Annotated in this window: 105 protein-coding genes, 1 tRNA gene, 1 pseudogene and 2 riboswitches (2 of these 109 cut by a window edge); of the genes and pseudogenes, 53 read left to right on the top strand and 54 right to left on the bottom strand. The window is 65.0% G+C overall.

Annotation, left to right across the window (positions count from 1 at the left end; translation table 11 throughout):
- On the top strand, nt 1-5808 hold the 3' portion of the coding sequence (locus ACSQ23_RS04765) for a hypothetical protein (protein ID WP_436089908.1). The gene continues 2346 nt to the left of window position 1, outside the view; the window shows 5808 of its 8154 coding nt (coding positions 2347-8154); its start codon lies beyond the left edge, outside the window; its stop codon occupies nt 5806-5808.
- Nucleotides 5809-5906: 98 nt separating this feature from the next.
- Here ACSQ23_RS04765 and ACSQ23_RS04770 read toward each other — a convergent pair whose 3' ends face one another.
- Nucleotides 5907-6791, bottom strand: a complete 885-nt coding sequence (locus ACSQ23_RS04770) for a hypothetical protein (protein ID WP_436089909.1) — start codon at nt 6789-6791, stop codon at nt 5907-5909.
- A gap of 280 nt (nt 6792-7071) precedes the next feature.
- On the opposite strand from ACSQ23_RS04770, the gene ACSQ23_RS04775 reads away from it, so the two are divergent.
- Nucleotides 7072-7326 carry a hypothetical protein gene (locus ACSQ23_RS04775; RefSeq protein WP_436089910.1) on the top strand — a complete coding sequence of 85 codons (255 nt, stop codon included), beginning with the start codon at nt 7072-7074 and terminating at the stop codon, nt 7324-7326.
- Between the two features lie 598 nt (nt 7327-7924).
- On the opposite strand, the gene ACSQ23_RS04780 is transcribed toward ACSQ23_RS04775, so the two are convergent.
- The 4 genes from ACSQ23_RS04780 to ACSQ23_RS04795 all read right to left on the bottom strand — a co-directional run bounded on the left by ACSQ23_RS04780 (nt 7925) and on the right by ACSQ23_RS04795 (nt 10641).
- Nucleotides 7925-8158: a hypothetical protein gene (locus ACSQ23_RS04780; RefSeq protein WP_436089911.1), complete on the bottom strand. Its 234-nt coding sequence runs from the start codon at nt 8156-8158 to the stop codon at nt 7925-7927.
- 602 nt (nt 8159-8760) lie between these two features.
- Nucleotides 8761-9021, bottom strand: coding sequence for a GlsB/YeaQ/YmgE family stress response membrane protein (locus tag ACSQ23_RS04785; protein WP_436089912.1), 261 nt, complete (start codon nt 9019-9021; stop codon nt 8761-8763).
- Nucleotides 9022-9187: 166 nt separating this feature from the next.
- The gene (locus ACSQ23_RS04790) at nt 9188-9766 is read right to left on the bottom strand and encodes an alpha-ketoglutarate-dependent dioxygenase AlkB (RefSeq protein ID WP_436089913.1); all 579 of its coding nucleotides are present in this window, start codon (nt 9764-9766) and stop codon (nt 9188-9190) included.
- 50 nt (nt 9767-9816) lie between these two features.
- On the bottom strand, nt 9817-10641 hold the full coding sequence (locus ACSQ23_RS04795) for a transglutaminase-like domain-containing protein (RefSeq protein ID WP_436089914.1): 825 nt from the start codon (nt 10639-10641) through the stop codon (nt 9817-9819).
- A 595-nt stretch (nt 10642-11236) separates the two neighbouring features.
- Between ACSQ23_RS04795 and ACSQ23_RS04800 the strand changes: the two genes are divergently transcribed.
- The gene (locus ACSQ23_RS04800) at nt 11237-11668 is read left to right on the top strand and encodes a hypothetical protein (RefSeq protein ID WP_436089915.1); all 432 of its coding nucleotides are present in this window, start codon (nt 11237-11239) and stop codon (nt 11666-11668) included.
- A gap of 84 nt (nt 11669-11752) precedes the next feature.
- Here ACSQ23_RS04800 and ACSQ23_RS04805 read toward each other — a convergent pair whose 3' ends face one another.
- Nucleotides 11753-12073: an I78 family peptidase inhibitor gene (locus tag ACSQ23_RS04805; protein ID WP_436089916.1), complete on the bottom strand. Its 321-nt coding sequence runs from the start codon at nt 12071-12073 to the stop codon at nt 11753-11755.
- A gap of 593 nt (nt 12074-12666) precedes the next feature.
- Between ACSQ23_RS04805 and ACSQ23_RS04810 the strand changes: the two genes are divergently transcribed.
- The 4 genes and pseudogenes from ACSQ23_RS04810 to ACSQ23_RS04825 all read left to right on the top strand — a co-directional run bounded on the left by ACSQ23_RS04810 (nt 12667) and on the right by ACSQ23_RS04825 (nt 16069).
- Nucleotides 12667-14613, top strand: coding sequence for an ice-binding family protein (locus tag ACSQ23_RS04810; protein WP_436089917.1), 1947 nt, complete (start codon nt 12667-12669; stop codon nt 14611-14613).
- Nucleotides 14614-14729: 116 nt separating this feature from the next.
- A complete protein-coding gene (locus ACSQ23_RS04815; RefSeq protein WP_436090565.1) occupies nt 14730-15194 on the top strand; it encodes a L,D-transpeptidase in 465 nt (154 codons plus the stop codon).
- A 139-nt stretch (nt 15195-15333) separates the two neighbouring features.
- A pseudogene (locus tag ACSQ23_RS04820) lies at nt 15334-15513 on the top strand (helix-turn-helix domain-containing protein); the annotation flags it as partial.
- Nucleotides 15514-15586: 73 nt separating this feature from the next.
- Nucleotides 15587-16069 (top strand): VOC family protein, encoded by a 483-nt coding sequence (locus ACSQ23_RS04825; protein WP_436089918.1) that lies wholly within the window; start codon nt 15587-15589, stop codon nt 16067-16069.
- 74 nt (nt 16070-16143) lie between these two features.
- Here ACSQ23_RS04825 and ACSQ23_RS04830 read toward each other — a convergent pair whose 3' ends face one another.
- Nucleotides 16144-16332 (bottom strand): hypothetical protein, encoded by a 189-nt coding sequence (locus ACSQ23_RS04830; RefSeq protein WP_436089919.1) that lies wholly within the window; start codon nt 16330-16332, stop codon nt 16144-16146.
- Between the two features lie 1605 nt (nt 16333-17937).
- Here ACSQ23_RS04830 and ACSQ23_RS04835 point away from each other — a divergent pair.
- Complete coding sequence (locus tag ACSQ23_RS04835; RefSeq protein ID WP_436090566.1) at nt 17938-18987, top strand: flavodoxin family protein; 1050 nt, start codon at nt 17938-17940, stop codon at nt 18985-18987.
- A gap of 85 nt (nt 18988-19072) precedes the next feature.
- Here the strand turns inward: ACSQ23_RS04835 and ACSQ23_RS04840 are convergent, their stop codons facing one another.
- Both ACSQ23_RS04840 and ACSQ23_RS04845 read right to left on the bottom strand, forming a co-directional pair.
- Nucleotides 19073-19369, bottom strand: coding sequence for a hypothetical protein (locus ACSQ23_RS04840; RefSeq protein ID WP_436089920.1), 297 nt, complete (start codon nt 19367-19369; stop codon nt 19073-19075).
- Nucleotides 19370-19393: 24 nt separating this feature from the next.
- A complete protein-coding gene (locus ACSQ23_RS04845; RefSeq protein ID WP_436089921.1) occupies nt 19394-20191 on the bottom strand; it encodes an SOS response-associated peptidase family protein in 798 nt (265 codons plus the stop codon).
- A gap of 108 nt (nt 20192-20299) precedes the next feature.
- On the opposite strand from ACSQ23_RS04845, the gene ACSQ23_RS04850 reads away from it, so the two are divergent.
- Nucleotides 20300-20896: a sensor histidine kinase gene (locus ACSQ23_RS04850; protein WP_436089922.1), complete on the top strand. Its 597-nt coding sequence runs from the start codon at nt 20300-20302 to the stop codon at nt 20894-20896.
- A gap of 193 nt (nt 20897-21089) precedes the next feature.
- On the top strand, nt 21090-21539 hold the full coding sequence (locus ACSQ23_RS04855; protein ID WP_436089923.1) for a cupin domain-containing protein: 450 nt from the start codon (nt 21090-21092) through the stop codon (nt 21537-21539).
- A 432-nt stretch (nt 21540-21971) separates the two neighbouring features.
- Here ACSQ23_RS04855 and ACSQ23_RS04860 read toward each other — a convergent pair.
- Nucleotides 21972-22061, bottom strand: a tRNA-Ser gene (locus ACSQ23_RS04860).
- Between the two features lie 240 nt (nt 22062-22301).
- Here ACSQ23_RS04860 and ACSQ23_RS04865 point away from each other — a divergent pair.
- From ACSQ23_RS04865 to ACSQ23_RS04875, 3 genes are all read left to right on the top strand, one after another.
- The gene (locus tag ACSQ23_RS04865; protein ID WP_156384598.1) at nt 22302-22625 is read left to right on the top strand and encodes a hypothetical protein; all 324 of its coding nucleotides are present in this window, start codon (nt 22302-22304) and stop codon (nt 22623-22625) included.
- Nucleotides 22626-22637: 12 nt separating this feature from the next.
- Nucleotides 22638-22982: an MmcQ/YjbR family DNA-binding protein gene (locus ACSQ23_RS04870; RefSeq protein ID WP_436089924.1), complete on the top strand. Its 345-nt coding sequence runs from the start codon at nt 22638-22640 to the stop codon at nt 22980-22982.
- 65 nt (nt 22983-23047) lie between these two features.
- The gene (locus tag ACSQ23_RS04875; RefSeq protein WP_436089925.1) at nt 23048-23314 is read left to right on the top strand and encodes a hypothetical protein; all 267 of its coding nucleotides are present in this window, start codon (nt 23048-23050) and stop codon (nt 23312-23314) included.
- A gap of 234 nt (nt 23315-23548) precedes the next feature.
- On the opposite strand, the gene ACSQ23_RS04880 is transcribed toward ACSQ23_RS04875, so the two are convergent.
- From ACSQ23_RS04880 to ACSQ23_RS04905, 6 genes are all read right to left on the bottom strand, one after another.
- Nucleotides 23549-24184 (bottom strand): peroxiredoxin, encoded by a 636-nt coding sequence (locus ACSQ23_RS04880; protein WP_055875875.1) that lies wholly within the window; start codon nt 24182-24184, stop codon nt 23549-23551.
- A 307-nt stretch (nt 24185-24491) separates the two neighbouring features.
- On the bottom strand, nt 24492-24674 hold the full coding sequence (locus ACSQ23_RS04885) for a hypothetical protein (RefSeq protein ID WP_055873375.1): 183 nt from the start codon (nt 24672-24674) through the stop codon (nt 24492-24494).
- 357 nt (nt 24675-25031) lie between these two features.
- Entirely contained in the window at nt 25032-25598 is a 567-nt protein-coding gene (locus ACSQ23_RS04890) for a CreA family protein (protein ID WP_436089926.1), read from the bottom strand.
- A 214-nt stretch (nt 25599-25812) separates the two neighbouring features.
- The gene (locus ACSQ23_RS04895) at nt 25813-26124 is read right to left on the bottom strand and encodes a SelT/SelW/SelH family protein (protein WP_436089927.1); all 312 of its coding nucleotides are present in this window, start codon (nt 26122-26124) and stop codon (nt 25813-25815) included.
- Nucleotides 26121-26561, bottom strand: a complete 441-nt coding sequence (locus tag ACSQ23_RS04900; protein ID WP_055994830.1) for a Crp/Fnr family transcriptional regulator — start codon at nt 26559-26561, stop codon at nt 26121-26123. The genes ACSQ23_RS04895 and ACSQ23_RS04900 overlap by 4 nt, the downstream gene beginning before the upstream one ends.
- A gap of 14 nt (nt 26562-26575) precedes the next feature.
- Entirely contained in the window at nt 26576-27001 is a 426-nt protein-coding gene (locus tag ACSQ23_RS04905; protein ID WP_055873390.1) for a cyclic nucleotide-binding domain-containing protein, read from the bottom strand.
- A 210-nt stretch (nt 27002-27211) separates the two neighbouring features.
- On the opposite strand from ACSQ23_RS04905, the gene queF reads away from it, so the two are divergent.
- Nucleotides 27212-27658 (top strand): preQ(1) synthase, encoded by a 447-nt coding sequence (gene queF, locus ACSQ23_RS04910; protein ID WP_436089928.1) that lies wholly within the window; start codon nt 27212-27214, stop codon nt 27656-27658.
- A gap of 95 nt (nt 27659-27753) precedes the next feature.
- Nucleotides 27754-28773, top strand: coding sequence for a heparan-alpha-glucosaminide N-acetyltransferase (locus ACSQ23_RS04915; RefSeq protein ID WP_436089929.1), 1020 nt, complete (start codon nt 27754-27756; stop codon nt 28771-28773).
- A gap of 202 nt (nt 28774-28975) precedes the next feature.
- Here the strand turns inward: ACSQ23_RS04915 and gnd are convergent, their stop codons facing one another.
- Entirely contained in the window at nt 28976-29953 is a 978-nt protein-coding gene (gene gnd, locus ACSQ23_RS04920) for a phosphogluconate dehydrogenase (NAD(+)-dependent, decarboxylating) (protein ID WP_436089930.1), read from the bottom strand.
- An 89-nt stretch (nt 29954-30042) separates the two neighbouring features.
- On the opposite strand from gnd, the gene ACSQ23_RS04925 reads away from it, so the two are divergent.
- From ACSQ23_RS04925 to ACSQ23_RS04935, 3 genes are all read left to right on the top strand, one after another.
- Nucleotides 30043-30912, top strand: coding sequence for an NAD-dependent epimerase/dehydratase family protein (locus ACSQ23_RS04925; RefSeq protein WP_436089931.1), 870 nt, complete (start codon nt 30043-30045; stop codon nt 30910-30912).
- A gap of 150 nt (nt 30913-31062) precedes the next feature.
- A complete protein-coding gene (locus tag ACSQ23_RS04930; protein ID WP_436089932.1) occupies nt 31063-32364 on the top strand; it encodes a PQQ-dependent sugar dehydrogenase in 1302 nt (433 codons plus the stop codon).
- Nucleotides 32365-32666: 302 nt separating this feature from the next.
- Nucleotides 32667-33359: an outer membrane protein gene (locus tag ACSQ23_RS04935; protein WP_436089933.1), complete on the top strand. Its 693-nt coding sequence runs from the start codon at nt 32667-32669 to the stop codon at nt 33357-33359.
- Here ACSQ23_RS04935 and ACSQ23_RS04940 read toward each other — a convergent pair.
- Nucleotides 33347-33835 (bottom strand): winged helix-turn-helix transcriptional regulator, encoded by a 489-nt coding sequence (locus tag ACSQ23_RS04940; RefSeq protein WP_436089934.1) that lies wholly within the window; start codon nt 33833-33835, stop codon nt 33347-33349. The two genes, ACSQ23_RS04935 and ACSQ23_RS04940, sit on opposite strands and share 13 nt — an antisense overlap.
- Nucleotides 33836-34021: 186 nt before the next feature.
- Here ACSQ23_RS04940 and ACSQ23_RS04945 point away from each other — a divergent pair, with 186 nt between their 5' ends.
- Nucleotides 34022-35251 carry an MFS transporter gene (locus ACSQ23_RS04945; RefSeq protein ID WP_436089935.1) on the top strand — a complete coding sequence of 410 codons (1230 nt, stop codon included), beginning with the start codon at nt 34022-34024 and terminating at the stop codon, nt 35249-35251.
- Between the two features lie 359 nt (nt 35252-35610).
- Here ACSQ23_RS04945 and ACSQ23_RS04950 read toward each other — a convergent pair whose 3' ends face one another.
- Both ACSQ23_RS04950 and ACSQ23_RS04955 read right to left on the bottom strand, forming a co-directional pair.
- Complete coding sequence (locus ACSQ23_RS04950; protein ID WP_436089936.1) at nt 35611-38157, bottom strand: ABC transporter permease; 2547 nt, start codon at nt 38155-38157, stop codon at nt 35611-35613.
- A complete protein-coding gene (locus ACSQ23_RS04955; RefSeq protein ID WP_436089937.1) occupies nt 38157-38828 on the bottom strand; it encodes an ABC transporter ATP-binding protein in 672 nt (223 codons plus the stop codon). The genes ACSQ23_RS04950 and ACSQ23_RS04955 overlap by 1 nt, the downstream gene beginning before the upstream one ends.
- A 256-nt stretch (nt 38829-39084) precedes the next feature.
- Between ACSQ23_RS04955 and ACSQ23_RS04960 the strand changes: the two genes are divergently transcribed.
- The 3 genes from ACSQ23_RS04960 to ACSQ23_RS04970 all read left to right on the top strand — a co-directional run bounded on the left by ACSQ23_RS04960 (nt 39085) and on the right by ACSQ23_RS04970 (nt 40620).
- Nucleotides 39085-39597 carry a heme-binding beta-barrel domain-containing protein gene (locus ACSQ23_RS04960; RefSeq protein ID WP_156384488.1) on the top strand — a complete coding sequence of 171 codons (513 nt, stop codon included), beginning with the start codon at nt 39085-39087 and terminating at the stop codon, nt 39595-39597.
- A 115-nt stretch (nt 39598-39712) separates the two neighbouring features.
- Nucleotides 39713-39835: a hypothetical protein gene (locus ACSQ23_RS04965; RefSeq protein ID WP_282569852.1), complete on the top strand. Its 123-nt coding sequence runs from the start codon at nt 39713-39715 to the stop codon at nt 39833-39835.
- A 62-nt stretch (nt 39836-39897) separates the two neighbouring features.
- Entirely contained in the window at nt 39898-40620 is a 723-nt protein-coding gene (locus ACSQ23_RS04970) for a Crp/Fnr family transcriptional regulator (protein WP_436089938.1), read from the top strand.
- Between the two features lie 267 nt (nt 40621-40887).
- Here ACSQ23_RS04970 and cydC read toward each other — a convergent pair whose 3' ends face one another.
- Nucleotides 40888-42549: a thiol reductant ABC exporter subunit CydC gene (cydC, locus tag ACSQ23_RS04975; RefSeq protein ID WP_436089939.1), complete on the bottom strand. Its 1662-nt coding sequence runs from the start codon at nt 42547-42549 to the stop codon at nt 40888-40890.
- Complete coding sequence (cydD, locus tag ACSQ23_RS04980; RefSeq protein WP_436089940.1) at nt 42546-44279, bottom strand: thiol reductant ABC exporter subunit CydD; 1734 nt, start codon at nt 44277-44279, stop codon at nt 42546-42548. The genes cydC and cydD overlap by 4 nt, the downstream gene beginning before the upstream one ends.
- A 167-nt stretch (nt 44280-44446) precedes the next feature.
- Between cydD and ACSQ23_RS04985 the strand changes: the two genes are divergently transcribed.
- The 4 genes from ACSQ23_RS04985 to ACSQ23_RS05000 are packed head-to-tail and all read left to right on the top strand — an operon-like array spanning nt 44447 to nt 48277.
- On the top strand, nt 44447-46021 hold the full coding sequence (locus ACSQ23_RS04985; RefSeq protein WP_436089941.1) for a cytochrome ubiquinol oxidase subunit I: 1575 nt from the start codon (nt 44447-44449) through the stop codon (nt 46019-46021).
- Nucleotides 46022-46032: 11 nt separating this feature from the next.
- Complete coding sequence (cydB, locus tag ACSQ23_RS04990; protein ID WP_436089942.1) at nt 46033-47181, top strand: cytochrome d ubiquinol oxidase subunit II; 1149 nt, start codon at nt 46033-46035, stop codon at nt 47179-47181.
- Between the two features lie 12 nt (nt 47182-47193).
- Nucleotides 47194-47328 carry a cytochrome bd-I oxidase subunit CydX gene (cydX, locus tag ACSQ23_RS04995; RefSeq protein WP_082527805.1) on the top strand — a complete coding sequence of 45 codons (135 nt, stop codon included), beginning with the start codon at nt 47194-47196 and terminating at the stop codon, nt 47326-47328.
- A gap of 52 nt (nt 47329-47380) precedes the next feature.
- On the top strand, nt 47381-48277 hold the full coding sequence (locus tag ACSQ23_RS05000) for a lipase family protein (protein WP_436089943.1): 897 nt from the start codon (nt 47381-47383) through the stop codon (nt 48275-48277).
- A 207-nt stretch (nt 48278-48484) separates the two neighbouring features.
- Here the strand turns inward: ACSQ23_RS05000 and ACSQ23_RS05005 are convergent, their stop codons facing one another.
- The 9 genes from ACSQ23_RS05005 to ACSQ23_RS05045 form a co-directional block, all read right to left on the bottom strand.
- Entirely contained in the window at nt 48485-49522 is a 1038-nt protein-coding gene (locus tag ACSQ23_RS05005; protein ID WP_436089944.1) for an aldo/keto reductase, read from the bottom strand.
- A gap of 1 nt (nt 49523) precedes the next feature.
- Entirely contained in the window at nt 49524-50432 is a 909-nt protein-coding gene (locus ACSQ23_RS05010; RefSeq protein ID WP_436089945.1) for a dihydrodipicolinate synthase family protein, read from the bottom strand.
- 14 nt (nt 50433-50446) lie between these two features.
- Nucleotides 50447-50758 carry an L-rhamnose mutarotase gene (locus ACSQ23_RS05015; protein ID WP_055873450.1) on the bottom strand — a complete coding sequence of 104 codons (312 nt, stop codon included), beginning with the start codon at nt 50756-50758 and terminating at the stop codon, nt 50447-50449.
- Nucleotides 50759-50768: 10 nt separating this feature from the next.
- Nucleotides 50769-51557, bottom strand: coding sequence for an IclR family transcriptional regulator (locus tag ACSQ23_RS05020; RefSeq protein WP_436089946.1), 789 nt, complete (start codon nt 51555-51557; stop codon nt 50769-50771).
- 179 nt (nt 51558-51736) lie between these two features.
- Nucleotides 51737-52930, bottom strand: a complete 1194-nt coding sequence (locus ACSQ23_RS05025; RefSeq protein WP_055873456.1) for an enolase C-terminal domain-like protein — start codon at nt 52928-52930, stop codon at nt 51737-51739.
- Between the two features lie 35 nt (nt 52931-52965).
- Nucleotides 52966-53961: an ABC transporter permease gene (locus tag ACSQ23_RS05030; protein WP_436089947.1), complete on the bottom strand. Its 996-nt coding sequence runs from the start codon at nt 53959-53961 to the stop codon at nt 52966-52968.
- The gene (locus ACSQ23_RS05035; protein ID WP_436089948.1) at nt 53958-54947 is read right to left on the bottom strand and encodes an ABC transporter permease; all 990 of its coding nucleotides are present in this window, start codon (nt 54945-54947) and stop codon (nt 53958-53960) included. Before ACSQ23_RS05035 ends, ACSQ23_RS05030 begins: the two co-directional genes overlap by 4 nt.
- A gap of 233 nt (nt 54948-55180) precedes the next feature.
- Entirely contained in the window at nt 55181-56230 is a 1050-nt protein-coding gene (locus ACSQ23_RS05040; RefSeq protein WP_436089949.1) for a sugar ABC transporter substrate-binding protein, read from the bottom strand.
- A gap of 53 nt (nt 56231-56283) precedes the next feature.
- Nucleotides 56284-57087, bottom strand: a complete 804-nt coding sequence (locus ACSQ23_RS05045) for an ATP-binding cassette domain-containing protein (protein WP_436089950.1) — start codon at nt 57085-57087, stop codon at nt 56284-56286.
- 201 nt (nt 57088-57288) lie between these two features.
- Between ACSQ23_RS05045 and ACSQ23_RS05050 the strand changes: the two genes are divergently transcribed.
- The gene (locus ACSQ23_RS05050) at nt 57289-57735 is read left to right on the top strand and encodes a hypothetical protein (RefSeq protein WP_055873470.1); all 447 of its coding nucleotides are present in this window, start codon (nt 57289-57291) and stop codon (nt 57733-57735) included.
- Nucleotides 57736-57865: 130 nt separating this feature from the next.
- Here ACSQ23_RS05050 and ACSQ23_RS05055 read toward each other — a convergent pair whose 3' ends face one another.
- The gene (locus tag ACSQ23_RS05055; protein WP_055873473.1) at nt 57866-58516 is read right to left on the bottom strand and encodes a GntR family transcriptional regulator; all 651 of its coding nucleotides are present in this window, start codon (nt 58514-58516) and stop codon (nt 57866-57868) included.
- A gap of 260 nt (nt 58517-58776) precedes the next feature.
- Here ACSQ23_RS05055 and ACSQ23_RS05060 point away from each other — a divergent pair, with 260 nt between their 5' ends.
- From ACSQ23_RS05060 to ACSQ23_RS05075, 4 genes are all read left to right on the top strand, one after another.
- Nucleotides 58777-60105 carry an ABC transporter substrate-binding protein gene (locus ACSQ23_RS05060; protein WP_055873476.1) on the top strand — a complete coding sequence of 443 codons (1329 nt, stop codon included), beginning with the start codon at nt 58777-58779 and terminating at the stop codon, nt 60103-60105.
- A gap of 214 nt (nt 60106-60319) precedes the next feature.
- On the top strand, nt 60320-61234 hold the full coding sequence (locus ACSQ23_RS05065; RefSeq protein ID WP_436089951.1) for a carbohydrate ABC transporter permease: 915 nt from the start codon (nt 60320-60322) through the stop codon (nt 61232-61234).
- A complete protein-coding gene (locus tag ACSQ23_RS05070; protein ID WP_436089952.1) occupies nt 61234-62118 on the top strand; it encodes a carbohydrate ABC transporter permease in 885 nt (294 codons plus the stop codon). Before ACSQ23_RS05065 ends, ACSQ23_RS05070 begins: the two co-directional genes overlap by 1 nt.
- 69 nt (nt 62119-62187) lie before the next feature.
- Nucleotides 62188-63237 (top strand): mannonate dehydratase, encoded by a 1050-nt coding sequence (locus ACSQ23_RS05075; protein WP_055994750.1) that lies wholly within the window; start codon nt 62188-62190, stop codon nt 63235-63237.
- 87 nt (nt 63238-63324) lie between these two features.
- On the opposite strand, the gene ACSQ23_RS05080 is transcribed toward ACSQ23_RS05075, so the two are convergent.
- From ACSQ23_RS05080 to ACSQ23_RS05120, 9 genes are all read right to left on the bottom strand, one after another.
- Entirely contained in the window at nt 63325-63858 is a 534-nt protein-coding gene (locus ACSQ23_RS05080) for a hypothetical protein (protein WP_436089953.1), read from the bottom strand.
- A gap of 353 nt (nt 63859-64211) precedes the next feature.
- Nucleotides 64212-64982: a ribonuclease activity regulator RraA gene (locus ACSQ23_RS05085; RefSeq protein WP_244488391.1), complete on the bottom strand. Its 771-nt coding sequence runs from the start codon at nt 64980-64982 to the stop codon at nt 64212-64214.
- Nucleotides 64983-65010: 28 nt separating this feature from the next.
- Complete coding sequence (locus ACSQ23_RS05090) at nt 65011-66168, bottom strand: mandelate racemase/muconate lactonizing enzyme family protein (protein ID WP_436089954.1); 1158 nt, start codon at nt 66166-66168, stop codon at nt 65011-65013.
- A gap of 10 nt (nt 66169-66178) precedes the next feature.
- Nucleotides 66179-67393, bottom strand: coding sequence for a D-mannonate dehydratase ManD (gene manD, locus ACSQ23_RS05095; RefSeq protein WP_055994744.1), 1215 nt, complete (start codon nt 67391-67393; stop codon nt 66179-66181).
- Between the two features lie 40 nt (nt 67394-67433).
- Nucleotides 67434-68789, bottom strand: a complete 1356-nt coding sequence (locus ACSQ23_RS05100; protein WP_055994740.1) for a mandelate racemase/muconate lactonizing enzyme family protein — start codon at nt 68787-68789, stop codon at nt 67434-67436.
- Between the two features lie 71 nt (nt 68790-68860).
- A complete protein-coding gene (locus tag ACSQ23_RS05105) occupies nt 68861-69958 on the bottom strand; it encodes an ABC transporter ATP-binding protein (RefSeq protein WP_055994737.1) in 1098 nt (365 codons plus the stop codon).
- Nucleotides 69959-69980: 22 nt separating this feature from the next.
- Nucleotides 69981-70859: a carbohydrate ABC transporter permease gene (locus ACSQ23_RS05110; RefSeq protein WP_436089955.1), complete on the bottom strand. Its 879-nt coding sequence runs from the start codon at nt 70857-70859 to the stop codon at nt 69981-69983.
- On the bottom strand, nt 70856-71815 hold the full coding sequence (locus ACSQ23_RS05115; protein ID WP_436089956.1) for a carbohydrate ABC transporter permease: 960 nt from the start codon (nt 71813-71815) through the stop codon (nt 70856-70858). Before ACSQ23_RS05115 ends, ACSQ23_RS05110 begins: the two co-directional genes overlap by 4 nt.
- A gap of 74 nt (nt 71816-71889) precedes the next feature.
- A complete protein-coding gene (locus tag ACSQ23_RS05120) occupies nt 71890-73374 on the bottom strand; it encodes an extracellular solute-binding protein (RefSeq protein WP_082527910.1) in 1485 nt (494 codons plus the stop codon).
- 244 nt (nt 73375-73618) lie between these two features.
- Here ACSQ23_RS05120 and ACSQ23_RS05125 point away from each other — a divergent pair, with 244 nt between their 5' ends.
- Both ACSQ23_RS05125 and ACSQ23_RS05130 read left to right on the top strand, forming a co-directional pair.
- Entirely contained in the window at nt 73619-74311 is a 693-nt protein-coding gene (locus ACSQ23_RS05125) for a GntR family transcriptional regulator (RefSeq protein ID WP_055873509.1), read from the top strand.
- A 175-nt stretch (nt 74312-74486) separates the two neighbouring features.
- Nucleotides 74487-75689, top strand: coding sequence for a mandelate racemase/muconate lactonizing enzyme family protein (locus ACSQ23_RS05130; protein ID WP_436089957.1), 1203 nt, complete (start codon nt 74487-74489; stop codon nt 75687-75689).
- 128 nt (nt 75690-75817) lie between these two features.
- Here ACSQ23_RS05130 and ACSQ23_RS05135 read toward each other — a convergent pair whose 3' ends face one another.
- The 8 genes from ACSQ23_RS05135 to ACSQ23_RS05170 all read right to left on the bottom strand — a co-directional run bounded on the left by ACSQ23_RS05135 (nt 75818) and on the right by ACSQ23_RS05170 (nt 86295).
- A complete protein-coding gene (locus tag ACSQ23_RS05135; RefSeq protein ID WP_436089958.1) occupies nt 75818-76600 on the bottom strand; it encodes a hypothetical protein in 783 nt (260 codons plus the stop codon).
- Nucleotides 76601-76637: 37 nt separating this feature from the next.
- Nucleotides 76638-77900 (bottom strand): DUF763 domain-containing protein, encoded by a 1263-nt coding sequence (locus ACSQ23_RS05140; RefSeq protein WP_436089959.1) that lies wholly within the window; start codon nt 77898-77900, stop codon nt 76638-76640.
- Between the two features lie 232 nt (nt 77901-78132).
- Nucleotides 78133-80796 (bottom strand): autotransporter outer membrane beta-barrel domain-containing protein, encoded by a 2664-nt coding sequence (locus ACSQ23_RS05145; protein WP_436089960.1) that lies wholly within the window; start codon nt 80794-80796, stop codon nt 78133-78135.
- A 503-nt stretch (nt 80797-81299) separates the two neighbouring features.
- Complete coding sequence (arfA, locus tag ACSQ23_RS05150) at nt 81300-82856, bottom strand: arabinosylfuranosidase ArfA (protein WP_055873521.1); 1557 nt, start codon at nt 82854-82856, stop codon at nt 81300-81302.
- A gap of 165 nt (nt 82857-83021) precedes the next feature.
- Nucleotides 83022-83948: an ArsR/SmtB family transcription factor gene (locus ACSQ23_RS05155; protein WP_055873525.1), complete on the bottom strand. Its 927-nt coding sequence runs from the start codon at nt 83946-83948 to the stop codon at nt 83022-83024.
- Nucleotides 83949-84014: 66 nt separating this feature from the next.
- Nucleotides 84015-85019 carry a hydroxyacid dehydrogenase gene (locus ACSQ23_RS05160; RefSeq protein WP_436089961.1) on the bottom strand — a complete coding sequence of 335 codons (1005 nt, stop codon included), beginning with the start codon at nt 85017-85019 and terminating at the stop codon, nt 84015-84017.
- 8 nt (nt 85020-85027) lie between these two features.
- On the bottom strand, nt 85028-85357 hold the full coding sequence (locus ACSQ23_RS05165; RefSeq protein WP_436089962.1) for an L-rhamnose mutarotase: 330 nt from the start codon (nt 85355-85357) through the stop codon (nt 85028-85030).
- Between the two features lie 179 nt (nt 85358-85536).
- The gene (locus tag ACSQ23_RS05170; protein ID WP_055873534.1) at nt 85537-86295 is read right to left on the bottom strand and encodes an IclR family transcriptional regulator; all 759 of its coding nucleotides are present in this window, start codon (nt 86293-86295) and stop codon (nt 85537-85539) included.
- 124 nt (nt 86296-86419) lie between these two features.
- On the opposite strand from ACSQ23_RS05170, the gene ACSQ23_RS05175 reads away from it, so the two are divergent.
- From ACSQ23_RS05175 to ACSQ23_RS05185, 3 genes are read left to right on the top strand one after another with little or no spacing between them, the layout of a single operon-like run.
- Complete coding sequence (locus tag ACSQ23_RS05175; protein WP_436089963.1) at nt 86420-87526, top strand: mandelate racemase/muconate lactonizing enzyme family protein; 1107 nt, start codon at nt 86420-86422, stop codon at nt 87524-87526.
- A 16-nt stretch (nt 87527-87542) separates the two neighbouring features.
- Nucleotides 87543-88376 (top strand): class I SAM-dependent methyltransferase, encoded by an 834-nt coding sequence (locus ACSQ23_RS05180; RefSeq protein WP_436090567.1) that lies wholly within the window; start codon nt 87543-87545, stop codon nt 88374-88376.
- A 28-nt stretch (nt 88377-88404) separates the two neighbouring features.
- The gene (locus tag ACSQ23_RS05185; protein WP_436089964.1) at nt 88405-89136 is read left to right on the top strand and encodes an SDR family oxidoreductase; all 732 of its coding nucleotides are present in this window, start codon (nt 88405-88407) and stop codon (nt 89134-89136) included.
- 183 nt (nt 89137-89319) lie between these two features.
- Here the strand turns inward: ACSQ23_RS05185 and ACSQ23_RS05190 are convergent, their stop codons facing one another.
- A complete protein-coding gene (locus ACSQ23_RS05190) occupies nt 89320-90714 on the bottom strand; it encodes an AtzE family amidohydrolase (RefSeq protein WP_436089965.1) in 1395 nt (464 codons plus the stop codon).
- Nucleotides 90711-90899, bottom strand: a complete 189-nt coding sequence (locus tag ACSQ23_RS05195; RefSeq protein ID WP_436089966.1) for a DUF4089 domain-containing protein — start codon at nt 90897-90899, stop codon at nt 90711-90713. Before ACSQ23_RS05195 ends, ACSQ23_RS05190 begins: the two co-directional genes overlap by 4 nt.
- 210 nt (nt 90900-91109) lie before the next feature.
- Here ACSQ23_RS05195 and ACSQ23_RS05200 point away from each other — a divergent pair, with 210 nt between their 5' ends.
- Nucleotides 91110-91856 carry an SDR family NAD(P)-dependent oxidoreductase gene (locus ACSQ23_RS05200; protein ID WP_436089967.1) on the top strand — a complete coding sequence of 249 codons (747 nt, stop codon included), beginning with the start codon at nt 91110-91112 and terminating at the stop codon, nt 91854-91856.
- The gene (locus tag ACSQ23_RS05205) at nt 91856-92164 is read left to right on the top strand and encodes a Dabb family protein (protein ID WP_055873554.1); all 309 of its coding nucleotides are present in this window, start codon (nt 91856-91858) and stop codon (nt 92162-92164) included. The genes ACSQ23_RS05200 and ACSQ23_RS05205 overlap by 1 nt, the downstream gene beginning before the upstream one ends.
- A 207-nt stretch (nt 92165-92371) precedes the next feature.
- Here the strand turns inward: ACSQ23_RS05205 and ACSQ23_RS05210 are convergent, their stop codons facing one another.
- Entirely contained in the window at nt 92372-93214 is an 843-nt protein-coding gene (locus tag ACSQ23_RS05210; RefSeq protein WP_055873557.1) for an alpha/beta hydrolase, read from the bottom strand.
- Nucleotides 93215-93382: 168 nt separating this feature from the next.
- Here ACSQ23_RS05210 and ACSQ23_RS05215 point away from each other — a divergent pair, with 168 nt between their 5' ends.
- The 13 genes from ACSQ23_RS05215 to ACSQ23_RS05275 all read left to right on the top strand — a co-directional run bounded on the left by ACSQ23_RS05215 (nt 93383) and on the right by ACSQ23_RS05275 (nt 108759).
- Nucleotides 93383-94069, top strand: a complete 687-nt coding sequence (locus ACSQ23_RS05215) for a fumarylacetoacetate hydrolase family protein (RefSeq protein WP_436089968.1) — start codon at nt 93383-93385, stop codon at nt 94067-94069.
- On the top strand, nt 94069-95166 hold the full coding sequence (locus ACSQ23_RS05220; RefSeq protein WP_055873563.1) for an ATP-dependent DNA helicase: 1098 nt from the start codon (nt 94069-94071) through the stop codon (nt 95164-95166). Before ACSQ23_RS05215 ends, ACSQ23_RS05220 begins: the two co-directional genes overlap by 1 nt.
- Nucleotides 95167-95248: 82 nt before the next feature.
- Nucleotides 95249-95446, top strand: coding sequence for a DUF2188 domain-containing protein (locus ACSQ23_RS05225; RefSeq protein WP_436090568.1), 198 nt, complete (start codon nt 95249-95251; stop codon nt 95444-95446).
- A gap of 453 nt (nt 95447-95899) precedes the next feature.
- The gene (locus tag ACSQ23_RS05230; protein ID WP_436089969.1) at nt 95900-96946 is read left to right on the top strand and encodes an aldo/keto reductase; all 1047 of its coding nucleotides are present in this window, start codon (nt 95900-95902) and stop codon (nt 96944-96946) included.
- Nucleotides 96947-97143: 197 nt separating this feature from the next.
- The gene (gene rirA / locus ACSQ23_RS05235; protein WP_055873572.1) at nt 97144-97620 is read left to right on the top strand and encodes an iron-responsive transcriptional regulator RirA; all 477 of its coding nucleotides are present in this window, start codon (nt 97144-97146) and stop codon (nt 97618-97620) included.
- Between the two features lie 468 nt (nt 97621-98088).
- Nucleotides 98089-99903 carry an ABC-F family ATP-binding cassette domain-containing protein gene (locus tag ACSQ23_RS05240; RefSeq protein WP_436089970.1) on the top strand — a complete coding sequence of 605 codons (1815 nt, stop codon included), beginning with the start codon at nt 98089-98091 and terminating at the stop codon, nt 99901-99903.
- A 9-nt stretch (nt 99904-99912) separates the two neighbouring features.
- Nucleotides 99913-100413 (top strand): hypothetical protein, encoded by a 501-nt coding sequence (locus ACSQ23_RS05245; RefSeq protein ID WP_436089971.1) that lies wholly within the window; start codon nt 99913-99915, stop codon nt 100411-100413.
- Between the two features lie 264 nt (nt 100414-100677).
- Nucleotides 100678-100785, top strand: a riboswitch (guanidine-I (ykkC/yxkD leader).
- 59 nt (nt 100786-100844) lie between these two features.
- Complete coding sequence (locus tag ACSQ23_RS05250; protein WP_436089972.1) at nt 100845-102677, top strand: oligopeptide/dipeptide ABC transporter ATP-binding protein; 1833 nt, start codon at nt 100845-100847, stop codon at nt 102675-102677.
- Between the two features lie 12 nt (nt 102678-102689).
- Nucleotides 102690-103544 (top strand): ABC transporter permease, encoded by an 855-nt coding sequence (locus ACSQ23_RS05255; RefSeq protein WP_436089973.1) that lies wholly within the window; start codon nt 102690-102692, stop codon nt 103542-103544.
- Between the two features lies 1 nt (nt 103545).
- Complete coding sequence (locus tag ACSQ23_RS05260; protein WP_055873581.1) at nt 103546-104535, top strand: ABC transporter permease; 990 nt, start codon at nt 103546-103548, stop codon at nt 104533-104535.
- Nucleotides 104536-104762: 227 nt separating this feature from the next.
- Nucleotides 104763-104870, top strand: a riboswitch (guanidine-I (ykkC/yxkD leader).
- Between the two features lie 59 nt (nt 104871-104929).
- Nucleotides 104930-106477: an ABC transporter substrate-binding protein gene (locus tag ACSQ23_RS05265; RefSeq protein WP_436089974.1), complete on the top strand. Its 1548-nt coding sequence runs from the start codon at nt 104930-104932 to the stop codon at nt 106475-106477.
- Nucleotides 106478-106589: 112 nt separating this feature from the next.
- Complete coding sequence (locus tag ACSQ23_RS05270; RefSeq protein ID WP_436089975.1) at nt 106590-107546, top strand: MBL fold metallo-hydrolase; 957 nt, start codon at nt 106590-106592, stop codon at nt 107544-107546.
- 181 nt (nt 107547-107727) lie between these two features.
- A complete protein-coding gene (locus ACSQ23_RS05275) occupies nt 107728-108759 on the top strand; it encodes an aldo/keto reductase (protein WP_055873590.1) in 1032 nt (343 codons plus the stop codon).
- A 212-nt stretch (nt 108760-108971) separates the two neighbouring features.
- On the opposite strand, the gene ACSQ23_RS05280 is transcribed toward ACSQ23_RS05275, so the two are convergent.
- Entirely contained in the window at nt 108972-109946 is a 975-nt protein-coding gene (locus tag ACSQ23_RS05280; protein WP_407065054.1) for a LacI family DNA-binding transcriptional regulator, read from the bottom strand.
- 285 nt (nt 109947-110231) lie between these two features.
- Here ACSQ23_RS05280 and ACSQ23_RS05285 point away from each other — a divergent pair, with 285 nt between their 5' ends.
- Nucleotides 110232-110798, top strand: coding sequence for a hypothetical protein (locus ACSQ23_RS05285; protein ID WP_436089976.1), 567 nt, complete (start codon nt 110232-110234; stop codon nt 110796-110798).
- Nucleotides 110799-111226: 428 nt separating this feature from the next.
- Nucleotides 111227-111436: a hypothetical protein gene (locus ACSQ23_RS05290; RefSeq protein WP_055873599.1), complete on the top strand. Its 210-nt coding sequence runs from the start codon at nt 111227-111229 to the stop codon at nt 111434-111436.
- Between the two features lie 189 nt (nt 111437-111625).
- Here ACSQ23_RS05290 and ACSQ23_RS05295 read toward each other — a convergent pair whose 3' ends face one another.
- Nucleotides 111626-112070: the 3' end of an FGGY-family carbohydrate kinase gene (locus ACSQ23_RS05295; protein ID WP_436089977.1), read on the bottom strand. The gene runs 920 nt beyond the window's last position; 445 of the gene's 1365 nt are visible here — the last part of the coding sequence; the start codon falls outside the window, past its right edge; the stop codon is at nt 111626-111628.

The following is a 112070-nucleotide window of genomic DNA, read 5'->3' on the forward strand; positions in this document are numbered from 1 at the left end:
GTGAATAACGCGGCGCGCATCAGCACCGGTTGCGACGCCTGCACCCAATCCAACGGTATCTTCGCCAGCTCGATCGGCGGCGGTGGCGGCACCGGCGGTTTCTCGATTGCGGCGGCCGGCGGCCTCAGTGGCGGCATTGGCCTCAGCTTCGGCGGCGATGGCGGCACCGGCAACTTCGCCCAGGGCGTCAAGGTGACCAGCAACGTCGCCGATCCGCTCGGCATCCAGACGCGCGGCAGTTTCTCCAGCGGTATCGTCGCCCAATCGGTCGGTGGTGGCGGCGGCAATGCCAGCTTTGCCGCCAGCGCCACGTTCTCGATACAAGGCGCCAACGCCAATATGAGCTTCGGTGGCGATGGCGGCGACGGTTCGCGCGGCGGCGTGGTCGATGTCGGCAACACCGGCAACATCACCACCGGCGGCGCCTTCTCGCATGGCATCTTCGCGCAGAGCGTCGGCGGCGGCGGCGGCACAGGTGGCTTTGCCGGCGCGCTGGCCTTCTCGCTCAACGGCGCCGCCGCGGCGGCCGCCTTCGGTGGCGATGGTGGGACGGGCAGCGACGGCGCCGACGTTACGGTTCGCCACAGCGGCAACATCCTCACCACCGGCAACCAATCCAACGGTATCCTCGCCCAGTCGATCGGCGGCGGCGGCGGCACAGGCGGCTTTTCGATCAGCGCCGCGGGCTCGATCAAGACCGTCGCAGCCGCATCGTCGATGGGCGGCGATGGCGGTAATGGCGGGATCAGCGGCAAGGTCAGCGTCATCGACGTGTTCGGCAGCATCACCACCCGGGGCGAGCAGTCGCACGGCATCCTGGCGCAGAGCGTCGCCGGCGGCGGCGGCACCGGCGGCTTCTCGATCGCTGCGGCCTTCTCGCTTGAAAGCGATGCCTATGGCAATTCGGTGGGCGGCACCGGCGGCACGGCCAAGAATGCCGGCGAAGTGGTGGTGGTCAGCAACGCCGTGATCGATACCGGCGGCACCGACGGCAAGGGATTCAACTCGCACGGCATTTTGGCCCAGTCGATCGGCGGCGGTGGCGGCACGGCAGGCTTTTCCGGCACCGCGGTGTTCTCGCTGAAGGGCGACGCCGCGGCCAACTCGACCGGCGGCGACGGGAGCCTCGGTGGCACCGGCGCCAACGTCACGGTCACCTCGAATGGCGCCATCACCACACGGGCCGACAAATCGATCGGCATTTTTGCCCAGTCGGTGGGCGGTGGCGGTGGCGCCGGCGGCTTCTCGGTCGGGGCGGGCGTCTCGGTCGAGGGCGATGGCTCGGCGGACAGCACCGGCGGCAAGGGCGGCGCAGCTGGCGGGGCCGGTGAGGTTCGCGTGGCGGTCAACGCCGATATCGATACCCACGGCGCGCTCTCGCATGGCGTCCTGGCGCAGTCGGTCGGCGGTGGCGGCGGTTTTGGCGGCTTCTCGATCGGCGCCGGCTTCTCGATGAAAGCCGACAGCAAGGTCGACAGCGTCGGTGGCGATGGCAGTGGCGGCGGCGCCGGCAACTATGTCGAGGTGATCGTCGGCAATGCCAATGCGCTGGGCGTGCCGCATATCCATACGCGCGGCGAAGGCTCGATCGGCGTGCTGGCGCAATCGATCGGTGGCGGCGGCGGTGCCGGCGGCTTTGCCGGAGGCTTAAGCCTTGCGATCGATGGTTCCGCCGAAAATGACGTCGGCGGTGGCGGCGGCGGCGTGGCTTCGATAGGCGGCCAGGTCAAGGTGAACAATTTCGGCACCATCACCACCGAGGGCAACAATGCCGCCGGCATCATGGCGCAGAGCGTTGGTGGCGGTGGCGGCGTCGGCGGCTTCTCGATCGCGGCGACCTTTGAAGCCGAGGGTGACGGGGCCAAGAACTCGGTCGGCGGCGACGCCGCGGGCGGTGGCGCGGGCGGCCAGGTCGACGTGCTCCACGCCGGCGTCATCGAAACCAGCGGCGACTTTTCGCACGGCATCATTGCGCAGTCGATCGGCGGCGGCGGTGGCAGCGGCGGGTTCTCGATCGCCGGCACGCTCAGCGACGGCGGCAGTGGTGCAACCGGCAGCGTCGGCGGCACCGGTGGCGAGGGCGGCGCCGGTGGCAAAGTGACGGTCAACAATACCGGCTCGATCAACGTCACCGGACAGAACTCGGTCGGCATTTTCGCGCAATCGGTTGGCGGTGGTGGCGGCTCGGGCGGCTTTGCGGGCGCCATCGCGCTGGGTGGCGGCGGCGTCGACAACGTCGTCGGCGGCTCCGGCAGCAAGGGCGGCAATGGCGGCGACGTCACGGTGATCAGCACCGGCTCGATCCATACGGCGCTGGCCAACTCCTCCGGCGTTGTCGCGCAGTCGATCGGCGGCGGCGGCGGCTGGGGCGGCTTCTCGCTCGGCATCGGCGATGGCGGCGGCGGCTCCAGCGGCATCAAGGTCGGCCTCGGCGCCGGCTGCCCCGAGCCGCCGGATACCTGCGACCTGGTTTCGCTGATCCCGATCGATGGCAGCAAGGGCAAGGTCACCGTGACGATCAACGGCGAGACCAACATCACCGAGGGCGAACTCTCCTTCGGCATGGTCGCCCAGTCGATCGCCGGCGGCGGCGGCATTGCGGCGACGGTGATCCTCGACGAGCTGCTGTTCTCCGGTAGTGACGTGGAGATCATCGTTGGCGGCAACGGCTCGCTCAACGGCAACGGCCTGTTCCAGCCGACCAACTACAATACGCTCGCCACCACCATGACCGGCCTCGGCTCGATCGGCCTCATCTCGCAGTCGATCGGCGGTGGCGGCGGCGTCAATGCCTTCGCGGCCAACGCGCTCGTCCTCAATCCGGCGCTGCCGCCAGAGGATAGCTTCCTCATCCGGGTCGGCGGCTACTCGGCCGGCCTTGGCTTTGATCGCACCGGCAGCGGTGGCGGCTTCCAGATGACGGCCGAGGGCACCGTGACCACCACCAACCACAACGCCATCGGCATCGTCGCCCAGACCATTGGCGGCGGTGGCGGCGTGGGCAATATCTCGGTGGAAACCATCACCAATCCGGGTGAAGCGCTCGACATCGTGCTCGGTGGCAGCCAGCTCACCAATTTCGACGCCATCAACAACCTCACCTTCGTCGGCGACGCAGGCGCGGCTTCGACGGTGACGGCCGAAGCGCAGATCACCACTGGCGGCGCACTGAGCCATGGGCTTGTGGCGCAGTCGATCGGCGGCGGCGGCGGCATCGCCAACGTGGTGTTCGTCGACGGCGTGACCCTCACCGAGGGAACGACGATCCACATTGGCAGCGGTGCCGGCGGATCGGGTGGCCTCGGTGGCGCAGTGACCGCCAACGCCACCGGCATCACCACCACCGGCGCCGGCGCCTTCGGTATCGTGGCGCAATCGATCGGCGGCGGCGGCGGCCTGACCGGCGTCTATAGCGGCGGTACGCTCCTGGGCCAGGACGGCTTCTCGCTGGCCCCGATCACCATCGCAGCGGGCGGCGGCGCCGGCGGCAATGGCGGCGCGGCCACCGTCAACAGCACTGGCGACGTCCACACCACCGGGTTCGGCGCGCACGGCATCGTGGCGCAATCGATCGGTGGCGGCGGCGGCATTGTCGGCAATGGCATGTTCGCCACGACGCTTGGTGCGGCAGGCGACGGGCCGTTCGCCGGCAGCGTCGGCGGACTCGGCAACGCAGCCGCAGTGGGCGTCACCCAGACCCGCAACGTCGTGGTGATGGGGCAAAGCAGCGTCGGCATTTTCGGCCAGAGCGCCGGCGGCACCGGCGGCCTCGACGGCAACGTCGCCCTTAACATCAATCACGCCGGCACCAACGGCAACGGCGTCGGCCTCGTCTGGGCGGCGCATGGGTCGGGGGCGGCGGTGCAGATTGCCGACGGCCTCAACAACACGCTGACCAGCAATGGCACGCTCTATGGCCAGGCGAGTCTGCTCGGCGGCGGCCTGCCGCTGCTCAACGGCATGGCGATCCTCGGCGGTGACGGCAATGACGTGGTCACCAACCTCGCCCGCACGCCGGCCGGGGCCAATGACAACCAGCTGGTCGGCGGCACGCGCACCAGCAACATCATCGGCAATGTCGATCTCGGCGGCGGCGCCAACGGCCTCGTCAACCAGAGCGGCGCGCTGTTCATCACCGACGCCAGCATTATCCTCGGCGCCGGGAACCTGTTCGGCAACGAGGGCCTGCTCTCCCCCGGCGACCGCGCCCGCGTCAAGGAGACCGACGTCACCGGCAATTTCGACCAGGCCGACAGCGGCGCCTACTATATCGATATCGACCTCAATGCCCAGAATACCCCGGCGCTGGTCACCGACCTGATGGATATGACCGGTAGCGCCGCCTTCGACGGCGAGGGCCCGCTGCTGCTCTTGTCGATCAACAAGGCCTTCTCCAATGCCGGCTATGTCATCGCCCATGCCGATGGCGGCATGACCGATAATGGCTTCACGCCGACGCTGACACCGGCGGCCGTCGGTTTCATCTTCAGCGCCGAAGTGCAGGGCGCCGACCTGGTGCTGCTCGCCGAAAAACCGCCTATTCTCGACCTGCTGCAGGATCCCGCATCGGGTACCACCGACCCTAACGTGTGGAGCATGGGCGAGGGCCTCGACAATATCGAACAGGCGATCGGCATCGATGATCCGTTCAACTACCTGATCAACCTGCTGCGCCTGCAGCCCGATGCCGAGGCGCTCGGCGACGCGGTGACCACCCTGACGCCGCACCAGGCCCCGCATATCTTCGAGCTGGCCGACCGGCGGGCGACGGAATTCCTCGACCGCACCATCTCCGGTTGCGAGGACAGCTTCGCGGCCCGCGACATCGACGATCTGGTCTGCCTGTGGGGCAGCCTGTCGGGCGGCCAGTACAACCGCGGCATCGTCAACGACAGCCCCACGGCCGAGGACAAGTGGACCTCGCTGGCCTTCGGCGGCGACGTTCCGGTGAACGACAATCTCAATGTCGGGTTCGGTGTCGGCCTCGACCAGGTCGCCTCGACGCATGATCGGGACGGCATGGAGCTGTCGAGCATGAATGGCCAGCTCTATCAGGCCAGTGCTTCGGCCGAATACCATAGCGGCGGGTTCGGTGTCGGCTTCGTCGCCGCCGGCTCGTTCGGCGACATGGAGACGGCGCGCCGCGTCCAGGTCGATGGCTTCGAGCAGGGCTATTCGAGCTTTGACGGCATCGCCACCGGCGTTGCCGAGGTCGGCGAGTTGCCGGCCTTCTCCGACAAGATCATCGAGTTCGAAGGCATCGACGGCTATGCCCGGTCCGACGCCCAGATCTACGGCTTCTACCCGCGCCTGCGCCTCAGCTACGCCTCACCCGAGACCGACAACGGCGCCCAGGCGATCGGCATGCTGGATATCGACGGCCACCTGCTGCACACGCCGGAGCGCACCGAGACCGGGGTCGGCCTCGCCAATCTCACCTATCCCGAAATGACCCACGCCTTCGTCACCCTTACCCCCGGCCTCGAGCTTCGGCTCTCGAGCCAGATGGATAACGGCTTCGTGGTGAGCGGCTTCGTGCGGGGCGGCGTGCAATGGTCGCCGATGCAGAACCAGTGGGTCGCCGAGACGCAGTTCGAAGCCGCCCCCGAAGGGCTGCCGCCGATCGAGATCATCGAGCCCTTCGATGACCTCCGGGCCAAGCTCGATGTCGGCCTGGTGATGACCTGCCCCACCTCCGGCATGCGGCTCAGCGCCAACTATGCCGGCGTCTACGGGGCGACGACCACGTCGCACGAGTTCAAGGGGAGTTTGTCGTTCCCGATCGGCGGGCCGGCGGGAGGGTGCTAGCAGCGTCCCATTGCCCGGCCGGCTGGTCGGAGACGTAGCCGCAAAAGTCAAAGGCCGGCGCCAGGCGCCGGCCTTTTCAGGTCGTCGGTCGGATGCGGTTACAGGACGTCGGCCGAGACCGAAGCGCGGAACGGCGCGGTCGGGCTCGCCAGCGGACGCAGCGCATCGATCGCGGTGCCCTCGTCGCCGAACGGGATCGAGACCCCGAGCTTCACGGTATGGGTGGTGTTCGACTCGTCGTCCTGGTCGAAGGCGTGCATGCCCTCATAGGAGGCGACGAGGTTGAGGTTGAGATCGCCCGGCAGCCGGTAAGCCGCCTTGACGCCCCAGTTCACATATTCGCCCGGATCGTTGGACACATCGAAGTTGGCGCTGAAGCCATAGCCGACATTGGCCATCACGGCGAAATCGCTCGACAGGGCATAGGCCGCGCCGATCTCGGCGAACGGCCCGACAAAACCTTCGTCGTCATTGTCGAAATCGTCGTTGGGCGCGAAGGCGTAGCCGAGCCGGCCGACCAGCCTGGCGTAATCGATATCCACTGCCGCCTGGACGCCCGCGGCATAGCCGACGAACTGATCCACGGTCTCGGCATCGGGATAGGTGGCAAGGGTGCCGAAGCCGCCAAGATACCAGTTGTCCATCCGCATGCCGACCTGCGCGCCGAGCACGCCGAGATTGCCGTTGGTGACGTTCGGATCGCTGTCCTCGATCGCGAGCCACTCGCCATAGCCATCGAGCCCGAGCACCAGCGCATCGTACTGGCCTTCGATGGCGAAGGCGCCATAGACCCCACCAAAACTGCTGAAATCGCCGCCATCCTCCTGCGCCATGCGACCGAGCCCACCAAGCTCAACCACACCGCGCAGCCCATAGGACCCAGCAACGGGCGCCTCATCGACAGTGTCGATAAACAGATCAGCAGCCTCAGCCCCCGAGGCCAGCGCCAGGGCGCTAACGCCCAACATGAATGAACGGAACACGAATCGACCTCCAAGGTTTATTACTCGGGTGTATCAAGTCATATGATGACTTAATAGGTGGAGGGTTGCGGTTGTGGGGATGTTGTTGCGGGTGGGTCACAGATGGATTGCCAACGGCGGTCCTCTCACCTCGGGACAGCTTCGCCCCTCTGGCCGCAGTTCGCTCGGACAGCAGACGCCGTTTGCCAATCCCTTGACGCAGTACCTTGCAGCAAGCCCGACGAGGCAGCCCCGAGTGAAGCCGCCGAGGCCGACCAGGCGATCGGCCAGCTGGATATCGATGGCCACCTTGCTGCACACGCCGGAGCGCACCGAGACCGGGGCTGGCCTCGCTAATCTCACCCACCCCGAGATCACCCAGGCTTTCGTCACCCTTGCCGCCGAGCTTCGGCTCTGTACCCAGATGGACAACGGGTTCTTGGTGAGCGGCTTCGTGCGGGGCGGCGTGCAATGGTGGCCGATGCAGAACCAGTGGGTCGCCGACACCGCCCCCGAAGGGTTGCCGCCGAATCGAGATCATCGAGCCGTTCGATGACCTCCGCGCCAAGCTCGATGTCGGCCTGATGATAACCTGCCCAACCCTCGGCATGCGGCTGAGCGCCGACGATGCCGGCGTCTACGGCGCGACGACCACGGCGCACGAGCTCAAGCTTGTTGTTCCCGATCGGCGGGCCGGCGGTGGGGTACTAGGGGCGGGTGTCGCGGGTGTTAGTACGAACTTAGGCGTCAGAGCGGCAGGAGTTTCTCTGGCTCAGATGCGATTTCATCAAGCGCCTTGTCCAAACCCAAGGCATTCCGACGAGCGGCCATGTACAACTCCTGAGACGTGGTGTGGCGCGATGAGTATTGGTCAACGATCAGGTGATCTATCTGATCTCCGGAGGAGTCGATAGTTCGTCGACTGTCACCGACAGGGCGTGCCAACTAGAGGGGCGCGTTCCCGTTGAAGTAACTGACCATCCAAGGCCGCAAAAAGTCAGAAACCGCCACACCGTCACAGATCCTCCAGCGCGCGGTCTCGCCGTTGATGTGATGATCCGACGGAGCTCTGACCCTAGCCTACCGGCAGGCCATCTTATGGAGATCAGCTTCACGGTGACGGATGGCTTCATCGGAGCGGCTAGCCGTCCCGTTCACTTGTCCTGCGGCTCGCCGTGCTTCCACTCGCTTACGATTTCAGCGCCGATCTCTCGCAATTCCTCCCGGCCTTCCGCCGAAAGGTCCTCGACCGCATAAAAGGTCACAGCACCGTCTGCGCTCTCGGACTGATGGTGCACAGGAAAGCCATGGCGAAGCAGCCACGCCTCCAAAGAGGCAGCGTGGGGGGTGGCGATAGAAACAATCGCATCTTTGATGCGATCAGGCATCGGGGACTTTGGAAGCTGCAGAAACAGGGAGAATACTCTCACCGTCTGGTAAGGCGACGTACCCCTGACCTTGCAACCAATCCCGGACGATCATTTGAAGAGCCTCTTCTCGACTAAGCCTCGGGGTGGGAGGAATATTCCGATCAGCGATTAACCTGTCGATGCCAGAGAGCAGCTCGGAGGTAAGCCAACTGGTGGTCATTGATCGCACCTCTTCAGACGAATTCCGCGGTGCGACATCTAGTAACGATCAACTAGTTCCCGACCGAGGCCAGTAAGCCTTGGCTCGCCCGTCTTGGTGATCCGGACCCACCCCTTCGCCTGGAGTTCCTCACGCAGATGAGGCGGCGGGCATAGATCTGAACTTATTGCAAGGCGGGCCAAGGCGACCTTTTCGACGGGGCTGGGCTGGGTGCGTGAGGGAATGTGCAGCATTTTTGGCTCCGATTTCGACGACTAGAATGCCGACCTTTGAACTCGGTTCCCTCGCGTAGAAAGACCGCGCTCCGAGGGTTCAAAGCGCGGCCCTAGCTAATGCCACACGGGGGCGAACCTACGTGGCACAATACGTTAACCTACGAAGAAGCGGTTTGTTCCTGGCCTCACACTCGGCGAGAACTAAACGCACGCCCAATCGCGATAAGAATACACGCGCCGATAAACCCCGCTATAAGGTACCCAAGCCACCCGCCGAAACCGATGCCGAGCAGACCAAGCAGAAGGCTTGCCACTATGGCGCCCACCACGCCCAGGATGATGTTCATCAAAATCCCGGTATTCGACTTCATCATGATCGCGGCAAGCCACCCTGCCAATCCACCGATAATGACCGCTGCTAGCCAGCCAACTCCATCGAAAGCCATGTCGTCCTCGTTCTGCCGGAGCCAAGGGCGCGCCGACTGTCGGCACGCAATGCCCTGACGAAGCCATAACCCGTCCTAGTGAAGTTCGTTCCGTTGCCGCGTGGCTCCCTCGTAGTCAGCGACGCTTCACCCCCGCTGCCCCTCAGGAGCGTCGAGCCAAAAGCCCTCAAGCTGCCGGACCGGTGTAGGACGCAAGCGTTCGAAACGTTAAGGAGAACCTGGGTTCTTGCACCGGTGGTATGCTGTGCTCCCAGTCAGTGCGCACTTCCCCGCTCAGCAGGTAAGCCGATCGAGGATCGAGGCCAATATTATGCCGAAGCCAGGTGGTTCCCCGCTTCTTCCGCAGCCGCATAATGCAAGCTGCGCCCAGCGATACCCCGACGACCTTCCCAAAGGCGGCCTTATCCCGGTGCCAACCGATGGCGGCGCCCTGGCCGTATTCGGTTACCAAGAGCTGCTGCAGTGCGCCCTCCTCGATGCCAAATAAGCCGCTGACCCGCTGTAGCACCGGGGCGAACTCGACGGGTAACGGGTCAACGGCGATTAGCCGCTGCGCACTGAAGTCATACTTCCACCCGAACGAGACGACGCGGCGCTTGCCTTCGAAGCCGTGGAACTCGAATGCGCGAAACGGCAGGTTCGGTAACCAACCGAGCATCTCGTCTTCCTCTTTGGGAGAAAGGACATCAGCGCGATATTGAAACCCGGCGATTAAGTCGGGCGTACCGAACAAGTCAGCGGTCATCCGTGGCTCTCCTTCGCATCCAATGCGAAATCAATGTGGCGTTCTCTCTGTCACACTTCGTAATCCGACGATTGAATCTCCTCGGTCAGTACTTCGAATTGAGTCAGTAGCGCCGGACCAAATTGCGTGGAAAGCGCGACGTCGGTCGCGTCGCGTCCCGTCGCCATCAGAATGCGCCCTATCCGCGGGGTATTGTGCCGCGCGTCGGCCGTATACCAGTGCCCCCCGAGGTACACCTCAAACCAGGCGGAAAAATCCATCGGCGCGTCCGACGGGGGCACCCCGATGTCCCCGAGGTAGCCGGTACAGTATCGGGCAGGGATGTTCATGCACCGACATAACGCTATTGCGAGATGGGTGAAGTCGCGGCAGACCCCTACGTTCTGCAGATAAGCTCCGTAGGCAGAGCGGGTCTTGTCCGCCTTCTGATAGTCGAAGCGAATGTGATTATGCACGAAATCCAGGATCGCTTGCACTCGTGGCCACCCTGGCTGGGTCTTATCAAACAGTTGCCAGGCGATGTCCGAAAGAAGGTCCGTCTCGCAGTAGCGGGATCCCAGAACGTACACCAAGGTGTCATCGGGCAAATCGCGGATGTTGTGCTGCGCCGCATCGTGAGGAACAAAGTCGGGTAATCCGCCGTCGTAGATCTCAAACGCGGTCGAGATGGTAAGCCGGCCAGCGGGTGCGGTCAGTCTAGTGCAGACGTTGCCGAAGCCATCAAGGTAGTCCCATGTCTCGACAGGTGGCGAAAATGTCAGTGACTCCGGCGTCAGTAAGTCAGCGCGCCGCGTCGGGTGCACCTTGAGCGTCAAGAGCATCGGCGTGGGTCTTGGACATTCGTACGCGATAGTGAACCCAGCCTTGATCTGCATCATCGTTTCCCAGTGTCGACGGATAACGAGAAGCAGACCCCGGGGTTCAGGGTGATCTGATGAAGTTTCATAGCGGGAGAAACTTGACCGCTTTTCCTAGAGCCGGAAACGGTGCCAAGGGCCGGTCAAGAACTTGCGCTAACGCATTCGCTCATTGGCACCTGTAGGACCCTAGAAGTTCGGCAGCGATGCAGCTGGGTGCTTGAGCGGGCAGTGAGACGGGCCTGGCTAAGGGTAGTCCAGCAACGATGCTCTACGGTCCGCAGTGAGATGGTCAACTAGCCCGCCCTCAGTGCCCTCAACGCCGACCGTTAGCGACATGGGGAGGCAGAACGCAAATAGCACAGCGGCGATGTCGCCCCGATATGCCTTGCATGGTGTCGAGATAGACCGACGGCCGCGGACGCACAACACGCCCTGTCGCCCGCATAAAACACAAGTTCAACTACTTACACCGGAACAGCCCATTCATTGGGCTGCAGGGCGCCTCAATGAGAAGCACAGGCCGAACCACTTGGACGGCCGCGTTAAGTTCGGAACCGGACGTTGCTACGCAAGTTGTCTGCGCCGAGGGCAAGAAAAGGAGAAGAACACGATGAAAATCATTGCCACTCTTATGATCGCGGCAGCCTTGGTGAGCGCCCCGTTTGTCGCAGTGGCTCAGGATGCCAGCACAGCGACCACGGCGGCTACCGAGGCGGGCGTTTCGGCGAAGACCAACTATGGGTCGCTCATTTCCAGCCTCAACTCTGGCAAGATGGCGGACGTCAAGACGTTCACTTCCGCCTCAACGGTGAAGTGCGTGAACGTCTCGACGCTCAAGGGTGACGCTGCAGGTGATGCTGCGGCCCTGGACAATGCGCTGACCAAGAGCGCCACGCTGGTGATCGAACTCAAGACTGCGATCAATGCCAACGCCGACCTTAAGGCCAAGCTCGACACGGCAACCTGTCCGATCGAGAAGATCGTCGCAGTGACGACGGAGGCCGATGGGTCCTATACGGTGTACGTAGACGACCGAACCTGATCGCAGGTTACCGCTCCGGCCTCCTTTGCGGGAGGTCGGGGCTTTTAGTGTTTCGGGTGCTGCTGCCAGGCAGCGGCCTTTAGATCAACCGCAAGTTGCTCGCAGTAGCCTGCCCGACGTGTCGGTTTCCAAGTTTAACCGACCTTCACTGTAGTTCTGTATGACGGCTTGCCCGGGCGCAATTACGCGAACGTCCCCCTTGGACCGCACGGGATTGTTGCCGATCCTAACATCGGAGGCTGACTTGCCGGTGACCGGCTGGCCGATAAGCGTCTTCACCTCGGAGGCGCCGCAGTCAGCTACCGGTAGCGAGTGAACGGGTGGGCGACTGGTGCTCGCGCAACCACTCAGAACGAGGATAGCGACTAGACCGACGGAAGGAACAAGGCGGGGCGACACAGCCACTCTCGGGTTGGAAAACGGTCGCCGATCCCACGCATTGCAATCCGCCGGAATTAAGCCGGCCGAGTCCCTGTGGCGCGACGAACTCAGACGGACAGGTCATCGAGAATTAGGCGGGAGGTGGCGCCTCACGAGCGGGACAGGCAGCGAAACCCCACTGCACCGCGAACCGCTAAATTGTTGGTGCAGCAATGATAGCGCGGCTACTCGATACATCCGCCGCTCTCCGACACTGCGCCGAGATTGTTACCGGCGCGTTAGTGCCCGTGGCAGTGATCACGCTAGTTCGTGAGGTGGCAGGGGTCATCTTTTGAGCTTTTGCAGCAACACTCTCTTCCTACAAATCAATTTTGGGCGCGTTCATTTGGTTGGTGGACACAGGAATATTTACAACTCTCAGCCAATCGCAACGTCTCTTTCTTCCACAATATCAACGGCATAAATTATTCCTGAGTGATAATGCGCGCACTCGGAGAACTTTTTCATATCATAAGTTAATAAGAACCCATCTTCCTAAGAATAGACGCATACAGTAGTGCTTGTGGAGGCCATTAGCGGCAGCGTTGACACGTTAATCATCCATGCGGAGATGTACGATGACTCGCGGTAAAGAACCTACGCAAAAGTACGCTATATCAGCCGCGGCTCTTATCGCTGTGGCAACAGTGTCTTTACTAGCAGGCGCCACGGCAGCCGACGGGCAAAGCCTCGATACATTTGCAATTTTGGGCGGCTCAACCATAACCAACACTGGCACGAGCGTCATTGTCGGCAACATAGGTGTAAGCCCTGGATCTGCGATAACGGGCAAGGGGCCGGGCGCGGATCAGATCGTCCTGACAGGCGCTTACTTCCAGGCCGACAGCGTGGCGGTTCAAGCCAAGAGCGATCTGGCCACCACCTACAACGTCTTGATGAACCGTCCTGTCACCGAGGCCTTGGTCGGCAACGAACTTGGAGGACGGACCCTCACTGCAGGTGTTTATTCCTTTGAAAGCGAGGCCAATTTGAATGGCACGCTGACTTTGCAAGGTGATGCCGACGACGTCTTCATCATTCAAGTACCCGCAGGGCTAACAACGGCTAGCAACTCGTCGGTAGTCATTGCCCCCGGCAGTACGGTCAATCCCGCCAACGTGTTCTTTGTCGTGGGAAGCTCGGCGACGCTAGGCACGAATACCGACTTCATGGGACAGATCGTTGCACTGACCAGCATTTCCCTTTTGACCGGTACCACGATCGATTGCGGCGCTGCCTGGGCGCGCAATGGAGCGGTCACGCTGGATACCAACGAGATCAACGTCTGCGTCTTTGACGTCAGTGACGGCGAAATTGGTGAGGATCTGGATGACGGGGACACCACTGATAACGAGCAAGCCGTTATCGACGCGATCAATGACTATCTGGAGAACGGCGGCACGCTGCCGCTGGGGTTCCTTATACTCGATCTCCTGACACCTGAAGAGTTGGCGGATCTGTTGGAACAAATCGCTGGTGAAACGGGGACGGGAGTGGCGCCCTCAATTCATCAGTCCATGAACTCCTTTCTGGATCTCGTTACGGGTCCGCATGGCGGGATGGCCATGGCTCCCTTGCCTGGCGAAACAATGGGCCGCGGCACTGTGAGCGTCATGGGGTACGCGCCGTCCCCCGCGCCTGCCGGGCAGGGTGCATTTGAAGGTTTCGACCAAGGGCCGGCATACCCGGATGTAGCCGATTGGACTATCTGGGCCGCCGGCTTCGGCGGAACCAGCCTGACCGAAGGCAGCGCATCGATCGGCAGCCGTGATCGCACGGTCCGCGATATGGGCGTTGCTGTGGGCGTCGACTATCACCTCTCCGAGGGAACCCTCGTGGGAGTCGCGGCCTCAGCGGGCGTCACCGATTTCGCGCTTGCCGATGAGATGGGGTCGGGCAACAGTCAGATGTTTCAGGCTGCCATTTATGGGCGGGCCGATGGCGAAATGGGGTATGTCGCCGGTGCCTTGGCTTACGCCTATCACAGCGTCGAGACAGAAAGGCGCCTTGCCGTCGCAGGGGAAGACGTCTTCAACGCCAACTTCGGGGCCCACAATATCGCTGGGGAGATCGAAGTCGGTTACCATGTAGGTTGGTTTACGCCCTATGCCGCCGTGCGCGGTCAGACGGTGTTCGAGCCCGCCTACGCCGAGACGACCACCTCGGGGGCCTCCACCTTCGCGCTGGGCTACGGCGAGAACGAGGCACTATCGGCGCGCGTTGAGCTCGGCGCGCTGGCGGATTGGGAGACGACGGTAGAAGGCGGAAACATCGGGTTACATGTAGGTGCCGCCTGGGGCCATTACCTATACGCGGACAACGACGTGAACGCAGAGTTCCTGGCGCTGCCCGGGTCCAGCTTCGTTATCGAGGGCGCTCAGCAGGCGACGGATGCCGTGCTGATCACCGCCGGCGCCGAAATTACCTTCGACAGCGGCTTGGCCTTCGCAGGCAGCGTGAACGGCGAGTTCGCTGAGAACTTCCAGTCCTACGGTGGCTCGTTTCGCCTAAGTCAAAGTTGGTAGCCTCGAGGTTCCATCGGGGACCGAGCTCTAAGACCGGAGCCGCAAGGGTGACGTTGCGATATTCGGGGCGTTGGCGTTGCGGCCTCCAGATATTGGTGCTGAGTGCGGGCCTTGCGCTGCAGCTTGGCTCTACCGATGCCTGGGCTGCTGACCTGATTGCCTTTCGCGAGGCCTTTTCACCGGGCACCATCGTGGTCCGGACAAGTGAGCGCCGCCTGTACCTTGTTCTGCGCAACGGCCGGGCACTACGCTACATCGTTGGCGTGGGGAGAGTGGGCCGGCAGTGGGTTGGCAAGTCTCACATTGAAGCCAAATTCATCGGGCCGAACTGGGCGCCACCGGATGCTATCCGTCGCGATAAACCTCAGCTACCTGCGCTAATTCCTGGAGGCTCTCCGTCAAATCCCATGGGGGCAGCCGCACTTACGTTAGCGGGTGGCACCTACGCGATCCACGGCACCAACGCTCCCGAAACGATAGGGGGATTCGTGTCGTACGGATGCATAAGGATGCTGAACGGAGACATCCTCGATTTATATGCCCGGGTCGACGTTGGAAGCAGAGTTATAGTGACTCAGTGAGGTTGGGTCGCCTGTCTAGCGGACTAAGTCGTTAACCTGTCCTTAACCAACCGCTACCAAGCTCGCGCAAGACTTTCTCGGGTCAATTGGGGGCTCAGAAAGGAACTTGATGATAGACGCTGATCTGAGTGCGGCCGAATCTCTGGTTGGAATGTCTGTTGCAGACGTCGAACAGGCGCTAATCCTAGCGACTCTGCGCCAGACAAACGGCAATCGCACGCATGCCGCCAATATGCTTGGCATTTCTATCCGAACTATTCGAAACAAGCTCAGCGCCTATGCCCAGGCGGGAATGTTTATTGACGGGAGGGCGCCATAGCTACGTTTCCTAGTGACAGGTGACTGGGCGTCTGTTGAGAGGTAGAACTCGGGTAACTACTGGGGAGATAAACGTGTCCAGCATCGCGCCACCGGAAACTCGCGTGGGCCATATCCACCTTAAAGTCGCCGACCTAGAACGCTCCATTGCGTTTTACTCGGAGATATTGGGCTTTGCGTTGACCGCGCGGCTCGGCTCCGGCGCAGCGTTTCTGGCGGCAGGCAGCTATCATCATCACATCGGCCTCAATACTTGGGAAAGTGCCGGTGGGACGCCACCTCCGGCGGGACATACGGGGCTCTATCACACTGCGTTTCTTTACCCCGACAGAAGGTCGCTAGCCCAAGCCGTGAAGCGAGCAATCGCCAGGGGCATCGAGATAACTGGCAAAGCGGACCACGGAGCCAACGAAGCGGTATATTTCCGCGATCCTGACGGCAACGGCGTCGAAATCTATCGAGACAGGCCCGAGGCTGAGTGGCCACGCAACTCGGATGGCTCACTTAAGCCGCTTAACGAGCCTCTCGATCTGGAAGCACTTTTGGCCGAGGCCTGAGGCTGAGTGACTGCGTACATCCGAAGATGAGCCGGAGACCCCGCTGTCCTCCCTGCCGGGTCCGGCTCATTTCTCTACCGCTGCCGCCTGACCAGCCAAACCCGCGTCTCGATCGAGTGCGGCTCATCTGCTTCCTTAAAACCGAACCAGCCGCGCCAATAATTGAACTGAACGCGCTGTTGCGCCGGATTGTCGGTGTGGAAGATCCATCGCGCGAAGTCGGGCTCCAGGAACTCGACGGTGGGAATAGCGGGCTCAGGCATGCCGGGCCCCGGGATCTTAACGGTCATCATTGCAGAGCCTTGAGATTACTTCACTCACCCGGACTGCCGGGAAGGGGTTCGTATAGGAAACAGCGGGCACCCCCGTGGTAGGCCGCAGTGAGCACCCGCCGTTTGATGCCCAAGGGGCGAAGATGACGAGGGGCATCAACGATCCGACCCATTGGAGGGCCGGTTACCGAAGCTGCGCTATGCAGCTTTGTTGACACCCGATTTACCCCCTAACGCTGTTACGGTACTGAGGCGAAACTGCAGGATCGGAGGAACCCCCACCAGGCCACGTTGTCGCTACCAGCGGGTGGAGGGGCTGATGCTTTCTGGAGTCCCTGCCTATCAGTTAGGCGCGCACGTCGCCTTGGGCGCCATCCTTTTCCTTACGGGAATTTACACTCCGCTCCTGCTGAAACGATCACCGCCAACTTGGGCGCTGGTGGGCGCCGCCGTCATGGCCGCAATACTTATGGGAGCAGCGGTATTCGCCATGTTCGCCGGGCACTGGCCTTTTGGCGGAGGGTTACAGCGGGCGGAACTGTAGGCCGCCTTGGGATCCAACGGCTGGCACGAGATTTAGAACTCAACCGCACGCCTCTTGTTCGGCGTCGCCTCACTCGCGGCGACAGCACCGCGCCGGTGCCGTCTTCCAGCGCGGCGCTTTGGACCATCGTGGCCATTTCCTTCTCACCGACGAGCGCCCACTTACTTGATGCCTGAGGGCGGGTAAGTTGCCGCGAAATCCGGGTGGGATGTCATAGTTAAATGCAGATCTCTCGGATGCGCTTCAGTGTGCAACTTGAAGGCAGAATGGGCGCAACCTAAATTCGCGTCGCGTTCAACCTGCGGCCAAGGGAGGTACCGATGTCGCACTATATTGATTGGGTGGATGGTTGGGAGATCCACAGCCGTCCGGATGGCGGGTACGGTGTATATGACGCTCATGGGCTGGTAGCCGGCCCGTATGGCACCAAAGACGCTGCTCTTAAGGCTGCACTGCAGTTACCGAAGCCTAGGCAGGCAGGCACCCGGCACATCGCGGAAGCAGGCGACCGTCATTAGCGAGATTCGCCGTGCTTGCGGACGTGTTGATGAGGTCGTTGTTCTGGGTCTTGGCGCTGACCGCGCTCGCCACGCCATTCGCCTGGGCTTGGGACTGCTCTGAGATATGATCAGGTAGCGGTCGATCTGCTGGGTAGGATGGGCGTTCTCTGGGAGGAGAGCAGCGGGCAGTAGCCGTGCATGGCGCGCCCGTTGACTACCCAATGACGGCTAGCCGCAACGGGGCCGCCCGGCTTCTTCAACATACCAACTGGATAGGCGAGCGCAGCGGGGTCCGAAGCGTTCGCGCTGCAGTGCCTTGCTTCGCCCCCGCGTGAGTGATGACGACGCGCGAGCGCGGCGAGAGTTCGTGATGCTTGGTGCGGCTCCCTTTTTTGGCGCCGCAAGCTCACGGAAGGCCGAAGAGGTTCCCGCATAGAACCGTGCAGGTACGACAAAGGGGAGTTCTAGGGAACCTGCCGTCTCCTCAATGCTTGTGGATTCGAGAAGAGGACCGCCCAGATGCCCCAACCGTTCCCTATCCCCCGCAAGGAAATGCCATCCGTGGAACTCGGCGAGGAAGAGTTCCGAGAACGCTACCTTCAACAGTTTGCCGATCCGAAGTTCGCCGATCTGAAGGAGGAGCTCGACCGCATCGCAGCCGTCGCCTGGGACGGCTACAGCAATAGTCGGAAGGCGCCAGTGACTGCAAAGGCCGGACCGGGATACGCCGATCCTGACTATGACCTGTCGGTGGATTGGATTGCGGCCAAAGCGGCGGTCGACGCGGCGCAGCGGGAGTACGACAGCGCGGATCGCCCGCCGCGGCTGCTCTTCGTCAATGCCTCCTCGCGTAGCGAGCACACGTGCCCTGGCGAAAGTTCGAAGAGTTGGCGGATGGTGAAGATGGCAGCCGATCTCGCCAAGGCGGACGCGGCCGAAGTGACAATCCTCGATCTGTCACGGCTCGCCTCCGAGTATGGGCGCAACATTTACCCATGCAAGGCATGCTTTTCGACCGCGGCGCCGCTCTGCCACTGGCCGTGCTCATGCTATCCGAACCACTCGCTGGGCCAGGTGCAGGACTGGATGAACGACATCTACCCGATGTGGGTAAAGGCAGATGGCATCTTCATCGTCTCGCCGGTGAACTGGTACCAGGTGAGCTCGCCGCTGAAGCTGATGATGGACCGACTGGTTTGTGCCGATGGCGGCAACCCCGACCCAACGCTCACCCATGGCAAAGATGCCGAGACGGCAAAGGCGATCGAACTCGACCACTGGAACTACCCGCGGCACCTGGCGGGGCGGCTTTATGCTGTGGTGTCGCATGGGGACGTCGAGGGGGCGGAGAATGTGCGGCGGTCGATCTCGGACTGGCTGCGCTTCATGAAGCTGGAACCGGCGGGGCCGAAGGCCGAAGTCGATCGTTATGTCGGCTACTGGAAGCCCTACGCGATCAGCCACGACGAGCTGGATGGCGATCTAGGCATGCAGGGTGAAGTGCGCAACGCCGCAGCGACGCTGCTCGAGGCGGTGAAGCTTAAGCGAGCCGGCAAGTGGGTCGCGGCCGGCGCGTCGCTCCACGAGCCGAGGCAGAAGTAGCCCCGAATAATGGCGGCAAGCTTGGCCGGTCCTCTCTTCGCTCTGCATCTCACGGGGCGAGAAGGCGGGGCGCAGTTAGCGTTCCTCATCGCGCACGAACGCCATAGCGACAATCAGCTGGGTTGGCTTCCTCGGCCAATACGCGGAGCCGTGGATCGTTGTTCACTGTCGGCAATGCGGCCGCCGCGGCGAGTATCGACGCGAGACGCTCCTGCAGCAATTTGGCCCTGATATCCGGATGACCCTCCTTCACCCCAGGATTGCCGCTTGGCGCGGCTGTGCGTTGGCTCAGCGCGGTCTCGATAAGCCCGATCTGACGGTCGCGTTCCCCTGCAAGATTGCCTACGACATCGAAACGCCTGTGCAGGATGCTCGTCCGCAACGGCGTTCATTCGGATAGCCTCTCTCAGAACAGAGAAGGCTCAGGCTCGTCCGGCTCGAAGGGTGGCGGATCCTCCTTCGGGCCAACCGAGACGACCTGCAGCACTCCGTCGGGCAATGGCCGCTGAAGTTTCTGCGCCTCTTCCCATGGGGCCGTCATCCATATCTCGATTTCCTCAGGCGTCCTGAGGATCACTGGCATGGCGTCTGGGTTGGCGACGGCGACGATGTTGTTCGGATCGGTGGTGAGGAACGCGAAAAGGTCGGTGGTGACCATGCCCTCCGAGGTCTTGCGCACGCTGGTCCACTGCGGCGCGAAGATGCCGGCGAAGAATGCTAGAGGCCGGCTGTCGTCGAAGGCGAACCAGGTATTGCCGAGCTTCTTGCCGTCGGGACCGATCTCGCTGCTCACCTCGGCGAAGCTCGTGAACGGCACGATGCACCGGAACTCCGGCGCCAGCCACCGTTTCCAGTGCTGGCTTTTGGTGTTCCGCACGTTGTGGGTGCCGCGGTCGGGCTCCATCCGCACCAGCTCGGCAAACTCCTCGGGGCTGAGGTCGCGGCCCTGCTTCTTCGCAATCTTGTCCGCTCGCGCCTGGGCCGCCTGGTAGAGGGCCTGCGACGAGGTCGGCATGCCCCAGCGGACCTTGATCAGCTCACGGAATCCGGGCTGGTTCCGGATGATTGGCGCCAGCATGTCAGGATACACACCGGCCAGCGGCGCCAGGTTGCCAACGTTTGCCCCGACCTCGAGCCGGAATATCGTCTGCACCATCTGGCGGATGGCTTCGACGTTCGTAGTGATCGAGTAGGCGTGGCACATGGCCGGGACGCTACCCGGCCCGGCGGCGTGGTGGCAAGCTAGTGCCGATCCTCCAACGCCGGCACTGGCTGCAGATATCCATGGCCTACGAGCCAAGTCGCGAAGGACATGCGCTGGCTGCGCCGCGACCCGCCCAACCTCAAGGAGGTCGAGACGGCGATGGGCCGGGTGATCTCGGAAGGCGGGCGCGCCAGCGATATCGTCAAGCGCATCCGCGCCTTCCTGAGCAAGGCGCCGGGTCAACCGGCTGAACTGAGCATCCTCTCGCTTATCGAGGAGGCTTCGGCATTGGTCGAGCGCGAGCTGGCCCGGGCCGGCGTGCACCTGAGCGTCAAGGCGCCGGATGGCTTGCCCACGGTGCTCGGCGACCGCGTGCAGTTGCAGCAGGTGCTGGTGAACCTGATGGTCAACGCCAGCCAGGCCATGGCGGAGCATCCCGGCAACCGCCGGTTGGCCGTCAAGGCATGGGCAGACGGCGGCAAGATCGAGATCATGATGTCCGACACCGGCCCGGGCATTGCGCCCGAGAACCTGCAACGCCTGTTCGATCCGTTCTTCACCACCAAAGCGGATGGCATGGGCATGGGGCTCGCGATTTGCCGGACCACCGTCGAGGCGCATGTTGGCACCCTCACCGTCGAAAGCACGCCGCCCCATGGCGCGACCTTTCGGCTGTCGCTGCCGGCAAAGGAGGCCAGCACATGATCCGGCAGTCATCCGGGACGGCGCGTCAGCGGCCTGACCACTCCGGTGAGAGCCCCCCGGCGTCCAAAGCCACCAATACGATGGTCTTGGCGACACGATCGTCTGGCTGTCCACGCCTCACCATTATGGGGTTGCATGGAGCGCAGAGGTCCCTGATCGCCTGAAGGGACGCGGAACGCACTCGAGGTCAGCCATGACGACAGGTCCACTATCTCGCCACAGCCTTTCGCCGACCGAGGTTGGATCGGTCCATCCCGAAGACATCCGCTTCGAGCCGTTCGCCGCATTCCCCGCCGGGGCGGTGCTCGCGATAGTCGTCGGCGATCCAGGCAAGCCCGGCCCGTATGTCGTGCGCGTGAAGGTGCCCGGCGGCACGAGGTTGATGCCGCATACCCACCCGGAAGATCGTATCTACACGGTCATATCGGGCGTGTTCTACATCGGCTTCGGCGCGACATTCGACCCCGAGACGCTCCATGCCTACGGCGCGGGAAGCGTCGTTGTCCTGCCGCGAGACACGCAGCACTTCCATTGGGCAAAATCCGGTGAGTATGTCACGCAAGTGACCGGCGCCGGCCCCTTGGGCATCGCCTACATCGATCAGCAGGATGATCCGCGCAACGCCGCCGGCCAAACTTTGTAGTTGGACTAGCGCCGGAAACGCGACCTGCGCCGATGGGATCTGTCACCCACTGACTTAATCGAATGATCGTGGCTCGGAAGGTCGCGACGTTCGCTGCAGTGATTTGGAAGCGGAGGAACCCATTTAGCACTGGAGCCGCCCGGCCTTTGTGACTCGGAATCCGCAACGGTCCATTAGCGGTCCTCCAGACAGCTGAGACTGCACAGCGGGCGATTTGTCTAGACTGTCAAAAATCTTGGCGACTGACCGCTTGGTCGGGCATCCGGATAGGCTATCACCCAAACACGTTAGTGTTACCCCGGGGGGTGCTTCTGCTGGCCCGCGGAAGGCTTACCGTTCAGGGAGGGGGCAGCAATCACGAAAATTACTAGGTGCCTCGCAAGGTGCCCCGGACCAGATTCCGCCAAAAACTTCAATAATATCAAAGGTGGATGGCGGAGAGAAAGGGATTCGAACCCTTGAGACGGTTCCCCGCCTACACACTTTCCAGGCGTGCGCCTTCGACCACTCGGCCATCTCTCCGCATGCAGCGGGCCGGGCGGGCCCGGGTCTGCGTGTCCGGGGGCTGAGCCTGCCGGAGCGGGCGCAATATACTCATCGACGTCGTGACCGCAAGGCACATAGCGCGCCGATGACGGGGATTGCGGTCAAGGCCTGGCAAAGTTGTCTTGTCCCGCGCGCAGACCGCGTGGCAAAAGGGTTGCCAGCAGCCGGTGGAGCATTGGGACCCCGCACGGCGCATCCCGGACGCGACGGACCTCGATGCGGCTTTTTATCAGGCTTTTGGGCACCTGGCTCCTTGGTGTGGCGCTGATCCTGTTGATCATCGACGGCACGCGCTCGCTCGGCGCCAACCAGCTGATCTTCACCTCACTTGCCGAGAACTGGACCTGGCTCAATGCCGAGAGCCTCGCCACGGTGCGCGAGTTCCTCGCCGGCCGGTTCTTCGGCATGGTGCTCGAGCCGGTCTCGGAGGCGATCTTCGCCATGCCGGGCTGGGCGGTGCTTGCCGTGCCCGGCGCCCTGCTGGCCTGGGCCGGGCGCTCGCGCAAGACCCGGCTGTTCGTCCGGCACGACCAGATCTGACAGGAACGGCCCTTGACCCTCCATGACCGCGACGGCTTCACCGCGTTTGTCACCACGCTCCCCGGGGTGACGCTGCACGAGCAATGGGAGGCACTGGTCGCCAAGGTCGGCGGCAAGGCGTTTTGCCTGCTCGGCGACGCCTCGGGCGATATCGTCTTCAAGGTCGGCGAGATCGCCTTCGATGGGCTGACCGAACTCGAGGGGATCGAGCAGGCGGCCTATTTCGCCAAGCGCCAATGGGTGCGGGTTTCGCCCGGCGCGCTCGAGAACGAGCTCGCCGAGGGCTATGTCCGCCAATCGCATCGGCTGATCGCCGACAAGCTGACGCGCAAGCTCAAGGCCGAGCTCGGAATCTGAGCAGCACGTTGACGAAGTCGTTCAGGCCTTCTTAACTACCCGGCATAAGCCATGAGGGGGCGAAGATGGTTGCGGGATTGCTTTATGTCATTGGGCTGATTGCGGTGCTGGCGACGATCGTCGTTGCCGGGTACGGGGCGCCCGGCCTGATCCAGTTGGTCAACACGACGCTCGATACGCCGGGCGCGGACCTCGTTGCCACGCTCATCGACGTGGCGCGGCTGCTGCAGTGGGCCGTGCTGCCGTTCGTCGGCGGGCTGGCGCTGATGGGGCTGGGGCGCATCGTCATGCTGCTCGGCGCCATCAACCGGGCGCTGCGCGGCAACGCATAGAGCGGACCAAGCGCTCACAGGATCGGAGTGTGACGGGCTCTATCACAGGTGTCCCCTCACCCACGGTTTGGGGCGCAGTTTGGTGGCAAGCGAGCTGATTGCCTGCGACGGCAATGGCCCACGATCTGACCTCCCCACCGGATGACACCGAGTGGGTGGGGCCTCTTCGGCAGGGCCTGAAACAGAAACGGGCGGCCTGCGGGCCGCCCGTGATTTCGTGAGACTAAGCCCTGATCAGGCGCGCGGCTGCGGCACGATGCGGAGGTAGGGCTTCAGCGTCTTCCAGCCTTCCGGGTACTTTTCGCGGGCTGCTTCGTCGGAGACGGCGGGGACGATGATGACGTCTTCGCCCGATTTCCAGTTCACCGGCGTCGCCACCTGGTGCTTGGCGGTGAGCTGCAGGCTGTCGATGACGCGGATGATCTCGTCGAAGTTGCGGCCGGTCGAGGCCGGATACTCGATCTTGAGCTTCACCTTCTTGTCCGGCCCGATGACGAACAGCGAACGCACGGTGAGGCTGTCATTGGCGTTGGGGTGGATCATGTCGAACTTGGTGGCGATCTCACGATCGACGTCGGAAATCAGCGGGAAGTTGAGCGTGGCGCCCTGCGTCTCGGCGATATCGGCAGCCCAGCCGGCATGGTTCTCGAGCTTATCGACCGACAGGCCCAGCACCTTGACGCCGCGCTTGTCGAACTCGGGCTTCAGCTTGGCGGTGTAGCCGAGCTCGGTGGTGCAGACCGGGGTGAAATTCTTCGGGTGCGAGAACAGCACGGCCCAGCTGCCGTCGATGTAATCGTGGAAGCGGATGCGACCTTCGGTGGTCTCCGCCTCGAAATCGGGGGCGGTATCGCCGATGAGAATTGCCATGATGAACTCCTTGATGCGGGTCGTTGCCACTACTGGCACTGGAGCAGGATTGCGATCGTTCGATCGCCCTCCAGCTCCACGTCCTTGTTTTGTCGCGAGATCGAACCGGAAAAGTCTCACAACTTTTCCTGATCTCGCTCTAGCGCGCGCCACTATCGAACGCGGCCCAGTCGAATGCGACTGCGCCGCATGAAATCTTTTTGTGTTTTGCCGTCAAGCGGCAACAACCGCTTCCCCGGGGGTGCGGTCAGCAGCAAAATCAGCGTGCTAGGTCGGTTTCGGCAGCGTGCTACGAGGTCGAGAGGGGTTAGATGAGGCCGCTGGCGAAGGCATATTGCAGGGCGGCCACGATCGCCAGGGGCGGCGCCAGAGCCAAAGCCAAAGCGCGCGGCTGGCTGAGCCTCGCCACCCGGGCGATGAGGAACACCACGACGATGAAAAGCAGCGAGGCGACGATGGACGCCGAACCCTGCGACAGCCAGCTGAACATGATCACGCCTCCCGAAGCCCGCGGGCGGGCATCGCGGTGAGCCTGCGCGCCCACAGCTTGCCTGGGGCTTGCCCGGTTCGGTCGCGGTTGAATCGAGTTTGAACGATGTGGGGGGGTGTTTGTAGCTGGCCCGCAACTTGGCACTGCGGGTGGTCTCGCGTCCCCTCGCCCCCTTGGGGAGAGGGCGGCGGATGAGGCCGAAGGCCTCACTGCGGGGTGAGGGGCGCCAAGCACACAAGATGAGCAGACGTCGCTGCAAGGCCGGCCCAGCGCTCGATGCCGGTGCGCTTGGCGCCCCTCACCCCCGCCCTCTCCCCAAAGGGGCGAGGGGGCGTTGTGGCGCGGCCGGCTGAAAGCCTAGATACCGCCAGCTGCCGCGCCGGCCGGGGCGGGTGCTGCTGCGGCTGCCGCAGGCGAGCCCTTGGGGGCGCCGTTGGTCCAGGTGACGTCGAGGCCGGTGAGCGGCACCACCGACAGCGACATCTTGCCCGAGCCCTGCTGCAGCTCGCGCGAGTGGGCGAGGTAGACCAGCGAATTGTTCTCGGCGTCGTAGATGCGCGAGACACGCAGGCTCTTCCAGATCAGCGAGCGCGACTGCTGGAAGATCTCTTCGCCACCCTTGTTGGTGTTGATGTTGCCGATGGTAACCGGGCCGGCGGCGGCGCAATCCACCGCCGAATAGGACGGATCCTCGAACCAGTTGCCCTGCTGCAGCCGATCGATCAGCGAGCGGTTGAAATAGGCGACATGGCAGACGACGCCCTTGATCTCCGGATCGGCGACCGCTTCGACATTGATGTCGTTGCCGGTCCAATCGACCCCGACGCGGCCCACATCGGTGCCGTTATTGTTGCCGCAGGCGGCGAGCGCGCCAGTGAGAACGAGGGCGAGACCGAGGGAGGCGAAGCGCTTGAGCATGCTCATGAGGTCCAGGGGTTCGGGGTTGCGGTGTGGCCTGATGTGGGAACCTTGCCGGGTTCACGCAACGGCTAGGGGCCGCAATAGTTGCGGGCTCGGTCGCAAGGACGCTCTAGTACTGGAGCTGGTGCGGGCTGCCCCCCACCCCTGTCCCCTCCCCGCAAGGGGACGCGGTAGCGCCCTGGGGGGAGGGAGACGCTCACACTGACATTGAGACCGCTCAGGAGTGGCCGTGCTTCGCGGCTGGACCGTGCGGATGGTCGATATGGCCGAGGTCGCGGCCGGGATCGATGCGGTCGCGCACCAGTTGCTTGATCTGCTTGGCATCAGGGAAGCCGCCGTCGCGCTTGCGCTCCCAGATCAGCACGCCATCGAGATGGATCTCGAAAATGCCGCCGGTGCCGGGAACAAGGCTGACCTCGCCCATTTCGAGGCCGAAGGTCGAGAGCACCTCCTGCCCCATCCAGGCGGCGCGCAGCAGCCAGTTGCACTGCGTGCAGTAGGTGATGGCAAGCTTGGGTTTGTCGGTCATATCTGCGGATCCGCCCAGGAGGAGAAGACGTTGGTCGGCAGCACCAGGACGTCGTCCTCCTCGGCCTCCCGGCTCTTCAGCGCCACCAGCTGCGCCGTGGTGGTGTTGACGCGCTGCGCCAGGAGCCGGGCGATCTGCAGCAGCCAGGACGGGTGCGCCTCGAGCACGGCGAGTGCGTCGTTGATGACGTAGAGCTGGACATCGGTCACGGCGCGCACCGTCGCCGAATGCGGGCGCTCCAGCAGCACGCTCATTTCGCCGAAGATGGCGCCGGGCTGCTTGATGGTCGAGACGAACTTGCCATCGCGCAGCACTTCGACCTCGCCCTCCTTCAGCACCATGAAGCTGCCGCCGGCCTGCCGGCCCTGCACGATCAGCTCCGTGCCAGCGGGGAAGAAATCGAACTTCAGCCAGCTTTCCGTCTCTTTGTCCGCCACCGGAGCAACTCCCGCTATTCGAGCAGTGCGAAAATCTTGTCGAACATCACCTGGTCCTCACGGACCTTGGCCTGCCGCCGCATATCGACCAGCAGCGCCGTGGTCTTGTGCAACCGCGCCGCGAGGAGTTTTGCGATATGCCGGGCCGCGGCCGGGTGCGCGTCGAGGAACGCATCGGCGTCGTCGGCCACATGCACTTCGGCGCCGTTGCGCGTCCTGACCGTCGCCGAATGCGGCAGGTCGAGCAGCGCCGACATGTCGCCGATCACCGAACCCGGGTCACCGATCGCCGCCACCGTGCTGCCGTCGCGCACCACTTCGAGATCGCCGGATTTGAGGATGTAGAGCTTGCCGGTGCGCGCGCCCTCATTCACCAGTACCGCCCGCGGCCCCAATACGCTCACCGGCAGCGTCGCCGCCGCCACGAGGATCTGCTCCATCAACCCGCCTTCAAACCCAACCCACCCGAATACTTGGCGCGATGGTAGCCGAGCTTTGCCGGGATGCGAAGCCATTCGGCGACGCCCCGGGCGATTGTGCTGGATGCGCCGACGGTCGCGGCGTATGGAGCGCGAGCGCCGGCCATTGCCGGTGGCAGAACGCAACTCCCGTCCCCGGTCATCCGCCGGGCCCGACCTCAGGAGACACCTATGGATACGTCCGTCCTCGGCCGCCCGGCCGAGATGCCGCTCGACCCGGGCAGCGCCGTGCTCGACCGGGTGCCCAACCCCCATCCCGATATCGACTACCTGATCCGCTTCACCGTGCCGGAATTCACCGCGCTCTGCCCGATCACCGGGCAGCCGGATTTCGCCCATCTGGTCATCGACTATGTCGCCGACCAGTGGATGATCGAGTCGAAATCGCTGAAGCTGTTCATGTTCTCCTACCGCAACCACGGCGCCTTCCACGAGGCGACGACGGTGGAGATAGCGAAGCGCCTGGTCGAGGCGCTGGCGCCACGCTGGCTCCGCATCGGCGGCTACTGGTACCCGCGTGGCGGCATCCCGATCGATGTGTTCTGGCAGACCGGCGCGGCGCCGGCCAACCTCTGGCTGCCCGAACAGGGCGTGCCGGGCTATCGCGGCCGCGGTTAGCACGCTGGCTTTGTGGCTCCCCTCAAGGGGGAGGGGAGCGACGACTGAACCATGCGGTGCCCTTGTAGCCTTGAGCGCGCGGTGAGCGTTCCACTATGGTCGCCGCAGACGAGCGGGAGTTGCAGCAGGTGAGTCGTGACGTGAGCAGCGGGCAGCGGCCCCGCTACCAGCTGCTCGATCTGCTGCGCGGCGTGGCGATCATCGCCATGGTCATCTTCCACATCGCCTGGGACCTCTATTATTTCGGCTACTCGAACGTCGACGTCACCACGGTGTTCGGCTGGGTGCTGTTCCAGAAGACGATCCTCTCGAGCTTCCTGCTGCTGGTCGGCGCCGGGCTGGTGCTGGCGCACGGCAAAGCCATCCGCTGGAACAAGTTCTGGCGCCGCTTCGGTATTGTCGTCGGCTGCGCGCTGCTGGTGACGGCGGGGACCTACTGGATGTTCCCCGATTTCTTCGTGTTCTTCGGCGTGCTGCATGCCATTGCGCTGTTCTCGCTGATGGGCCTCGCCTTCCTCAGGCTGCCGCCGCGGCTGGTGGCGGCCATCGGCATCGCGATTATCGTGGCCAACCTCGTCTACAACGATCCGATGTTCTCGAGCCGCGAACTCGGCTGGATCGGCTTCTGGCCGACTTCACCGCCGACCAGTGACGTGGTGCCGATCTTCCCGTGGTTCGGCGTGGTGCTGCTCGGCATCGCGGCGATGCGGGACATCCTCGCGTCGCCGCTCGGCGAGGATCTGGGGCACTTCCACAGCAATGAGCCGCTGGCGCGTGGCCTGGCATGGATGGGCCGCTGGAGCCTGCCCATCTATGTCGTGCACCAGCCGCTGATCATCGGCGTGCTCTTCGGGCTGGCGCAGCTGCAGGCGCCGGTGCTGGCGCCGCCGGTGCTGAGCCTCGGCCAGGATTTCGTCAAAAGCTGCAACGCCGCCTGCCTCGGCACCGGCTCCGACCTCGCCCGCTGCGAGCGCTATTGCGGCTGCGCCGTCGAGCAGGTGGAAACCGGCAACCTCTGGGAAGCGGTCGCGGCGACGAACCCGACGCCGGAGCAGAGCACGCAGCTCAGGGCCGTTGCGCAGCTTTGTACGGCGATGGCGGATAAGACGCCTTAGGGCATGCTTTCAGCGGTTGCGCTGAGGCTCGCAGGTAGAGCATGTCGTAGACGGTCTGCGCTCTCGCCTCCCCACCGGCTGTCATCCCAGCGAAAGCTGGGACCCATCCATCAGCAGGCACGGGCTGCGAGTTGGATCCCAGCTTTCGCTGGGATGACACCGAGTGGGTGGAGAAAACTGTGCGCTTTCCCGGCAGAGTCCCCTAGCTCTGTTCCTTATGCCCCCCGAACCCGAGCCGCATGGCCGACAGCATCTTTTCGGCGAAGTTGTGCTCCTGCCGGGAGCGGAAGCGGGTGAACAGGGCGGCGGTCAGCACCTCGGCCGGTACGGCTTCTTCGATCGCGGCTTCCACCGTCCAGCGGCCTTCGCCGGAATCGGCGACGTGGCCGGAGAAGGCTTCGAGCTTGGGGTCCTTGGCCAGCGCGATGGCCGAGAGGTCGAGCAGCCAGGAGGTGACCACCGAGCCGCGGCGCCAGACTTCTGCGATATCGGCGACGTTGAGCTCGAAGCGTTCGCCCGGCGGCAGCACTTCGGCGTTCTTGCTTTCGAGGATGTTAAAACCCTCGGCATAGGCCTGCATCATGCCGTATTCGATGCCGTTATGGACCATCTTGACGAAGTGCCCGGCGCCGGCCGGCCCGGCGTGGATGTAACCCTGTTCGGCGCGCGGATCGAGGCTGCCGCGGCCGGGCGTTTCCTCGATCTCGCCCTTGCCGGGGGCGAGCGCCGCAAAGATCGGGTCGAGATGGTCGACCGCGGCCTTTTCGCCACCGATCATCAGGCAATAGCCGCGATCGAGACCCCAGACACCGCCGGAGGTGCCGACATCGACATAGCGGATGCCGGTCTTCTGCAACTCGGCGGCGCGGCGGATATCGTCCTTGTAGTAGGAATTGCCGCCGTCGATCAGGATATCGCCGGGCGCGAGGCAGGAGGCGAGATGGGCGATGGTGCCCTCGGTGATCTTGCCGGCCGGCAGCATCACCCAGATGGCGCGCGGGGCCTCGGTCAGCGAGGCGACCAGCGCCTCGAGCGTCTCGGCCGGCCGGGCGCCGTCATTGCCGAGCGTGGCGCGGGCATTGGCGTCGATATCGTAGACGGCGACATCGTGCCCGGCGCGCATCAGCCGTTTGGCGATATTGCCCCCCATGCGGCCTAACCCGACAATACCGATCTGCATGATGCACACTCCACTGTAGCGACTGACGCGGGGGGTGTTATACGCGACATCGAGATTACGGGGGCAGCCCCGTCTGAGGAGGAACGACTATGCGGGTAGTGATTACCGGGGGCGCCGGAAACCTGGGCAGCAAGCTCCGGGAGCACCTGGAAACGGCCGACTGGGTGGAGGAGATCGTCGCCATCGACGTCGCCCCGTTCACGGCGGGCAAGAAGACCCGGGTGGTGGTTGCCGACCTCGCCGACCCCTATGACGAGCGCTGGCGCAGGGAGGCGCAGGCCGCCGACGGCATCGTCCATTATGCCTCGGCCAACCCGGCGCCCAACTCGAGCTGGGCCGAATCGGCCGCCTCGTTCGACATGACGGCGAACCTGCTCGAGCAGGCAGGCGGCGGCAGCAAGCCCTGCCGCTTCATCTTCGCTTCGTCCAACCACGCCATGGGCGGCTACAAGGATGCGCCGCTGCCGGCCGACGGCAAGCTCCGGATGTCGACGCCGCAGATCAGCGGCACGCGCTATTATGACGACGGCTACAAGTGGGGCTCGGCCTATGGCGCCACCAAGGCGCTGGGCGAGCGCGTCTGCGCCGCCCGGGCTGCTGCCACCAATGGCCGGATCACCGCCGTCTCGACCCGCATCGGCTGGTGCCAGCGCGGCGAGAACCTCGCCACCACCATTGCCGGCAGCGGCGGTGGCGACCGCGGCGAAACCGACCAGGCGGTGATCAAGCGCAATGGGCTGTGGTACCGCAACATGTGGCTGTCGAATGGCGACCACAACCGGCTGATGGTGGCGGCGCTGCGCGCCGACGCCAGCAAGTGGCCGGCCCCGGCGATCGTCGTTTCCGGCATGTCGAACAATACCGGCATGGCCTGGGATCTCGAAGAGGCGCGGGAGTGGATCGGCTACGTGCCCGAGGATAATCTGTGGGCCGACCTCAAGGCCGCCGGGATCGACTAAGGCAAGATTGCCTTCCATGCCGGAGGCAAGTATGCGGCTGGTATGGTGCGCGCCTGAGGTGCGCACCCACGAAATAGGGTCTTTGATTTGTCGCGCTTTCGAACCGGAAAAGTCTCACAACTTTTCCTGAAAACGCTCTAGAGGGACAGCATGAGCTTTGCCGATATCTATGCCCGCGTGGTTGCCTGGGTTGGCGCCGGGGCGATCCTGGCGCGCAGCTTCAACGAACCGAAGCGCAGCCCACTCTACGGCAGCACGCCCGATATCCCCGCGGCGCGCCCGCAGGCGATCCCGACGCTTAAGATGCCGACGGCACGCGGCTGGTCGGGCGACCACAAGCCGACCGCTGCCGCCGGCCTCAAGGTCAACGCCTTCGCCCGTGGCTTGAAGCACCCGCGCTGGATGCATGTGCTGCCCAATGGCGACGTGCTGGTGGCCGAGGCGCTGAGCACCCCGGGCGGCGCCATCAAGACGCCGTTCGACTACGCCATTTTCACCACCATGCGGCGCGCTGCCGCCGTCGGGCAGAGCCCCAACCGCATTACGCTGTTGCGTGATGCCGATGGCGATGGCGTCGCCGAACAGCAGCACACGCTGCTCGAAGGCCTGAACCAGCCGTTCGGCATGCAGCTGATCGGCGAGACGCTCTATGTCGGCAATACCGATGGCGTCTACGCCTACCCGTTCACGGTCGGCGACACCAAGATCACCGCAAGCGGCAAGAAGCTGATGGCGACCAAGCCGGGCGGCCACTGGACGCGGAGCCTCCTCGCCAGCAAGGACCAGACCAAGCTCTATGTCGGCGTCGGTTCGCAATCCAATATCGGCGACAGCGGCATGGCGGTCGAAGAAGGCCGCGCCTGTATCTTCGAGCTCGACCTCACGACCGGCCGAAGCCGCCTCTTCGCCGGGGGCCTCCGCAACCCGGTGGGCCTGGCGTTCGAGCCGACGACGGGTGAGCTCTTCACCGTGGTCAACGAGCGCGACGGCATCGGCGACGAGACGCCGCCCGATTACCTGACCTCGGTCAAGGACGGCGGCTTTTACGGCTGGCCGTATTCATACTGGGGCAAGATCGTCGACGATCGCGTGCCGCAGGATCCGGCGAAGGTGGCGACCGCCATCGCGCCCGACTTCGCGCTGGGTGGCCACACCGCCTCGCTCGGCCTCTGCTGGCTGCCCGAGGGCACGCTCCCCGGCTTTGGCGACGGCATGGCGATCGGCCAGCACGGCTCGTGGAACCGCTCGACGCTCTCGGGCTATAAGCTCGCCTTCGTGTCGTTCGCCAACGGCAAGCCCACGGGCACGCCGCGCGACATCCTCACCGGCTTCCTGTCGCCCGACGAAAAGGACTCCTATGGCCGCCCGGTCGGCGTGGTGATCGCCAAGGATGGCGCCGTGCTGATGGCCGACGACGTCGGCGACGTAATCTGGCGCGTTACTGGGGCTTGAGATTTCGGCCCTCGAGCGCACGGCCTGCGGCCCCACCCCCTCCTAGCTTCGCTAAGTCGCTGAAGCGACAAGCTTCGCTTGCCTCCCCCATCAAGGGGGAGGTGGGGCTGGTGGATTGGGCTGCCTCGTGCCCCACGCACAGTACGGCACCTCCCCCCTTGTGGGGGAGGTTGGGAAGGGGGTGAGCCACGAGCACAAACCTCAAGACTGCCTCCAGCAACTCCCCACTCCCCAACACATGACGCCCACATCACGCAGTTACCCGTAGGTTCGCTTGGCGCGAACTGATGGGGGGCCACACCATGCGAATTTCTGCGCTCATGCTGCTTGCCGTTTTCGGGATGGCGGGCGGAACGGCTGCGGCAGCCGATCTGATCGTCGATGATCCCGAAGCGATCGCCGCGGCGGCGGATTACGATTGGTCCGGCGCCTATGCCGGCCTGTTCGGCGGCGCCGGCAGTAGCGACGTCACGCTGGATGAACCGGGCGGTCTCGCCGACCCGCTCGACCTCGCGGCCGGCGGCTGGCTCGCCGGCGTGCGGGCCGGCTTCAACGCCGAGGCGGGGGTGCTGGTATTCGGCGCCGAGGCGGACCTGGCGAAGAGCTGGATCGGCGGCGACGGCTCGACCACCGTCGGCGCCAACAGCCTCGATTACAGCTACGATATCGACTGGCTCGGTACCGTCACCGGTCGCGTTGGCTACGCCGCCGATACGCTGCTGCTCTATGCCAAGGGCGGGCTCGCCGCCGGTGGGGTGCGCTCGACGCTCACTCCCACTGCGCCGCTGCCGGCGCCGCCGCCGGAGTCCGCTGACGCGGTCGCGACCGGCTGGACCGTCGGGCTCGGCACCGAGTTCGCCTTCAGCGAAAACGCCACGGCCGGCATCGAGTATGATTTCGTGGCGCTCGGCGCCGAGCTCAACTATGCCGGCGGCAGCCTCGATGCGCAGCAGGACCTGCACATCGTCAAGCTCGGGGTGAATTACGGCTTCTGAGCCGCAGCCTGATAGGCGGCTTCGAGCTCCGCCAGCACCGAGCGCCCCGGTTTGGGGGCGCCCAGGTGCAGGTGGCGGAGTTCGGCCATGAAGTCGTCCGCCATCTGCGGCCCGCCCTGAGCCAGCGCGATGGCGCGGGCTGAAAGCTGCGGGCTCGCCGGCAGGAACTGCGCCCCCCAGGCGCCCAGCTGCACCATCACCGGCACCAGCGCGATGGCCATTTCGGTCAGGTTGTAGATGGTGCGCTGCTTGTGATTGGGGTCGGCAGCGGCGGTCACCAGCCCCTCCTCCATCAACCGCTTCAGCCGGCTGGCGAGGATGTTGGTGGCGATGCCCTCGAGCGAGTTGCCATGCAGCTCGCCATAGGTGCGGAAGTTGCCGAACATGATGTCGCGCAGCACCACCAGGCTCCAACGATCGCCCAGCACTTCGACGGAGAGGTTAATGGGGCATCCGGATCGGCGATCCACAGGCACGGCTCCTGACCATAGACGTCTTCGGCATTCCACTTGCAGTTTACAAGCAGTTTGTAGCTGGGTATACAACTTGCAATATGCAAGCGGTTGTGGCGATGATGTCGCGGCAGATATTTTGCGTCGCACTGTCGAATGGCGCCGCCGCCGCTCGTCTAGATGGCAGGATATATCCTGAGGGACGGAACAATGAGCAAGCATTATGGCTGGGTCGTCGTCGCGGCAGGCGCGCTGATCACCTGTGTGGCAATGGGGGCGATGTTCGCCCTGCCCGTCTACCTGCAACCGATGGCTGAGGATACCGGCTGGAGCCGCGCCGGCATTTCGGCGGCGATGACCGTCGGCTTCATCGTCATGGGCGTTTCCGGCTTTGGCTGGGGAACGCTGAGCGATCGCATCGGGGCGCGGCCGGTGGTGCTGATGGCGACCGTGCTGCTCGGGGCCGGACTGCTGCTCGGCAGCCAGGCCAGCGACCTCCTGGTGTTCCAGTTCGCCTATGGCGGGCTGGTCGGCGCGGCAGGCGGCGCCTATTTCGCGCCGATCATCTCGACGACGCTGGGCTGGTTCGACAAGAACCGCAGCCTGGCGGTGTCGCTGGTATCGATCGGCGGCGGCATTGCGCCGATGGTGATCACCCCGTTCGCCAGCTACCTGATCGAGGCCACTGGCTGGCGCAGCGCCATGCTATCCATCGCCATCGGCGCGCTGATCGTCATCGTGCCGGCGGCGCTGCTGATCCGCCGCGCTCCAACGTTGACCGAACCCGCGCCGACCCCGAGCGCCGCGGCGCAACCCAAGCAAGCCTCGACCGGCTGGTCGGCGTTGCGCACGCCGCAGTTCGTCGTCCTCGCTTCGGTGTTCTTCCTCTGCTGCGCGGCGCATTCCGGCCCAATCTTCCACACCGTCAGCTACGCCATGATCTGCGGCGCCTCGGCGCTGGCGGCAGCCAGCATCTACAGCGTCGAAGGCCTTGCCGGGCTGTTCGGCCGGCTGATCTTCGGCGTCCTCGCCGACCGGCTCGGCGTGCGCAAGGTGATCGTCGGCGGCCTCGTGCTGCAGGCCGTCGGCATCTACACCTACATCTATGTCAGTGAGCTGCCCCAGTTCTACGCGCTGGCGGCGGTGCTCGGGCTCGCCTATGGCGGGGTGATGCCGCTCTACTCGGTGCTGGCGCGCGATTATTTCAGCCCGCGGGTGATGGGCACGGTGCTGGGCGGCATGGTGATGACCTCGAGCATCGGCATGGCCTTCGGCCCGGTGGGTGGCGGCTGGCTCTACGATACCTTCGGCACCTACCACTGGCTCTACATCGCCTCGGCCGCCATCGGCATCGCCGCCGCCGCCCTGGCGCTGGCCTTCCCGGCGAAGAAAAAGGACGTGGACCAGGACCAGGTCCCCGGGCAGCCGGTCGCGGCTTGAGGCTTGGCGGTGAGTTGAACCCTCAGGCGGAGGTGGGGTCGGCGAAATGACCCACCGCTTAACCTCCCCCCACCGGATGTCATCCCAGCGAAAGCTGGGCCCCATCCTCACCGCCCGCGCCAGCTGATGGTTGGGTCCCAGCTTTCGCTGGGATGACATCGAGTTGGTGGAACCGCCCGGTGGTCACTTGCACCGGACCCTCTGCTCCCCTCCCCCTTGAGGGGAGGGGTTGGGGGTGGGGGTCCATCGGTGATCACCGCACCACCCCCTCCCTCAATCCCTCCCCTCCTAGCGGACGCGGCAGCGCCGCGGGGGGAGGGAGGCGACCACATCGAGCATCGCGGTCGATCAGCTACCCGTCACGGCTCGCGCAAAAAGCCGGCTGAGCGCCGCTGCAGCACGCCGACAATGGTGGTGGCGCCGAGGAAGCCGGTGATGACGATGGCGCCGAGATCGACTGCGGCAAGCGTCGTCGCATCGAGGGCGAACTCCACCTCGAGCAGCACCAGGGTGAGGATCCAGGCGAGCCCGATGCCGAGCGGCGTCGCCAGCACCGCGGCGAAAGCCGCCAGCAGCACATAGTGCAGCACCGAAACCGACAGCACGTCGAAGCGCTTGGCGCCGAGCACTTTTGAGATCACCGCATCGGCCTGCCGCTGCCGGCGTCCGGTGGCGAGGCTGCCGATCAGCACCAGCAACCCATTGCCCACCGCCAGCCCGCCGACCAGGGAAGCGGCAAGTGACAGCTGGCTCAGGGCCCGGGTGATCTGCTCGAGCGTCGCGCCGATGGCGATGAAGCGGACATCGGGCAGCAAGCTGGCGAGTTCCCGCTCCACTGCCTCTTCGCGTCCCGCCGCAGCGGTCACCGAACCCAGCAGCGTCGATGGGTACTCGTCCAGCACCCCCGGCGAGAAGGTGGCGAGGAAGTCGATGCCGCCCTGCCAGGAGTAATCGCGGAAATTGGCGACCTCGGCGGTGATGGTGTCGCCGAAGATGGCGAAGGACAGCTTGTCGCCGAGCTTGATGCCGAGGCCGGCGCGAAGGCTCTGGTGCAGCGACACCAGCGGCGCCCCCTGGTAGTCGACCGGCCACCAGTCCCCTGCCACCAGCTTCGAGGTCGCCGGCAGCACCTGCCGAAAGGTCAGCGGGATCTCACCCGAGAGCAGGAACGATGCCTCGGGTCCCCGCGGCTGCAGTTGCTCCACCGGGGTGTCGTTGATGGCGCTGAGCGCGCCGCGCAGCATCGGGGTTGCGGCAAAGGCGGTGATATCGCCGCCTTCGTCCTTCAGCTTCTGCAGCGTATCGACCTCGTCGGAGAAGAGATCGGAGGCGACCAGGGTCGGCGCGTCGAACACCGAGGCGCCCAGATACTCGTTCCTGAGGTTCACCTGCAGCACCAGCACCACCACCAGCATGGCGAGCGCCAGGCCGACCGAGATCACCACCGAGGAGGCGTTGGAGCCGGGGCTCGAGATATTGCGCAGCGCGTAGCGCAGCACGCGGTTGGACGGCTCAGGCGACTTCCGCAGCGCCTGCCGCGCGAGGAAAATGCCAAACTGGAACAGCACCACCGACAGCACGCTGACAATGGCGAAGGCCGCGACCAGCATCGAATCGTTGGTCATGATGACGGCGAGCCACAGGAACAGGGCGGCGGCCAGCACCAGGGGCACGATGCGCGCCGAAAAGATCAGCCCGGCCCAGTCGATCGGCGGCGCGGCGAGCCCCTTGGAGCGGAACAGCGTCACCGGGCTAATGGTCTGGGCCTGCTGCAGCGGCAGGTAGGAGAAAGCGAAAGCGATGAGGAAGCCGACGCCGGCGGCCACCAGCAGCGGCTGGACATGCAGGGTCGGCGCCAGTTCGACACCGACGGCGGCGCCGATGGCCGGCAGCGCCACCAGCGCGGTGCCGGCGCCGACGACGAGGCCGATGCCGACGCCAACGCCTGCGAGCGCCGCGATCTGCGAGAAGAAATGCACGAAGATGCGGGCCCGTCCGGCGCCCATGCTGCGCAGCACGGCAATGACATTGGCGCGCTCGGCGACATAGGCCGAAATGCTGGTCCAGACGCTGACCCCGCCGATGAGCAGCGAGGCGAGACCGACGATCACCAGGAAGCGCATGAACAGGTCGTAGTAGCGCACCATGGGGCCGAGGCCCTCGCGAGCCGAGCGGATGGTCCAGCTGGGGTCGGCGAGGGCGGTTTCCAGCGCCGCCTTGCCGCTATCGGCGTCGCCCTCGGTCAGCACCAGCTTGTAGCGAAAGAAGGTGCCAAGCCCCGGGAGCGGCGAGGTGCGGTCGGAGAGCACCGCCAGCGCCTCGGTGGTGATGACGGCGGGGAGGCCCAGCCGGAAGCCGCGTACGGCGGCATCGGGCAGGCCGCCCAGCGCGCCGCGCGCGACGAACTCGGTGCCGGCGATCTCGAGCGTGTCGCCGACCTTGATGCCGAGCTGGTCGAGCATCAGCGGACTGACCAGCGCGCCGAACTTGCCGTCGCGGAAGGAGAGGAAGGCAAACGGCGTCTCGCCCGAAGGCAGTTGCGGGCTGTCGACCGCGCCGAGCAGCGGATAGGTATCGCCCACCGAGATCAGGTCGACAAAGGCGCTCTGATTGCCGACTTCGGCGCGCACATTGGTGTCGACGACATAGGACACCCGCCCGAAGCGCGAGATCAGCGCCAGCTCGTCGGCGGTAGCCTGCCGGTCGGCGCGCGACAGCTCGACATCGCCGCCCATCAGCACGGCGGCGTTTTCTTCCACCGCCTGCCGGATGCTGGCGCCGACCGAACTGACGCCTGATATCAGCGCCGTGCCGACGGCGAGGCAGATGATCAGGAGGCCGAAGCGCCGCAGGTCACCGCGCATATCCAGCAGGCCGATGCGGATGGCCGCGAGGACAGCACGCATCAGGCTTGGACCGAACGGGTTTCGACCAGCTCGCCCGATGTCATGGTGAACACCCGGTCGGCGCGCGCCGCCAGCGACGGATCATGGGTGATCAGCACCACCGCGGTGCCCTGCTGGCGGGCCAACTCGAACATCAGCTCGACCACCACCGCGCCGGTCTCCTGGTCGAGGTTGCCGGTCGGCTCGTCGGCCAGGAGCAGCCGCGGCTTGGCGATCATGGCGCGCGCCAGCCCGACGCGCTGCTGTTCGCCGCCCGACAAGGCCGCCGGCCGATGCTGCAGCCGGCCGCCGAGCCCGACCGCCTCGAGCGCCGCCGCGGCGGCCTCGCGGGTCTGCGCCAGCGACAGGTCGGGCGAGGCGATCTCGAGCGCCAGCCCGACATTGTCGAGCGCGGTCAGCGAGGGGATGAGGTGAAAACTCTGGAACACGATGCCGAGCGTATGGCGGCGGAACACCGCCAGATCGTCTTCGCTCAGCCCCGACAAATCCTGCCCGGCGACCACCACCTTACCGGACGTGGCGCGCTCCAGTCCGGCCAGCAACATCAGCAGCGAGGTCTTGCCGCTGCCTGAGGGCCCGACGATGGCCGCGACTTCCGAAGCTTCGACCCGGAGCGAGACGTTCCTCAGAATGTGAAGCGGCTGTGAAGCGACCTCCAGAGTGTAATTCACCCCGGACGCATCAACGATCGGCTGCGCCGCCGGGACACGCGGACTGGAGCTGTGGTCTTGACTTAGGGCCATTTGGGACTTGCGGTAGGGGACAAACCAAAAGAATGTGCAGGCCGCTCTTGCTTCTTACTGCCCGCCGCATGATCTCTGGCATCGTCGGGCGGGCAAGTCAAAATGGAAGCGGACCGAATACCCGGCCGCTTACAGATTTCAGCGTTACTAAACGCTAGAACGCCGTTGGAGGGCGTGGGACGAGATGAGACAGCACCTGCATGCCGCTATGGCCGTCACCGCCATGACGCTGGCGGGAATGGCGACGCCGGCGATTTCCGGGCCAGTGGAAGTCCTGGAGTCATACGTGGGCGACTGGAAGGGAGCGGGTGCACTGGTCGGAGGCCAGAACCCCGAACCGTTCAAATGTCGCCTCGGCATTTCCAAGGGCAATTTGAACAAGATCAACTATGCCGGCCGGTGCAGCCTGATCGACATGAACCTGTCGGTCAGCGGCACCATCGCCTTCGACGACAAGGCGCAGCGCTACCAGGCGGTGATGAGCTCGAATGCCGGCTTCACCGGCGTCGCGGTCGGCCAGATTAAAGGCGACACGATCAATTTCGACCTGCGCGAGAAGCAGCAGGATCGCGGCGGCAATGATGTGCGCATCGGCTCGCGGATTCTGCTCGAGGGCAACGCCATCACCGTCGATTTCGAGGTCGAGTTCAACAATTCCGGCCAGGTGCTGACGGCTTCGGTACCGTTCTCGCGCTGAGGCGCTAACCCGGCAGTTCTGTCCAAGCCACGGAAATCGCGACGCTTTTGATCTGGATCAAGGCGTCGCGTACCGTTGCGTGGTGATCTCTCTGCATCAAGCAGAGAGCATAGATATGCCGCCCGAAGCCGCCATCGTCGTTACCGCCGTCCTCGCCGCCTTCAGCCTGCTGATGGGCACGCTCGGCTGGGTGATGTGGTACACGCGAAATACGCCGCGGCCCGCCCCCCGAGACTGAATGCCGCGTGCGACAAACCTCACCATCCGCCACGCCGCAGGACGGTGTAAGGCTCACCCGCGATGGGCGAGCGTCTGGACATCCACAATTCCGAGACCCCCGTGCTGTGCCGCAGCTGCGAAGCGCGTCACCGAGGCATGTGCGGTGCGCTGAAGCCGGATGAGCTGATCGAATTCGCCCGCCACACCCGCAAGGAACGGCACGAGCATGGCGACGAGCTGATCGGCGACAGCATGGCGATCCACGCCTACGCCAATGTGATGCGCGGGGTGATCAAGCTCAGCAAGGTGCTGGAAGATGGCCGCCAGCAATTGGTCGGCCTGCAGTTCGCGCCGGATTTCCTCGGCCGGCTGTTCGGGCGGGAGAGCGTCGTCACCGCCGAGGCGGCTTCGACGGTCGACCTCTGCGTCATCCCGCGGCCGGCGCTCGAACAGATGATCGCCAGCACCCCGGCGCTCGAGCACCGGCTGATGCAGCAAACGCTGCGCGAGCTCGACGAAGCGCGCGACTGGATGGTGACGCTGGGCCGCAAGACCGCGCAGGAAAAGGTCGCAAGCTTCCTCTATCTGATCGCCATGCATGCCGACCCCGCGGCGGAGGCGAGCGACGGCATCAGCTTCGAGCTGCCGCTCAGCCGCTCGGATATCGCCGATTTCCTCGGCCTCACCATCGAGACGGTGTCGCGCCAGCTGACCAAGCTACGGCAGGCGGGGGTGGTCATGATTACCAATAACCGGACGGTCGAGGTGCCGGACCTCGAGGCGTTGCAGGGGCTTTGCGGGTAGGTGAAGGGCTGGTGGCGAGGTCGCCGCGTGCATCGTGGCCAAGTCACACCCCCTCCGAGCTGCGCTAGATCGCTACGCTCCCAAGCTTCGCTTGCCTCCCCCGTCAAGGGGGAGGTGAGCATCGAGTTTGTGGCTGGATACCGACACAAGCACCAGCCGGCACCCTCCCCTTGACGGGGAGGGATGGGGTGGGGTGGGCAACGCGCGCGATGTTCGCGGGAGGCACGCCATTCCCGACCTGATTTTTCTCAAGCGGAGCTGGGCCTTTCAGTGGTGGCGAACCTCCGCTAACCGCCCTGCCCGCAATTCCAGCACCCGGTCAAACGCGTCCGGTACCACCGCGTGAGTAATGACAATGGCCGTGCGGCCGCGGGTCAGCTCCGGCAACTCGGCGAGAAACGCTGCCTCGGTCTCGGCATCGAGCCCGCTGGTCGGTTCGTCGAAGACGATGACGTCGGCGCGCGACAGGAGGGTGCGCGCCAGGCAGATGCGGCGGGCCTGCCCGGCCGAGAGGGTTCGGCCTGCCTCTCCGACCACGGCGTCGAGCTGCCCGGGCAAGCCGCGAACGAGCTCCGCCAGATGCACCACCTCGAGCACGCGCCACAGCGCGGCATCATCGGCATCGTCGCGCCCGATGCGAAGGTTGGCGCGGATGGTGTCGAGAAACACCGGCGCATCCTGGGTCATCAGCGCGACCCGCTGGCGAAGCTCGGGGCCGGCCACCTCGCGGAGATCGCTGCCGTTGAGGCGCACAGTGCCGGCGTCAGGGTCGACCAGCCGCAGCAGCAGTTGCGCGATGGTCGACTTGCCGGCGCCGCTCGGTCCTGTGATGGCGACGCATTCACCGCTCCGGACCGCAAAGCTCAGCCCGTCGAGCACCGGGTGCTGCGGGTCGTAGCCGAAGCGCACCGCTTCGAAGCGCATATCGCCGCCGGCCGGAATCGGCAGCGGAGCGGCCGGTTCGGCGACGGCGGGCGCGCTGCTGGCGATGGCCTGCAGCCGGTCGGCAGCGGCGGCGGCTCCGGCGAGCCGCGTGGCGCTGCGCACCAGCATGGCGGAGGCTTCGAAGCTGGCGAGCACCGCCAGCAACAGGCCGGCGAGCAGCGGCCCGTCGATCGTACCGGCCTCGAGCGCCGCGAAACCGGCCACCAGGGTGCCGAGCAGGGCACCGCCGGCCAGCAGTTGCACCAGCGCCGAAGCCAGCGCGGCGCGCAGGCCAAGCCGTCGGCGGGCCTGTGCCAGCCGCGCCGATGCGGTTGCAGCGCTCGCCGCAGCCTCGCCTGTAGCGCCGAACAGCACCAGGTCCTGGTGCCCGTCGACGCCATCGAGCACGGCCTGGCGCAGCGCCGCGCCAGCCGCGACGACCTCGCTGCCGACAGCGCGCGAGGCCAGCACCAGCCCCACCGGCACCAGCAGCACCGCGGCAAAGAACAGCAGCGCATAGACCAGGGCCGCGCCGGGCAAGGCAAGCGCCAGCGCCACGGTCATCGCGGCGCCGGCCAGTACCGCGGTGCTGATCGGCCCAAGCGCCACGAGGAACACCGTATCCAGCGCCTCGACATCGGCGAGCAGCCGGCTGACCAGGTCGCCTCGGCCGAAGCGCCGCGCCAGCGGGACCAGCGGAAACAGCCGTGCAAACAGCCAGGCCCTGAGGTCGGACAGCAGCCGCAGCGTCATGTCGTGACCGCTGAGCTTTTCGCCGTAGCGCGCGAGGATACGGATGAACGACAGGCCGCGGACGCCTGCCGAAGGCGCAAAGATGTTGAAGGCCGAGCCGAGCGTGCTCAGCGCCGCCGCGGTGAGGAACCAGCCGGAAAGCCCGAGCAGACCGATGCCGGCGAGCAGCGTCAGCAGCGACAGCAGCACGGTGAGCACAATCGGGCCCTTCAACCGCCCCAGCAGTGGCGCAAAGGCGAAGATGGCTCTCATGCCGCCCCCACGTTGCGATCGGTGATGACCGGCTTCGGCGCCGGCAGCAGCTTGCCGCCGGCGATGCGGAACACTTTGTCCATGCGCGCCGCGACAGCCCGCGCGTGGGTGGCGACGATGAGCGTGCGCCCACCGGCGAATTCGGCGAGGCCATCGAGCACCAGCGCCTCGGTCGCGGCATCGAGATGCGCCGTCGGCTCGTCGAGCAGGATCAGCCCGGGATCGCGCAGGTAGATGCGGGCCAGCGCAATGCGCTGGACCTCGCCGCCGGAAAGGCCCAGCCCGTCCTCGCCGAGGTGCGTCGCCAACCCCTCGGGCAAGACGTCGGCGAAGTCGGTGACCCGCGCCAGCTGCGCCGCCTGCCGCGCCGCCGCATGATCGGCGTCACGCCGCCCCAGCCGGATATTGTCGGCAATGCTGCCGGCGAACAGCCGTGGCCGCTGCCCCAGCATGGCGACGCGCTGCCGCAGCTCCGGTTCAGCGATTTCGGCAAGCGCCCGCCCGTCGATGCGGATCTCGCCGCTGAAGGTCCGCAACCCGGCAATGGCCTCGAGCAGGGTCGACTTGCCGATGCCACTGGCGCCGAGGATAGCGATCCGGGCGCCGGGCTCGAGGGTGAGGTCGGCGGCGGCGAGCACCGGCCGCCCGGTCGGGTCGTCCAGCGCAACGGCACGCAGCTCGAGCGTCGCAGCGCCCGTCGCGACGGCAGCCGCGGTGACGGCGACCAAAGGCGTCGCTTCCCCCGGCAGCGCATCGAGTTCGCGCTCGATCTCGGCCACGGCGGCCCTGGCCGAGGCGCGGTCGTGGTAATGCGCCGCCAGCAGGCGCAGCGGCTGGTACACTTCGGGCGCCATCAGCAGCAGGAACATTCCGGCGGCGAGCGTCAGCTCGGTGCTGTGGACGTTGACGAGGTCGAGGAAAGTCAGCCCGACATAGAGCGCCACGCCGGCGACGCCCAGCGCGGCGAAGAATTCCAGCACCGCCGAGCTGAGGAAGGCGATGCGCATCACCCGCATGGTGCGCACCCGCAATTCTTCGGAGGCGAGCCGCACCCGCGCCGTCTCCGCCGCGTCCTGCCCGAACAGCTTCAGCGTCACCAAGCCGCGCAGCCGGTCGGCGAAACGGCCGCTCAGCCGGTTCAGCGCGGCGGCCTGCGAGCGGCTCGCGGCTTCGGCGCCCCAGCCGGCCAGCGCCATGAACACCGGGATCAGCGGGGCCGAGATCAGGAACAACAGCCCGACGATCCAATCGACCGAGAAGGCGATGACGGCAAAGCCGATCGGCAGGATCGCCGCCTGCAGCATGGCCGGCAGGTAACGGGTGAAATAGCCGTCCAGCGCCTCGACCTGTTCGAGCACGGTGCTCGACAGCGCCCCGGAGCTCTTCGAGGCGGTCCAGGTCGGGGCGCGGCGCAGCAGGTCGGCGCCCAGCCCGGCGCGCAGCGGCGCCTTGATCGCTTCACCGAAGCGCACGGCCGCGACTTCGCCGAGGCCACCCAGCGCGATGCGAATGACGAGGATGCTCGCCAATAGCGCCAGCTGCGGCAGCAGCGTCGTGAGCCCAGCGCCCTCGACGATGGCGCGATGCAGCAGTCCCGCCAGCACCATGGCCTGCGCCACCAGCAGCGCCCCGGCCAGCAGCGGCAGGCCGAGCACGGCGGCGAGCAGTGGCCGGTCGGCTGCCGCGAGGCGGTTCAGCCAGCGCCCCCCGATTTTCGCCTTATCGTCCATTGACCTACCGTGTGGAGAAGGTCTCCAAATCTGGCTTATAGTCATGCGCATCGCCTTGATCTGGATCAAGGCGATGCGATGCGAATGCATGTACTGCGGCAAGCATGCCGGCCACCTGGTGCAGACTTGTTTGTGCAGACTTGGGCCGGACAACACGAGGCATCCCCATGGTCGATCCCATCGTCGTCGATCTGTCGCGCATCCAGTTCGCTGCGACAGCGATGTACCATTTCCTGTTCGTGCCCCTGACGCTGGGCCTGTCCTTCGTGATGGCCATCATGGAGAGCGTCTACGTGATGACCGGACGCGTCGTCTGGCGCAAGGCGACGCTGTTCTGGGGGGTGCTGTTCGGCATCAACTTCGCCATGGGCGTCGCCACCGGGGTGGTGATGGAATTCCAGTTCGGCATGAACTGGAGCTATTACAGCCACTATGTCGGCGACGTGTTCGGCGCGCCGCTGGCGATGGAAGGGCTGATGGCCTTCTTCCTCGAAGCGACGCTGGTGGGGCTGTTCTTTTTCGGCTGGGATCGGCTGAAGCCGGTGGCGCACCTCGCCGTCACCTGGCTGGTGGCGCTGGGCGCCAATTTCTCGGCGCTGTGGATCCTCATCGCCAATGGCTGGATGCAGAACCCGGTGGGCGCCGCGTTCAACCCCGACACCATGCGCATGGAAGTCACCGACTTCATGGCGGTGCTGTTCAACCCGGTGGCGCAGGCGAAGTTCGTCCACACCGTCTCGGCCGGCTATGTCTGCGGTGCGGTGTTCGTCCTGGCGGTGAGCGCGATATTCCTGTTGAGCGGCAAGCACCAGGAACTGGCCAAGCGCTCGATCGTCGTCGCCGCCAGCTTCGGCCTCGCCTCGGCGCTCAGCGTCGTCGTCCTCGGTGACGAGTCGGGCTATGTGGCGACCGAGCACCAGAAGATGAAGATCGCCGCGATGGAGGCGATGTATCACACCGAGCCGGCCCCGGCCGCGCTCACCCTGTTCGCTATTCCGGGCAGTGATGGCCGCCCGGCTTTCGAAGTGCAGTTCCCCTGGGTGCTCGGGCTCATCACCACGCGCTCGCTCGATCGCGACCTGCCGGGCATTACCGAGCTCACCGAGCGTGCGGCGCTGCGCGTCGTCAATGGCGTCGAGGCCTACAAGGCGCTCAACGCGCTGCAGGCGAACCGCAATGACGGCGCGGCGCGCGACACCTTCAACGCCGCCAAAGCCGACCTCGGCTATGCGCTGCTGCTGAAGAAGTACCGGCCCGATGTCGAGAACGCCACCGGCGAGGAGATCGCCAAGGCGGCGCTCGATACGGTACCGGACGTGTGGCCGCTGTTCTGGAGCTTCCGCGTCATGGTCGGCGCCGGCTTCTTCTTCATCGCCTTCTTCGCGCTGTGGTTCTGGAAGGCCTCGACGCACCGGATCGAAAAGCCGCGCTGGCTGCTCTGGGTAGCCGTCGCCGCCCTGCCGCTGCCGTGGATCGCCATCGAAGCGGGCTGGTTCATCGCCGAGTATGGCCGGCAGCCCTGGGTGGTGGAGGGCGTATTGCCCACCTTCTACGCCGCCTCGGGGCTCAACTTCTGGGATCTGGTGATCTCGCTGAGCTTCTTCATGCTGCTCTACACGGCGCTGCTCATCGTCATGGTCTGGCTGATGGTTCGCACCATCAAGCACGGCCCCTCCGACAAGCTGAACTTCGATCAGTCGGTCGAGCCGGTCGAAACCGCCACGATCGCCCCCGCCAAGTAAGGAACAGCCCGATGAGCACCATTCCTCTCGACTATGAAACGCTGCGCATCCTGTGGTGGGCCCTGCTCGGCATCCTGCTGATCGGCTTTGCCGTGATGGGCGGGCGCGACCTCGGCGTCGGTACCCTCCTGCCGTTCGTCGCCAAGACCGATGAAGAGCGGCGCGTGCTGATCAACCTCGTCGGCCCGACCTGGGAAGGCAACCAGGTGTGGCTGATCCTCGGCGGCGGCGCCATCTTCGCCGCCTGGCCACAGCTTTATGCAGTTAGCTTTTCGGGATTCTACATCGCGATGATCGCCATCCTCCTGGCGCTGATCATCCGGCCGGTGGGCTTCAAGTTCCGCGGCAAGGTCAGCGATCCGCGCTGGCGCGCCACCTGGGATGCGGCATTGTTCATCGGCGGCTTCCTGCCATCGCTGATCTTCGGCGTCGCGGTCGGCAATGTGTTTCTCGGCGCGCCATTCCAGCTCGATGTGACGCAGCGTGTCACCTACACCGGCAACTTCTTCGGCCTCCTGACGCCGTTCGCCCTGCTCTCAGGGCTGGTCAGCCTCACGATGATCGTGACGCAGGGCGCCACGGTGATCGCCGGCCGCACCGATGGCGAGATCGCCGAGCGAGCGCGCAAATATGGCCGCTGGTCGGCGCTGGCGACGATCGTGCTGTTCGTGCTTGGTGGGGTGCTGGCGCTCTACGTGCTCGAAGGCTACCGCCTGGTCGGCCCGCCGATGACCATCGCCCCGTCGAACCCGCTCGGCAAAGAGGTGGTGCGCGAGGTCGGCGCCTGGGGCGGCAATTACGGCGCCATGCCGTGGACGATGGCCCTGCCGATCCTCGCAGTATTCGGCAGCCTCGTTGCCTGGTGGGCGCTCGGCGCCCGGGCCCGACTGGTGGCGCTGCTCGGCTCGAGCCTTGCGATTTTCGGCATCATCGCCACCGCCGGGTTGTCGCTGTTCCCGTTCCTCTTGCCCTCGTCGATCGACCCGCAGTCGAGCCTCACGGTGTGGGACGCCTCGTCGAGCCAGCTGACGCTGTTCGTCATGCTGTGCGCCGCGATCGTCTTCCTGCCGATCATCCTGATCTACACCAGCTGGGTGTTCCGGGTGATGCGCGGGCCGGTAACCACCGCCAGCCTCAACAAGAACCCCAACGCCTACTAAGGAGACAATCGGATGTGGTATTTTTCCTGGATCCTCGGCGTCGGCCTCGCCTGCAGCTTCGGCATCCTCAACGCCATGTGGTTCGAGTTCCGCGAGGATGCGCTGAAGTCGAAGGCCCAGCCCGACGACAGCCGTCCCGCCACCTGACAGCGCGGCGCGGTCTGTGGCATGGTCCCCGCAGTGAGACAGCGGGGCCAAAGTGAGCGCGGACCGGGACGACAGACTGACGGCGTCGGCGATCAGCCGGCGCATGGTGCTCGGCGGCCTTGTCGCGCTGCCGATCGCCGCCTGTACCTCGATCAGCCCGCAGGCACTCAACAGCCTCGGCAGCAAGGTCGACAAGGCGAAGGTCGATTTTCCGCTCCTGCATCAGATGGCCCGGCGCGCCGACGACTCGCAGCGCAGCGAAGCCGAGATCCGTGGCCGGTGGCCCAATGTGACCAAGGTTGGCCAGATCCCGGCGGTCGGCGTGCGCTACGTGGTCGAGCAGGATCACGGCAAAAAGGCGCAGTACCTGTCGATGCCCGGCTCGCTGAACCTCAAGGACTGGCTGGAAGACTTCGACATCTTCCTCAAGCCCGAAGCCCGGCACGGCATCCCGCTGCACCGCGGCTTCGAGGACAGCGCGCTCGCCGTGCGCGCCGAAGTCGCGCCGCAACTGCGCAAGGATTACCGGACTTACGTGAGCGGCTATTCGATGGGCGCCGGCATCGCCGCGGTGCTGTCGCTCTATTTGAGGGATGACGGCTACAGCCTCGCCCGCACCACCACCTTCGGCCAGCCACGGGTGACCAATGCGGTGGGTGCCGGCAAGCTCGCCAGCCTGCCGATCACCCGCGTGGTCAATGTCGACGACTTCGTCTCGATGGTGCCGACCTTCCCGTTCGAGCATTTTGGCGAGGAGGTGATCCTCCATCCGGGCGCCGATTTCGTCTACCTGACGCACCAGGATGCCAATGCCATCTCGATCGGCGAGATCTGGCGCGAGAGCCACGGGCTCAGCATCGCCAACCACGCGTCGGAACTCTACGTGGCGCGGCTGGCGCAGAAGCTGAAGGGCGCGCAAGCCGTGCCGTATTTGGCGCGGCTGACGTAAGCGCTTCGAGCGAGCACCGGCCGTGCCACACCCGTCCCCTCGCCCCTCTGGGGAGAGGGTAAGGGTGAGGGGTAACCAAGCACACTGGCTGAAGGGCTGTGCCCTCTGCGGTACCCTAATTGGATGGTCCTGCGCGCTTGGCGCCCCTCACCCCAACCCTCTCCCCAAAGGGGCGAGGGGGCGGTGTGGCACCGCCGGTGCAAGACGCTACGTTTGCGGTGTCGGCGCATCCCTGCGCAGCAGACCTTCGTGCTTCAGCTCGCCCCACAGGTCCGCCGGAATTTCGACCCGCATGCTCTCGACGTTGCGGCGCGGGTGATCGGGATGGAAGGCGCCGGGGATCACTGAGGCGACGAGCGGATGATGCAGCGTGAACTGCAGAGCGGCGGCTGCCAGCGGCACGCCATGCCCTTCGCACACCGCTTGCATGCGGCCAACTCGAGCGAGCTGCTCCTCGTTGGCGATGGCATAGTTGTAGCGCGCGCCGGGCACCGGCCCGGTGGCGAGGATGCCGGAGGCGAAGACGCCTCCGATGATCACGCCGACGCCGCGCGCTTGGCAAAGCGGGAACTCGGCATCGAGCACCGGCTGCTCGGCCAAAGTGTAGGGCAGCGCCACGAGGAAGAAATCGAGCTCGAAGCGTTCGAGGAAGCGCGGGATGGTGCCCATGCGGTTGACGCCGGCACCGATGGCCTTGACCAACCCCGCCGCCTTCAGCTCCTCAAGGGCCCGCATGCCGCCACCGGCGTCGAGCGCATCGAGATGCTGGTTCACCAGCTCCTCGCTGCCGAGATTGGCGAGGTCGAGATCGTGGATCACCAGCACGTCGACGCGATTGCGCCGCAGCCGCTGCAGGCTGTCCTCGTAGCTGCGCATCACCCCGGCATAGCTGTAATCGTGCCGATGCTGGAATTTCAGCCCGTTCGGCCAGCTGCGTTCGCTTGCTGCGAAGGCGGCAACGTCATCGGGCGCAAACAGCACCCGGCCGACCTTGGTCGAGACGATCGCCTCGCCCGGCGGGCGGAGGTATAGCCCACGTCCGATGCGGTGCTCGCTGAGCCCGCGGCCATACCAGGGCGAGGTATCGTAGAAGCGCACCCCGGCATCCCACGCCGCGTCGAGCGTGGCGTCGGCCTGGGTTTCGGGGATGGTGTTGAAGATATTGCCGAGGGACGCGCCGCCCAGCCCGAGCCGGGGCAGCTCGAGGCTGGTCCGGCCGAGCCGCCTGAGCGCGAACGGATCCATCTCAGGCCCCGAAGGCGACCGGGGTCGGAACGACGGTCGCCAGCAGCTCGTCGATCTCGCGCTGGGTGATCGGGTCGACCGCGGTGGTCGGGCTGCGGACCAGGGCGTGGCGAATGATGCCGCGCCGCACCAGCAGCTGCTTATGGATAGCGTAGAAGATATCGCCGCCCTGGTTGCCCAGCCGGTTCACCGCCATGATCGTCGCATCGAAGCGCTGCCGCGCCGCCGCCTCGTCGCCGCGCTGGAAGGCATCCCACACCGCAACGAAATCGGCGGGCTGGCTGCAGAACGGCATGGTGCCGTGCGCACCGCGCCGCAGTTCCTCGATGAAATAGCTGCCGCCGGCGCCGCCGAAAATCGTCAGCCGATCGCCCGCTGCACTCGACATCGCATGCACCTTGCCGGTAACCGGCACGGTCTCGACCTTGATGTAGGTGACGTTCGGGCAGGCGTCGGCGATGCGGAGCGCCAGGGCCGGCGAGATCGGCCCCTGCGGTACGTCCTGCAGGATGATCGGGATGCCGACTGCCGCATCGATGGCGCGGTAATAGTCGAAGATCTCCTCCGAACTTACCGGCATGAACGAGGGCGGGATCACCATCAGGGCATCGGCGCCCGCCGCCTCGGCAGCGCGCGAATAGAACACCGCGAGATCGGTGCCGGCAGCGCCGGAGTTGATAATCACCGGCACGCGGCCGTTGACCGCCTTGATGGTGGCGCGGGTGATCTGGGCGCGCTCGGCCTCGTTGAACTTGAACACTTCGCTGCCCAGCGCCACGCCGAGGCCGTGCACTCCGGCCGCGATGTTGAACTCGATCAGGCGCGCGAGGCTCTCCTCGTCGATGCTGCCATCGGGGTGAAATGGCGTGACGAGAATGGGCACTACGCCCCTGATGGCGGCGGAGGTCATGGACAATGGCTCTCTCAGCGATTTTCGAAGTTGAACATTTCCTCGACCGGGCGTTGCACCGGCGAGAAGTCGGAATTGGTTTCCATGTAGGGCGCCATCATCTCCCACCAGCGCCAGGTCAGGTCGCTGATTGGGGTCGCCGGATCGGGGGCGCTGTCGCGCTCCATGTAGGCGAAGAGGTCGAGCCCGTTGCGGTAGATCGAGAAGCTGCGCACGCCGTCGCGCCGCATGGCATCGAGCATCTCGGGCCAGATCTCGTCGTGCTTTTGCTTGTAGATCGCCTCGTTGCCGGGCTTCAGCTTCATCATCCAGGCAATGCGGACCACAGTCTTCTCCTCAACCGGCGCGGCGGGCGGCGGCCGACGCCGCGGCGGGCGGCCATTCGCCGGCATAGCCGAGCCGCCGGCTCACGTGCTCGCAGGCGTCCCACAGCATGGCGACCACCGGCATGACGTTGTCGCCGCCCGGCTTTTTCACCGACGGACCGGTGACGCTCATGGCGCCGACCGAGTGGCCGGAACGATCGAGCAGCGGCACGGCAACGCAATAGACGCCCATCACCACTTCCTGGTCGTCGATCGAATAGAAGCGGTCGCGGATGCGGCCGATCTCCTCACGCAGCCTGGTGGCGTCGACGATGGTGTGGCTGGTGAGCGCCGGCAGCGGGTGGGTATAGACCTCCTCCTGCCGGGCCTCGGGCATATAGGACAACATCGCCTTGCCGGCGCCGCCGCAGTTCAGCGGTCCGCGCGAGCCGATGCGCATATCGAGCTGCATGCCCTCGTTGCCGCGCACCTTGTCGATGCACACCCCGAACATGCCGCTCAGGGCGTTGACGTTCACCGTCTCGCGGGTGGCCTCGGCGATCTGCTCGGCGAACGGCCGGCAGAGCCGCGGCAGATCGATGCGCTCGAGCTGTAGCCCGGTGATCTCGAGCAGACGGAAGCTCAGCTCCCACTCGCCGGACGGGGTGCGATCGACCACCCCTTCTTCGCTGAGGTCGAGCAGCATCCGGTGCACCGAGCCGAGCGGCAGCTGCAACTGCTGCGCCACGGCGCGGACCCCCAGCGGACCCTTGCGGGCCAGCAGATCCATGGCCTGGACGGACCGGGTGATGCTCGACATCTAGGTTGTTACTCCTTGCGGCTGCAGTCTGGTCAGGGAAGTGTTTCCCCGGCGCCAGAGACCTCCACCGGGTCATCTCCGCGAAAGCGGGGACCTCCGTTCGGGGCAGGCACCGTAAACAGAGGTTCCCGCTTTCGCGGGAATGACCCCGTGGTCGATCGCGGCCACAACGCCTGGCCCTACCAATGGGTCTTCTTGGTCGTTGCGTTGGGTTCGATCAGGTTGTCGTCGATATAGTCCCACTCGATTTCGTAACCCATGCCGGGGCCTTTGGGCATGTGCACGAAGCCCTCGGAGTCGATCTTATCGACAGTGTTCTTGAGGTAGGGGTGCGGCGCGTCGTAATCGACGCCCGGCGCGAGCAGGCCCTTCTCGTAATATTCTGAGGTATCCTCGGAGGTGGCGCCGATCACCTGCAGGTTGCCCCAGCCGGCCATATGCATCTCGCAGCGCAGCCCATAGGCTTCGGCGACGATGGCGGTCTTCCGCGCACCCGTGATGCCGCCGCGGACCACGTCAATGCGGCTCATGTCGCCGGCGCCGCGCAGGATCCACTCGGCGCGTGAGAACACGCCACCGGCGATGATCTCGGGGGAAAGGATCGGGATCTGCAGCTCCCGGCTCAGCCGCACATAGCTCTCGGTGCGGTATTCCGGCATCGGGTGCTCGTACCAGTAGAAGTTGAGCTTTTCGAGCTCGCGGCCGACCTGGATCGCCTCCTCCATGGTCATGTAGGTGCCCCACGGGTCGAACATCAGTACGTAATCCGGCCCCACCGCCTCGCGCACCAGGTGGCAGGTCTCGATATCGGCCTTGATGTTGGACGGGCGACCGGGAGTCGGCTGACCGGTCTCGGGGTTCCAGAAATAGTGCGGGTGGATCTTGTAGGCGATGTAGCCTTCGTTTTTGCAGGCCAGCGCATGCTCGGCATAGACGTGCGGCTTGCCGATATTGGGGTAGGTCGAGGCGTAGGCCTTCACCTTCTCGCGCCCGGCGCCGCCCATCAACTTGTAGACCGGTAGGTTGGCGTAGCGCCCGGCGAGGTCCCACAGCGCGTTGTCGATCACCGAGGCGACGTTTTCCTGGACGTTGGCGACCCACATCCATTTCCAGATCATCTCGCGATCCATCGGGTCCTGGCCAACCAGCAGATCCTTGATGCGCCACAGGATCTGCTGCTGGTCGACGACGTTGAGGCCCTCATTGTCGCCGTGCGAACCGCCGCCGAAATAGTGCCCGACCACGCCTTCGTCGGTGTGGATGGTGAGCACCGTCTGCATCATCTGCGTGTTGGGCAAAGGCAGCGCGTGGCCGACATCCCAGCGGTCGGCATAGGTGCGGAACGTCTTGATGGTGATGTCCGAGATCTTCACGGCACAAAATCCTTAGGTCGGGTGATAACTGGTTATTATTCGTAGGCGTCGCCGCCACGCAGGCGATCGAGCAGGACTGCGGCGAGCAGCAGCAGGCCGACAATGATGTTTACGTAGTAGGGGCTGATGGCCTTGAGATCGAGGATGTTGCTGACACCAGCGACCGCCAAGAGGCCAAGCGCACCACCGACCGGGTTGCCGACGCCGCCACGCAGGATCGAGTAGCCGCCGATCATCAGCGCCGCATAGACCTGGAACTCGAGCCCGACGCCGGTGGCCCGCGCCGCGCTGCCGAGCTGCGCCGCATAGACGATGCCGCCGAGCCCGGCGCCGAACGACGAGAGCAGCAGCGCCGCGACCCGCACCTTCTTCACCGAAATGCCGGCGCGCCCCGCCGCCTTGTCGTCACCGCCCACCGCCTGCACATGCCGGCCGACACGGGTCTTGGTGACGATCAGCGCGGCGATGGCGGTCAAGAGGATGGCGAGAAGGAAGAACAGCGGCAGCCCGAATACCGTGGTGCTGACCAGGTTGAACATGTCGATGTTGAAGGCAAAGATGGCGCCCTGCGAGCCGAGCAGCACCCAGGCGATGCCGCGCAAAGCCACCAGCATGCCGAGCGTCGCAGCGATCGGCTCGGCCCCGAAGCCGACAATGGCGATGGCGTTGATGCCGCCGAAGCAGAGGCAGGCACAGAGCGTCACCGCCGCGGCGCTGGCCGGATCCCAGCCGAGCGAAATCAGCAGCGCGAACACCGCCGAGGAGAAGCCGACCATCGAGCCGATCGACAGGTCGACGACGCCCGAGAGCAGCGCCATGCCGGAGAAGGCGCCGACGATCAGCGGCACGATCAGGAAGGTGCCCATGATCGAGATATTGCCGAACGACAGGAATTTGGGCCCGACCCAGAACCAGCCCACCGCGACCACAGCGATGAAGGTGAAGGTGATCGAGGCGACCGAGCCGGTCAGCAGCTCGCGCCAGGGGTTATGCGGCGCGGGCGGCAGGGTGGAAGCAGCAGTGTCGCTCATGGCGTTCCCTTCCGTGCGCGATAACCGTCGATGGCGACCGCGATGACGAGGATCAGGCCCTGGAAGATCGACTGGGTGTCAGAGCTGAGCCCGAAGAACACCAGCGACGTCGGAATGGTCGACAGAAACCCGACGCTCAACAGCAGCATCCAGAAATTGCCGCGCCCACCGGCGAGCGAAATGCCCGCGAGGATCACCCCGGCGATGATATTGAGCTGCATGGCGTTGCCCGAACCCGGGTTGAACGGTCCGGCGGTCGCCGCGAACAGCACTGCGGCAAAGCCGACGAAGCCGCCGGCAGCCATGAAGATGGCGAACCGCGTCGCCCTGAGCGAGATGCCGCGGGCCTTGGCGGCGGCGCGATTGCCGCCCACGGCGGTGGCGCGGCGGCCGTACTTCGTGCGCGGCAAGAGGAACCCGACCACCAGCACCAGCCCCAGCATCGGCCAGAAGATCGCCGGCAGGCCGAACAGGCTGGCGCGGCCGAAATGATAGATGTCGGAGTTGAGCGGTACTTCGGCGAGCTGGAACACCAGGAACAGAGCGGCGAGGCCGATGAAGTTGGTCGCCAGCGTCACGATCACCGGATTGAGCTTGGCAAAGACGATGATCGCCGCATTGAAGGCCCCCCACGCCATGCCGGTGAGGATGGCGCCGACGATCACCACGGGGAGCGGCATGCCGACTTCCGAGAGCCGCACGGCGACGAGGCTGGCGGTGATCATGCCGGCCGGCTGGCTCAGATCGATGAAGCCGCCCGAGATGGCGACGAGCCCCTGCCCGATCGCCAACACGCCGACGATCGACATGGTGAAGGCGATGGCCAGCACCGTCTGCTGCGACAGGAAGTCGGGGCGGTAGAGGCCGGTGGCGGCGATCAGCAGCAGCCACACCGCAAGCAGCATGATGCCGGTGCCCCAGCCACCAAAACGGACCCGGAGCGGTACAGCCGGCGGCGCGGTCTCGGTGGCTTGGGTCAGGGACATCGGCGGTGGTTCCGAGGAGTTCATTGGCAGTCGGGGTGGAAGGCCCCCTCACCCGCCGCTGCGCGGCGACCTCTCCCCCCAGGGGCGCTACCGCGTCCCCAGAGGGAGAGGTGACGGTGAGGCACGATCTTGCCCCATCACCACCTCTCCCTCTGGGGACGCGGTAGCGCCCCGAGGGGGAGAGGTCGGCCCCCAGGGCCGGGTGAGGGGGCCTTACCTAACTTCAGTTCAACTCACTTGTTCGGGCAGAACAGCTCGTACTCCGTCGTCCCGGCGGGGGCGGCGAGCAGTTGCTTCACGCGTTCCGGCATGTCGGGCACCGACTTGGCCTGCTCGGCGGTGACCGGGCACGGCTGGACCTTGGAGGCCGGATCGCCGGCATCGGCCTTCAGCGCAGGGGTATTGCCTTCGGCGATCGGCTTGATCACGTCCTTGATGGCATACACGGCGTAGCCCTCGAGGAAGTAGAACACCGAACCGACCAGATGCGGGTTGACGTTGTCGCCGGTGATGAAGGCGCCGTCCTGGCCCCAGCCGATGACTTCGTCGGCGCGGCCGAGCTGCTCGGCGGCGTTGATGAGGGCGAGCACGCCGCCATCGTTCAGGCCGACCACGGCGATCTTCTTGGCGTCGGGATGGGCCGCGAGCAGGTCGCGAGCGGCCGGCAGGCCGACAGCCGCGTCACCCTGGCTCTCGAAGCTCACATACTTTTCTTTCGGAATGTCCGGGCAGACATTGCCCAGGCCGGTGCGCATGCCGCCGGTGCGCCACTCGTTGACGATGCCGGCGCCGGCGCCTTCAGCAGAGATCACCAGATCGGGCTCGCAGTTCCACTTTTCCTTGACGATGGCGCCGAGGCCCTCGCCACCGGCAATGCCCGCACCGAGATTGTCGATGCCGACGAAATACATGCCGGGATCGGCGATGTCGTAGGTGACGATCGGAATATTGGCCTGCTTGGCGACCGCCGAGATGGCCGGGTTGGATGCAGCCTGACCATTGAACTGGATGATCGCGTCAACGCCTTCCTGCGCGAAGATCTGCACGTTCTTCAGGGCCGTCGCAGGGTCGTTGTTGTTGGAGAGCTCGACATAGTCCCAGCCCTCCTTCTCGGCGAGGGCGCGGGCGACGTCGCCCTGGGCCTTCATCCATTCGCAGCAGGTGTTGCCACCCACCGCCATGCCGAGCTTGAACTTGTCCTGGGCTTCCGCGACACCGGCAATGCCGATGAGCGCGGGAACCGAAAGCGCCATGACGGCGAATGCACGTACTGAGTTGCGCAAGATAGGTCTCCTCCCTTTTGCGAAAATAGTCTGATCGGCTCAGAGGCTTTGCCTCAGGCCGCAACCTGGGCGGCGCGCGCTTCGGGCGAGTCGCCCGGAATGGCGCCGGTAATCAAACCGACGATCTCGTTGACCTCGGTCTCCTTGACGGTGCGGGTGGCGATCGAGCGGCCCAGCCGCATCACTGTGATGCGATCGGCGACGCTCATCAGCTGCTGCATGTTGTGGCTGACGATGATCACCGAGACATCGTGCTGGCGCAGGTCGCGGATCACCTCGAGCACCTGGCCGGTCTCGCGTACCCCGAGCGCCGCGGTCGGTTCGTCGAGGATGACGATGCGGCGGCCCCAGAGCAGTGCCCGAGCGATGGCGAGGCACTGGCGCTGGCCGCCCGACATGCCCTTCACCGAGACGTTGATCGAGGGGATCTTCACCTTGAGCATGTCCAGCACTTCGCGGGCCCGCTCACGCATCCGGCGGTCGTCGACGAGGTTGAACAGCCGGGCCAGCGGGTGCTTCGAGAGTTCCTCGCGGCCGAGATAGACGTTCTGGTAGGCCGACATGGTGTCGACCAGCGCCAGGTCCTGGTAGACTGTCTCAATCCCCGCATCCATGGCGTCCTGGGCGCGCTTCAGTACGACCGGCTTGCCGTCGATGACGATGTCGCCGCCCGACGGGGTGACGATGCCGGAGAGGATTTTTAAGAGCGTCGACTTGCCGGCGCCGTTATCGCCCACCAGCCCCACCACCTCGCGCGGTCGCAGCGTCAGCGACGCATCGGCGAGCGCCACCACCGCACCGAAATGGCGCGAAATATTGTGTGCCGCAAGGACAGGCGAGAGCGCCTCGTCACTCATGAGCTTCCCTCCCGATCGCCCGTCGTACGTTCCGTATCTGGAACGGGCGTTTCATATTAGGGACAGCTAATCGCCCGTGACGGTGCTTGTCAACGGGGCGCGGGATTCGACTTGCGACTGAGGCACGAGGGCGGCGGAGTTGTCCAGCCGTCAGGTTGGCGCTAGCATCGAAGTGGGTGAGCGAGTGACCTGGAGTGTAAGATGCCCAGTCCGTCCAATGCGCGCTACGAAGTTACAGCCTACATCATTGCAGCCGTCGTCATCGCCACGCTGGTGGGCGCCCTGGTCGGCGCCGTGTTCGCCGATAACGACGCCGGCCGCGCCTCGGTCGGTATCGTCGCCGCCTTCTGTGCGGTGGCGGCCGAGATCGTCATCCGGCGTTATCTGGGCGAGGCGATGCCGCAATTCTTCCTTTCCAACCGCGAACGCCACGCGCCGCTGTCGGTGTGGGTCGGCGCCTTCGTTACCGCCGTCGCGGCGGGCCTTGCCACCAGCAGCATCGGCCAGCTGATGGGCATCACCGACAGCATGATGATCGGATTGCTGGCCGGTCTGTTCGCCGGGCTGATCGCCTCGGTGCTCGTGGTGCTGCATGATCACGAAGCGAACCTTCGCAGCGGAAGGAAGCCGGCAAGCGACGCGGTTTAGGACACGGTCGCTTCGGCTCCTTCGCCTTCTCCCCTTGCGACGAGCGATGGTGTACGCGGAGAGAACCCCTCATCCGCCCTTCGGGCACCTTCTCCCACAAGGGGAGAAGGCGATCACGGTGAGGCCGCTGCTACGTCGTCAGCACGCGGTGCAGCACGCCCTGCAGGTGCCGGTCGAGCCCGTCGCAGGCGGCCTCGACGTCACCGGCCTTCAGCGCATCGATGATCACCATATGCTCCTCCATCGAGGTCACGGTGTTGGCCGGGCCGACCGCGTTGAGGTTGTGCAGGCGCAACAGGTACATCTTCTGGGTCAGCCGCGCGTAGTTGACCCTGATCTGGTCATTGTCGAAGGCGGCAACGAAGGTATCGTGGAACTTCCGCTCGAGCAGTTTTACCGGCACGCGGTAGCGTTCCATGTCGTTGGTCTGGCGGACGAAATCGATGATCCCGAGATGTTCGGCGCGCATCGCGTCGATCCAGGCGGGGGTCACGGTCTGCGCGAACTTCCTGAGGCCCTCGCGTTCGAGCAGGCCGCGAAACTGGAAGCAATTCCCGACGAACTTCACGTCCGGATAGAAGATGGTGATCCCCACCTTGCGGCGGACGGTGATCAGCCCCTCGGCCTCGAGCAGCGTCGTCGTTTCGCGCATCGGCGACAGCGACAGGCCCAGCACCTTGCACAGTTCCTCTTGTGTCAGGGTCTGGCCGAGCTTCAGCCGGCCGTCGATGAGAGCGTCAAAGAACGCGGCGTAACCGGCATTCTCGATTTCACCCCTCATCCTTTTCTCCTAGCCAATGGCGCATTGACAGTTGTTCGAGCCCCATAATACGCTCTTAATAGCGCTAATAAATATATTTAAAAGCCGGCGCTGCGAGAAAACTGTGAGCGGCCGGGCCGTTTGGGCCACCGCGCTCTAGGCAAATCGGGACCCCGCGGGGAGGCGGCGTGACCCACCGAACGTTGATCGCCCCAGCGATCAGTCCGGCACCGTCGCCGCAATCGCCAAGCCGCACACGAGCTCATCTTGGAGGAGAGCCCATGACCAAATCATTCGACACCCAGAAGCCGACCGGCTGGTCGCGCCGCCGCGTGCTGAAGACCGCCGCAAGCGGCCTGGCGTTGGCCGCCGCCAGCAGCTTCCCGATGCCCGCCCTGGCGCAGGGCAAGAAGCTCACCTACTGGGGTGGCCTGATCTTTTCGGACGATGCCAACAAGCTGCTGACCGACACCATCAATGCCTGGGGCGCCGCCAACGGCGTCGCCACCGAAGTGGTGATGATCAACCAGAACGAGACCACCCAGAAGGTCTCGGCGGCGGTATCGTCCAACACCATGCCGGATGCCCTCGACATGGGTCTCGGCCTCGCCCGGCTGCTCGCCCGGCAGAGCCAGTTCTCCGATGTCGGCGACCTCTACAAGAAGATCGGCGACGCGCAGGGCGGCTGGTTCGCCGGTCCCGATACCGCATCCGACCTGACGGCGGATGGCGGCATTGCCCGCGTCGGCATCCCGTTCGGCGTCAACGGCAACCTGCTGCTGCGGCGCAAGGACCTGCTCGAGCCCGCCGGCTTCACCGAGGCGCCCAAGACCTGGGACGAACTGGTGACGCAGGCCGAAGCCATCAACAAGGCGCCGGTTTCGGGGCTGGGTCTCGCCCTCTCCAATGTCGGCGACGCAAACCTGCAGGTCGCGGTGCTGCAGTCGTTCGGGGGCCGCATCGCCGACGACGCCGGCAAGAAAGTGACGATCGACTCGCCCGAGACGCGGTTGTGGCTCACCTGGCTGAAGAATGCCTGGGACAAGGGCCTGTTCTCGCCCGGCAACACCACCTGGGACGGCGCCGGCGACAACCAGGCTTATCTGTCGGGCCAGGCCGGCTTCATCGCCAATACCGGCTCGGTCGGTATCGCCGCGCGGAAAGACGATCCGGAACTGTTCGAATCCAGCGCCTTCTCGCCGCTGCCCGGCGGCCCCAAGGGCATCATCTCGCCGATCGACGTGCAATTGCGCGCCATCACCAAGGCGAGCCCGGTGCAGGACGAAGCCAAAGCGCTGCTCGAACACCTCTCGTCGCCAGAGTTCATGAACGCCTATTTCAACGTGGCGATCTATGGTCCGGTGCTGACCAACCAGGAGAAGCTCCAGGCGTTCGACGGCACCAACACCATCCTCGTCGGCCTGCTCGGGCTCGCCAAGAACGGCACGGCTCCGGCCTACCCGGATGTCAACAACGCCGCCTTCGCTGATTTCGGCTCCAACTTCCTCATTCCCAAGCTCGCCCAGCGCGTGGTGGTGGATGGCTGGGACTTCGACAAGGCGATCGCCGAGGCGCAGACCCAGGGCCAGGCCATCTACGACAAGTACTGATCCCAAGTTCCTCCCTGCCGCGGATGGTTCCTCCCGGGGCCATCCGCGGATGTTTTGGAAGGATGTTTTGATTGAACGATCCGCGCGCTTGGCTACCCCTCACCCTGGCCCTCTCCCCAGAGGGGAGAGGGGACGCACTTTGCACGGACAGTGCCACAACGCCCCATCGCCCTTCTGGGGAGAGGGTCGGGGTGAGGGGTAACCAAGAGAACAGATGACGACTGTTTCAACTCAAAATCCTGCCCCCCGCCGCCGCTTCGGCGGTGGCTTCAAGCTCAAGCTCTTCGCCTATGCGCTGGTGGCGCCGGTGGTGCTGCTCATCCTCGGGCTCGTCGCCTATCCGTTTTTGTTCGCTATCTGGGTGTCGTTCACCGACATGGTGATCGGCAGCACCGGCAACTTCATCGGCTTCAAGAACTTCGAATACCTGGCGGGGACCGCGACCTTCTGGGCCGCCATCCGCAACACCATTGTCATCGTCCTCGTTTCGGACGTGCTGAAGCTGGTGATCGGGCTGGGCCTGGCACTGCTGGTGCACCAGAACCTGCCGGGGCGAGGTATCTTCCGCTCGTTCCTGATGCTGCCTTGGGCCATGCCGGCTTTCGTCGCCTTCCTCACCTGGCGCGTGCTTTACCAGCCGATCGGCGGCGGCATTAATCTGATCCTCAACCAGACCGGGCTCTACGCCGGCACCGTCGACTGGCTCGGCACCCGCACCACCGCCATGGCCTCGGTGATCATCGCCTCGGTGTGGCGCGGTTTTCCGTTCTGGTTCATCTCGATCCTCGCGGCCCTGCAATCGGTGCCCAAAGAACTTTACGAGGCGGCGATCGTTGACGGCGCCAATACCTGGCAACGGTTCTGGAACGTCACCATCCCCAGCATTCTGCCGGTGATCATCGTCACCACGCTGCTCTCTTCGATCTGGACCGCCAACGGCTTCGAGCATGTCTGGCTGTTGACCGCCGGCGGCCCGTCGGACGCCACCATGGTATTCCCGGTGCTGGCCTATTTCGGCATGCAGACCCAGCGCATCGGTGAGGCGGCCGCAGTGTCGGTCTATATGCTGCCGGTGCTGGCCATCCTCGTGATCTTTGCCACTTCGCTGATGATGCGGAGGGAGGAATAATGGCCAGTCTCGCCGAAATCGCCAGTGCGGCGCCGACCAATGCCGGCGCCTCGGCGCGTCGCCGGTTCCTGATCGCCCGGCTGCTGAGCTATGCCGCGTTGATCGTCGCGGTCATCCTCGTGCTGTTCCCGGTTTACTGGATGCTGGCGACGTCGCTCAAACTGCCACGCGACATCCTGCGTGTGCCGTCTCTGTGGCCGTCCCGCTTCAGCCTCGCCAACTTCGAGAAGCTGCTCGCCGACGGGCAGTTCCTGCTGTCGATCCGCAACAGCTTTATTGTCGCCTCGACCGTCACCGTGATCTCGGTGATCATCTCGTCGTTCGCCGCCTATTCGATGGTGCGGTTCCGCTATCGCTTCAGCGGCGTCATCGGCCGGCTGATCCTCTTCGCCTACCTCACCCCCGGCTCGCTGCTGTTCATTCCGCTGTCGATCGTCATGGCGCAGCTGAAGCTCGGCAACTCACTGCAAGGCCTGATCCTCGTCTACCTCACCTTCTCGCTGCCGCTCTCCACCTGGCTGCTGCAGGGCTATTTCCGCGGCGTACCGCGTGAGCTCGAGGAGCAGGGGATGATCGACGGGCTGACCCGGTTCGGGGCGCTGCTGCGCATCACCCTGCCGCTCTCGGCGCCCGGCCTCGCGGCGGTCGCCATCTTCACCTTCACCGGCGCCTGGAACGAGCTGCTGTTCGCACTGGTGCTCACCACCTCGGAAAGCGTGCGCACCGCGCCGCTGGCGCTCAACTATCTCATCACCTCCGACGTCTTGCCCTGGGGCCCGCTGATGGCCGGCGCAGCGATCTCGTCGGTGCCGCTGATGATCCTCTATTTCGTTGCCCAGCGCTTCATGGTGGCGGGCATGACCGAGGGATCGGTCAAGGGATGACGGGCGGTCTCGCCTATGCGGGAATGACCCGGTGACACACCAACTGCAGTGCAATTTAGGAACAAGAGAATGGGTATCAGAGTTGCGGTCGGCCAGTTCCATGAACTGAGCGAGGAAAGGCTCCGCTTCGCGGCGCAGATCGGCGCCACCGGGTTGCAGATGAACAACCCGACGCTCCCCGGCGACAACCGCTGGGAGCAAAAGGACGTCAGGGCGCTGGTCGACCAGGTGGAGGCAGCCGGCCTCAAGTTCGAAGCGATCGAGAACGTCCCCACCCATTTCTACCACAAGGCGATGATGGGGCTCGAGGGCCGCGACGAGCAGATCGAGAACTACCAGGCAACGATCCGCGCCGTGGCGCGCGCCGGCATCCCGGTGCTCGGGCTGCACTTCATGCCCAACTCGGTGTGGACCACCAAGCGCGATGCCGCGACCCGCGGCGGCGCCGTGGCCCGGCAATTCGACATGGCGGTGGTCGAAGCCAACATCGACAATCTCGAGCTGCTGCGTTCGTTCATGCCGACGACGCTCGGCCGCGCCTCCTCGATGCCGCTATTCGGCAAGGATGGCCCGCTGATCACCGAAGAGCAGATGTGGAGCAACTACGAGTATTTCATGAAGGCGGTGCTGCCGGTGGCCGAAGAGGAAGGCCTGAAGCTGGCGCTGCACCCCGATGATCCGCCGGTGCCGATGCTGGGCGGCGTGGCGCGGCTGTTCTACAAGCCGGAGAATTTCAAGAAGGCCTATGACTTGGTCGGCCGCTCGGAGGCTTGGTCGCTCGACCTCTGCCTCGGCTGCTGCTCGGAGATGGAAGGCGGCAAGGCCAACGTCAACGAGATGATCGAGTATTTCGCGCCCAAGGGCCGGATCTCCTACATCCACTTCCGCGACGTGAAGGGGTCGGTGCCGAACTTCGTCGAGTGCTTCATCGGCGATGGCAATTTCGACCCGGCCGAAGTCATCGTGCTGCTCGCCAAGAACGGCTTCGATGGCTTCCTGCTCGACGACCACGTGCCCAAGATGGACGGTGACAGCGACTGGAACCACCGCGGCCGCTCGCACGCGATTGGGTATATGCAGGGGTTGATCCGGATGGCCGAGTTTTTGGGCAAGGCCTGAGGTGACACGCGCAACGGCGCTTCATGGGGCGGTCCAGTGGGCCGCCCTTTGTCTTGTGGCCCTCGCAGAAGCAGCGCGCCGGCGAGGCTAACCCAACCACTCGCCAAGCGGCTCATCGTCCCACACCTGCGCCTCGATGTATCGGTCCGGACCGGTGGTTTCGGCACGTTGCTGGGGGAGGCCGAACTGCTCGACGAGCCAAGGCAGTTCGCCGAGGGTAAACACCTGCCCGCGGTGCGGCTTGCCATCGTTGTGCCGCATGGCGGGGAAGCTGTCGCCATAGGTGAAGCTGACGATCCGGGGGTCGAAACGCGCCAGCGGCACCGCCAGCGAACATCCCTCGAGATACCAATCGCGCACCCAGTCGCATTGCCCCAGGATCATGTAGCGCGGCGTGCTGCGGACCGGACGGCCACCCTTGTCGATGAAGCGCTGGCGGACCAGCGCTTCCAGTTCGCGCCGGATGACCAGGTAGTCGGGCCGCCGCTGGCTGGCAAAGCCGTCGCCGCGCTGGCGAATGGCCTCGAGCACGCTCTCGGCCTCCGCGTGCGGCAGGTCCGAAAGCGATCGGAACGGACCACGCTCACGGGCGTAGTAGTGCGAGAGGATGCTGGGAACCATGTGACCGCCACGCGCGACTGTGCCGGCTAGTAATAGCGGCGGCGGCATAGTTGCGCGAAACGGAAATATCGCACCACGCTGGCCGCCTCGACGTCGAGCGTGCTGCACACCCCCTCCCAACCTCCCCCGTCAAGGGGGAGGTGCCCGCCGGTGTATCGGGCACATCCAAGCCACAAGCACCGGCCCCACCTCCCCCTCGACGGGGGAGGCAAGCGGAGCTTGGGAGCGAAGCGACCTAGCGCAGCTCGGAGGGGGTGCGAACCGGGCTGGATGCCGGCATCCGGCCACCATCCAGCACCAAAAGTAAGGGCGCCACTTGGGCGCCCTTCTCATTTCACAGACAGCTCGTCGCCTCAGTGGCTCGGGCTCGGCGGCAGGCCCTTGGCCTTGCGCCAGGCCTGGTATTCTTCTTCGGCATCGGGGTGCAGCGGGTAGTAGCGGCGGAGCGATTCACCGGCAGTGAGCTTTTCGCGGCTGAACACTTCCCACTCGGCGTGTTTCTTCGAATCCTCGATGACCTTTTCGGCCATCGACTGCGGGAGCACGACGACACCGTCATCGTCGGCCATGATGATGTCGCCCGGGATGACCATGACGCCGCCGCAGGAGATCGGCACGTTCACTGCCGCCGGCCAGATCGAGACCTGCACGTGGTAGTTCGGGGTCCAGCCGCGCATCCAGATGGCGAGATCGAGCTTGTCGACGTTGGGCTTGTCGCGCATCACGCCGTCGATGACGATGCCGGCGCCTTTGCGGCCCTTGAAGTAGGTCGACATCATATCGCCGAAGACGCCCGAGCTCAGGTCGCCGCGGGCATCGACAACGACCACGTCGTTCTCTTCGACTTCATAGAGGACGTGGCGATGCAGCTGCTTTTCGGGGTCCGAGTATTCGCCTTCGCTGAAGAGATCCGGGCGTTGCGGCATGAACTGCAGCGTCAGGGCCGTGCCGACGATGGACTTGCCCTTATACTGGCTGACCGGGCCGACCATGTGAGGGTTGCGGAAGCCGGAATGGCCGAGCGACCCGGCGACGGTGGCGGTGCCGATATCCTTCAGCGCGGCGATGACGTCCTTGCTCGGACGCTTGAACGCCGGGATCGGGCTTTGCATGATGTGGACCATAAATATCTCCTCCAGATGAGTTTCGGGTCTACCAGTTCGTAACCGAACCGTCGCGGCGCTTCAGGTGGGGCGCCTCCCAGAACTTGAAGCTGTCCTTGTCGAGCAGCTTTTCGTTGATTTCGATGCCGAGCCCCGGTGCGTCCGGCACGCGGAACACCGCGCCATCAAGCAGCGGCATGGTGGGGAACAGCTCCGCGGTAGGCGTGCCGGCATAGAGGTCGGTGGCGTTGGCGCGCACTTCGAGCGCAAAGAAGTTCGGCGTCGCCGCCGAGAAGTGGATGGTCGCCGCAGTGCAGATCGGCCCCAGCGGGTTGTGCGGCATCAGGTCGACATAGTGCGCCTCGGACCAGCCGGCGACCTTCATCGCCTCGGTGAAGCCGCCGACATTGCAGAGGTCGAGCCGGTTGTACTGATGGATGCCGCGTTCGATGTAGGGCAGGAACTGCCACTTGGAGGAGAACTCCTCGCCGATGGCGAAGGGCACGTCGGTGAGTTTCCGCAGGTTTTCGTAGGCCTCGGGGGTCTCGTCGCGGATCGGCTCCTCGAGGAAATCGAGCGTGCCGGATGGCATCTTCTGGCAGAAGCTCGCCGTCTCGGCGACGCTCAGCCGGTGGTGGTAGTCGATGCCCAGCACCACGTCTTCGCCCAGCGCTTCGCGCGCCTTGGTGAGGAATTTGGCGGTCTTGCCGATCGACTCGCGCGGCTCGAAAATGCCCTGGGCGTCATTCCATTCGGCGGGAAAGAAACGGATGGTCGACCAGCCGCGCGCCATCAGCTTTTTTGCGTCCTCGATGGTCTCGTCGCCGCTGATCGAGCCGGTCGAGGCGAAGGTCGGGATGAAGTCGCGGTGCTTGCCGCCGAGGAGTTCGTAAACGGGTACCCCCAGTGCCTTGCCCTTGATGTCGTAGAGCGCAATATCGAGCGCCGACTGCGCCGCGGTGAGCACGCGCCCGCCCTCAAAATACTGGCTGCGGTACATCTCCTGCCACAGCGCGCCGATCTGCATCGGGTCGCGCCCGACTAGAAACTGCGCATAGTGCTCGAGCGCCCCGACGACGGCCTTCTCGCGGCCGCTGAGCCCGCTTTCGCCCCAGCCGAAAATGCCCGCATCGGTTTCGATCTTGACGATCAGCTGGTTGCGGTGGCCGACCCAGACCGGGAACGGCTTGATGGCGGTGATCTTCACTGTTGGTTCCTCACCAGCTGGTCATGCTGCCGTCTTCGAGACGGGCGATCGGCAGGTAAGCCTGCTTGTAGGGGTATTTGGCAGCGAGACTTTCGTCGAAATCGACGCCGTGGCCGGGTACTTCGCCCGGTTGCAGGTAACCGCGATCGTACGACCAGGCGCATTTGAACACGTCGAACATCAGCTCGGAGTAGTTGGCGAATTCCTGGATACCGAAATTCGGGATCGCCACGTCGACATGGATGTTGCAGCCCATGGCGATCGGCGACACGTCCTGCGGGCCGTGGCACGCCGACTTCACATGGTAGATCGCCGCCAGATCGAAAATCTTCTTGATGCCGGTGACGCCGCCCGCATGAGTGGAGGTGACGCGGGCATAATCGATCAACTGCTCGGTGATCAGCGTGTGGGTGTCGTAGATCGAGTTGAACACCTCGCCCACCGCGAGGGGCTGCGTGGTGTGCTGGCGGATGATGCGAAAGCCTTCCTGCAGCTCGGCGGGAATGGCGTCCTCGAGCCAGAACAGCCGGTAGGGCTCGAGGTCCTTGCCGAGGCGGGCGGCTTCGATCGGGGTCAGGCGGTGATGCACGTCGTGCAGCAGGTGCACGTCCCAGCCCACCGCGTCGCGCACCTTCTCGAACAGTTTGGGCACCAGCGGCAGGTATTTGTGCGTCGCCCAGACTTCCTCGTGCGGCACGATGGCGCCACGGCCCTTCAGCGCTGCGGTATCGGTGGAATCGCCGGTGCCGTAGATCGGCGGCAGGCCGGGGATGGCGACCTGGGCGCGGATCGCCTCGACGCCGGTTTCCTTGATGGCGAGGACGCCCTCGACCACCTCGGAGATTTCGAGGCCGGAGGCGTGGCGGTAGACCATCACCTTGTCGCGTGAGCGGCCACCGAGCAGCTGGTAGAGCGGCAGGCCGGCAACCTTGGCCTTGATATCCCACAGCGCCATGTCGATGGCCGAGATCGCCGCCATGGTGATCGGGCCGCGACGCCAGTAGGCGCCCTTATAGAGATACTGCCAGATATCCTCGGTGCGCAGCGGATCCATGCCGATCAGCGCCGGAGCGACGTGATCCTCGAGATAGCTGGCGACCGACAGCTCGCGGCCGTTCACCGTGCCATCGCCGATGCCGTAGACACCCTCGTCGGTGATCACCTTCACCGTGGTGAAGTTCCGCCCGGGCGAACAGACGATGACCTTGATTTCCTTGATCTTCATTTGATGCGTCGCTCCACGCTCGCTCGGGACTGGATGTTCCTCAGGACCAGGTGCGGTCCCAGGACATGTCATTGTCCCACTGGTCGGTCGGCTGCCAGATGTCGGTAACACCAGGCTGCAGGTGCTGACGCAGCAGCTCGTCGTTGACGTCGTCGATGCCGAGGCCCGGTTTGTCGCTGAGCTCGATGAAGCCGTTCTTGACGATCGGACCGTCGAAGCCGGTGACGATGTCATCCCACCACGGCACATCGACCGAGTGATATTCGAGCGCCAGGAAGTTCTCGGTGGCGGTGGCGATATGGGCCGCGGCAATCGCGGCGATCGGGCTCTCGGCCATGTGGATGGCCATGGCGATGCCATGGTCCTGCGCCGCATCGCCGATCTTCTTGGTTTCGAGGATGCCGCCGGTGGTGAGGATATCGGGATGGATGACCGAGATGCCGGCGTTGAACAGCGGCTCGAAACCTTCCTTCAGGTAGATATCCTCGCCGGTGCAGATCGGCACCGAGGTCGCTTCCTGCAACCGGCGATAGCTCTCCGCATGCTGCCAGGGGATCACGTCCTCGAGCCAGGCCGGGGTGTATTTCTCGATGCGCTGCGCCAGCCGGATACCGTCCTGCAGCGAGATATGGCCGAGATGGTCGATGGCCAGCGGGATCTCGGGCCCGATCACGTCGCGCACTTCGGCAATGTACTGCTCGAGCAGGTCGAGACCCTTTTCGGAGAAGTGCAGCCCGGTGAACGGGTGCATGACGTTCTGCGCGTCGTAAACGAGGTTACGCGCCTTGCGCTCCTCGTTATTGGTCGCGCGAATGCCGCCGGCGTGCTGCTTGAAGCCCTCGAGTACGCCCGCCGGGCCGACGACGGCGCCGGGGATATGGGCGATCTCCATCAGCCCCAGGTCCATCTTCAGGAAGGTGAACCCCTTGTCCATGCGCTCCTTCAAACGCTTGCCCATCTCGGTGCCGCTCGGGCGATCGGCGTCGGTATCGCAATAGCAGCGCACCTTGTCGCGGAACTTGCCGCCCAGCATCTGGTAGATCGGCGCGCCATAGGCCTTGCCGGCGAGATCCCAGAGCGCGATCTCAATGGCCGAGACGCCGCCACCCTGCCGGCCGTGGCCGCCGAACTGCTTGATGCGACGGAACAGCCGGTCGACATCGCAAGGGTTTTCGCCGAGCAGCCGGCTCTTCAGCATCAGCGCGTAGGTGGCGCTGGCGCCGTCGCGCACTTCGCCCAAGCCCACGATGCCCTGGTTGGTATAGATCTTCAGCAGCGCCGAGCGGAACGGCGCACCGGTGATCTCGGCCACGCGGATATCGGTGATCCTCAAATCAGACGGGCGGGAGCTGGTGTTGACGCGATTAAGCGCGTCTTCGGCAGGGTTCGAAGTCATTGGGGGTTAAGCCTTGGCTGGGGAGCGGTCGCTACCGGGCCGCCCGATGGAAGGACAAATCGATTGGCGGCTTATGCGAGCTTGAGTGCCATTTCGGTTTCGCCGTCGAACAGATGCATGCGGTCCTGATCGAACTCGAGGAACACCGGCTCGTCGGGCCTGAGCTGGAAGGTCGGGGCGACGCTGACATTGACCACGGCGCCGGAGACGAAGACCTGGGCAAAGGTGACGTCGCCGGTCGGCTCGACCGTATAGACCTTCCCCGGTACGGCACCCGGCACCTGAGACTTGTGCACCGTGATGGTCGAGTGCCGGCCGCCCAGCACCACCTTGCTGGATTTGGCGCTCAGCGCCTTCCGGCCATTGGCGTCGGAGAGCGGCATCTCCCAGCCCTCGGGGCTCTGGAGCACGACCTTCCCATCCTTCGATGCGGCGGTCAGCGGCACGAGGCTCATGGCAGGGGAGCCAACGAAGCTTGCAACGAACATGTTCACCGGGTTGGCGAAAACGTTGGCCGGGCTGTCATATTGCTGCAGGAAGCCGCCATTCATCACCGCCATCTTGTCGGACATGGTGACGGCCTCGAGCTGGTCGTGCGTCACGTAGATGATGGTGGCGTTGAGATCCTGGTGGAAACGCTTGATCTCGGAGCGCATCTGCACGCGCAGCTTGGCGTCGAGGTTTGACAGCGGCTCATCCATCAGGAAGGCGCGCGGCTCGCGCACCAGCGCCCGGCCCAGCGCCACGCGCTGCTGCTGGCCGCCCGACAGTTCGCGCGGCTTGCGCTCCAGCAGATGGACGATATCGAGGGTCTTGGCGGCGGCCTGGACCCGCTTGTCGATCTCTTCCTTAGGCAATTTGCGCATCTGCAGCGGGAAGGCGAGGTTCTTGTAGACCGACTTCTGCGGATAGAGCGCGTAGTTCTGGAACACCATGGCGATGTCCCGGTCCTTGGGGTCGAGGTCGGTGACGTCGCGGTCGCCGATGTTGATGGTGCCGCCCGACATCGGGATCAGCCCGGCGACCAGGTTGAGCGTCGTGGTCTTGCCGCAGCCGGAGGGGCCGACCAGCGCGACGAACTCTCCGTCCTCGACGGTCAGCGACACGTGGTTCACGGCGTAGACATCGCCGTAGTTCTTGACCACGTCCTTGAGGATAACCTGAGCCATGTGGGTTTCCTTGAGCTTTCCGTTAGTGCTTCACGGCGCCCTCGGTCAGGGCGCGCACGAAGTAGCGTTGCAGGACGAGGAACAGCACCACGACGGGGATGCTCATCATGAAGGTGGCGGCCATCAGCCCCGGCCAATCCGTGGCGTTCTCCGAAAAGAAGCGCTGGATGCCGACCGGCAGGGTCATCTGATCGTGCCGGGTGAGGAAGGTGTAGGCGTAAATGTACTCGTTCCAGGCGCCGATGAAGCTGTAGATCGAGGTGGCGATGATGCCCGGCGTCGAGAGCGGCATGACGATCAGCAGGAACGCCTGGAAGCGCGTCGCGCCATCGATGCGGGCCGCCTGTTCGAGCTGCACCGGGATGTTGTCGTAAAACCCCTTGAGCAGCCAGATGGCGAGCGGCAGGCCGAAGGTCAGGTAGGTGAGGATCAGCGAACCGTGGGTGTTCACCAGCCCCAGCGCTTTCATCAGGATGAACAGCGGCACGAGGAACACCACGGCCGGGAACATGTTCCTGAGCAGCACGGCGAAGAACAGGAAGTTGCGGCCGGGGAAGCGGAAGCGCGAGAAGGCGTAGGCGGCCGGCACCGCCACCACCACCGCGAGAATGGTGGTGAGGGTCGAGACCCAGATGCTGTTCCAGAAATACTGTATGAAGTCGCGGCCGACATTGCCCGAGGGGTCGATCAGCCGCCAGTAGTTCTCCAGCGTCGGTTCGGCCGGCCACCATTGCGGCGGATACTGCATCGCCGCAAAGCCGGTCTTCAGCGAGGTGATGAACATCCAGATCATCGGCATCACAGTGAAGCCGAGCAGCAGGAGGAGGAAGATCCGCCCGCTCCAGCGCCAGCCACCTGCACCACGGCGCTTGGCGGCGCCTGCACTCAGTTCCATGGTCATCCGGCGGCCCTCGCGTCATCGCCCTTGGTCAATGCGCGGACATAGAAGTAGCCGAGCACCATCATCACGAGGAACAGGATCACCGCATAGGCCGAGGCGACGCCCCAGCGCTGCCGCCCGAAGGCGAGCTGGTAGATGTGGGTGATCCAGATGTCCGACGAGCCGGCCGGGCCGCCGCCGGTCATGATCCAGGGGATGATGAAGGAGTTGAAGTTCTGCACCGCCAGCAGCAGCAGGGTGACCATCGACACACCCTGCAGGTGTGGGAAGGTGACATGCCAGAAGCGCTGCCAGGGGCTGGCGCCATCGACCTGCGCGGCGCGCAGCAGCGTATCGGGCACGGTCTGCAGACCGGCCATCAGCATGATCATGGCGAAGGAGAATTCCTTCCACACGTTCACGACGATCAGCGCGTAGAGCGAGGTGTTGGTGTTGTCGATGAAGTTGATCGGCTTATCGATCAACCCGACCTGGGTGAGCATGGCGCTGATAGCGCCGAAATCGGAGTGATAGAGCCACTTCCACACATAGGAGGCAGCCACCGCGCTCACCACCCACGGAATGAGCAGCAGCGCCCGCAGCACCCCGCGACCGGCGAACTCGCGATGCAGCGCCAGCGCGGCGCCCAGCCCGATCATGAAAGCGAAGAAGGTGGAAAGAACCGTCCACAGCACCGTCTGCCAGGTGACCTTCCAGAACACCGGGCTGGTCAGGATGGTGACGTAATTGTCGAGGCCGTTGAACTGCTTGGCGCTGAGCGCCAGGCTCGCCGGGGTGTTAAAGAAGCTCAGCTCGATGGTGTAATAGATCGGATAGCCGATGACGATCAGCATCACGATCAGGGCAGGCGCCACGTAGAGATAGTCGAAGCGACTGTTCCACACCTTCTGGCTGAGGCCGATGCGCCTGGGCTCGGGTACGTCGCGAAAGATGGCTTGTCCCGGAACAGTGCTCACAGCGCATAACCCTGGTTGTGAAGAGGAGAGACCGGCGACGGGTGCCGCCGGTCCGAGAGTGCTTCAGCAGGCGATCAGATGCCGCCGCCGCCGTCGACGATGGCCTTGACCTTGGTGGCTGCATCCTCGGCCGCCTGGTCGACGGTCATGTTGCCGGTGAGGGCGTTCTGCAGCATATCCGGAACGATGATGTTCATGATTTCCGGCGCCTGCGGGATCACCGGGAACGGGATACCATTGGGCAGCATCGAGGTGGTGACGTCGAGGAACTTGATGGTGTCGAGACGTTCCTTCATGGCGTCCGTCAGGAAGCCATTGATGTTGCCGGGGTTGGAGCCGACCCAGGCGAGCTTGGTCGACCATTCCGGGCTGTCCCAGAAGCAGATCAGCGCCTTGACGGCCTGCTCGTCCACCTTGCCACCCTGCACGAACTCGGGCTTCACCACATGGATGTTGGAGCCGCCGAACACCACGGCGCGCTTGCCGTCGGGACCGGTGGGGATCAGGCCGTAGCGCATGTTGGCGACCACTTCGTCGGCAACTGCCTTGTCGGTGCCGGTCGCCTTGGACGCGAGATCGTTCATCTTGGCGTATTCGGCCGGGTGGGCAATCATCATGCCGAGCTTGCCGGCGATGAACGGCGCCTGGTTTTCACCCTGCGTGTTGGTCAGCGCCGAAGTCGGGACCGACTTGTCGACGGCGTACATCTGGTAGGCAGCCTGCAGCGCCTGCTTGGAGCCGGCGTTGTTGATCCAGACGTCCTTGTAGCCCGGCTCGGCCGAGGCCTCGTCGAGGGCACCGCCACCATAGGCCCAGAGCTGCGGCATGAAGCGGAACGGGGTATTGCCGGCGTTCTGCTTGGCGACGAGGCCGTAGCCCGGGATGCCCAGCTTCTCGTTGATCTGCTTGGAATAGGCGACGACATCGTCCCAGGTGGCCGGCGGGCTTTCCGGGTCGAGCCCGGCATCCTTGAACACCTTGGCGTTCCAGATCATCGCCATGGTTTCGTTGTTGGTCGGCAGGCCGTAGCTGACACCCTCGTAAGTCACCGACTTCAGCGCGCCGGGCCAGAAGTCCGCGGCGGTGTAGCCGACATCTTCCGGCTTCAGCGGCTGCAGGTAGCCTTTGGCGGCGAACTCGACGCCACCCAGGATCTGCAGGCGGATAACGGCCGGAGCCGAGTTGCCGAGCAGCGAGGTGCGGAACTTGTCGAGCAGTTCGTTATAGGTGATCGACTGGACTTCGGTGGTGATGTTCGGATAGGCGGCCTTGAAGGCCTCCCAGAACGCCTTGTCCTGGTCATGCGCGATCTGCGGGTCGGCTTCGAACGGGCCGGTGTACCAGTAGCTGACGGAACCGGTGTAATCGTTCGGCACAACCGCGCCGCAATCCTTGGCAGCGTCGAACTGCTTGGTGCCGGCGATCGACTTGACGTATTCCGGCGACCATTTGCTCAGGTCCACGCTCTGGGCGTAGGACGCGGTCGTCGCCGTCGTCAGCATGGTGGCAGCGCTCAGCACCGCCATCGAAAGGCCAAGCAGACGCCGGCCGGTGTTCATATGCATTGAGAAATCCTCCTCCTCAAATCAGGGCGTTGCCCGGCCCATAGCCGCAGCAAAGCCCTTTACAGCGTGCGCTGTTCTCGCCTCGGGAACCGGGCTTGGCGCCGGCTTTTCCCAACTAGTATGGCAGATTTCCAGCAAAACTGGTGTATGTCAACATCACCAAAGTCGTACATTATTTTGCGCGCTTTGCGTGCGAACGGGGCTTGGCTTGCCCAAAAAAGCTGCATAAACAGAACCAATGAGCGAGGTGACCGTCAAGTCGGACCAGCCCGAGGAGACCCTCGAGCAGCAGGCCTCCGTCTACGAGATGATCCGCGAGGACATCGTTTCGGGACGGTTGGGGCCCAATGAGCGACTGAAGGTCGCGGACCTTGCCGAGCACTACCAGACCTCGACCAATCCGGTGCGTGAAGCGCTGCAGCAGTTGCGTGGCGAAGGCTTCGTCCTGATCGAGCCCAACCGCGGGGCGCGGGTGCGGCCGATCGATGCCGATTTCGTGCGCGACATCATCGAGATCGAGATGCTGATCGAGCCCGCGCTGACTCGCTGGTTCGTGTCGATCGTCTCAGACGCCGACATCCTCGAGCTGGAGCGCATCCAGGCCGAAATCGAAGCGCTGAACTTTGCCGATCCGATGCTGCATGGCCGGCTCGACACCCGCTTTCACCAGTTCATCTATGACCGCCATTACAACCGCCACGCCGCCGAACTGTGGTGGAAGCATCGCGAGATCCTGCGCGCCATCAGCCGGCGCTTTCCGACCTCGCTGAGCCGTCGCCAATCGGTGCTGCGCGAGCATCGCGACCTGATCGACCGCATCCGGGCGCAGGACGCCGATGGCGCCGCCGCGGTTGTCGCCCGCCACGTCGAGGGCTCGGGGCGCCACATCATCGAGCAGATGGGCGTCGCCCAGAGGAGCCTGCGCCGATAGGGCGTGTATTTGATTTGTCGCGCTTTCGAACCGGAAAAGTCTCACAACTTTTCCTGAAAGCGCTCCGAGGGGCCAGCGGAAGGTCCGTCCCGCCGGCCGAAAGTTATTTGAGGGGCCGCCTCCCCGGCGGCCAGATTGGGAGACGCCTGCCGCCCGGCAGGCACGAGGAGTTATCATGAAGATCACCGACCTGCGCGTTGCCGTTATCGGCAAGCATCCGATCGTCCGCATCGTCACCGACGAGGGCATCTACGGCATCGGCGAGGTGGAATACACCAAGACCTACCTGAAGCCGTTCATCCTGCATTTCCGCGACGCGCTGATCGGCGAGGACCCGACCGACGTCGAGCGCTGCATGATGAAAATCCGCCAGCGCGGCAGCTTCAAGCCCTATGGCGCGGCGGTGTCGGTGATCGAGCACGCGTTGTGGGACATTGCCGGCAAGGCAGCGGGTGTCCCTGCCTACAAGCTCTTGGGCGGCAAGGTGCGCGACAAGGTGCGGGTCTATAACGGTTCGGTGCGCCGCAAGCGCTCGGCCGACCGGCCCGAGGATTTCGCCGCCGACGTCAAGTGGATGGCCGAGCAGCCGCAGAACTTCTTCATGGTCAAGCAGGGGCTGAGCTTCCATTCCAGCCAGAAGGACAGCTACCCCGATTTCCACTATGGCCCGATCGGCAAAAAGGCCGGCTACCATGGCGCCATGGACCAGGGGCAGATCTCCGAGCACGGCTTCAACTACCTGCTCGACTGCGTCATCGCGATGAAGGAAGCGCTGGGCGACAAAGTGAGCCTGGCGCTCGACTGCGGCCCCGGCTGGTTCCTCAACGACGCCATCAAGTTCGCCAATGCCGTCGAAAAATACAACATCATGTGGCTCGAGGACATGCTCACCGGCGACTACGTGCCGTGGGTCAACCCGCAGGCCTATCGTGAGCTCACCAACTCCACCACCACGCCGATCCATACCGGCGAGCAGATCTACCTGCGCCACAACTTCAAGGAACTGATCGAGACCCAGGCGGTGCGCGTCGTCGGTCCGGATCCGGCCGATATCGGCGGCATTGCCGAGCTCAAGTGGGTGGCCGAGCACGCCTATATGCACTCGATCATGATGGCGCCGCACGGCACGGCGAATGGCCTGCTCGGTCTCGGCGCGCTGATCAATGTCTGCGCCACGCTGCCGGCCAACTATATCGCCTTCGAGTATCCGTCGGCCTCCGACGAGTTCTGGAACGAGATCGTCACGGGCCTGCCCTCCGGACCGATCGTCGTCGACAGCCATGTCGACCTCTTGCCGGGGCCCGGCCTCGGCCTCGACATCGATGCCAAGGCGGCCAAGCGCTACCTCAAGGAAGAGGACGCCGGCTTCTTCGACTGATCGTCGGCGGTATTGAGTCCGGGCCGGGCGGATGGTCTCCGCCCGGCCCGTTCATTTTCTGCTGTTTGAGTGCGGCTTTCCCCAGTGACCGGTGTCATCCGGCGCAGGCCGCGAGCAGGCACCCCAGCTCACGGCTCCAGCGGATGCCGCATCCAGACGTTGGGTTCCTCATACAGCCCGGTTCCGGCAGAGCAGTCGACGACGAGTGGCGCCAGGCCACCCGGCAGGTGGAAGCGGCCCGAGACCGGAAAGCGGAGACCGGTCCAGTCCGTCCATTGTGACAGCGGTGCCGCCACGGTCATCGAGCGGGGCGCGACCTTGACGATGCGGGCCCCCAGTTGCCAGTGCTTGCGCACCCAGGGATCGAACGGAGCGCCGCTGTCGGTCGTCCAGCCCAGATAGTCGGCGAACGAGGTCAGCGGGTAGCTCGGCTTCCGTGTCGGACGGACCGGCGCCACCAGCGCCTGCAAGCCGTCCTTTGTGGCGCGGGCCTTCATGTTGCGCAGCAGACGCTCGGCCAAGTCGGAGCCGCGAAGCTCGGGCGCCACGACGATCGACAGCGCCGAGAGCGTGTTGACGGGCCGGCCGGCGACAAAGGCCTCCACGCCGGCGCTGAGCACCGCATCCCAGCCGTCATCGGACAGGGACGCATCGTCCTCGGGCTGCGCCCAGGCGAAGGGAATGCTGTTGGAGCTGGCCACGACCTGTTCAGCTCCGCGGGGCCCGGTGCGCAACACGACGAACTGGAAGCGGGACAGGCCGGCAGCAAAGAGGTGATCCCAGTAGTCGATGATCGCCCGGTCGCCGTCGATGAAGGCCGGCCAGACCGGCGCTGCAAGCTCGGCGAATGCCGGGATCAGGTCCGGCCGCTGGTCGGCCGAAACGAGGGTGAACTGATCATCGGTAGACATGCTGATCTCTCGGGCGTCCGCTGGTCAGACCCGATCGCTATACCCGCATCTTGGCCCGGGCATAAGCGCTGGGCAGGTCATCGAACACGGTGCGCCCGCCATATTCGGGAGCCCGGCGACGCTCCTCGGCGATGAACTCGCTAAAGCTCGGGCCGGTGGCGCCGGCCTCGAGCTGGCGCGATTGCCGGTCGAGCCGCTTGATCGCGTCGAGCTCCTCGTCACGGCCGAGCCTCGCCTTGCCGACCGCCGACTTCAGCACCCGGATGGTCTCGTCATAGACTTTCAGCGGCACCGGGAACGGATGGCTGTCCTTGCCGCCATGCGCCATGGCGAAACGGGCCGGGTCGGCGAAGCGGTGTGGTGCGCCGTGCACCACCTCGGCCACCTGGGCCAGCGCCCGCACGGTGCGCGCGCCAACGCCCGGCACCAGCAGCAACTCGGTGAAATCGGTGGGCGCCCGATCGGCCGCCGCGGCGAGGCTGCCGTGCAGCCGGCGCAGCATCACGTCCTTGGGGCGGATATCGTGGTGCTCCGGCATTACCAGATGCGGCAGCAGCGGCTGGTCGTCTTCCACCGGCGCCGGTTCGGCGATCCCTTCGATCCGACCGACCTCGCGTACGATGGCGTCCGGTCCCATGCCGCCGAGGATATTGACCTGCGAGCTGCGCGACCGAGCCGCCCGAACATCGGTCAGGTTGACGATCGTCCCCTGCCCCGCGCCTTCGATCGCCGCATGCGGCTGCTCGACAAAGCTCCTGAGGCCCTCTGAGCGCCAGTGATAGCGTCGCGCCGTCTTGGCGTCGCCCTTCATGCCCTGCTGCACCACCACCCAATGGCCGTCATCGGCGACGATGAAACCGTGGAGGTAGAGTTCGAACCCGTCCTGCACCGCGGCGCTGTCGACCTTGGCGACCAGCCGGCTGGCCTTGGCCAGAGCGGCGCCATCGAAGCCGACGCGGTTGCCGATCGCCACCAGTTCGTCCGGGGTTTTGCGCGAGTGCCGGCCGCGTCCGCCGCAGACATGCAGACCCAGTTCGCGCTCCAGCGGCCGGAGGCCGCCCTTCAGCGCGCCGATGACGCTGGTGGTGATGCCGGAGGAGTGCCAATCCATCCCCATCACCGCGCCGAACGACTGGAACCAGAACGGATGGGCCAGCCGGCTCAGCAGCTCGTCGCGGCCATACTCCATGACGATGGCCTGGCAGATCACCGCGCCGAGCCGCGCCATGCGCTCGCTCAGCCATTTCGGCACTCGCCCGCCATGCAAGGGCAGATCGGCGCTCCCGCCTCGATTGGCCATGGGGTGTTTTCCTTGTTCGCCCGCGATTGTAGCATGGGAACAAAAGAGAAACAAACTGACTGCGAGCCGGAGCTATGCTCAGCCTCCCCTCCCCACCGGATGTCATCCCGGCGAAAGCTGGACCCATCCTTCCGCTGGCGCAGGCTGTGAGTTGGGTCCCAGCTTTCGCTGGGATGACATCGCGTAGGTGGAACGTACTGGGGGCAGCCCGCACCGGCCCTGGGGCCGCGTCTCAGAACCTCCCCGACAGCGTGAGCTTCACCGCCTGGGCCGATTGCGCGCTGCCGAACTGGCCCTGGTAGCCGAGATCGAGGCTCACGCCCGGCGCCAGCTCAGTGCCGAGACCGGCTTCGAGCAGCAATGCGGTGTCATCCGGCTTGACCCCGCTCACCGTGAATGGCGTGCCGCCGGCAAAACCGTGCGTGGCGGTCGGCTGGTCGCCGGTGGTTCGCTGCAGCGCGATGCTGCCGCGAGCGGCGACCACTAGGCCATCACCGAGCACGAAGCGGCGCGCCGCCTTGAGACCGGCGGTCAGCACTGCCGCCCCGATGTCTTCTGAAGCGCCGCTCAGGGCCGCGTTGCCGCCGCTCTCGCCGTAACGCCCGCCCGACTGGCCGATCAGCGCGGCGCGGACAAACGGCGTCAGCGTCACCTCACCGAGTTCGAACGCATAGCCGAGTTCGCCGAACAGTTGCGCCGTCGTCGTAGCGTAGTCCGTCGTGACCGTCTCGCTGAAGCCGGTGAAGCTCGGGGTGCGGGTCACCGACACCTGGTTCGAAGCCAAACCGGCGCCGAATGCCAGCCGTATTTCGCCCAGCGCCGCGCCGCCATAGAGGCCAAGCTGGTAGGTGGTCGCTTCGGCCCGCGAGTCCCGCTCGGGCAGGTCGACCGCGACCCCACCGATCCCCGCCAATACGCCGAGGAACACCTCACGGCTCACCAAGCCGTCAGCGCCGAGCAGCAAGCCGCCGGCACCGAAGTCGAAGCCGGCGGCGTTGCCGTCGCCATCCACCGTGCCGGCGCCGCCGTAGCCGCGGGCCCAGACGTTGCGCGCGCCGACCTGGCTTTCGGCAAGCGCGGCGAATGCGGCATCGACCCGGTCCAGGCCTACCTCACGCGGGTGTCGGCTGGCATCGGCCAGGGCCCGCAACAGTGAGGCATGCACCTCGCCCGAGAGATCGTCGAAGGCCTCGAGCGCATCGGCGGTGTTCAGCGGCACCACGACATCGAACAGCGGGCTCGATGGCAGCGCCTGTAGCGCGGTGGCGGTGGCGAGTTGGTTTGGCGTCTCGGCGATCGCAGGGAGGTTGGCGATCGCCGAAACGCGCAGCCACACCTCGCCGGGTGTGTCGTAGTCGAGCACGAACTGCAGGAACGCCGAGTCGTCGACGAGGCCGGTGAACGCGCCGTTGACGCTCGAGGCGGTGAGGATCTGATAGGCGCTGCCCAGCGCATAGGAGCCGCTCGCGGCCGTGACGCTGACCGTGCCGCCGGCCAGCATGGCGACGCCCGAGACGGCGAGATGCCCGGCGGCCGCCGCGGGCGTAACGCCGACCCTGAAGGTGCCGCCCGCCTCGTTGGCATAGCTGCCGCTGACGTTCAGCGTGCCGGCCGAGACGTCGACGGTGCCGGCATTGTTCACCGCGCCCGCCAGCGTGCCGGTGCCCCTGACCGTGCCGAGCGCCCGGATCTCGATCGTCGGACTGGTGAGCGTGCCCAGAATGCTCAGCACGCCGGCCTGCACCTCGGCACTGGTCGAAAAGCTGCCGGCGTCGTTCAGCGTCCAGGCGCTGCCCTGCATGGACAGGGTATCGAAGTTGAGGAACTTCGCGACGCTTTCGCTGCCGGTTCCGAGAAGGATCAGGTTGTCAGTGCCGGTGCCGCCCTTTGCCAGCCCGTTGAGCACCGAGCCGGTATCGAGCTTCAGGGTGCGGGTGCTGCTGCCGTTGAAGTTGATGGCATTGACGGCGCCGGTGATGGTGCCCGAGTTGGTCACCGTGCCGGCGGCGTTGAGGTAGAGCCCGTCGCCCGCTGCCGACCTGATGGTGCCGGAGTTGAGGAAAGTGCCGCCGCCGGTCGCCTCCACCGCCTTAGAACTGGCGCTGCTGCCGGTCGATTCGATGGTGCCGGCGTTGCTGAAGGTCAGCACCCCAGTGGCGCTGGCATAGACGCCATTATAGCCGCCCTTGATCACCGCGCCGGCGGTGTTGGTGATGATGCTCGGCCCACCCTGCACGAACACGCCGGTGGAGAAGCCGGTCAGCCGCGTGTTGATGATCGAGCCCGAGTTGATCACCGTGCGCTCGCTGCCCTGGCCGATCGATACGGCGTTGCCGGAACTGTTGCCGGTGATCACGCCGGTGGCGGTGTTGGTCACTGAGCCGCCGAACTGCAGCAGCACCAGGTCGCCGCCGGCGACGACCTGGGTGATGGTGCCGGAATTGACGACGACGCCCGGGCCGACGCCGGGGTTCCCGCCGCTGGGGAACTTGCCGATGCTGATACCGCTGCTGGTGGCGTTAATGGTGGCGCCCAGCTCGTTGACCACGGTGCCGCCGCCGAGCAGCGTGATGGCATTGCCGCCGGTGACGAGGCCCGTGTTGGTGACCATGGAGCCGGCACCGTCGAGCTTGATCTGCCCGCTGACGCTGCCGTGGTTGCCGAGCGCCCAGGTGCCGGTGCCGCTGACCGTCGGCCCGCCCAGGGTGTTGCTGACCGCGACGCCCGAGAGGATGTCGACCGTGGTACCGGCATAGAGGTTGAGGTTCACCCCGGTGGTGGTGCTGGTGGAAATGTCGACATCGGCCGCCCGTGCCGGCGCCAGCATCATGGCGAGCGACAGCTCGACTGCCAGCGTTGCGGCGAACAGGCGCCGCCAACCCCCCGAAGACCTCATTGCCCCACTGCCCGAACCCGACCAAGTGGATCGAGCCTAGAAGGGCTGCCGCGGCCGGCGTAGCTGGTCACTCGGGGCAGGCCGGGGCAACTCGGGGCGATGCCCTCAGATGGCCCGCGCCGACGCGCCAACGATGTGCCTCAGCGGTAACGGCAGCCGAGGCCGGCGCTGGTCCCGGCCAGCGGGCGGTATTCGCAGCCGACCCAGCCGTCACAGCCGAGCTCGCGGAGCACGAAGCTGTAGTTGATCAATTTCGCCACTGCATGGGTCTCGCTGCAGCGGCGGACCCAATCATGCTCTGCGGATGGGGGCAAAGGCTAATGCACGTTCGGCGCGGGCTGACCCCCACCATTGATCCCTCCCCCTAAACATAGGGAGGAAGACGCTCTCACGAATACCAGTGTTTTGGTCTCCCTCCCCCTGTTTGGGGGAGGGGACAGGGGTGGGGGTCAGCCCGCACCGGTGCTTGACGGACGACGGCCGGGGCCGCCGTGCGGCAGGCCTCAGACCTTCACGCGGATCATCTGGTAGGAGTGGGGCTGGAGCTTCACGCTCAGCACCTTGCCGTCGACCTTGGCGCCCGAACCCTTGGACGGGGCGACATTGGTCTGCTCGGTGGCAGTGTTGACGGCGCGCAGGTTCGCGTGGGTCATCACCTGGTGGTCGATCACCGTTGCGGCACCAAAGCCTTCGAGGCTCAGGTCGACATCGATCGCTTCGGTGGCGTGACGGTTCACTGCGAAGAAGCTGATGGTGCCATCTTCCTGGTTGTGGACACCCGAGACGTCGACATAGCCGATATTGTCGCCGTGCTCGGCGTCATAGCCGGGGGTGTTGATCGCCAGCTGCAGCGCCGTGCCGCGGCCATAGACCGAGGCGAAATAGTACGGGTAGTAGATGGTCTGCCGCCAGGCCTGCCCCTTGGGGTCGGTCATGATCGGCGCGATGACGTTCACCAGCTGGGCGATACAGGCGAGCTTCACCACGTCGGAGCGGCGGATGAAGGTGTTGAGGATCAGGCCGACCTGCAGCACATCCTCGAAGTTGTAGATGTCTTCGAGCAGGCGCGGCGCATGCGGCCAGCCGTCATTGCCATCGAGGATCTTACGATCCTGCTTGTTGGAGTGGTACCAGACGTTCCACTCGTCGAAGCTGATATAGACGTCGTGCTTACTGCGCTTCTTCGACTTCACGAAGCTGATGGTCGAGGCCACCGTGGCGATGTAGCGGTCGAGCTTTTCGTTGAGCGCCAGGTAGTTGGCAGTGTTCTTGGCCAGCACCTCAGCGGTGCCGCCTTCGGCCAGGGCACGCTCGTTCTCGCGGTTGGCGAAGTACATGTGCAATGAGATGTGGTCGACATTGTCGTAGGTATGCTCGAGCACCTCGCGTTCCCAATCGGGATAGGTCGGCATGTTCGCATGCGACGAACCGCAGACGATCAGCTCGAGCTTCTTGTCGAAGGCACGCATGGTCTTGGCGACTTCGTTGGCGAGGCGGCCATATTCGTGGGCGGTCTTGTGACCGACCTGCCAGGGGCCGTCCATCTCGTTGCCGAGGCACCAGAGCTTGACGTTGAACGGATCGGCGCGACCGTTCTTCTTTCTGAGGTCGCCCCAGTACGAACCGGTCGGGCCGTTGACGTATTCGAGGAAGTTGCGGGCATCGTCGAGGCCGCGCGAACCGAGGTTGATGGCGAGCATCATCTCGGTGTCGACCAGCTCACACCAGTCGGCGAATTCGTGGACGCCCACGGCGTTGCTGTCGGAGGTGTGCCAGGCGAGGTCGAGCCGGGTCGGGCGCTGCTCGCGCGGCCCCACGCCATCTTCCCAGTTATAGGCCGACACGAAGTTGCCGCCGGGATAGCGGACCATCGGCACCTTGAGGTCGCGTACCAGTTGGGCGACGTCGCCGCGCATGCCGTTCTTGTCGGCGGTGGCGTGGCCGGGCTCGTAGATGCCGGTATAGATGGCGCGGCCGAGATGTTCGAGGAAAGCCCCGTACACCCGGTCGTCGATCTTCGAGATGGTATAGTCCTTGTGCGCCGTTACCGTCGCCCGCATACGCTCCTCCATGTCACCAGCTTTGGTGATCTATATCGCCTAGCTTGATATGGAACAGGTCGCGGCGCGTCAAGGGGCGGGTGGCGAGTCGTGCGCGGCGAATGGCATGTCGCGCGAAACAGGCTCCCTGCCTGCTCGCCATCGCCACCCGCTATGCGCCTCTGCTCACTCCGTCTCGATCCGGAGCACGATGTCCTGATCGTAATTGCCGAAGCCGCGCCCGAAAATGTTGATGCCGCCGGGGTGCTTGGCATCTTCCTTCACCCCGACCCGGAGCCGGATCGAGTGGTGGGTGTCGAGATCGAGGTCCTTCAGCGAGACCGGCGAGATCTTCATGCCGTCGACATAGGTCCCCGTCCCGTTGACGCGGAAACTCTTGAGCTTGCCGTACTGACTGCCCTTCAGCTTCCACCAATCCGGGGTGTAGACGCCGCGCTTGTCGCCGAAATCGCCGGGCGAGGTCCAGGTGCCGATGTCCTGGCCATTGACGCCGACGGTGATGTCGCTTGGCCAATCGGCGCTGGTGCCGGGCACTTCCGAGCTCAGCTCGAAGCTGAACTCCATCGAGGTGATCTTCTGCTGCGCCAGCCGGGCATTGTTGGGGAACTGGTATTCGACATAGCCGCGGGTGAACCAGATCAGCCCGGTCTTCATGCGGTCAGGATCGAGGAAGGTATCGGGCACGTCGAGCAGCCCGATGATCCCCTCGGTGGAGCAGAGCCCGCACGGCGCCGAGACTTCGCAGCTGGTATAGAGCCCGAGCGGCATCGCCACTTCGATGGCATTGGCCTTCAAGGGGCGGATGTCCTCCTTGAACATCACCAGCACTTCGTCGAACAGGCTGTGGCAGATCTTCTGGTTGCCCTTGCGCGCCTTCTGCGTCTCGGTGCGCACCAGCCCGGCTTCCACCAAGGTCTGCATATTCGAGCTGACCGTCGATTGCGGCTGGCCAAGCTTGGCCGCGATATCGTTGACGTTCATCGCGCCCTGCACGTGCAGCAGCTTGAGGATGGCGACGCGCACTTCGGAGGCGAGCGCCTTCAATACCTCCGGCCTCTCCTCAGGGTCGATGAGCAGGAAGTTGCGGCTCATGAATCGTGACGCTCCCAAACGCTGAAGGGCGTTTGTATCAGGAAGTTCGGTACAGTCAAACGAAGCTCAGGCGAGTTGCCCCAGCAACTCGTGCGGCACCCGGTAGAGCAGCGGCTCGCCGCGAACGAAGCGCTCGACCTCGTCGACGACGAGCGTGCCGAGCCGTTCGCGCTCGCCGCCGATGGCGCCGGCGATGTGCGGGGTCAGCAGCACGTTGGGCAGATCGTAAAGCGGCGACTCCGCCGGCAGCACCTCAGGCTCGGTGACATCGATCACCGCATTGAGACGCCCGGCGACCAGCTCACTGAGCAGCGCATCCTGGTCGACGATGCTGCCGCGGGCGGTATTGATGAAGGTCGCCCCGTCGCGCAGCAGCGCCAGCCGCCTGGCGTCGATCATGTGCCGGGTCGAGGGTAGCGCCGGGGCATGCAGCGAGGCGACGTCGGAACGAGCCAGGAGTTCGTCGAGTTCGACCAGTTCCACCCCCAGCGCCGCCGCCTGCTCTGGCGTGGTGCTGGTCGAGGTCAGCAGCAGCTCGAAATCGTAGGGCGCCAGCAACTCGATGGTTTTGAGCCCGATGCGTGACGCGCCGATAATGCCGACGGTCTTCCGATAATTGCCGAGCCCTGAGGCCATCAGCGGGTGCGAACGCAGGTGCCGCCGTTCGCGCCGATAGATGTCGCGGAACTGCAGCACGCCCTTGTTGGCAAAGAGGATCGCCGCGACGGTGAACTCCGCCACCGGCACCGCATTGGCGGTTACCGCCGAGGTCACGGCGACGCGCTCCACCACCTCGGGCGCGATGAAGTACTTTATCGAACCGGCCGAGTGGGCGATCAGCCGGAGTTTCGGCGCCACCGCGAGGGTACTTGCATCGAGCTGCGGCGGCCCCCAGCCGGTGATGAGGATCTCGGTCTCTGCCAGTACGGCCTTCGCATCAGGCGAGGTGAGTTCGAGCAGCGGCTCATGCCGCAGGATGTCGCAGAGGCCCGCCAGCCGCTGCAACTGCTCGGCGGCGAAGACGTGCTCGGTGAATTGGGGATCGTAGGCGAAGGCGAGCCTGGGCTGCATCGGTTCACTCAATCGGTGTGGAACACTTCGTCGATCGAGGCCCACCATTCGCCATCCTTGCGGGTCTCGAGCGGCGACTGCATCGGCATGCAGACCGACCACCATTCCTGGGTCACCGGATCGGCAGCCATCGCCGCCATGTCGGCGGCGTAGTCGGCGCCGACATACTCGAAATAGGAGAACAGCAGGTTCTCCGGCTGCTTCAAAAAGATTGAGTAGTTGCGGATGTTGGAGTTCCTGATCTGCTTCAGCACATCCGGCCACACCGCGGCATGCACCCGCACATAGTCCGCCACCGCCTCGGGCTTCAGCCCCAGCACCGCCCCATAACGCTTCATCGTCTCGTCTCTCCCTTGCAACTCATTTGTCAGGCGGGCGGCCTCTCCCACCCACCGGTGTCATCCCAGCGAAAGCTGGGACCCATTTCTCCGCTGTCGCGGGCTGCGAGTTGGATCCCCGCTTTCGCAGGGATGACATCGAGTGTGGACGATATTCTCGGCCAGCTCGTGCCAGACGCTCAGCTCCGCCGCTGCGAAATTTCCTGGCCGCAGGCGATCAGCAGCTGCAAGGCCGCATCGCACCCCGGCGCGGTCTTGACGTCCAGCCGCTCCGAATAGGGGCAGGTGAACACTGCCAGCACCCGGCCCATCGGCCCGAGGATCGGCACGGAGAGATTGTTCACCCCGGCGATCTGCAGGCTCTGCATGTTCTCAAAACCCTGCTGGCGCACCCGGGTCAGCCGCTCTTCCAGCGCCGGCGTCAGCTGCTCGGGCTGATCCTGCTCCTCGAGCATCAGCCGGCGCTCGTCGGCCGCGGCGAAGGCGAGCAGCACATGGCCGGAACCGGTGTTGATCAGGCTGATGCGCGAGCCCACCCGCACCGAGACGTTCCAATAGCCGGGCCCATCGACCTGCGCCGCCACCACCAGGTTGCCGCGGTCATAGATGGCGAGATGGCAGGCCTGCTGCGCATCCCTCGCGAAGCGCCGCATCACCGGCATGGCCTGGCTCAACAGCCGCTGCAGTGGCGGGCGGGCATGCGCCAGCTCGAACAGCTTCAGCGTCACCTCATACCGATCCGCGGACGTGCGGCGCACGAAGCCCCGGCGCACCAGCCGGTCGAGCATGCGATAGATTTCGTTGGGCGAGCGGTCGAGCGCCTTGGCGATCTCGGCCTGGCTCAGGCTCTCCTCGGTCGCCGCCAGCAACTCGAGGATATCCAGCCCCTTATCGAGGGCCGGGGCGCGGTACTTCTCCAGATCCTCGAGGGGAACCACGCGCCTTCCTCCCTTCGGCGCAATTGACGCCGCAAACCTCACGTGCTTACTCACGAATAGTCTTTTCACATATGCACAACAAGCCGGATTCAGCCGGTGTGCGCATCGCCTCGGGGAGGAAGCCATGGCGCGGATCGCGCGGGTCGAAGTGCTGATGGTCGACCTCAAACCCAAGGTGAAGCGGGTCGACGCCATCCAGTCCTTCGTGTCGCAGGAGACCCCAATTGTCCGCATCACCGATGCGGATGGCGTCACTGGCACCGGTTACAGCTACACCATCGGCACCGGCGGTCACTCGGTGATCGAACTGCTGAAACGCACGCTGGTCCCGGCCATTATCGGCCGCGAAGCCAACGAGATCGAAAAGCTCTGGCGCGAGCTGTTGTTCCTCACCCACGCCACCACCACCGGCGCCATCACCTCGATCGCGCTGGCCGCCATCGACACGGCGTTGTGGGACCTCCAGGCGCGCAAGCTCGGGCTGCCGCTGCATCTTCTCGCCGGCGGCGCGCAGGAGGCCATTCCGCTCTACACCACCGAAGGCGGCTGGCTGCATCTCGAGGAAGCCGCTCTGATCGAAGATGCGCTGCGCGCCAAAGCCGACGGCTTCGGCGGCTGCAAGCTGAAGGTCGGCCGGCCGATCCACGAGGATGTGCGCCGCATTTCGGCGGTGCGCGAGGCGGTCGGCCCCGGCTTCGAGATCTTCACCGACGCCAACCAGCGCTTCAATGTCGACGAGGCGATCCGCCGGGCCCGCGCCTACGAACCGCTCGATATCGGCTGGTTCGAGGAGCCGCTGACCGCCGAGGATATTTCCGGCCACACCCGGCTCTCGGAACACACCTCGATCCCCATCGCCATCGGCGAGAGCCTCTATTCCGCGATGCACTTCCGCGAGTATCTCGAGCGCCATGCCTGCTCGATCATCCAGGTCGATGTCGGCCGGGTCGGCGGCATCACCCCCTGGCTGAAGGTGGCGCATATGGCGGAAGCCTTCAACATCGCGGTCTGCCCGCATTTCCTGATGGAGCTGCATGTCGGGCTCTGCGCCGCCATCCCCAATGGCCGCTGGGTCGAATACATCCCGCAGCTAGACCAATTGACGACTGAACGGATGACCATCCGGGATGGTAAGGCCATCCCGTCGTCGAAGCCGGGGCTGGGCATCGCCTGGGATTTCGACGCCATCGAGCGGATGACCGTCGAAGGCTCGCATTCGATCCACCTCTAGGAGCGCCATCGTGCCGATCGTCGCCAGCGAACCAGCCAGTCTGGAGCGGAGCTTCGGCAGGGAAGCGTTCGGCGCCGATCCCGCGAACTATCACGCCGCCCGGCCGCCCTACCCGGAGGCGACGTGGGAGGCGCTGATCGAGCGCGCCGGGCTGCGAAGCGGCATCGACATCCTCGAGATTGGTGCCGGCACCGGCCTCGCGACGATTCCGTTGCTGAAGCACGATCCGGCGCGGCTGGTCGCGATCGAGCCTGATGCGCGGCTTGCAACATTCCTCGCCAAGACCGCAGCCGACCCGCGCCTCACGGTGGTCGGCGAAACCTTCGAGGATGCCGAACTGCGGCCCACGTCTTTCGACCTGGTGGTCAGCGCGACGGCCTTCCACTGGCTTGATGCGGTTCCAGCCCTCAAGCGCATCGGCGGCCTGCTGCGAGATAACGGCTCGGTGGCGTTGATCTGGAACGACTTTGGTGACGCCGGACGTCCCGATCCGTTCCATGAGGCCACGGCACACCTGTTCGAAGGACACCGTGTCAGCACCGGTCGTGGTTCGGGCAGACTTTCGTTCGCCAGCGATGCCGACGCTCGTCTCGCAGATTTTGACGCTGCAGGGTTCGTGTCAGACGAGCCGCAGTTCCTGCGCTGGACGCTCGCCCTCGACCCCCGAGGGGTACGCGCACTCTACTCCACCTATTCCAACGTGACTGCGCTGCCTCCGCTTGAGCGGACGCGCCTGCTCGACGGGCTTTTCGACGTCGCAGGCATGCAATTCGGCGGTCGCGTCGAGCGCAACATGACCACCGCCATCTACACCGCGAGGCGCGCGCCCGACGCGCATCTCGCTGCCTGAGACACCAAGCAAGAACTGGAGACTTCCCATGGCCGATATCAGCGGCAAGATCGTTCTCATTACCGCCGCGGCGCAGGGTATCGGCCTTGCCTCGGTGCATGCCTTCGTCAAGGCCGGCGCCAAGGTGATCGCCACCGACGTCAATGCGGCAAAGCTCAAGGAACTCGAGGGCACGCCTGGGGTCACCACCCGGGTGCTCAACGTGCTGAGCACCGAAGAAGTGAACAAGGCGGTGGCCGAGATCGGCCGCATCGATATCCTGTTCAACTGCGCCGGCGTGGTGCAGTCGGGCACCGTGCTCGAGATGCCCGACAAGGACCTCGAGTTCGCCTTCGACCTCAACGTCTGGGCGCAGATCCGCGCCATCAAGGCGGTGCTGCCGCAGATGCTGGAGCGCAAGGACGGCTGCATCATCAACATGGCGACTGTCGCCTCGTCGGTGACCGCGGTGCCGAACCGCGCCGCCTACACCATTTCGAAGGCCGCCGTGGTCGGGCTCACCAAATCGATGGCCGCCGACTATACCGACAAGGGCATCCGGGTGAACGCCATCTGCCCGGGCACCGTCGAATCGCCGTCGCTGCACGAGCGCTGGCACGCCACCGGCGATTTCGAAGCGGCGAAGAAAGCCTTCATCGCCCGCCAGCCGATTGGCCGCATCGGCCAGCCGGAAGAGGTCGCCGACCTCGCCGTCTATCTCGCCGGCGCCACCTACACCACCGGCCAGGTACAGATCATCGACGGCGGCTGGACGGCTTAACGGCACGGCTAGCTATCCATTGCCGCTGGTGGCTGTGGACCCCCACCCTTGATCCCTCCCCGCAAGGGGGAGGGAGACGCAAACTGCGATGTCAGTGTGAGGGTCTCCCTCCCCCTTGCGGGGAGGGGACAGGGGTGGGGGTCAGCCCGCACCGGCGTGAATCGGGTCGAATTGCCTCTCAGCTCAGTCCGCAAACCCCTGCGCTACCGGGGCCTTGCATACCCCTGCCGTTTCCAGCTGGTGGGCGATCCTCAAGCACACATCCTCGCGCCACGGCGCGGCGATCACCTGGACGCCGAGCGGCAGGTCCTCGCCATATTGCCACACCGGCACCGTCACCACCGGCAGGCCGATGAACGAGATCGGCTGGGTGAAGATCCCCAGATTGGGCCGCACTGGCAGCTCGACGCCGCCGAACATCGCGGTCTTCTGGCCGAGCAGCGGCGCCTTCATCGGCGTTGCCGGGGCGAGGATGGCGTCGACGCCGTCGAACAGTTTCAGCACACGATCGCGGAACACCCGGCGTAGTTTTTGCGCCCGCTCCACCCAGACAGCAGGCAGCATGGTCCCGGCGAGCAGCCGGTCGCGCACCTCGGGGTCGAAATCGTCGGGGCGTTGCCTGAGCCGATCGAGATGCAACGCCGCGCCTTCGGCCATGGTGATGAGGAAGGCTGCGGCGCGGGCTGCCTGCGCATCGGGCAGGGTGACGGTCTTGGTCACCTCGAGGGCCTTCGCCACCTTCTGCACCTGCGCCTGCACTTCCGGCGCGCCGAGGAAATACTCGCCGGCGACGGCGATGCGCAGCCCGGGGATCGGATGCTTCAGCCGCGCGAAGGTCGGCTCGTTCACCCGCTTGGTCTGCGCCGGATCGGCCTCGTCAAAACCCTGCAGCGTGTCATAGGCCAAAGCCAGGTCGCGGGTCGAGCGGGCGAGCGGACCGAGGTGATCGAGACTGGAGACAAAGGGGAAGCTGTGGGCTCGGCTCAGCCGGCCATAGGTCGGCTTCAGCCCGAACAAGCCGCAGAACGAGGCCGGCACGCGGATCGAGCCGTTGGTGTCGGAGCCGAGGCTCAACGGCACCAGCCCGCCAGCCACCGCAGCAGCCGGGCCGGCTGAGGAGCCGCCGGTCATCCGGTCGAGGGCGTGTGGGTTACGCGACGGGCCGTCATGGGCGTTCTCGCCGGTGAAGCCGTAGGCGTATTCGTCCATGTTGAGGCCGCCGAGCAGCACGGCGCCCGCGGCTTCGAGACGGCTCACCAGCGTTGCATCGCGCGCTGCCGGCGGGTTGTCGCGGTTGATCTTCGAGCCGGCGCGGGTGGTGATGCCCTTGATGTCGTAGAGGTTCTTGACCGCGAACGGCACGCCGGCGAGCGGGCCGGGATCCATGGCGTTGCGGATCTTGCTGTCGACCAGTTCGGCCTGCTCCAGCGCCCGCTCCGCCGTCACGTCGGTGAAGGCGCCCAGCATCGGGTTGTGCCGTTCGATGCGCTTGAGCGCCGCCTCGGTCACGGCGCGTGCCGTTACCTGGCCGCCTTTGACGGCTTCGGCAATCTCGACGGCGTCGGCGGTTGCCTTCATGCGCGATAGACCGGCGCGGGCTCGGCGTCATCGTCGAGCTTGATCTGCTCGACCAGCGCCGCCATCTTCGAGGCGGTCTTCAGGTTGAGCTTGATGCCGACCCGGTGCTCGGGCGCGATACGCAGCTGCAGCAGCGGCGCCGCAGCGTCGATCAGCGCATCGGCATCGAAGGGTTTGTAGGCCATGGCGCGTCATGCCTCGCATCGGCCAGCCGAGTGCAGCCCCCTGCTCTCGTGCCACCAGCCGTAAATAACCCTCACACGACAGCGCCTTGCGCGGCAATCATCTTGATGGTCGCGGGGCAACGACACGGCAGCGACTGGTTTCGCCGGAACTAACATGTTAGCGCTTGTGGCGAGGAAACGGCCGGGGAAACCGGCAGCGAGGGAACAAACGTGAATCAGATCGATCTCAACGGGCAGGTGGCCGTGGTCACCGGCGGCGCCTCGGGCTTCGGCCTGGCCTGCGCCAAGCGCTTCATCGCCTCGGGCGCCAAAGTCAGCCTCTGGGACCGCGACGCCGAGGCCTTGAAGCTGGCAACGGGGCTGCTCGGCGCCGGCGCATCGAGCCAGACGGTCGATATCACCGATTATGACGGGCTGGCCGCGGCGCACGCTACGGTGGAGAAGCAGGTCGGCCCGGTCTCGATCCTCCTCAACTCGGCCGGCATTGCCGGCAAGAACGCCCCGCTCGACGAGTACGGGCTCGATGAATGGCGGCGCGTCATCGAGATCAACCTCAACGGCACGTTCTACGTCAACCGCGTGGTGATCCCCTCGATGAAAGCGCGCAACTATGGCCGAATCGTCAACATCTCGTCGGTCGCTGGCAAAGAGGGCAACCCCAATGCCGCCGCTTATGCCGCCTCAAAATCCGGCGTGCTCGGGCTGGTGAAGGCGCTGGGCAAGGAAGTCGCCAAGTACGATATCGCGGTCAACGCCATCACCCCGGCGGTGGCCAATACCGCCATCCTCAAGGAAGTCACCAAGGAGTTCATCGAGTACATGCTGAGCCGCATCCCGCGCGGCCGCTTCCTCGAGGTGGATGAGCTCGCCAACATGGTCGCCTGGCTGGTGTCGAAGGAAAACAGTTTTACCACCGCCTCGGTGTTCGATCTCTCTGGCGGCAGGACCACCTACTGATGACCATCCGGCACTGCGTGTTCCTGAAATTCCGCGACGATGTCCCCCTGAGCGAGATACAGTCGATCTACGACCAGCTCGCAGCACTCGGCGTGCATCTTGCGATCGATCACATGAGCTATGGGCCGAACGTCTCGCCCGAGGGCCTGCACCAGGGCTTTGTCGACGGTTTTACCATGGACTTTCCGGACGCCGCGGCGCGCGACGCGTACCTCGCCGATGGCAAGCACCAGGAGGCGGGCAAGCGGCTGGTTGCGGCGCTCGAGGGTGGGGTGAAGGGTTTGCTGGTGTTCGATATCGAGGTTTGAGGGGCGGGGGCTCGAGGGATTTCGCCGTTGGGTTGCACGGTTTCTCCACCCACTCGATGTCATCCCAGCGAAAGCTGGGACCCAACTCTCCCTCCGCGCGGGCTGTGAAATGGGTCCCAGCTTTCGCTGGGATGACACCCGGTGGGGAGGCGAGGTGGGGGCCATCCCCACGCTCGGCCGCCTCCCGTGACTACCGGTTCAGAACCCCTATCCCCGCGACGCCGCAATCGTCTCCGCCAGCAACCCGCCCATGCGGCTCTCGGGCCGGCCGAGGTCGCGGACGATGGTCATGTGGTCGAGATCGGGCAACGTGATCCGCTCGTAGTTGAGGCCGCGCCGTTCGGCGGCGAAGCAGAGGTCCTGCGCCTGCAGGTGAAACGGCTCGGTCTCGTTGTGGCCGACCGCCACCACCACCTCGGGGCCGGCCAGCTGCTCGGCGCCGAGCGGGGAGAAGTTGGCCACCTCCTCGTCGGTCAGCAGCAGGTCAGGCTGCAGGTAGCTCTGGGTGATCGGCCGCAGGTCATAGAGCCCAGACACCAGCAGCAGCGACTTCACCGGGATATTGGGCGCATGCGCCTCGTGCGGGGCGCGCGCCGCGACATAGCTCGCGAGGTGCCCCCCGGCCGAGTGCCCCGAGGCCGAAAACGCATTGGGGTCGCCGCCAAAGCTTGCCGCATTTCCGATCAGCCAGCGGGCCGCCTGCCGCACTTCGTCGACCAGCTGCGCCATGCGGGAATTGGGGATCAGCGTGTATTCGACGATCGCCGCGATGGCGCCGCTGCGGGTGATGGTCTCGGCGGGAAAGGCGAACATTTCCTTGTCGTTCAAGAACCAGTAGCCGCCGTGGATGAACATGTGGATCGGCAGCGGCCCCGTGGCGTTCTCGGGAAAGAACAGGTCGAGCCGCTGCCGCGCTCCGTCGCCGTAGCTGAGGTCGAACCGGCTCCTCAGTGTGGCGCGGGTGCGGGCGCTGGCGGCGAGGTTGCCATTCTTCACCGCCTCGAAGTCCGGCACCAGGTTGGGAATGTCGAACGGGTCGATGGCGGTCACGGCGTACTCCTCAAGTAGAGGTCAACCCGAGCCCGACCCCAACGGCCAAGTCAAGCACCCCAAACGGCGCAGCCGCCGCCCCCAGGGAACTTGCCGACGAGCAAAGTTCTCATTTTGTCCCACGGCCGATTCGATTAGTGTGGCGCGCCTCAGAGTATGGGAACCACGATGTCCGATTACGTTATCGCGCCGCCGCCGCAGCCTGCCGTCCCCGTTGCCGGCGGAGGACTGTTCCCGGTCCGCCGCATCTATTGCGTGGGCCGCAACTATGCCGAGCACGCGCGCGAGATGGGGCACGATCCCAATGCCGAGCCGCCGTTCTTCTTCGCCAAACCCGCCGATGCGCTGGTGATCGAGGGCGCCGATTCGCCTTACCCGTCCGAGACGCAGAACCACCACCACGAGATCGAGCTGGTCGCCGCCATCGGCGCCGGCGGCAGGAACATCGCCGTCGCCGAGGCGATGCGCCATGTCTGGGGCTATGCGGTCGGCATTGACCTGACGCGCCGCGACCTCCAGGCCTGGGCCAAGAAGGGCGCCAAGCCCTGGGAAGTGGCCAAAGGGTTCGACCATTCCGCGCCGATCGGCACACTGGTCCCGGCCGCGAGCATTCCAACCCCACTCAGGGGCGCCATCGAGCTCCGCGTCAATGGCGAGACCCGCCAGTCGGCCGATATCGCCGACATGACCTGGGACCTGCCGCATGTGATCGCCGAGTTGTCGAAGTACTTTGAACTGTTCCCCGGCGACCTGATCTTCACCGGCACCCCGGCCGGGGTTTCGGCTGTGGTCAAGGGCGACCTGCTCGAAGGCTCGATATCAGGCATCGGAACCGTCGCGGTGCGCATCGCCTGATGGAGTGGTCGCCGCAACAGGATGAAGCGCTGCAGTCGGTATCGCGCTGGCTGAAGGACAAGGACGGCAAGCAGGTGTTCCGGCTGTTCGGCTGGGCCGGCACCGGCAAATCGACGCTCGCCCGCCATCTCGCCCAGGGGGTGAAGTCGGTGAAATATGCCGCCTTCACCGGCAAGGCGGCGATGGTGATGCGGAAATACGGGGCGCGCGGCGCCTCGACCATCCACTCGCTGATCTACGCGCTGGTGTCGGAGAAAGATGGCGAGCCGAAATTCGCGCTCGACCCGGAGAGCGAGGCGCTGACCGCCGACCTGATCGTCATCGACGAGGTCTCGATGGTCGACGAGCAGCTCGGCCGGGACCTGCTCAGCTTCGGCACCAAGGTGCTGGTGCTGGGCGATCCGTTCCAGCTGCCGCCGGTGCAGGGCGCTGGTTTCTTCACCGCCGACGAGCCCGACTATATGCTCACCGAGATCCACCGGCAGGCGGCGGACAACCCGATCATCCGCATGTCGATGGAAATCCGCGAGGGCGGCTATCTCGAGCATGGCCGCTATGGCGAGAGCCTCGTCATTCCGCGCGCCGATGTCGACCGCGACGCGGTGATGGAAGCTGACCAGGTGCTGGCCGGCCGCAACAAGACGCGGGTGGCCTATAATGACCGCATCCGCGAGATCAAGAACCTGCCCCGGCACGAGCCGGTGGCCGGCGATCGCCTGGTGTGCCTCAGGAACAACCCGGTCAAGAAGCTGCTCAATGGCCAGATCTGGACGGCTGCCGAGGTCAAGAAGCGCTCCAACGCCCGCTACTCGATGACGCTCGACCCGGACGAAGTCACCGGCGCCAAGGCGACGCAGGCCAAAGTGGTGACGCACGCGGCGTTCTTTTCGGGCGAAGAAGACCAACTGAGCTGGCCCGAGCGCCGCCAGTACGACGAGTTCACTTTCGGCTATTGCCTCACCGTGCACAAAGCCCAGGGCAGCCAGTGGGACAACGTCTACCTGTTCGACGAAAGCTATGTCTTCCGCGAGGATCGGCAGCGCTGGCTCTACACCGGGGTCACCCGCGCCAGCGAGAAAATCACCGTGGTCTCCTGACCAGCCAAACGGTTAACGCGCCGATAACGCGGCATTGCGCACGCTGGTGTCCTCGTAACAGGATCGGCGCACGCAACAGATGATGCAGCCCCTCCGATTTCTCGTCTCCCCGAACCAGGGTCGCTGGACCCTGAGCGTCGGCCCTACCGTCCTCGCGAACCACTCAACGCTGGATCGGGCGGTCCGCGCCGCGGTCGACATGGCCCGGCGGACCCGAGGAGATAACCGGGTCTTTCTTGAAAGCGAGGATGGGCGGGTGCAGCAGCACTGGCCGGCCTGATGACGGGCGCCGCGTCGTCTCGGTCAGCCGTTCGATCCGCCAGGTCGGGAACATCTGCCCCATGATGGCAGCCATCTGCGTGTGGGCTCGCATCAGCCGCACGGCGTAACCGGGCTCGATGCTGACGATGCTGGGAATCTCCTCGGACTGCACCACGATGCTGCTGAACATGCCGAAGCGCCTGATGTCGCCCCTTGGCAATTGCACGATGTAAGCGATCACCTCCACCACCTCCGAGCCGTAGAGTAAGGCGGTCGTGCTGACCGTTGCCTGACGACCCGGGTAGCGGTTTGTTAACTCACGCCAAAGCGGGTTGCGAGATCAGCCCCTGGAAGGCTCTTCTGCCGGTCTCTGTCCCCGCTTCCGGCGGCCGGCGCTCCGTCGTGCCTTTGGACACTCCCCATTGTCATCGCGCTGGTTTAGGGTCCGCGCCGACATTTCCTGGAGGGTAGCATGGACTATCGATTGCTCGGCCGTTCCGGCCTCAAGGTCTCGTCGCTGTCGATCGGCACGGCGACGTTCGGCGGCGATGGGTTGTGGGGCGATACCAACGTCAAGGAGGCGCAGCGCCAGATCGACCTCTGCCTCGACCAGGGCGTCAACCTGATCGACACCGCCAACGTCTATTCGGGGAGCGTCTCGGAAACGATCATCGGCGAGGCGCTGACCGACGGGCGGCGTGATCGGCTGCTGATCGCCACCAAGGTGCGCTTCCCACGCGGCAAGGGGCCCAATGATCGCGGCCTCAGCCGCTGGCACATCATCCGCGAGGCGGAAGCGTCGCTCAAACGGATGAAGACCGAGGTCATCGACCTCTACCAGGTGCATGAGTGGGACGGGCAGACGCCGCTCGAGGAAACGCTGGAGGCGCTCGATACGCTCGTCCGCTCGGGCAAGGTCCGCTATATCGGCTGCTCGAACTATTCGGCCTGGCACCTGATGAAGGCGCTCGCCACCTCGAACGAGCGCAACTACCAGCGCTTCGTCTCCCAGCAGATCCACTATACGCTGCACTCGCGCGAGGCCGAATTCGAGCTGATCCCGGCCGGGCTCGACCAGGGCGTTTCGGTGCTGGTGTGGTCGCCGCTGGCCGGCGGGTGGCTGTCGGGCAAGTACACCCGCAACTCGAAGCCGAGCGATGGCCGGCAGGTGCGCGGCTTCAAGGAGCCGCCGATCTATGATCCGGAGCACCTGTGGAAGATCGTCGATGTGGTCAACGAAGTGGCCGGCGCGCATGGCGTCTCCGGCGCGCAGGTGTCGCTGGCCTGGCTGTTGAGTAAGCCGATCGTTGCCTCGGTGATCGTCGGCGGCCGCAATATCGAGCAGTTCGAGGACAACCTGAAAGCCGCCGAGCTGCAGCTCACCGCCGAGGAACTGGGCAGACTCGACGCGGTCAGCCAGCCGAACCTCCCCTACCCCTACTGGCACCAGAACTTTACCGCGCAGGATCGCCTCAGCGAGCCTGACCTGGCGCTGCACCGGCCCTATCTCGACAAATGATGCGATGTGCGGGCGGGCCGATCTCCCCCGCCCGCACAATCCTGAACGCAGGCGTCATGTTTTCTTGACTAAGTTTAGAACCGTTATAAACTGTGGGCGGTTCCAGACCCCATCCAGCCGCAGAGATTGCCCGGTATCCGGGGCTTTGCGTGGGGAAGCAGCAAGAAGTCGGCGTGACGCGCCGAATCGGAGATTCGATGAGACTGACTCGCCAGTCCAACTACGCCATCCGCACTCTGATCTATTGTGCGGTCAATGCGCCCGGCCTCAGCCGGGTCGCCGACATCGCCAAGGCACATGCGATTTCGGAACTGTTCCTGTTCAAGCTGATCAAGCCGCTGGTTGAAAACGGCCTGATCGAGACGGTGCGCGGCCGCCGCGGCGGCATCAAGCTCGGCCGTCCGGCCGAAGAGATCACCCTGCTCGACACCGTCCGCCTTACCGAAGAGAGCTTCTCGATGGCCGAGTGCTTCGAGGATGGCGACGTGACCTGCCCCTTGGCCGACAGCTGCGACGTCAATGCGGCGTTGCGCGAGGCACTGGGCGCGTTTTTCAACGTGCTCGAGAGCTACACTATCGCCGACCTCGCTTCGAAGCGGCGGTCGTTGCGGGATCGGCTTGGCCTCAAGTTCGAAGATATGGAGCCGGTGCTGATCCGCGAAGCGGCGCACTGAACCCTCTGACTTAGCGGCGGATGCCGGACCGACTCCAACCGTCCGGCATCCGCCCTTTCGCCACACGCGCCCGACCCGAAGGGCGTTGATCGTGCGGCGGAACCCAGTCTCTCTCTGGGGTTGCCGGCAGACGGACAAAGGCCCAAACCCATGGCCCTCGCTCACCTGCCCGACCTGCCCCGAAGCCCGAGGCCGGGCGCTTTTGCCAAGTGGCAGTTGAACGGCTTGTGACTCTGGCCGTCAGGCTCGGTTCATTCATCTTTGGCAGCAACAGCAGTTCGCCGCGGCAGAAGCGCCGAAGTGCTTCAAGTCTTTGATTTGGCGCGTCTCCGAACCGGTAACGTCTGCAATCCCCGCCTTCGCGAGGACAGGCATTTTCTTGAAAGCGCTCCAGCGCGGCACCCCCCGCGTTGATCTCGCGGCGGCCCCATGCTCTATGCCCCCGAACCTATTGAACTGGACTAGCCGATGGCCGCCGCGCCCATATTGTTCCTGCAGCAAATCCGCCTGCGTCTGGGCTCCAGCGAGCTGCTGGAGGGCGCCGAACTGTCGCTGCTGCCGGGCGAGAAGGTGGCGCTGGTCGGCCGCAACGGCTCCGGCAAATCGACGCTGCTGAAGATCGCCGCCGGCGAAATCGAGCCCGATGGCGGCCGTCGCTTCCTGCAGCCGGGCGCCACCATCCGCTATCTTCCGCAGGAACCGGATTTGTCGGGCTATCCCAACGTGCTCGCCTATGTCGAAGCCGGCATGCAGGCGGGCGACGATCATTACCGCGCCACCTACCTGCTCAACGCGCTCGGCCTCACCGGCAACGAGGAGCCACATCGACTCTCCGGCGGCGAGGCGCGCCGCGCCGCCCTGGCCCGGGTGCTGGCCCCCGAACCGGACATTATCCTGCTCGATGAGCCGACCAACCACCTCGACCTGCCGGCCATCGAGTGGCTGGAGAACGAGCTTTCCAGCATCCGCTCGGCGCTGGTGATCATCAGCCACGACCGGCGCTTTCTCGCCGACCTCACCCGCTCGACCGTCTGGCTCGACCGCGGCGTCACCCGCCGCCTCGACAAGGGGTTCGGCGGCTTCGAGGAATGGCGCGACCAGGTGATGGAGGAGGAGGAAACCGCCCGGCACAAGCTCGACCGGCAGATCGTCCGCGAGGAGCACTGGCTGACTTATGGCGTCACCGCCCGGCGCAAGCGCAACGTGCGCCGGCTCGACGGGCTGTTCGCGCTGCGCCAGGAACGGCGCGACCTGAAGCGCGGCGTCGGCGAGGTGAAGATCTCGGTCGCCGAGGGCGAGACCTCGGGCAAGATGGTGATGGAGGCCAAGGATATCTCGAAGGCCTTTGGCGAGCGGGTCATCGTCAAGGATTTCACCACAAGGGTGATCCGGGGCGACCGGCTGGGGATCATCGGCGCCAATGGCGCGGGCAAGACCACCCTGATCAAGCTGTTGACCGGCGAGCTGCCGCCCGACAGCGGCACGGTGCGGCTCGGCGCCAACCTCGAACTCGCGAGCCTCGACCAGCGCCGCGCCACGCTCAGCGCCGACATGACGCTCAAGGAGGCAGTGACCGGCGGCGGCTCGGATACCCTCGTCATCAACGGCCAGCCCAAGCACTTCATGGGCTATCTGAAGGACTTCCTGTTCGGCCCCGAGCAGGCCGGCACCGCGGTCAGCAAGCTGTCAGGCGGCGAGCGTGGCCGGCTGGTGCTGGCGCGGGTGCTGTCGCTGCCCTCGAACGTGCTGGTGCTGGACGAACCGACCAACGACCTCGACCTCGAAACGCTCGACCTCTTACAGGAAATGCTGGCCGACTACCCGGGTACAGTGATCGTCGTCAGCCACGACCGCGATTTCCTCGACCGCGTCGCCACCTCAGTGGTGGTGTCGGACGGCGGCGGGCAATGGACCGAGTACCCGGGCGGCTATTCCGACATGGTGAGCCAGCGCGGCTATGGCGTCACGGCGCCCGCCAGCGCCCCGAAGCCGAAGGGTGGACGGCAGGCGGCACTGCCGCAGACCAGCTCGCATCCCGCCGCCAAGCAGAAGCTCAGCTTCAAGCAGAAGCATGCGCTCGAGACCCTGCCCAAGGAGATCGCCAGGCTCGAAGCCGAGATCGCCAAGCTCAATGCGGTGCTGGCCGATGGCAACCTCTATGCCCGCGACCCGCAGAAGTTCACCGACACCGGCAAGGTGCTGGAAAAGGCCCAGGCAGCGCTCGGCAAGGCCGAGGACGAATGGCTGGAACTGGAAGCCCTGCGCGAGGAAATCGAGGGGTAGGAGCTTCCGATGAGTGGACGCCTATCAACGGCCATCAGGATCGGCGACGCCGCGATGGCCATTCTGCGGAAGACCAAGACCTTTCCAACCACAGGATTCGGGGACGGCGCGGACCCGAGCAACTCCGAACATATCGGCGTGGAGCCGATGCTGCTTGCGCTTGCAATGGAGTTGTCACTCAAGGCGTGGCTCGTCTTCGACAATGACCATCCCAAAGTGCCCAAAACCCACGATCTAGAGGCGTTGTTTGAACGGCTGAAGCCCGAAAGTCAGGAAAAGTTAGATACGGAATTCAAGCGATCGGTAGCCCCCTTCCACCCGAACGGGTTCTTCATCGACTACAGCATCCGTCACATCCTTCATCAGCATAAAGATGCGTTTGTTGATTGGCGCTATCTTCACGAACCAAAGAATACGAGCTTCCAGCACAGTGCCTTTGAAGCGACACTCGTGATGGTGCTTGCAGAGTTCCGAAAGAGGTATCGCATAGAGCCAGCAAAACCGTACTGATCGCTGTGATCTGCCCACCGCAGGCCGGAGGAAAGCTGGCCGTTGCCGGTTCGGCAGCTGCCACCTTCCGCTTCGCGCCAAAAGCGGACTCACAGCTTGGATTGTGCCAGGCGCATCCAATGCTGTCGGCCACCGCCGTTATGCCAATCCAATAAGCAAGGCGATGTGCGTTGCTCAGAATTGGAGCAGCGTGGATGCATCGACCCGCATAATTCCATAGTTTCTGGCCGTTCCCGCCTGGCACGGAGCTTGCTTCACTAGCTGAGAGTTGGTGGCTAGGGTTCCGGCGCTTCGGCGCGGCTGGTCCGAGAGCTGCCACTGGTCGGGAGAGACATCCCGCCAGGTGCACGGCGGGACAAAAGCCCGGGAGACCTCGTTAGCCAAGGGATTGGCGAGCGTAGCGTCTCGTCATCCCTCAACGTGAGGGAACGATGACTCTTCCAGCGACCGAACCCGAAGCCCCTGTTCTTTCCATCCGCGGCCTCCACGTCCGCCTCAGCCGCGATGGCCGCGCCAGCACTGTGCTCGACGGCATCGACTTCGATCTCGCCCCCGGCGAGGTCGTCGCGCTCGTCGGCGAGAGCGGCTCCGGCAAGTCCACCATCGGCCTGACGCTGCAGGGGCTCCTCCCAGCCGAAGCGCAGCCCGAGATATCTGGCAGCATCCGCCTCGCCGGGCGCGAGATCGTCGGCGCCAAGCCGCGTGAGTTGCGCGACCTCCGACTTAGCCTCGTCCGCGCTGTCCCGCAGGATCCGATGGGCGCGCTCAACCCCACGATGAGCATCGGCGCGCAGTTGCGTGAGAGCGGGCTCAGCGCCGACGAAGTGCTCGAGTGGCTCGCCCGCACCGGCCTGCCCGACCCCAGGCGCATCGCCGCCGACATGCCGCACCGCCTGTCGGGCGGCCAGCGCCAGCGCGTGCTGATCGCAATGAGCATGGCGGCAAAGCCGCGCGTGCTGATCGCCGACGAGCCGACGACTGCACTCGATGTCACGGTGCAGGCGCAGATCCTGACCCTGCTCCGCGATCTCGCCCGTGAGCACAACACCGCCACGCTCTTCATCACGCACGACCTCGCTGTCGCCGCCGAACTCGCCGACCGGGTGATGGTGCTTTATGGCGGGCGCGTTGCCGAAGTCGGGCACACCCGCGCGCTGATCGCCGCGCCGTCGCACCCTTACTCGGCGGGCCTCCTCGCCGCCCGCTTCGATCTCGATTCCGACCGCGGCCGCCAGCTTGGGACGCTCGCCTCCGAGCAGTTGCGGGCCCGGCCGAGCGGCGCGCACTGCAACTACGTCACCCGCTGCCCCCTTGCCGAAGCCGAGTGCTCCGAGCGCAAGCCGGACCTGGTGCGCCGGCAGGATGGGCGACAGGTCGCGTGCTTCCAATCCAATCGGGTGCCGGACCTGCTCGCCCGCGCTCGCGAAGCTCCGAGCTGGCCCGAGGCATCGGCGAGCGAAGCCAATGCGCTCGAGCTCTACCGCATCGAGAAGAGCTTCGGCCCAAAGCGCGGGATCGTTCGTCCTGCCCGCCAGACCCAGGTCCTCGCCGGCATCGACCTCAGGATCCAGCAAGGCGAGTGCGTCGCGCTCGTCGGTGAAAGTGGCTCGGGCAAATCCACCCTACTCCGCATCGCGGCGGGCCTCCTCGCCCCCGACGAGGGCGACGTATCATGGTTCGGCGGCATCCCGCCGCAAGTGGTGTTTCAGGATGCCGTCGCGGCGCTTACACCCTGGCTCACCGTCGGCGAACAGATCCGCGACCGCCTCCGTCCGCTGGGGCTTAGCCGGCGTGAACAGGACAATAAGGTCGCCGAAGCGCTGAAGCTCGTTGGCGTCGATCCGGCGCTGCAGCACGCCCTGCCGAGCGAACTTTCTGGCGGCCAGTGCCAGCGCATTACCGTCGCCCGGGCCGTGGTCGTGCCGCCAAAGCTGCTGCTCTGCGACGAGCCGATCAGCGCCATGGACGTTTCCCTCGCGGCGCAGACGCTCAACCTCCTCGGGAGCCTCCGCCGCTCCATGGGCATGGCCATGCTGTTCGTCACTCACGATCTCGCCGCCGCCCGGCTTATCGCCGACCGCATCGCGGTGCTGGAGAAAGGCCATCTCGTCGAAGTCGGCGAGGCTGATCAGGTCATTTCCGCCCCGCAGGCGCCCTACACGAAAATGCTGGTCGGCGCCGTGCCGCGCTTGGAGGGCTCTCAGGAAAAGTTGCAGACTTTTCCACCTCGAGAGCGCGACCAATCAGATGCTCTAGCCAGCTGACCGAGACCGACAATGGCCCTCGCAACCGAACTCTCCGCCTCCACCGCACCCCCCGCCTTCGCGTGGCTCCGCCGCGTCGGCTGGCTCGAACGCATCGGCCTCGCCGGTGTGTTCGTCATCACGCTCGTCGCCATCTTTGGCCCGTTTTTCGTACCCTACGACCCGATGCTGCGCGTCGCCGCCGCCTACCTGCCGCCCGGGGCCGCGCACTGGTTCGGCACCGACGAAATCGGCCGCGACCTGTTCTCGCGCGTCGTCCTCGGTGTCCGCTACACCTGGCTCCCGGGCCTCGCCGTCATCGGCATCGCCTTGCTCATCGGCACGGTGATCGGCGTCTTCGCCGGCATGGTCGGCGGCTGGGTCGATGCGCTGCTGCAGCGGGTGGTGGAGCTGTTCCTCGTGCTCCCCTCGACGCTGATCGCCCTCGCTGTCGTCGCGGCGCTCGGGCCCGGCCTCATCAACACCATGATCGCCATCACCATCTTCTGGTGGCCGTGGTATGCCCGCATGGCCCGCGACGAAGTCCGCCGCATCCGGGCCCGGCCGCATGTCGAGGCAGCCCGCATCGCCGGGGTGAAGGGCTCGCGCCTGATGTTGCGCTACCTCTTGCCGGGGGCGGTGCCGGCGCTGGCGGTGGCGGCGACGCTCGATGTCGCCAACATCATCCTGACCCTGTCGGTGATCTCCTTCCTCGGCCTCGGCCTCCCCGCCCCGGCCCCCGAACTCGGCGCCATGACCTCACGCTCGGTCGACAGCCTCACCGTCTACTGGTGGCTGCCCATCATCCCGGCGCTGGTGATCTTCGTAATGTCGATCCTCGCCAACCTCGCCGGCGACGGCATCCGCTCCGCCCTTCGAGGTGCATGACATGCTGGCATATCTCGCCAAACGCCTCGGCGGCCTCGTCCTCGTCCTCGTGGTGATGAGCTTCATCGTCTTCTGCCTCCAGGCGATCATTCCGGCTGACCCGGCCCGCGCCCTTGCCGGTCCCTCGGCGCCGGTCGAAACGATCGAGCGCATCCGCGCCGAACTCGGCCTCGATCAGCCGCTGCTGGTGCAATACGGGCAGTTCATGAGCCGCCTCGCACAGGGCGATCTCGGCACCTCGATCCGCACCCGGCAGCCGATCGCAGCCGATGTGCTGAAATACGGTCCGGCCTCGCTCGAGCTGATCGTTTTCGCCATGCTGCTGGGCACCAGCTTCGCGTTCCTCCTCGCCTTTGCGCAGACGACGATGACCCGCTCGGGCGGCGTACGGCTCGGCATGCTGGCGGCAGGCTCGTTCCCGATCTTCCTGACCGCGCTGCTGCTCGCCTATTTCCTCTGGTTCAAGCTCGGCTGGTTCCCCGGCAGCGGTCGCCTCGACATCCGCCGCTTCACCGGACCGACCGGCTTCTTCGTCCTCGACGGGCTGCTGCTGGGACGTCCCGACATCGCCCTCAATGCCATCTGGCACCTCTTCCTGCCGGCACTGGCCCTGTCGGTCCCGATCGCCATTTCGGTGGGTCGCTCGCTCAATTCGGCACTCGTCGATGTGATGCGCCAACCCTATATCCGCACCGCGCGCGGCAAGGGCCTCAGCGGCGGCCGCATCTTCTTCCGCCACGGGCTGCGCAACGCCGCCTCGGCCCCGCTCGCCATGCTCGGGCTGCAGGTCGGCCTGCTGTACGGGAACCTCCTGATCGTCGAGCGCATCTTCTCGTGGCCGGGACTCGGCCTTTACACCGTGCAGTCGTTCGGGAGTTCCGACCTGCCGGCGGTGCTCGGCATCGCCATGGTGTTCGGGGCGTTCTACATCCTCGTCACGATGCTGGTGGAAGTGCTGCAGTCGGTGGCGGACCCGCGGATCGCGCTTTAGTAAGCCTCGGTCTCTCGGTGATCCTCCCCGCTGCGCAGGGGAGGACCACTGCACCATCCCGTCATACAACGAGCCACATCACGCCTAACAATTGTGCAGATTTGTTCTGTCGCATATTTTTTGGTCATATCTAACCGCTGATGTCGTCAATCGCGGTCGCAATCATCAGCAATTCCAATCCCTTACCGATTCCACACCACTGGCATGACCCTTGCATCGTCATGCCTGAGACTGGTGGCTAGGGTTCCGGCGCTTTTTGCGTGTCTGGTCCGAGAGCTGCCACCGGCGGGCGCCACAGTCCGCCGGACGCACGGCGGGACAAAAGCCCGGGAGACCTCGTAAGCCAAGGGATTGGCGACGATGGTCCGTCGATCCCTGTTCAAGGGAGCGACTCATGTCGTCAACAATGAAACCATTCAGCCACGTCACGGGCCGGCTGCTTGCCGGCGCTGCACTTCTCGCCATCCTGTCCGCCGGCGCTGTCCAGGCCCAGGAAACCCTGCGCCTGCCGATCGCCACCGATTTCGACTCGTTCGATCCGGACAATGCCTTCGAGATGGACGGCCTCGCCGCCATCAACAATGTCTACGAGGGTCTCGTCGAATACGTGCCGGGCAGCGCCGAAATCCGCGGCCTCCTCGCCAAGGACTGGAGCATCTCGGACGATGGCCTGACCTACACGTTCAATCTCGTCGAGGGCGCGAGTTTCCATGACGGCACGCCGTTCAACGCCGCAGCGGTCAAAACCTCGTTCGAGCGCCGCCGCGACAGCGAGCTGATCCTCAGCTACTTCCTGTGGAACGTGAAGGACATCGCCGCCCCGGACGACAAGACCGTCGTCATCACGCTCGGCATGCCGCAACCCTCGCTGCTCGACAGTTTTGCGAGCCCCTGGGGCCCCAAGGTCATCAGCCCCAAGGCGCTCGCCGACAATGGCGGTGGCAAGGCGGCCGGCGCGTGGCTCGACAGCAACGCCGACGGCACCGGGCCGTTCAAGCTCACGAGCTTCGAGCGCGGCCAGGGCTACACGCTCGAGCGCAATGACAGCTACTACGGCAAGGCGCCGTTCTTCTCGACCATCGAGCTGCCACTGGTGCCCGATATCGGCCAGCAGGTGCTGAACCTGCAGGCGCAGGAAACCGACGCGGTTCCCGCCAACTACCCGTGGGCCCAGCTCGCCTCGCTTCCGCCCGAGCTCGAAGCAATTGCGGCGCCCAGCACATCGGAAATCATCGGCTTCGTGAAGCCGACCGGGCCGCTTGCCGACCCTGAAGTCCTCAAGGCCTTCCTCACCGCCATCAACCCGGCGACCTGGGTGGCAGACGCCTTCGGCGCCTACGGCCATCCGGCCAAGTCGGTCTATCCCGAGGCCATGCTCGACCCGGTAGCCCCGGTCGTGTTCCCTGATGATCTCGAAGCCGCCAAGGCCACGGTCACAGCCAAGGGGCCGGTCACCCTCACCATCGGCATCAGCACCGAAGAGTCGAACGCGCTCGGCCGGGTCGGCGACCTGCTGGTCGCGCAACTCGCCAGCATCGGCATCAACGCCACTGTCACCATCCTGCCGCAGGGCGCCGCATTCGGGCTCAAGGACAATCCGGATGGCCCCGACTTCTACATCGGCAAGCTGACCCCGGATGCGCTCCATCCCGAGAACCAGTCAGGCATCTTCTTTGCCTCAGGCGCGCCGATCAACTTCTACGGCCGCGGGCTGCCCGAGGCCGATGCGCTGCTGCAGGAAGCCGGTACGCTGACCGATATCACGGCGCGCAACGCGCTCTACGAGAAGGCAGGGCATCTGTATTTCGACAATGGCCTGTTCATCCCGCTGGTCGGCGTCGACGACGTGGTGGTCGCCCCCAAGGGCCTCGTCGATCTCGACCTCCGCGCCGCCTATGCGCCGGGCAATATCGACTACGGCTCGGTGCGCTGGGCCGAGTGACCATCCGGGCGGTCGTCGCGGAGTGCTTTCAGGAAAGGTTGCAGATTTTTCCGCCTCGAAAGCACGACCAGGAAGATGACCGCCCCTATCTCATTGAGTGACCGGAGGCATCATGCCGAGCAAGACGGACATCGTCCGCGAACCCTTAGTGCCGAAGCTGCGCGTTTCGCACATCAACGACTACCTGATCTGCTTCTACGATGGCCGCGACATCGCCGACTATCCAGAGTGGATAAAGGGCAACATCGACATGAAGCTCGGTGTCTGCAACTACGTGCTGCACCGCGGCGACAGCGCCATCGTCTTCGACACCATGGTCTATGGCGAGCAGATGGAAGCCATCGACGCCTATATCCGCGAGATGGGGATCAAGCATGTCTCGGTGATCAACTCGCACTGGGACTGCGACCACATCGCCGGCAACTACCTCTATAAGAACGCCGATATCATCGCGACCAATCGCACCCGCTGGAAGCTGCAGGCCTATGCACCGCAGATGCTGAGCGGCGAGATCTGGGGCGCGGGCGATCCGAACTATCCCGGCGTCAAGGAAGTCGTGCTGCCGAACCGCACGTTCGATGGGCGGATGACGGTGTGGCTCAAGGACCTGCAGATCGAGCTGATCGAGACCTTCGTGCACCAGCTCGGCCACCTCGTCGCCTACCTGCCCAAGGACAAGATCCTGCTCGCCGCTGATGCGGTGGAGGACACGGTGACGTTCAACACGCCGGCCATGACCAGCGAAATCGCGGCGCAGATCATGACCTATCGCTCGCTGCTGGCGATGGACGCCAGATCCATCTACCCCTGCCACGGCCGGTTCGAGGTCATCGACAATGGCGGCTATACGCAGGAGTTCACCGAGGCGATCCTCGACTACAATGTCCAGTTGCTGAAGCGGAAGGACGAGCCGGACTACCTGACCGCCCCGCTCGAAAGCTTCATCCAGCCCTGGATCGATCGCGGCGTTCTCGCCATGCACGAGCCCTATCGCTGGCTGCACGGCAACAACGTCTCCCTGATCGACAAGTCCTATGGCGGCCGTTCGACCCCGGCAATCCCAGAGTGACGGTCAAGCCAGGCTGCCCGCTCCTCGGGAACACAAGGCAGTCGGGCGGGTCGCGGCTCTGCGCTATCGGCTGAGCCGCGGCCAGCCTGATGGCCACCCACCCTTCGATAGTTCGACTCGACCATGACAGCCGCACCGACTATGAAGTCGCTTGAAGCGATTCAATCGATCGAGGGAAATCATGCAGTATCGTAAGCTCGGCAATAGCGGCGCCATTGTCTCATCGCAGACCTTGGGCACCATGACGTTCGGGGCCGAGGCGGATGAGGCGACATCGTTCCAGCTGATGGACGACTATGTGGCGGCGGGCGGCAATTTCCTCGACACCGCCGACGTCTATTCGGCCGGCACATCGGAAGAGATCGTCGGGCGCTGGCTGAAGGCCCGGCCGGAGGCGGCCAAACAGGTGCTGGTCACCACCAAGGCGCGCTTCCCGATGGGCGACGGGCCGAACGATCTGGGGCTGTCGCGCCGTCATCTCAACCAGGCGCTCGACGCCTCGCTGAGCCGGCTCGGGGTTGAACATATCGACCTCTACCAGATGCACGCCTTCGATGCGCTGACCCCGCTGGAGGAGACGCTGAGGTTCCTCGACGACGCCATCCGCAACGGCAAGATCGGCTATTACGGCTTTTCCAACTTCATCGGCTGGCAGCTGACCAAGGCGTCGTGGATCGCCAAAGCCGGCGGTCTCGCGCCGCCGATCACGCTGCAGCCGCACTACAACCTCCTGGTCCGCGATATCGAGCACGAGATCGTACCGGCGGCGCTCGACGCCAATATCGGGCTCCTGCCCTGGTCGCCGCTCGGCGGCGGCTGGCTCACCGGCAAGTACAAGCGCGACCAGATGCCGACGGGTTCAACACGGCTGGGGGAAAACCCCAACCGCGGGCAGGAATCGTATGGACCGCGCAATGAGCAGGAACGGACCTGGCGCGTCATCGCTGCCGTCGAAGCGGTGGCAAAATCGCTCGGTGTCCCGATGGCGCGGGTGGCGCTCGCCTGGCTCGCCGATCGCCCGGCCGTCACTTCGGTGATCCTCGGCGCCCGCACCCGCGAACAGCTCGCCGACAACCTGGCGGCCGCGGGTCTCAAGCTCGATGCCGAGCACACTCAGCAGCTCACCGACGCCAGCGCCCCCGAAGTCGCCGACTATCCCTATGGCAAGGGCGGGGTGAACCAGCGGCACCGGAAGATCGAGGGTGGGCGGTAGGCGCCGGCTAAACCCTGAGCGTGGGGCTACCCCCACCCAGCGACGCTAGTTCGCTTCGCTCGCAAGCTTTGCTGCCCTCCCCACAAGGGGGAGGGAGACGCAGGAACCGAGAGCTTGCAGTCGGATCTCCCTCCCCTCAGGGCGCTACCGCGTCCCCTTGTGGGGAAGGATCAAGGGTGGGGGTGGCCCCGCGCTCTGCAGGCCGTCTTCAGCTAGAACCAGATCTCCGGCTCATGCAGAATCTGCAATTGCTCGGCCGGTTCGCCATTGATGCGGCGGAGCAGCAGTTCGCCCATCTGCTTGCCGGCCAGCGCCGTGTCTTCGAAGATCGCGTCGACCTTGGGCCGCACCTGGCTGAAGATGCCGGAGGTCTGCTTCACCACCATCTGCACGTCCTTGCCGATCTCGAAGCCGGCATCGGTGATTCCGGCCATGATCGACAGAGCCGCGGCATCGCCGGTGCAGATGAAGCCGTCCGGCGCATCCGGTTCGGCAATCCGCCGCATGGTGGCAAGGCGGATCTGGTCGGCGGTGTTATCGAGCGTCGCGCCATCGATGATTTCGTAGTCGAGCCCAGTCTCGCGGATCGCCGCCATGAAGCCATCGCGCAGGTGGTGGCCGAAGCTGAAGCGGTCGGGCGGCAGGATGATCGTCACCTTGCGGCAGCCCTTGGCCTTGAGCCGCATCACCGCGTGGTGGGCGAAAGCATAGTTGTCGTAGTCGACATAGGGGTGGGCCGAGGGGAAAGCCGTGCGGCCATGCGAGACGAAGGGGAAGTTCTCCTCCATCAACAGCTTCACCCGGTCGTCGTCCGGCTGGGTGCGCGAGAAGATCACCCCGTCCGCTGCCTTGTTACGCAGGATATAGCGGATCGGATCGATCGGCGCCCCGCCGGTGAACATCGGGGTGATGACCAGATGATAGGGCGTGCCGCGCAACGCCTCGGTCAGCCCCGACACCATCGACTGGCCGAAGCCGAGGATTTCATCATGCGGGTCGAGAATCAGGCTGACCACATGGGTGCGCCCGGTCTTCAGCCTCAGGGCCGTGCGGTCGGGCACATAGCCGACCTCGGCTGCGATCTTCTGCACCCGGACGCGGGTTTCCTCGGACAGCTCCGGGGCGTTGTTGAGGGCCCGCGAAATCGTGGTGATGGCGAGCCCGGTCATTTCGGCAATGGTGCGCAGGGTCGGTTTGCCGCCCGGCTTGCCGGCGGCGCGACGCGGCTGGCGAGCCTTGGCGCGCTTGTTGTCGCGCGTCTCCGTATCGGCCAACGATGTCCTCCCTCGAACGGATGGTGCCTACTCGCGAGGCATTTTGGGTGAGCGGCGATGCTCCCCCAGGATCCGCTCAGGCGTAGCTCAACATGTTATGCAATCGATTTCAAGGCGGGAAGCCCACGCCCCTTATCCGGTTGGCATACTTTCGTAGCAACCGTTGCGTCGAGTGAAACTCCGGGTAGAGTTCGGCCCATGCTGTTCCGCACCAAAGACCTCGAAGCCATTTTTGGCGGCCGGTGCACGCTGGCCTTCCGCCGCTGGAAGAAGCCGACGGTGAAGCCCGGCGGTACGGTACGGACGGCGCTCGGCATGGTCGGCATCGATTCGGTCGAAGCGATCGAGCCGGGCGAAGTCACCGAGGACGAGGCGCGCGCTGCCGGCTACAAGGACCGGGCTGGCGTCATCGCCATGTTCGAGGCGCAGCAGGGCACCTGCTACCGTATTCGCCTCCACCCCGCCGGACCCGACCCGCGCGAGGCGCTGCGCGAAGCCGAACCAGATGCTCTCGAGTTGGAGACGCTGGCAGTCAGGTTGCTGAAGCTCGACAAGGCGGCGCCGACGCCGTGGACGAAACAGGCACTGCAACTGATCGCCGACCATCCCGGCATCGTCTCCACCACGCTCGCCGAAAGCGCCGGCATAGAGCGAGCCGAGTTCAAGCTCAACATCCGCAAGCTCAAGGCGCTCGGGCTCACCATCAGCCTCGAAGTCGGCTACCGGCTGTCGCCGCGCGGGGAGGCGCTGCTCGCCACGCTCTGAAGTTTTCGTCCGATCGAATCTGCCGGGCAGGAAATTTCGCTTTCATGCTAGCTATTTGGAACGGCTGGGGCTGGCGAAACCGCCGAGGCTCACCTATCTTTCCGCCAGCGTCGACGAAAGCCGGATAGACCTCGGGGCCTCGACGCCGTACAAGTACCCGATGGCGGACTCAGCTTCGCCACACAAAAGCTGCGGGCGACGAGCTAGTCTCGTCCGCATTGGAATCACCCAGGCCATCGGCCGCCGGAAGGAGACGAACATGCACTTCGCTATTCGCACCACTCTCCAAACCGGGCTTATTGGTAAATGGGTAGATCGCTCCAACGGGTGTTACCGACCCAAACGAATGTGACCTCTGTCACCCATTCGTCTCACAGTTCAGGTAACACCCCGGCCGTCCCCAGAGACGTGCCGATGGAGGTCATTCCATGCAGCATGCCCACTTCGAAAAGCCACATAGCGCCAAGCCCATAGCTGTCGATATCGACGGTGAACCAAAGGGCGTCCTGGTCGCGCACGATGCCGGTTTCCGCTTCCTCGCCGTCAAGCTCGACGCGTTCGGAGTGGATGGCCAGGTGTTTGCATCGATCGAAGCCGCCGAGGCGGCCGTCCGCGACGCACTGCGTCCGGAAGCGTGATCCGTGAAGCGCTCGCCGCAGGTGTTGCACCGGCAGTGCCACCGCGCCCCCTCGCCCCTCTGGGGAGAGGGCTGGGGTGAGGGGCGCCAAGCGCACCGGACCATGCGTGAGCAATTGAAGCGCTAACCACTCTTCGGAGTGCTTGGCTACCCCTCACCCTAACCCTCCCCCCAGAGGGGAGAGGGGACGCTAGCCCACCAGCTTTCGCCACGCCGCCGCATACGCGGCCGCCGTAGCATCCCCCTCGACCAGCACCGGCGCATGTCCGTCGGGCCGCGGCCGATCCATTCGCGCCAGCAGCGCCGCGCCGATCGAGGTGCCAGTGGCGCTGCGCTTTACCGGCTCCACCGGCCGCCCGGTCGCCGCCGCCAGCATCCGCAGATAGAGCGCGTTGCCGGCGAATGGTCCCTCGACCACCGTGTGGTTCTCGGCGCCGGTCAGCCTGAGGCATTCGGCTGTCATCATCGCCAGGTAGAACGAGGTCACGACATAGACCTCGTCATCGCCGAGCGTTTCGCGTGGCTGGCTCCACTGTGCCTCTCGCCCGGGGAACGGGCCCGAACCCTGCACCACCGACGGGGTCAGGAGGATCGCCTTGTTCAGTACCCGCTCGATGGTCTCGGCCGAGGGCTCG

The organism is Devosia sp. LjRoot16, from assembly GCF_964252795.1.
Taxonomy (GTDB): domain Bacteria; phylum Pseudomonadota; class Alphaproteobacteria; order Rhizobiales; family Devosiaceae; genus Devosia_A.

Excerpts from the sequence above, each read along its gene's own strand:
- ACSQ23_RS04775 (WP_436089910.1), top strand. The coding sequence starts at position 7,072 with ATGGCCACCTTGCTGCACACGCCGGAGCGCACCGAGACCGGGGCTGGC.
- ACSQ23_RS04780 (WP_436089911.1), bottom strand. The coding sequence starts at position 8,158 with ATGCCTGATCGCATCAAAGATGCGATTGTTTCTATCGCCACCCCCCAC.
- ACSQ23_RS04785 (WP_436089912.1), bottom strand. The coding sequence starts at position 9,021 with ATGGCTTTCGATGGAGTTGGCTGGCTAGCAGCGGTCATTATCGGTGGA.
- ACSQ23_RS04790 (WP_436089913.1), bottom strand. The coding sequence starts at position 9,766 with ATGACCGCTGACTTGTTCGGTACGCCCGACTTAATCGCCGGGTTTCAA.
- ACSQ23_RS04795 (WP_436089914.1), bottom strand. The coding sequence starts at position 10,641 with ATGCAGATCAAGGCTGGGTTCACTATCGCGTACGAATGTCCAAGACCC.
- ACSQ23_RS04800 (WP_436089915.1), top strand. The coding sequence starts at position 11,237 with ATGAAAATCATTGCCACTCTTATGATCGCGGCAGCCTTGGTGAGCGCC.
- ACSQ23_RS04810 (WP_436089917.1), top strand. The coding sequence starts at position 12,667 with ATGACTCGCGGTAAAGAACCTACGCAAAAGTACGCTATATCAGCCGCG.
- ACSQ23_RS04830 (WP_436089919.1), bottom strand. The coding sequence starts at position 16,332 with ATGCCTGAGCCCGCTATTCCCACCGTCGAGTTCCTGGAGCCCGACTTC.
- ACSQ23_RS04835 (WP_436090566.1), top strand. The coding sequence starts at position 17,938 with ATGCCATCCGTGGAACTCGGCGAGGAAGAGTTCCGAGAACGCTACCTT.
- ACSQ23_RS04845 (WP_436089921.1), bottom strand. The coding sequence starts at position 20,191 with ATGTGCCACGCCTACTCGATCACTACGAACGTCGAAGCCATCCGCCAG.
- ACSQ23_RS04850 (WP_436089922.1), top strand. The coding sequence starts at position 20,300 with ATGCGCTGGCTGCGCCGCGACCCGCCCAACCTCAAGGAGGTCGAGACG.
- ACSQ23_RS04855 (WP_436089923.1), top strand. The coding sequence starts at position 21,090 with ATGACGACAGGTCCACTATCTCGCCACAGCCTTTCGCCGACCGAGGTT.
- ACSQ23_RS04865 (WP_156384598.1), top strand. The coding sequence starts at position 22,302 with ATGCGGCTTTTTATCAGGCTTTTGGGCACCTGGCTCCTTGGTGTGGCG.
- ACSQ23_RS04875 (WP_436089925.1), top strand. The coding sequence starts at position 23,048 with ATGGTTGCGGGATTGCTTTATGTCATTGGGCTGATTGCGGTGCTGGCG.
- ACSQ23_RS04880 (WP_055875875.1), bottom strand. The coding sequence starts at position 24,184 with ATGGCAATTCTCATCGGCGATACCGCCCCCGATTTCGAGGCGGAGACC.
- ACSQ23_RS04885 (WP_055873375.1), bottom strand. The coding sequence starts at position 24,674 with ATGTTCAGCTGGCTGTCGCAGGGTTCGGCGTCCATCGTCGCCTCGCTG.
- ACSQ23_RS04890 (WP_436089926.1), bottom strand. The coding sequence starts at position 25,598 with ATGAGCATGCTCAAGCGCTTCGCCTCCCTCGGTCTCGCCCTCGTTCTC.
- ACSQ23_RS04895 (WP_436089927.1), bottom strand. The coding sequence starts at position 26,124 with ATGACCGACAAACCCAAGCTTGCCATCACCTACTGCACGCAGTGCAAC.
- ACSQ23_RS04905 (WP_055873390.1), bottom strand. The coding sequence starts at position 27,001 with ATGGAGCAGATCCTCGTGGCGGCGGCGACGCTGCCGGTGAGCGTATTG.
- queF (WP_436089928.1), top strand. The coding sequence starts at position 27,212 with ATGGATACGTCCGTCCTCGGCCGCCCGGCCGAGATGCCGCTCGACCCG.
- ACSQ23_RS04915 (WP_436089929.1), top strand. The coding sequence starts at position 27,754 with ATGGTCGCCGCAGACGAGCGGGAGTTGCAGCAGGTGAGTCGTGACGTG.
- gnd (WP_436089930.1), bottom strand. The coding sequence starts at position 29,953 with ATGCAGATCGGTATTGTCGGGTTAGGCCGCATGGGGGGCAATATCGCC.
- ACSQ23_RS04925 (WP_436089931.1), top strand. The coding sequence starts at position 30,043 with ATGCGGGTAGTGATTACCGGGGGCGCCGGAAACCTGGGCAGCAAGCTC.
- ACSQ23_RS04930 (WP_436089932.1), top strand. The coding sequence starts at position 31,063 with ATGAGCTTTGCCGATATCTATGCCCGCGTGGTTGCCTGGGTTGGCGCC.
- ACSQ23_RS04935 (WP_436089933.1), top strand. The coding sequence starts at position 32,667 with ATGCGAATTTCTGCGCTCATGCTGCTTGCCGTTTTCGGGATGGCGGGC.
- ACSQ23_RS04945 (WP_436089935.1), top strand. The coding sequence starts at position 34,022 with ATGAGCAAGCATTATGGCTGGGTCGTCGTCGCGGCAGGCGCGCTGATC.
- ACSQ23_RS04950 (WP_436089936.1), bottom strand. The coding sequence starts at position 38,157 with ATGCGTGCTGTCCTCGCGGCCATCCGCATCGGCCTGCTGGATATGCGC.
- ACSQ23_RS04960 (WP_156384488.1), top strand. The coding sequence starts at position 39,085 with ATGAGACAGCACCTGCATGCCGCTATGGCCGTCACCGCCATGACGCTG.
- ACSQ23_RS04965 (WP_282569852.1), top strand. The coding sequence starts at position 39,713 with ATGCCGCCCGAAGCCGCCATCGTCGTTACCGCCGTCCTCGCCGCCTTC.
- ACSQ23_RS04970 (WP_436089938.1), top strand. The coding sequence starts at position 39,898 with ATGGGCGAGCGTCTGGACATCCACAATTCCGAGACCCCCGTGCTGTGC.
- cydC (WP_436089939.1), bottom strand. The coding sequence starts at position 42,549 with ATGAGAGCCATCTTCGCCTTTGCGCCACTGCTGGGGCGGTTGAAGGGC.
- cydD (WP_436089940.1), bottom strand. The coding sequence starts at position 44,279 with ATGGACGATAAGGCGAAAATCGGGGGGCGCTGGCTGAACCGCCTCGCG.
- ACSQ23_RS04985 (WP_436089941.1), top strand. The coding sequence starts at position 44,447 with ATGGTCGATCCCATCGTCGTCGATCTGTCGCGCATCCAGTTCGCTGCG.
- cydB (WP_436089942.1), top strand. The coding sequence starts at position 46,033 with ATGAGCACCATTCCTCTCGACTATGAAACGCTGCGCATCCTGTGGTGG.
- cydX (WP_082527805.1), top strand. The coding sequence starts at position 47,194 with ATGTGGTATTTTTCCTGGATCCTCGGCGTCGGCCTCGCCTGCAGCTTC.
- ACSQ23_RS05005 (WP_436089944.1), bottom strand. The coding sequence starts at position 49,522 with ATGGATCCGTTCGCGCTCAGGCGGCTCGGCCGGACCAGCCTCGAGCTG.
- ACSQ23_RS05010 (WP_436089945.1), bottom strand. The coding sequence starts at position 50,432 with ATGACCTCCGCCGCCATCAGGGGCGTAGTGCCCATTCTCGTCACGCCA.
- ACSQ23_RS05020 (WP_436089946.1), bottom strand. The coding sequence starts at position 51,557 with ATGTCGAGCATCACCCGGTCCGTCCAGGCCATGGATCTGCTGGCCCGC.
- ACSQ23_RS05030 (WP_436089947.1), bottom strand. The coding sequence starts at position 53,961 with ATGAGCGACACTGCTGCTTCCACCCTGCCGCCCGCGCCGCATAACCCC.
- ACSQ23_RS05035 (WP_436089948.1), bottom strand. The coding sequence starts at position 54,947 with ATGTCCCTGACCCAAGCCACCGAGACCGCGCCGCCGGCTGTACCGCTC.
- ACSQ23_RS05045 (WP_436089950.1), bottom strand. The coding sequence starts at position 57,087 with ATGAGTGACGAGGCGCTCTCGCCTGTCCTTGCGGCACACAATATTTCG.
- ACSQ23_RS05050 (WP_055873470.1), top strand. The coding sequence starts at position 57,289 with ATGCCCAGTCCGTCCAATGCGCGCTACGAAGTTACAGCCTACATCATT.
- ACSQ23_RS05055 (WP_055873473.1), bottom strand. The coding sequence starts at position 58,516 with ATGAGGGGTGAAATCGAGAATGCCGGTTACGCCGCGTTCTTTGACGCT.
- ACSQ23_RS05060 (WP_055873476.1), top strand. The coding sequence starts at position 58,777 with ATGACCAAATCATTCGACACCCAGAAGCCGACCGGCTGGTCGCGCCGC.
- ACSQ23_RS05065 (WP_436089951.1), top strand. The coding sequence starts at position 60,320 with ATGACGACTGTTTCAACTCAAAATCCTGCCCCCCGCCGCCGCTTCGGC.
- ACSQ23_RS05070 (WP_436089952.1), top strand. The coding sequence starts at position 61,234 with ATGGCCAGTCTCGCCGAAATCGCCAGTGCGGCGCCGACCAATGCCGGC.
- ACSQ23_RS05075 (WP_055994750.1), top strand. The coding sequence starts at position 62,188 with ATGGGTATCAGAGTTGCGGTCGGCCAGTTCCATGAACTGAGCGAGGAA.
- ACSQ23_RS05080 (WP_436089953.1), bottom strand. The coding sequence starts at position 63,858 with ATGGTTCCCAGCATCCTCTCGCACTACTACGCCCGTGAGCGTGGTCCG.
- ACSQ23_RS05085 (WP_244488391.1), bottom strand. The coding sequence starts at position 64,982 with ATGGTCCACATCATGCAAAGCCCGATCCCGGCGTTCAAGCGTCCGAGC.
- manD (WP_055994744.1), bottom strand. The coding sequence starts at position 67,393 with ATGAAGATCAAGGAAATCAAGGTCATCGTCTGTTCGCCCGGGCGGAAC.
- ACSQ23_RS05100 (WP_055994740.1), bottom strand. The coding sequence starts at position 68,789 with ATGACTTCGAACCCTGCCGAAGACGCGCTTAATCGCGTCAACACCAGC.
- ACSQ23_RS05105 (WP_055994737.1), bottom strand. The coding sequence starts at position 69,958 with ATGGCTCAGGTTATCCTCAAGGACGTGGTCAAGAACTACGGCGATGTC.
- ACSQ23_RS05110 (WP_436089955.1), bottom strand. The coding sequence starts at position 70,859 with ATGACCATGGAACTGAGTGCAGGCGCCGCCAAGCGCCGTGGTGCAGGT.
- ACSQ23_RS05120 (WP_082527910.1), bottom strand. The coding sequence starts at position 73,374 with ATGAACACCGGCCGGCGTCTGCTTGGCCTTTCGATGGCGGTGCTGAGC.
- ACSQ23_RS05125 (WP_055873509.1), top strand. The coding sequence starts at position 73,619 with ATGAGCGAGGTGACCGTCAAGTCGGACCAGCCCGAGGAGACCCTCGAG.
- ACSQ23_RS05130 (WP_436089957.1), top strand. The coding sequence starts at position 74,487 with ATGAAGATCACCGACCTGCGCGTTGCCGTTATCGGCAAGCATCCGATC.
- ACSQ23_RS05135 (WP_436089958.1), bottom strand. The coding sequence starts at position 76,600 with ATGTCTACCGATGATCAGTTCACCCTCGTTTCGGCCGACCAGCGGCCG.
- ACSQ23_RS05140 (WP_436089959.1), bottom strand. The coding sequence starts at position 77,900 with ATGGCCAATCGAGGCGGGAGCGCCGATCTGCCCTTGCATGGCGGGCGA.
- ACSQ23_RS05145 (WP_436089960.1), bottom strand. The coding sequence starts at position 80,796 with ATGAGGTCTTCGGGGGGTTGGCGGCGCCTGTTCGCCGCAACGCTGGCA.
- arfA (WP_055873521.1), bottom strand. The coding sequence starts at position 82,856 with ATGCGGGCGACGGTAACGGCGCACAAGGACTATACCATCTCGAAGATC.
- ACSQ23_RS05155 (WP_055873525.1), bottom strand. The coding sequence starts at position 83,948 with ATGAGCCGCAACTTCCTGCTCATCGACCCTGAGGAGAGGCCGGAGGTA.
- ACSQ23_RS05160 (WP_436089961.1), bottom strand. The coding sequence starts at position 85,019 with ATGCAGCCCAGGCTCGCCTTCGCCTACGATCCCCAATTCACCGAGCAC.
- ACSQ23_RS05165 (WP_436089962.1), bottom strand. The coding sequence starts at position 85,357 with ATGAAGCGTTATGGGGCGGTGCTGGGGCTGAAGCCCGAGGCGGTGGCG.
- ACSQ23_RS05175 (WP_436089963.1), top strand. The coding sequence starts at position 86,420 with ATGGCGCGGATCGCGCGGGTCGAAGTGCTGATGGTCGACCTCAAACCC.
- ACSQ23_RS05185 (WP_436089964.1), top strand. The coding sequence starts at position 88,405 with ATGGCCGATATCAGCGGCAAGATCGTTCTCATTACCGCCGCGGCGCAG.
- ACSQ23_RS05190 (WP_436089965.1), bottom strand. The coding sequence starts at position 90,714 with ATGAAGGCAACCGCCGACGCCGTCGAGATTGCCGAAGCCGTCAAAGGC.
- ACSQ23_RS05195 (WP_436089966.1), bottom strand. The coding sequence starts at position 90,899 with ATGGCCTACAAACCCTTCGATGCCGATGCGCTGATCGACGCTGCGGCG.
- ACSQ23_RS05205 (WP_055873554.1), top strand. The coding sequence starts at position 91,856 with ATGACCATCCGGCACTGCGTGTTCCTGAAATTCCGCGACGATGTCCCC.
- ACSQ23_RS05215 (WP_436089968.1), top strand. The coding sequence starts at position 93,383 with ATGTCCGATTACGTTATCGCGCCGCCGCCGCAGCCTGCCGTCCCCGTT.
- ACSQ23_RS05220 (WP_055873563.1), top strand. The coding sequence starts at position 94,069 with ATGGAGTGGTCGCCGCAACAGGATGAAGCGCTGCAGTCGGTATCGCGC.
- ACSQ23_RS05225 (WP_436090568.1), top strand. The coding sequence starts at position 95,249 with ATGCAGCCCCTCCGATTTCTCGTCTCCCCGAACCAGGGTCGCTGGACC.
- ACSQ23_RS05230 (WP_436089969.1), top strand. The coding sequence starts at position 95,900 with ATGGACTATCGATTGCTCGGCCGTTCCGGCCTCAAGGTCTCGTCGCTG.
- rirA (WP_055873572.1), top strand. The coding sequence starts at position 97,144 with ATGAGACTGACTCGCCAGTCCAACTACGCCATCCGCACTCTGATCTAT.
- ACSQ23_RS05240 (WP_436089970.1), top strand. The coding sequence starts at position 98,089 with ATGGCCGCCGCGCCCATATTGTTCCTGCAGCAAATCCGCCTGCGTCTG.
- ACSQ23_RS05245 (WP_436089971.1), top strand. The coding sequence starts at position 99,913 with ATGAGTGGACGCCTATCAACGGCCATCAGGATCGGCGACGCCGCGATG.
- ACSQ23_RS05250 (WP_436089972.1), top strand. The coding sequence starts at position 100,845 with ATGACTCTTCCAGCGACCGAACCCGAAGCCCCTGTTCTTTCCATCCGC.
- ACSQ23_RS05255 (WP_436089973.1), top strand. The coding sequence starts at position 102,690 with ATGGCCCTCGCAACCGAACTCTCCGCCTCCACCGCACCCCCCGCCTTC.
- ACSQ23_RS05260 (WP_055873581.1), top strand. The coding sequence starts at position 103,546 with ATGCTGGCATATCTCGCCAAACGCCTCGGCGGCCTCGTCCTCGTCCTC.
- ACSQ23_RS05265 (WP_436089974.1), top strand. The coding sequence starts at position 104,930 with ATGTCGTCAACAATGAAACCATTCAGCCACGTCACGGGCCGGCTGCTT.
- ACSQ23_RS05270 (WP_436089975.1), top strand. The coding sequence starts at position 106,590 with ATGCCGAGCAAGACGGACATCGTCCGCGAACCCTTAGTGCCGAAGCTG.
- ACSQ23_RS05275 (WP_055873590.1), top strand. The coding sequence starts at position 107,728 with ATGCAGTATCGTAAGCTCGGCAATAGCGGCGCCATTGTCTCATCGCAG.
- ACSQ23_RS05285 (WP_436089976.1), top strand. The coding sequence starts at position 110,232 with ATGCTGTTCCGCACCAAAGACCTCGAAGCCATTTTTGGCGGCCGGTGC.
- ACSQ23_RS05290 (WP_055873599.1), top strand. The coding sequence starts at position 111,227 with ATGCAGCATGCCCACTTCGAAAAGCCACATAGCGCCAAGCCCATAGCT.